Below are 110942 nucleotides of genomic sequence, written 5' to 3'. Positions count from 1 at the left end.
GTCACGCGGCGCCACGGTCGGCGCGGAGGTGTGGGTGCTCGGGCGGGCGTCCCGCGCGAGGTCGAGAAAGTTGGCGATCACCTGCAGTCCACGTTCCGTGCCGATCGACTCGGGATGGAACTGCACTCCCCACAGCGGCCGTGACCGATGACGCAGCGCCATCATCACCCCGTCGTCGGTCCACGCCGTCGCCTCGAGCTCGTCGGGCAGGGCCGTGACGGTGAGGGAGTGGTACCGCACCACGCGCAGGGGCGACGGCAGGCCGGCGAAGAGATCGGTGCCGTCGTGCCGCACGTCGGACATCCGGCCGTGCATGGGCTCGGGTGCCAGATCGACGACGCCACCACAGCTGTCCGCGATGCCCTGATGCCCCAGACACACCCCGAGAAGCGGCAGACCACCGTCCCGGATCACCCTGCTGCTGACGCCCATGTCGGCCGGGCGACTCGGGCGGCCCGGGCCTGGCGAGACGACGACGGCGTCCACCCGGTCCAGCGGGAGGGAGGACCACGGGACGTCGTTGTGCACGACGATGGGGGCGGTGCCGGACACCTGCTCCAGGTACTGGGCCAGGTTGTGGGTGAACGAGTCGTAGTTGTCGATCAGCAGCGTGCGCATGAGAGGAACATCCTCTCAGCGCAGCGCCGTCTCCACCCGCTCGGCCACCCGGTCACCGCACTCCACAGCCTGCTCGAAGAGGTCGTCGACGACCAGTCGTCCGAGCACCAGACCGTCGGCGACCACTTCGTCGAGGGTGAACTGCGAGATGCCGCCCGCCGCGAGATCCAGCACGGTGCGCACCGGCGTCGTCATGCGGAAGGCACCGGAGAGCTCGATGTCCGCGCCCGTCAGGCGTCCCCGATGGATCGCGAGGCGCTGGTCGTGCGCTCGCGCCGTCCCGCTGACCCGGACGTGGACGAACTGCGGGTGCAGGCTGCCCATGCCGTGCAACTCGGCCGCACTCTGGTGGGAGATCACCGCGGTGGCGCCCAGCCACACGCACCACTTCGAGTACTCCTCGAGATCGTGGTTCGGCCAGTCCGACAACCGGAGCAGATCGGTCTCGACCCGCGTCCAGGATCCGTCGGCGACGTGCGCCTCGATCTCGGACGGCAGATACCCGGCATCGAGCGCGTGAGCTGCGGTGAAGTACCCGTCCTGTTCGGCGACCACGCCGTCCAGACGTTCCGCCACATCGTCGCCCGCCATGCTCGAAGAGCCTACGTGGTTGTGTCACGCGTCACAGAGAAATGGCGCTGTCGCCGTGCACCCGATCGGCCGGTCCACAGAGGAACCTCAGAGATGTCGTCCACACTGTCTTTCATGACTCACGACACCGCACCCAGACGACGCTCCCGGGTGCCTCTCATCGCCGGAGTGCTGGTCATCGTCGTCATCGCGGCACTCGTCGGTGGCGAGTTCTATGCCCGCAACCGCGTCGAGAACTGCCTCACGACCCAGTTCGAGAGCGAACTCGGCTCACAGATCGACGTCGGCCTCGGCCTGCAGCCCGTCCTGTTCTCCCTCGCGACCGAGAAGTTCTCGTCCGTCGACATCTCGAGCGACGACACGAAGTTCGGGCCCGCACAGGACATGCAGGTCCAGGCGACCGTGAACGACGTCGACCTCACCTCCACGGACACCACGTCCGGTCAGATCGGCAGCAGTTCGGCCGACGTCACGTGGTCGACCGGCGGCATCCTCGCGACCCTGCAGGAGCAGGGCGTCGGCAGCGTCGTGTCCGGTGTGACCAGCGATCCCGCGGCCGGAACGCTGAAGTTCGCCATCGTCGGTGGACTCGCGGAACTCACCGTGAAGCCCGTGGTGCAGGGCGACACGATCGAGGTCCAGACCACGGACGCGTCGATCCTCGGCATCGGCATTCCCACCGACCTCGCGGACAGCGTCGTCTCGGTGCTCACGGACAGCCTGCAGGCGTACCCGCTCGGCATGACGCCGGACGCCCTCGAGGTGACCGACACCGGGATCCACATGACCCTCAGCGGCGGCCAGTACACGATCCCCGCCGCGCAGGGCGGTCAGCAGCAGGTCACCTGCTAGTCGGCGAAGCCGTCCAACACGCTGCGGGTCCCGGACAGGCCCAGTCGGGTGGCGCCGGCCTCGATCATCGCTCGGGCGGTGTCCGCATCGCGGATCCCGCCCGACGCCTTGACACCCAGGCGGCCACCGACGGTGCGGGCCATCAGACTCACGGCCTCCGTCGACGCTCCACCCGCGGGATGGAACCCCGTGGACGTCTTGACGAAGTTCGCGCCGGCCCGCTCCGCCGCCCGGCAGCACTCGATCACCGCGCGCTCCCCGTCCGCCGACGCGAGCAGCGCCGCCGACTCGATGATCACCTTCAGGACGGCGTTCTCGCCCATCGCCTCCCGGACGGTGATGATGTCCGCCAGGACGGCGTTGAAGTCACCCTCCACCGCGGCGCCGACGTCGATCACCATGTCGACCTCGCGCGCCCCGTGCTGCACCGCCAGACGCGCCTCCGAACCCTTGATCAACGAGTGGTGCTTTCCGGACGGGAACCCCGCCACCGCGGCGACCACCAGGTCACCCGTGTCACGAACCGGGAGCATCGACGGCGACACGCAGACCGCGAGGACGCCCAGATCCTTCGCCTCCGCGACGAGCGCCCGGACGTCGGCGACCGTCGCCTCGGGCTTGAGCAGAGTGTGATCGACCATGCGGGCGACGTCGGTGCGCGTGAGGGTTGTCATGCGCTCCACCTTTCCAGACGGAGGCCGGTCGGGATCGGTCAGGAAGGGACGGGTGTCAGTGAGACAATGGCGCCCATGCCGCCCGAATCTCCACGCTCCGACTCTCGCCGCTACGTCCTCACCCTGGGCTGCCCCGACCGCACGGGCATCGTCGCGCGCATCTCGACCTTCCTGGCCGATCTCGGGGGCTCGATCGTCGAGGCCGCCTATCACGCCGACGCGGACAGTGGCTGGTTCTTCACCCGTCAGGCCGTCGCGGCCTCGTCGATCGACATCGGAGTCGACGAGCTGCGCGCACGGTTCGCGGCGGTCGCCGCGGAGATCGGCCCGGAATCCGAGTGGTCGCTGCACGATTCCGGAGAGCGCAAGAAGGTCGTGCTCCTGGTGAGCAAGGAGGGACACTGCCTCCACGATCTGCTCGGGCGCGCCGCCGGCGGAGAACTGCCGGCGACCATCGAAGCGGTCATCGGCAACCACCCCGATCTCGAATCCGTCACGCGCGCACACGGTGTGCAGTTCCACCATGTTCCGTTCCCCAAGCACCCCAGCGAGCGCGGACCCTCCTTCGACGCGCTCCGCGACCTCGTCGACGGCTACTCCCCCGACGCGGTGGTGCTGGCGCGCTTCATGCAGGTGCTGCCGGAGTCGTTGTGCGAGCACTGGTCCGGGCGCGCGATCAACATCCACCACAGCTTCCTGCCGTCGTTCGTCGGCGCCCGGCCGTATCACCAGGCGTTCGCACGAGGGGTCAAGCTCATCGGCGCGACGTGCCACTTCGTCACCGCCGAGCTCGATGCCGGACCCATCATCGAGCAGGACGTCATCCGCATCGACCATGCGGACGCGGTCGCCGACATGGTCCGTCAGGGCCGGGACATCGAGAAGATGGTGCTCGCGCGCGGACTGCGCTGGCACCTCGAGGACCGTGTGCTGGTGCACGGCCGCAAGACCGTGGTGTTCGACTAGACGGCTGGTCGTATCAGCCGGCTGGGGTTCGACCCACCACGACGGTCTCGTTGTAGACGAACAGCTTTCCCACCGGACGCGGGAACGGGAACGAGGCGGACGTCGTGCGCTCGATGCCGGCGGCAGCGCAGAGGGCGAGCAGGTCGGCGGCGTCCAACCAGCTCGTGTGCGTCGGGTCGCTGGCGAACCCGACTTCCTGTGGGCACACGATCATGACGACGGAGTCCGGCTGCAGACACGGCAGGTACTCCGTCAGCACCTCACCCTCCGCGCCCGGCGGCAGGTGCTCGAGCAGGTGGGCCATGAGCATGCCGTCGAAGCCCGTGTCGCCGAGGGCGTGGAACTCCTCGGGTGTGTACGCGGTCATGCCCTGCGAGCGGCAGAACTCGACGGACGCGACGTTGTGATCGACACCGACGCTGCCCGCGGGAAGGTTGCGCAGATTCCGGCCGATGCCGCAGCCGACGTCGAGAACGCGCCGCCCAGCGAGATGGCGTCGAATGTTCCACTGATACGGAGCCTGCACGCGCAGAACGCGTTTCCACCGCGCACCCTGCAGCTCGCGCAGCCGCTCGGTGTAGGCGTCCCCTCTGGTGTCGTCGCTCATGCCGGCAGCTCCGCGAGCCGGACCAGCTCGGCGTCGAACTCCGCGATCGATTCCACCGAGCTCATGTGTCCGACACCGTCGAGTTCGAGGAACCGGCCCAGCACTCCGGCGCGGGAGAGTTGATCGGCAAGCTTGCGGGCGTGCACCGGCGGCGTCAGGCGGTCGCGCGTGCCGACGATCACCGACGTCGGGACGTCGATGTTCTCCAGCGCATCGTGGATGTCCAACGCGGACAGCGCCGATCCCCACATGCCCCGCGTTCGAGGGGAGCACTCGCGCACGATGCGTTCGCAGAACGCCACCTGCGCCGGAGTGGACTCGGCGCCCATCGTCACGTACTTCAGAGCACGAGCGGAGAACGGACTCGACGGGATGGGCAGTGCCGATCCGAGCACGCTCGACGCCACCCGCGCCGGCACCTGCGCGACACCGGGTGGCAACGGGATGACAGTGGTCTCGCGGACCAGACTGTCGGTGGCCGTGTTGGCCAGCAGTATCGCCTTCACGTAGCGGCGCACCTGCGCGGGATACTGTGCCGCCCAACTCATCACGGACATGCCGCCCATGCTGTGTCCGGCGACGACGGCCTTGGTGTCCGAGTCGACCGTCGCCTCGAGCACCGCGGCGAGATCGTCCCCCAGGACGTCGGCACCGAGCGGCCGGGTCCCCACCTCACTGGCCCCGTGCCCGCGCTGGTCGTACACGACGACGCGGTACCGTCCGGCGAGGTCGTTGATCTGCGGCGCCCAGAAGTCGGCGGAGCAGGTCCATCCGTGACTGAGGACGATCGGGGCGGCGTCCGGGTCGCCGTACTCGCGCACGTGCAGCGCGGCACCGTCCTCGGCGACGACCGTGCGCACCCGTGGGGTGAGCTCCGGACGCGCCAGCAGTACATCGGTGTCCGCCATCCGCGCCGAGGGCGGTGACGCCCGTCGAGTCGCCCGGATCGAGGCTGCACCGGCCACCGCGACCGCGGCCACGGCAGCGGTCACCACTGCACCACGAGTGTTCATCGGTCTCCTGTCCTGCTGCTCGAGCTGGTGCTCGCGCCGTTGCCGTCACTGTCGTCGGTGTCCGCCGTGGCGGCGTCGCCGCTGTGCTCCGTGGCGGCGTCGCCGCTGAGCGCCTTCTCCATCGCGTGCACGATCTCGGCGTCCATGGTCTCGGAGAAGAGCGCCTGCACGGCACGGCTGGCCAGCGGACGCAGGGTGGTGATGAGGTCCGCCATGGCCGAGAGCTCGCTGGGGTCGAGCGTGAACGGATCGGCGCCGCCCGGAACGAACCTGTCGACGACCAGACGCACGAACTGCTGGGACACGCTCGTCAGGTCCTGGTGGACGCGCTCGGTGCGGGACAGGATGTCCGGCAGCGCGAGACCCGCGTCGAACAGCACCTTGGCCGCGCGCACCAGGGCGGGGTTCTCGATGCGGTAGCCGTCCCCGTCGCGGGAGAAGACGTCGAGCGCTTCCGCACGCGTCAGATCGTCGTCGCTGATCCGTCCGTCGAACATGGTGTCGATCTCGTCGCGGGTCAGCCGCGCCGGGTGGTCGACGTTGGCGGCGCCGTCGGGATCCTCGGTGCCCAGGACGTCCTCGACGCGGAGTCCGTACTGCGCCGCGGTGAGGAGTTCGCTGATGGTGACGAAGGTGTAGCCACGGTCGAGCATGCGCGAGATCATCTGCAGCCGAGCGAGGTGCGACTCGTCGTACCAGCCCGTCCGACCCACCTTGCGCGGGGGCGGCAGCAGACCGCGGTCCTGATAGACGCGCACGTTGCGGACGCTCACGCCGGCTTCCCTGGCGAGGTCGTCGATCCGGTACTCGGTCAGGCCGACTCGGCGGAGATCCCGGGGATCACGCGAGCGAGCATCGTCGAGTGGGGAGTCCGGCACCCTCAGACCTTAACCCTGCCGCCCTCCCGCACCAGTACCTATTGATTTTCGATAGATCCTGACTGATACTCGATGTATGATCACGGAAAGACGCGTCGTCGCGACACTCAGGGTGTTCCTCGCCGGCCTGTTCGCCCTGCTCGTCCTGTTCCAGGTCATGTCGCTGCCGGGACAGTTCGCGCACATGGCCCGCGAGAACCCGGAATCCGCGTACCTCCGATGGCCCCTCACCGCGCTCACCATCTTCTGGGTGGTGTGCGTGCAGATCGTCGTCATCGCCACCTGGAAGCTGCTCACTCTCGTCCGCCGGGATCGCATCTTCTCCGGTGCCGCGTTCGTGTGGGTCGACGCGATCGTCCGCGCGATCGTGGCCGCCGGTGTGTCGCTCGGTGTCGTGTTCCTCGTCGTCGGGTTCCGCGCGGACGATCCGGGGCCCGTGCTCCTGCTGTTCCTGCTCTGCATGATCGTCGGCGTCGCCGCACTGCTGATGATGGTCATGCGTGCCCTGCTGCGGAAGGCGAGCGACCTGCGCGCCGACCTCGAGGGCGTCATCTGATGCCCATCGTCGTCCGCATCGACGTGGAGCTGGCCAAGCGCAAGATGAGCGTCGGCGAGTTCGCCGAGCGCGTCGGACTGACCCCCGCCAACGTCGCCGTACTCAAGAACGGGCGGGCCCGCGCGGTGCGGTTCAGCACCCTGGAGACCATGTGCCGGGTGCTGGAGTGCCAGCCGGGTGACCTGCTCGAATGGGTGGACGACGAGACATGATGCGGGTGCCCTAACTTATCGGTACGGCCCGGCGAACACGATCGCGCCGGGTGCCCTACACTTCCGTCATGGTCGACCGCATCGGAACTCGTCCACCCACATCCGGAGGCATCACTCCCGTCCGGCTGTTCACGCTGCTCGGCCCCGCGTTCGTCGCCGCCATCGCCTACGTCGACCCGGGCAACGTCGCCGCGAATCTCACCGCGGGCGCGCGCTACGGCTACCTCCTCGTGTGGGTACTCGTGGCCGCCAATGCGATGGCGGTACTGATCCAGTACCTCTCGGCCAAGCTGGGCCTGGTCTCCGGACGATCACTGCCGGAGATGCTCGGCGACCGCATGCGTCCCTGGCCCCGCCGGGCGTTCTGGGTGCAGGCCGAGGCCGTGGCGATCGCGACGGACCTCGCCGAGGTGATCGGCGGCGCCATCGCGCTCAACCTCCTGTTCGGCGTTCCGCTCTTCGTCGGCGGTCTCATCACCGGCGTCGTGTCGATGGTGATCCTGGCCGTCCAGTCACGGCGGGGTCAGCGCACCTTCGAGTTCGTCGTCATCGGCATGCTCGCCATCATCACGATCGGCTTCCTCACCGGCCTGCTGTTCACCGACATCGACGCGGGCGGTGTCGCCGGCGGTCTCGTACCGGGGTTCGACGGTTCCGGATCGGTCCTGCTCGCGGCCAGCATGCTGGGCGCGACGGTCATGCCGCACGCCATCTACCTGCACTCCGCGCTCGCCCGCGACCGCCACGGCGTCGAGAAGGACTCCGGCAAGCTCGACCGCCTGCTGCGCGCGACCAAGTGGGACGTCACGTTCGCGCTCATCATCGCCGGCAGCGTCAACATCGGCATGCTGCTGCTCGCCGCATCGGCGTTCCGCGGCGAGGAGGGCACCGACACCATCGACGGCGCGCACGCGGCCATCGAGAACAATCTCGGGCCCGCGGTCGCCGCGATCTTCGCCGTCGGCCTGCTCGCCTCGGGTCTCGCGTCGACCTCGGTGGGCTGCGCCGCCGGTGCCGAGATCATGAAGGGACTGTTGCAGAAGCGGATCCCGATCCAGGTGCGCCGCGTCGTCACGTTGATTCCCGCGCTGGTGGTCCTGGGTATCGGCGTCGATCCGACGCTGGCGCTGGTGCTGAGTCAGGTGGTGCTGAGCCTGTGCATTCCGTTCGCGCTGATCCCGCTGGTGCGCATGACCTCCAGCAGCGCGGTGATGGGCGCCCGCATCAACTCACGGACCACCGTGGCCCTCGCCGTCGTCACCACCGGCCTGATCGTGGCGCTCAACGCGGCACTGCTCTGGCTCACGGTCACCGGCCAGGGTTAGCTACCAGCGCGGTCCGCGCTGGATGTCGTCGACCTTGGGCCGCACGTCCACGAGGTACACACCGATGGCGACGACGGCGATGATGCCGACGAAGCCCACCACCGGGAAGACGAGCAGGATCAGCAGCGCGACCGCGAGAATGGCCACCCACCCCGGCTTGTTCAGCTTGTCCGCGGCGGTGAAGGCGTCGGGGCGCTGGCGGATGGCGTGGAAGAGCGCGAACGCCACACCCACCAGAGCGATGAGTTGCAGGATGTTCATGATCGCGCTGGTCGCGCTGTACGCCATGGGCATGCGGTCATCCTAAACGACACCGACCCCCGCGCTTCGTCAGCGCGGGGGTCGGAATTGTCGCGATCGACTAGCTGGTCGACTTCTTGGCCGGAGCCTTCTTGGCCGGGGTGGCCTTCTTGGCGGGGGCGGGAGTCGAGGCCTTGGCCGGGGTGGCCTTGGCGGGAGCCGACTTCGTGGCCGGGGTCTTCTTGATGGGCGAGCCCGCGTTGTTGCGCGTCTTGCCCTCGACCGTGCCGGCTGCACCCGAGGCGCGATCCGACGCCTTCTGGCCTGCGGTCTTCGCCTTCTGGCCGAGCTCGTCGATCTTCTCGCTCAGCTCGTCGGCAGCCTCGTCGACATTGTCGACGGCGTCCTCGGCGCCTTCCTTGATCGCGTCGGTGGCCTCGTCGGCACCTTCCTGCACACGATCGGACGCGCGGCCCGCGAGGGCTGCGGCGCGCTCACCGACGGCGCGGGTCTGCGAGGCGACGGTGCCGAGGGTCTGCTCGGTGAGGTCGACAGCGTCGTTGGCGACGGCGTTGGCGCGCTCGAGACCGTCCTCGACCGCCGGGTTCTTGCGGATGCGCTCGACCGTCTCCTCGCCGCGCTCGGCGAGTGCGGTGTAGAGGTCCGACGCCACCTTGAGGTAGGCCTCGGCGACCTTGCGGAGCTCCTCGGGGGTGAAACGCTCGCGGAGATCGGCGATCTCGTCCGGCAGCTCCTGCGGCAGCGCGTTCAGGCGTCCGCGGAGCGTCTCGACGCTCTCGGTGACGTCTTCCTGCAGGTCGGCGAGGCGGGCGCGGGCGGTGTCGACGCGGTCGTTGACGTCGGCCTGCGTGCTCTCGGCGCGGTGGCGGACCTGGGCGACGACGTCGGCCACGGCCTGGACCACGGCGTCACCGGCGCCGACGGCGGCGAACAGCGGGGTCTTGACGGTGTCGAACTTCGGGTCGGTCATGTGTGATCTCCTGATGTCGTTTCGTGGTTGATCTCTGATCGCAGCGTGGGGGTGCCGGTCTCGTTCTCGCGGCGGAACGAGTAGTAGATCTCGAGGAGCACCTGCTTCTGACGCTCCGTGATGGAGTCGTCACCGTGCACCGCGTCGATGATGGGACTGTGCGGCCGTTCCTCGAGCAGACCGGCTTGCACGTACAGGACCTCCGAGGACACACGAAGACCCTTGGCGATCTGACTCAGAACCTCTGCCGACGGCTTGCGCAGGCCCCGCTCGATCTGGCTGAGGTAGGGATTGCTGACGCCGGCGGAGAGTGCGAGTTGCCGCAGGGACACCTGGGCCGACTCTCGCTGTGCCCGAATGAAACTCCCGATGTCCTGTGTCGCCGTGCTGACGACGCGGGCGGCGAGATCTCCAGCTGCCGACACCACTGTGGTGTCGTCGCCTTCCTTCTCCTCGGATGCCATCTCGAACACTCCTGACTCATGTCGAATGCGCCTCGCCAACGACGATAACCAAGGGTGCTAGCAATTGCAAGCACTGTGCTAGCACCCACACCCGAGGGCACGCGGTGGTGGTGTCGACCAGCCACACACCCTGCTCGGCGCTGCGCAACCCGACCAGTCGGCGGAAAGGGGTGGGCACCTCACGCACCCCGTGTACGGGCCGCGGCGGCTACCCGAACAACAGGTGCGAGATCGAGTAGATCGCCAGACCCGCGAGCGAGCCGACCACCGTGCCGTTGATGCGGATGAACTGCAGGTCCCGTCCCACCTGCAGCTCGATCTTGCGGCTGGCCTCGTCGGCGTCCCATCGGGCGACGGTGTCGGTGATGACGGTGGTGATCTCGTCGGTGTAGTTCTCGACGATGTAGCGCACGCCGGCCATCAGCCAGCCGTCCGCCTTGCCGCGCATCGCGTCGTCGTCGCGCAGGCGGAGCCCGAACTTCTGCACGTTCTCGCTGATCTTGGCGCGCAGGGTGCTCTTCGGGTCGTCCACCGAGTCGACGATGAGCCGCTTGGCCACCTTCCACGATGCCGCCGCGAGGCCGGTGACCTCGTCGCGGCCCATGATCTCCGACTTGATCGACTCGGCCTTGGCGATGGTGTCGGGGTCGTTCTGCAGGTCGTCGGCGAAGTCGGTGAGGAACTTGTCGGCCGCGAGCCGCAACTCGTGCTGCGGGTTCGACCGGACCTTCCACGTGAACTCCACGAGTTCGCGGTGGATGCGTTCTCCGAGAAGCACATCGACGAACTTCGGCGACCAGGACGGAGAGTCCCTCGACACGATCCGGTCGATGGTCGGCAGGCTGTTCTGGGCCCATTCGTGTGCGCGCTCGGCGAGCAGGTCGATCAGTGGTTTCTGCCGGTTGTCCTCGAGCAGCGAGCCCAGGACGCGTCCGATCGGCGGCCCCCACTGCGGATCACCGAGGCGCTTGACGATGGTGTTGTCGATGACCTGCTGAATGTCCTCGTCGTCGAGCACGTCGAGGAAGCCGCGCAGCACGGTCGCCGTCTCCTCCGCGACACGGTCGGCGTGGGCCGGGTCGGCGAGCCAGGTGCCGAGGCGCAGCGGGATGCGCGCGGACTCGACCTTCTGCGACACGACGTCGACGGCGAGGAAGTTCTGCCCGACGAACGATCCGAGGCTGGTGCCGAGCTGGTCCTTCTTCCGCTTGATGATCGCGGTGTGCGGGATCTTCAGACCCATGGGGTGCTTGAAGAGAGCGGTGACGGCGAACCAGTCGGCGAGCGCGCCGACCATGCCCGCCTCCGACGCCGCCCGGACGAAACCGACCCAGCCGCCGGCGCCGCGGGACTCCTGCCACCGGCAGAAGAGATAGACGATGGAGGCGAACACCAGGAAGCCGGTGGCGACGATCTTCATCTTGCGGAGGTCGCGTCGTTTGACGTCCTCGTCGAATGTCATGAGCTGCACCGACTCCATTGTGCAGGGTCGGCGTGCGACTCGTGCCCCGACCGGCGACGACGTCTCGCCCGGACGCGGGTCCGACGGCGCCGGGCACTACTGTTGGAGTGGGCGACGTGACATGCGCCGCCGCACACGAGTGCGCCAGAAGCGCAGTCGGACATCGGGACGGAGTACACGCGCGTGGCGAGCAGATCGGCAGCGAGGAAGAGCGACGGGGACACCGCCGACCAGGACGCCGACGAGACCGGGGCCCGGAAGACCGGGCGAACCCGTTCCGCCAGGGCCGAGACGGTGAAGCCGGATTCCGACGACACCGCGACCGACGCCCGCACGGACAAGCCGGACGGCCGCAAGCGACGCTGGCGCGAGCACAAGATCGCCCGTCGCGAGGAACTGGTGGACGGCACTCTCGCCGCCATCCGGCTGCGCGGCCGCAACATCGGCATGGACGAGATCGCCACCGAGATCGGTATCTCGAAGACCGTCCTGTACCGCTACTTCCACGACAAGAACGATCTGACCAACGCGACGCTCGAGCGATATGTGGAGACGACTCTCGCACCGCGGATCTACGACGCGATCAGCGTCGAGCTCGACGAGTACAACCTCACCCGCCAGGTGGTCGCCGCGTACGTGGAGACCGTCGCGGACGACCCCGAGGTCTACCTGTACGCGATGTCCAACAGCTCGGGGCCGAACCGCGACGTGGTCGCCGAGTCGGAGCGCATGATCGCCGAACTGCTGGCGACGGTGCTCGGTGAGCGCCTGCGCCGGATGGAGATGGACTCGGGCGGCTCGCTGCCCTGGTCGTACGGGATCGTGGGCGGCGTCCAGTTGGCCACGCACTGGTGGATCTCGAACCGGTCGATGTCGGCAGCGGACCTCATCGACTACCTCACCATGATGGTGTGGGGCGGCATCCACGGTGTCGCGGAAGCGGGCGGTTCGCCCTCACGCTTCAACGCGGTCGACCACCCACTCGTCGACGAATAGAGGCGCCTAGCGGTCGTGCTCGTCGTCGAGCGGGACGTCGCGACTCTGCTCGAGCAGGTCCGCGTCGGAGGCGTCGTACGTCACGGCGACCGTGGGCGTGACCGCGTCGGTGTCGTCGTCCTGCACCGTGTCCTGCTCCTGCTCGAGAGCGTCCTCGACGGGAAGTTCCGGGCTCGTGAAATCGGGCATCTGTCGTTCCCTCCCTCGGTGAGTCTGCGTGGGCCGTTCCGAGGTTACCGGCGCTCGACCGGAACCAGCACCACGGCCATACCGGCCATACCGATCATGAGGACACCGACCAGGGCTCCCAGGGCGAAGGAGTTCACCGCGGCCGCCACGAAGGCCGCCATCCCGGCGCACAGGGCGACCATCAGGACGATTCCCGCCGTGGTGTGCTCGAAGAGGCAGGTCATCACGGGTGCCTCGGCGGCATCGCCGGCGGTGTCGGGCACGACCGCTCCGGCCGCGTCCACTGTCGGTGTGCTCACTGGTGTTCCCCTCTCCCGCGTCACCTCTCGGTGAACGCAGCGGTGCCTCGATCGGACGTGCTCACCATCCGGTCGAAGGGCAGATACCCGCGCCCGGGCCGATCCAACCCGCCGAGGGTGTGCCGTTTCCCACCACCGGGTGCCGGGTAGATCGGGACAGCCGCATCGCGTCCCGCGACACGGCGAGAACGAGAGAGGTTCACGATGACTGACACCCCGAACACCGACTCCGGGTCGGCCCGCCGCACCGTGGCGTTCCTCGCGACGGACGGTGTCGAGCAGATCGAGCTCACCGCTCCCCGCGAGGCACTCGATCAGGCCGGAGCGACCACGGTGCTGCTCTCGCTGACCCACGGTGAGATCCAGGCCTTCGAGAACGACACCGAACCTGCCGACACCTTCGCCGTCGACCAGTTGGTCGCCGAGGCCTCCGTCGACGACTTCGACGCGCTGGTCCTGCCGGGTGGAACGACCAACCCCGACACGCTGCGCCTCGACACCGACGCGGTGTCGTTCGTCCGCGACTTCGTGAACTCCGGCAAGCCGGTGGGGGTGATCTGCCACGGCCCGTGGACGCTCGTCGAGGCCGACGTCGTACGCGGTCGCACGCTGACCTCGTACCCGAGCGTGCGTACCGACATCAGGAACGCCGGCGGCACGGTGGTGGACGAGGAGGTCGTCGTGGACGGCAACCTGATCTCCAGCCGCAACCCGGACGACATCCCCGCGTTCTGCGAGGCCGTGGTCCAGGCCGTCACCGCTCTCGACGCGGCCGAGTGAGCCGGGGTCAGCCGTTCGACTCGTCGGCCGGCTGATCCTGCGCGGGCGGCGGGAATCCGCCGGTCGCGATCGGTCCCCACGTGTCGATGGCGATCCGGATGATCGACTTGCCCTGCGTCACCATCGCCTGCCGGTACTCGTCCCAGTCGGGGTGCTCGCCCGCGATCGCCCGGTAGTAGTCCACGAGCGGCTCGACGGAGTCGGGCAGGTCGATGACCTCCGCGGTGCCGTCGATCTGCACGTAGGGGCCGTTCCAGTCGTCGGAGTGGATGCAGAGCGTGACGGCCGAGGACCGACGGATGTTCACGGTCTTCGCGCGCTGCGGGTACGTCGAGACGACGATGCGCCCCTGCGCGTCGAGCCCGCAGGTCACGGGTGAGATCTGCAGTCCACCGGACTGCTTCGTGGTGACCAGGGTGGCGTGATGCCGCTCGGCGACGAAGCGATGCAGGGCATCGAGATCGACTCGGTCGGCTGTTGCGTACGTCGGTGCCATGATTCGAGGGTAGGTGCTCGCCCGCCGGGGGCTAGAATCGGTGCCGACAGACGACACTCGGTCCGGACTCACCGGCCACGCGGTTCCGGGGGTGCCGCGGTCGACCTTCCGCCCTCAGGACAGACCGTGACCGTTCCACCTCGTCCCCCCTCGATCGCACCGCCGCCCTCCGCGCTCTCCACCTTCGACGCCGCGGGCGCGGCCGTCGTCGCGTATCTCGACAGCATCGTTCCCGCGACGGCCTGGGCCGTCTCACGCGTCGTCGACGACAAGCAGATCTTCCTGCGCACCAACACCAACGGCCTGGGGATCGACACCGGCCTCGTCGTGGGGTGGAACGAGTCGCTGTGCCATTCGATGACCGAGGGCGAGATCCCGTCCGTCGTGGAGGACCTCGACGACGCGGGCATCCCGCGCATCGGCGTTCCCGGGCACGACCCGGTCCGGTCGTACATCGGTGTGCCCATCCGGCGGGCGGACGGCTCGCTGTTCGGCACGATGTGCGGTTTCGGCTCGCGGCCGATCAGCGGGCCGCTGCCCGCCGGCATGACCGCGCTGCTCGATCTTCTGTCCGGGCTGCTCACCACGGTGTTCGAGACCGACCACGCCCGCGCGGTCGCGGAGCGGTCCGCCGAACTGGCTCGGCGCGAGGCGGAGACCGACCCTCTCACCGGACTCTTCAACAGGCGGGGATGGAACCGGGTGCTCGAGCCCGAGGACGCGCGCTGGACTCGCTTCGCCGACCCCGGCGCCGTGGTGGTCGTCGACCTCGACGGGATGAAGCAGGTGAACGACCGGCACGGCCATGCCGCGGGAGATCGGGTGATCCGACGCGCCGCCGAACTGCTGCGGGCGTGGGCTCACGAGTCGGACGTCGTGGCCCGTCTCGGCGGCGACGAGTTCGGAGTCCTGGTGTTCGACCGCGACGCCACCGACGTCGACGGCATGCTCACGGCCCTGGAGTCCTCCGCCCACGCGGCGGACGTGCCGATGTCGGTCGGCTGGAGCACGGTCACCGAGGCCGGCAGCATCACCGCGTCGTGGTCGCTCGCGGACGAGAACATGTACGTGTCGAAGCGTCGGTCACCGAGCAGGTCCGGCATCGACATTCATCCGACCCCCGGACGCCACCAGGGCGGTCACGTCGCCCGGCGGTAGTGGTCGCGCCATCAGGTAGCCCTGGGCGTAGCCGCATCCGCACCGGACGAGGCTGTCGAGTTGGGCCGTGGTCTCCACACCCTCGCCCACCACGTCGAGACCGAACGCGTCGGCCACCGACACGACGGCGCGGATGACCGCCTCCGACTGCTCGGTCGGCAGGTCGGCGACGAACGATCGATCGATCTTGATGGCGTCGAGAATCGGGAAGCGCGTCAGGTAGTCCAGCGAGCTGTGGCCGACACCGAAGTCGTCCAGCAGGATCTTGATGCCCATCCGGTGCAGCTCGTCGAGGTTGTTCTTCACGGCGGACGTGTCCTCGAGCCACAGGGTCTCGGTGATCTCGATGCCCAGCAGATCCGGGGCGAGACCGGTCCGCTCGAGCGTGTCGGCGAGGGACGACGCGAACGTGCGCTGACGAAGCTGCAGCGGACTGACGTTGACGCGAAGTTCCACCGGATCACCGGTCTGCCAGCGCGCGGCCTCGGTGCACGCCCGGCGCAGCACCCAGCTGCCGAGCGGCCCGATCAGGCCCGCGCGTTCGGCGGCGGGAACGAACTCGTCGGGCCCGACGACGCCGAGACTCGACGTGGTCCACCGCGCGAGCGCCTCGACCCCGGTCATGCGTCCGGATCGGATGTCGAACACGGGTTGGTACGCCACGTCGAGGTCGTCGTTCTCGATCGCAGACCGGAGCTCCGAGGCGATGGTCAAGCGCCGCAACGCTTCTCCGCCCTGCACCTTGTCGTACAGCTCGTAGCTCCCCGGCCCCTCCTTCTTCGCGCCGCCCATGGCGACGTCCGCCTGGCGGACCATCTCCGCGGCGGTGTGCTCGCCGTACCCGACCGAGATGCCCATGCAGGCGGTGACGGTCGTCGTCCGGTTCCCGATGGTGAGCGGACGGCGGAACATGGCCAGCACACCCTGGGCGACGCCGATGGCGTCGAAGGTGCTGCGCAGGCCCGGGCACACGAGCAGGAACTCGTCGCCGCCGAAGCGGGCGACGGTGTCGGAGGGCCTGACGGTGCGGGTGAGCATCGGCGCCACCGCCGTGAGCACCGCGTCCCCCGCCCCGTGGCCGAAGCTGTCGTTGATGGTGCGGAAGTCGTGGAGGTCCACCAGGATCACCGCGGTGAGCGTGCCGTCCTCGCGCGAGACTCCGAGCGCAGAATCGATGCGTTGGTACGCGAGCGTGCGATTCGCCAACTGCGTCAGCGGGTCGTGCAGGCTGCGGTACCGCAGCTCGCGTTCGAGGTCGGACCGTCGCACGGCGGACGCCAGCACCGCGGCCACCGTGACGACGAAGGACAGCGTGTCGGCCGACGGCGTGTGCGGCTCGGTGCGATAGACGACGAGGACACCCCACGTGCCGTCGCCCCCGCGGACGGGAGCCGCGATACCGCTGCGGAGGTCGTGGTCCTCCAGCAGGGTGACGTCGAAGCGGGTCTCGTCGCGGGTGTCCGCGCACACGATCACCTCCTCGCGCTCGAGCGCGTAGCCGGCCAGCGTCGCGGTGCCCGAGGGCAGGGTCTCCTCGTCCGGCGGCTCGAAGGTGGCCGCGTGGACGGCCAGGCGGTCCGCACCGCGTCGGCGGAACACCACGGCGTGCGTGGCACCGACAAGGTCCACGATGGACTGCAGAGCGGTGGCCACGAGGTCGTCGAAGGATCCGGTGAGCGCCGCACGGTTGAGCCCGGCGACGATGCGCTGCTCGCGCGCTCGGCGGCGGACGGCGGTGAGGGCGTCGACGAGCTCCTCCTCGCGCTCCTGCCGCTCGGAGCCGTCCACGAGTGTCGCGACCACGACCTCGTGGCCGTCGGTGGGTCCGAGTACCCAGGCGGACACCAGGATCGGTCGGGCCGGAGTTCCCACCGCGATCCGACCGGTCCAGGCTCCCGTGGCGTTCAGCTCGGCGAGAATGAGGTCGAGTGTCGAGGCCGCCGTGTCCGCGACGAGGTCTCGCGCGGACGGGTTCTCGTGGGCCGGGAACTCGAGGATGGTGCGGGCGGCGGCGTTGGCGTACCGCACGGAGGTGTTGCGATCGAAGACCACGACACCGTCCTGGGACGACTCGGAGATCGCCGTCAGCGCTGCCAGAACGGTGCGCCTGTCGCCGGCGTCGCCCGAGTCCGAACCACCAGAGTTCAGGCCACCCGAGTTCAGGCTTCCCGTCACCACGTCTCCGCCCCCAGACCCGTTTCCGCCCCCAGCAACACCTCGCGATTGTTCCACCTTCGACGCACTCTGCCCGTTCTTTGCCCGCTTTTCCTCTCGGGGACCGGTACTTGTCCGCGTCACGCTCCGTCCGACGACGCCCAGTCCAGCAACCGGTCGACCGGCCAGGTGGTGACGATACGGTCCGGCGGAACGCCCACCGCGGTGGCACGTGCACAACCGTGGCCGAGCCAGTCCAGTTGGCCGGGGGCGTGCGCGTCGGTGTCGATGCTGAACAGGCAGCCGATCTCCAGAGCGAGCTCCATCAACCGCTCCGGCGGGTCCTGGCGCTCGGGACGCGCGTTGATCTCCACCGCGGTCCCGTGGTCACGGCACGCCTCGAACACGGCACGGGCGTCGAACGTCGACTCGGGGCGGGTGCCGCGTCCGCCCTCGACGAGACGGCCGGTGCAGTGGCCGAGAACGTCGACCTGCGGGTTCGTCACCGCGGCGATCATGCGCGCCGTCATCGTGGCGCTGTCCGCGCGCAGGTGGGAGTGGACGCTCGCGACGACGATGTCGAGGTCGTCGAGCAGCTCCGGCTCCTGGTCCAGCGACCCGTCGTCGAGGATGTCGACCTCGATGCCGGTCAGCACCCGCATCGGCCGCCCGCCGTCGGTCTCGAAGCGTCGCTGCACCTCGCCCATGACCTCGAGCTGGGCGCGCAGTCGGTCGGCGGAGAGCCCGTGGGCGACGGTCAGACGCGGTGAATGGTCGGTGAGCACCCAGTACTCGTGCCCGATCCTGCGCGCGGTCTCCGCCATCTCCTCGATCGGACTTCCCCCGTCCGACCAGTCGGAGTGCGTGTGCAGATCCCCGCGCAGAGCTGTTCGCAGTTCCTCGCCGCCGACACCGATGGGCTGTGCCTCGGCGCGCAGTTGCAGGAGGTACTCGGGAACCTCGCCGGCCGCGGCCGCCGCGGCGACCGCGGAGGTCTTCGGACCGATGCCGCGCAGGGTGGTCCAGCCGTCGGTGCGAGCGAGCTCGGCCATCCTGTCGGCGTCCAGTGCGGCCAGGACGTCGGCGGCGGTGCGGTAGGCCTTGACCCGGCGCGTCTCGGCCCGCGACCGCTCGAGCCAGAACGCCACCTCTCGCAGTGCGGCAACAGGTTCCATGCCGTCAGAGCCTACGGCCCCGGACATGACACTGCCCCTGCCACCGGGAACCGGCGACAGGGGCAGGGGGGAGCGACGACCCGGACGAACCGGATCACGCCGAGTTTCGGTGCAGGGTGGTCAGCGGACCACGCGTGCGGTGGGCTCCCACCGAGCGGCACCCATGACGCGGGTGACCGCGTCGCCGACCACGAGGGTCAGGTGGGAACCGTTCGCCGCGCTGCGGTCGTCGAGACCCGCCACGACGGAAAGTGCTGCGGTGCCGAAGAAGTCGACTCCGGACAAATCGAGCACGATGCTTCGTCCCGCCTCGACGTCGTTGCTCACGACGTCCGAGAAGGTGGACGAGTTGGACAGGTCCACACTGCCGGTGACGCGGTACGTGGTCTCCGAGTCGGTGCGCACGACGGAGATGAGTCCGCCGAGCATGACGACGTCGTCGCCGAGAGTGGTGGTGGTGGATGCGTGTGAAGTCGAAACAGTCATGATTCTCCAAATGCCGATCTAGCTGGAGAAGCAGAGCAATGGTGCTGCAGGAGAAAGAACCCGTCCGCGACTGCAGAATGAGTGGCGGTTGATGGAAAGGAGTCCGAGCGACCATCGACGGTGCTTCGTACGTCGGCTGCTGACTCAACCTGTCTCTGAACCTACGCTACCCGGAGCGGTCTGCCAACCACTTCGGTGAGGATCCTGGTGAACATCGGGCGACGCCGCGGGAGACGCCGCCGGTACGGTGCACGTTTTGCGACGACGGCCCCCGGGTAATCTCGACCGGTCGAACACGTACGAGGTTCGTCTGAACCGACACGCGACACGAAGAAGTGGGAGACCTCATGACACGGGCCATCACGACGGAGCCGAACACGGAGGGGGCCGACGCCACCATCGAGCTCGGTGTCCACGCCGACGCGAGCCAGCTGTCGGTCACTCGCGCCGTGGCCGCGACACTCGCCGCCCAGGACGACTTCGATCTGGACAGCATCGCCGACATCCGGCTCGCCATCGACGAGTCCTGCAGCCGCCTCATCGTGCGTGCCACCCCGGGTGCCCGCATGGTGTGCCGTTTCCTCACCGCGGACGACGCCCTCCACGTGTCGGTGACGACGACGACCGAGGCCGGCGCCGATCTGGACGCCAGTGGTTTCGGCTGGCACGTTCTCAACGCCCTGACCGACTCCGTGTCGACGTCGCAGTCCGAGGACGAGCACGGTGTCGTCTCGACCACCATCGAGTTCACCAAGAGCAAGCACGGCTGGGACGAGTGACGACAAGCGAACGCAAGCCGAAGTCACGGCGCTCGGCGGACGAGTACGCCGACGTCGCCGAGCGCTTCACCCGCATCCGCACGCTGCCCGAGGGCGATCCCCTGCGAGGCAAGCTGCGCGACGAGCTGGTGACGCGGTGCCTGCCACTCGCCGAACACATCGCCCGCCGATTCGACGGCCGCGGTGAGGCGCACGACGATCTGGTGCAGGTCGCCCGCGTCGGGCTGGTCAACGCGGTCGATCGCTTCGACGTCGAACGCGGATCCGATTTCGTGTCCTTCGCGGTACCCACGATCATGGGCGAGGTACGCCGACACTTCCGTGACGCGGGATGGGCCGTCCGCGTCCCTCGGCGCATGAAGGAACTGCACCTGCAGCTCTCCCGTGCCATCGCGGATCTGTCGCAGACGCAGGGGCGGTCACCGACCGTCTCCGAGTTGGCCGAGTATCTCGACCTGGACCGCGACGAGGTCGCGATGGGGCTCACCGCCGGCAACGCCTACCAGACACTCTCGGTCGACAGTGCCTCCAGCGGAAGCGATTCCGAGGGCCTGTCGTTGGCGGACACCCTCGGCGACTACGACAAGGAGATGGAGAACGTCGAGAACCACGAGGCTCTCCGTCCCCTGCTCGAGAAGCTCCCCGAGCGTGAGCGCAACGTGCTGCTGCTGCGCTTCTTCGGAAACATGACGCAGACGCAGATCGCCGAGAAGATGGGGATCTCGCAGATGCACGTCTCGCGTCTCCTCGCCCGGACACTCGCCCAACTCCGCGAGGAACTGCACTAGAGAAGCGGGGCGTACGCCTACGCTCGCGGGATGAGCAGCTCACCGTCGCCCGGCTTCACCACGAATCTGCCCGCGGCCCTGGCCGCGTCGGGCAGGTCGTGGTCGACGGTGGACGCCGCGTCGACGCCCGGTTTCGATCGCGACAAGGACGCCGGCAAGGAGTTGATGTCGGCGCGCGGCAAGATCCTGTCGGAACTTCAGGAGCGTCTGTACGCCTGCGGCAAGAGCGGCGACCACCGGTCGGTCCTGCTCGTGCTGCAGGGGATGGACACCTCGGGCAAGGGCGGCATGGTCCGGCACGTGCTCGGCATGGTCGAGCCCCAGGGTGTCGATCACGCGACCTTCGGCACCCCGACGGAGGAGGAGCGGGCGCACCCGTTCCTGTGGCGCGTGGAGAAGAAGCTGCCGCGACCGGGCCAGATCGGGGTCTTCGATCGGTCCCACTACGAGGACGTCCTCATCGTCCGTGTGAACGAACTCGCTCCTCCCAGCGTGTGGCGCACGCGCTACGACGAGATCAACGACTTCGAGCGCCGCGTGGTCGAGAGCGGCACCACCATCGTCAAGGTGGCCATGGCGCTGTCGTGGGAGCAGCAGGGCAAGCGTCTCGCTCGTCGACTGCGCCGGCCGGACAAGTACTGGAAGTACGACCCGAGCGACATCGAGGCGCGCGAGAAGTGGGTCGCCTACCAGGAGGCGTACCAGGCGGTCCTGGATCGCACCGACACGGAGTGGGCGCCCTGGTACGTGGTGCCGTCCGATCACAAGTGGTACAGCCGCCTCGCCGTCACGGAGCTGCTGACGGGAGCACTGACGTCGTTGGACCTGCAGTGGCCGCCCGCGGACTTCGACGTGGAGCACGAGAAGCAGCGTCTGGCGTCCCTGCCGCGGCCGTGAACGCCGACGGGCGCCGACCGCGAGGTCGGCGCCCGAAGGTGGTGTTCGCAGCTGTGGCGCTGCGCCTGTGGATCAGAGGGTGGCGGTGTCGATCACGAAGCGGTAGCGCACGTCCGACTTGACGACGCGGTCGTACGCCTCGTTGATCTGGTCGCCGGAGATGACCTCGATCTCGGCGCCGATGTGGTGCTCGGCGCAGAAGTCCAGCATCTCCTGGGTCTCGGCGATGCCGCCGACCATGGAGCCCGCGAACGAACGACGGTTCGCCAGCAGGTTGAAGGCCGGGACCTCGAGGGGCTTCTCGGGAACGCCCAACTCGACGAGCGTGCCGTTGCGGGCGAGCAGGCCGAGGTAGTCGCCCATCGGCAGGTTCGCGGAGACGGTGTTGAGGATGAGGTCGAACTTGCCGCGCAGGTCCTTCAGCGCGGTGGTGTCCTTCGTGGCGTAGTACTCGTCGGCTCCGAGTCGCTTGCCGTCCTCCTCCTTGCTCAGCGTCTGGCTGAGCACGGTGACGTGAGCGCCGAGCGCGTGGGCGATCTTGACGCCGACGTGGCCCAGTCCGCCCATGCCGATGATGGCGACCTTCTTGTCGGGGCCCGCGCCCCAGTGCTTCAGCGGCGAGTAGAGGGTGATGCCGGCGCACAGCAGCGGCGCGGCGACGTCGAGCTCGACGCCCTCGGGGATGCCCAGCACGAACTTCTCGGTGACGACGATCTGCGTCGAGTAGCCACCGTGGGTGAACTCACCCTCGTAGGTCTTCGAGTTGTACGTCTGGACGACGCCCTTGGTGCAGTACTGCTCGTCGCCGTCCTTGCAGGCCTCACAGGTGCCGCAGGAGTCGACGAAGCAGCCGACGCCGACGCGATCGCCGACCTTGCGGCTGGTGACGTCGGAACCGACCTCGGCGACGATGCCGGCGATCTCGTGGCCGGGGACGACGGGGTACGTGGTGCCGCCCCACTCGTTGCGGGCGGTGTGGATGTCCGAGTGGCAGATACCGGCGAACTTGACGTCGATCAGGATGTCGTTCGGACCGAGCTCTCGTCGCTCGATGGTGGTCTTCTCGAGCGGTGCGTCGGGTGCGGTGGCGGTGTATGCGGTTGCTGTGGACATGTACACATGTCTACCCGTGCATCGTTGACTCGTAAACCATGTCCGGTTCGTCCCCGGCGACGGATCAGCGAGCGGTGGCCATCCGGTACCCGAGGAAGCCGAGGTAACCCGCGAGCGCGACGAGACCGACCTTGCGCGTGGCCGGGACGGCGATGGCAGTGCCGATCACGAGCTCCGACGCACCGTTGCGGTAGGTCCACGTACGAGTGTCCTTCGGGAACGCCGGCTCGGTGATCGAGCGGAAGGCGTCGGGCGCCACGAAGTGCGCGGCACCTGTTGCAGCGAGACCGATTCCAGCGATGGTGGGCACCGTGATCGAAGCCATGACGTGACGTCCTCCCCTGTACGCGAACGGGTCCGACCGGACCCCGTCGGTCACAGTAGCAACGTCCGCACCGCCGTGGGTGTGGTCGCGCTAGCGTGGTCGGTATGGCCGAGACACCCGCGGTACGGCGGACCCGAGAACTACTCCGAACGGGTGTCGACGCGTCGTCGCCGATGCGCGGAGTGCTCGACGTCCGGGTGACGGACTCCACAGCGCGAGAGGCGTCCCCCGCCTCCGCATCGTCCGTCGCCGGGCGCCTGATGACCTTCTCCCCCCTCGCTGCCGTCTACGAACGCGCGTGGCGGCCTCTGTTCCGCCTGTGGATGGGCGCCGGCGGGCCCTCCGTGGAGGAACAGCGGGCCTACGCGGTGCGTGACCTCGGTCTCGTGTCCCCCGACGTGTCGGTCGTCCTGGACGTCGCGTGCGGACCCGGCAACTTCTCGCGATCGCTGGCCGAGGCCATGCTCACCGGAGCGCACGGTCGGCCTCTCGTCATCGGCCTGGACGCGTCGGAGCCGATGATCGCCCGCGCGTCGGCGGACACCGACGACGACCAGCACGTCGCCTACCTGCTCGGGGACGCGCGAGAGCTCCCGTTCGAGGACGACGCCGTGGACGCGGTGTGCTGCTACGCCGCGCTGTACCTGGTGCCGGAGCCGTACCGGGTCCTCGACGAGATGATCCGGGTGCTGCGACCGGGCGGCCGCATCGCGCTCATGACGACGGTGCGGCGCGGCCCACAGCCGGTCGGGGCGGTCACCGCCGCGGCAGCGAGCACCGTGGGACTGGAGATGTTCCGACGCGACGACATCACCGACGTCCTGCGGGAACGCGGGGTCGAGCATGTGGAGCAGCGCATCCACGGCGCAGCCCAGTTCGTCACCGGGCGGCTGAGCCGCAGCGATCAGGACGTGCCGGTGTCGGCTCCGTAGTCCGAGACCAACCACTCGTCGCCGGTGTGCTCGACGGTCACCGTCAGAAGCGTCGGCACGGCACCGGGTTCGGGCTGCTGCAGGTTCTGCGTGGTCTGGGTCGCGAAGACCGACACCGTGTAGGTGTCGCCCTCCTGCGCCGTGACCGTCGCTGCGTTCACCCGACCCGACGCCACCACCTGCGAGTCGGTCATGATCTGCGTGAGCACCTCGCGCACACCGTCGAAGCGCTCACGCAGAGCATCGGTGGTGCCCTCCTCGACGCCCCCGAAGAAGCCGTCGATGTCCGTGTGGTCGTAGGTCAACGACCGCTCCGTGTACGCCCGCGCCGTGTTCTCGGCGGTGGCGCGGTCGGCATCGGCTCCGCGTTCCGCGGCCAGGGCCGAGTGGGCGGACTGCCACTGCACTCCTGCCACCACGGCAGCGACGGTCGCGAGCACGGCGACAACGGTGGCGACGATCGCCACGAGGCGCGTCCGGGACGACACCGCGGGCACCGCCGTGTCCGGCGCCGCGTCGTCCTCGGTCGAGGTGGTGTCGAGTTCTGTTGTCATGATTGCCTTTTCGTCGTCCGTCTGATGCAGGAGGGGTACGTCAGTTGCCGGGCAGGGTCACGGCCACCCGAGCCGGTCCGCCGCGCGGGAAGACCTGCTCGAGCATCGTCACCAGGGCGCCGGCATCGACCCGGAGCGGGCGGATCGGCTGTGTGACCGGGCGCAGCACGGTGGCGATGAAGCCGAGGTCCGGCGACAACTGACTCAGGTACTCGTCGATCTTGGGCACCAACCGGGCCAGTTCGCCGTCCCACACGGTCTCGCCGACGTACGAGTAGTCCTGGTACGAACCGATCAGGTGGTCGAGACCTGCTCCGGAGGCGTTCAGTTCGGGAACCGCGTCCGCGAGCCGCGGGCCCAGCGCATCGGCGTACGCGTTCTCGCCGAGCACCTGCAGGTTGCGATACAGCCGCCGGATCTCGTCCTTCTTGTCGGCCAACGTGAGGGACAGCAGCCGCAGCACCTCGACGACGTTGTCGATGTCCGACTCCCGGCCCCGCGTGGCGGTGTCGACCGTGTCGACGATGCCGCCCAGCGCATCGGTGTCGATCTCGCGCGTGAGTGCCTCGGCGACCGCGAGGGTGTCGCTGACGCTGGGAGCGACCGAGACGTCCGCCGCGTCCACCACGTCCCCGTCCGCCAGGTACGGCCCGGAGTCCGAGTGCGGACGGAAGTCGAGGAACTGTTCGCCCGCCGCGGAGAGATTCGAGACCCGCACCTCGGTGTCGACCGGAATCTTCTGCGCGGCATCCACTCTGACGACGGCACGGAGTCCACCGCCCTCGACGTCGATCCGCTCGACCCTGCCGATGGCGAATCCTCGCAACGTCACCTGAGAGGTGTCGATCAGGCCGCCGGACGTCGTGAGCGGCACGGTGATCTCGGCGTGGTCGCGTCGCGGATCGATGTCCAGGACGTTCAACGACAGGTATCCGACACCCAGCACGGCGACCGCCGCGAGCGCCGTGGCGGACAGGATCGAACCCCTCATCGCACGAATCCGATCGATCGCAGAACCTGAATCATCTCGTCGGCTCGATCGAGGCCGTCGGCCGGCCTCCGGCCTTCCCGGTCGGGCGCTTCTCCCGCGGGCGTGTCGCCCGAGACGGAGGCGATGCGGACGTTCGGCGACGACGTGAAGAACGGCACCAGCTTCTCGCGCAGCAGGGCGTCCATGCGGGACGCCAGCATCGGCGCCGTCAGATCGGCCGTGGCGAGAGTGCGGATCATGGGCTGCAGAGTGGCGATCACGTCGTGCAGATCTCCCGCCACCGGGTTGATCACGGCACCGATGTTCCGCGACATGTACCCCAGATCGATCAGGGCGTCGACCACGACCAACAGGGCGTCCGCGAGTCCCGCGACACGTTCCGGACCACTCGTCAGGATGGTGTCGAGCGTGTCCGTCTTCTCGGCGAACGACCGGGTCACCGCCTCGGCGCCGCCCAGGATGCGGTCGAGCTCCGTCGTGTTGGTCGCCAGGTCCCGCAACGCCTCTCGGGCCTTGTCGTTGATGAGGTCGACCGTCGCCGGATCCGGCGGGATCGCCCGGTTGAACCGATCGATGGACCGCTGGAAGTCGACGATGTGCCCGCCGGCCACCACCTCGGAGAGCCCGCGCAGCACGTCTTCGACGTTGTCCGCCGGCGTCGTCCGCTCGAGCGGGATGACATCGCCGTCCTGCAGGGTGGCACCCGAAGTGTCGGATCCGTCCTCCGGACGCTGCAACGCGACGTAGATCTCGCCCAGGATCGTGCCCTGGCGCAGTTCCGCTCGCGTGAGCGCCGGCAGTGCGACGGTGCGATCGACGTTCACGGCGGCGACGGCGGTCGAGCCGGTGAGGGTGACCGACTCCAGGAGCCCGACGTCCACACCGTCGAGGACCACCTTGGCCCGCGCCGGCAGATTCAGCACACTCGAGAACTCGATGTCGACCCGGTAGGTCGGGCCCGGAACGTAACTGCCCGGCACGGGCAGGTCGGCGATCGAGGCACCGCAGCCCGACGCCGTCACGGCCGCGGCCGCCACGGTCAGCGCCGCCAGGAGCCGCTTCACCGGGACCCTGCCGATCCGAGCACGAGCGGGACCAGATCGACGTTCACGGTGGACCCACCCGCGACGGGCACTGCGAACTGCGGAGGTGCGAACGTCAGCCGGGCGGCCTGCGTGTCCGGATCCTGGAGGGAGGCGAGCTGTTCCGTCTGCTTCGGCACCCGCGACAGGATGCTCGCGATGTCGCCGACTCTGCTGACGATGATCGCCACGATCGGGACGACGACGTCGAGCACGCGGTAGAGCGTGGGTGCGAACTTCGGCAGCGTCTTCTCGAGGACGGGGAGAAACTCGACCGTCAGGTCGATCGCCTGGGCGAACCGCTCCGAGAAGTCGCCCGCGGCCCCGAGCCCCTGCTTCAGGTTCTCGATCAGCAGGGTGATGTCCGGCCACCGGTCCACCAGGGTCGCCGTCAGCGTGTCGACGTTGTCGACCATGCGGCGCACCTGGGTGTCCTTGTTCGCCGGATTGCCGACCAGATCGGAGACCTGGGACAGCGCGGTCCCGAGTTGCTCCCCGCTGCCGTCGAGTGCGGTGTCGAGCGAGCGCAGGGTGTCGCCGAGAATCTCCTCGTCCGGCGGCCGCGGGTTGTCCGGATCGGTCGTCGACGTCGTTCCGAGAAGCTCCGCGCCGAGCTTGTTCACCGCCTCGAGGGTGTCGCTGATCCCGATGGGGGTGCGGGTGCGCTCGAGCGGGATGCACTCGTCGCGATCGAGGGGCACGCCGTCGCGATACGGCGTGGTCAGTTCGAGCCGGCGATCGGTGACGATGGAGTCCGACATCGTCACCGCACCCACGTCGGCCGGCAACGTGAGCGAGTCCTCGACGGACATCGTGACCCGGACGTGGTCGCCGCGAGGCTCGATGCCGGTCACCTCGCCCACGGGGATGCCGAGGAGCGTGACGTCGTTCCCCTCGTAGAGACCGACCGAATCGGTCATCTCGGCGCACAGATCCGAGCGCGGGGTCCCGACGAGCTGGGCTGCGGACGACGCCGCGGTCCCGGCGCCGACCAGGACGACGGCGGCGACGGCCACTGCCACCACCTTGCTGCGAGCGGCCAAGTCAGCACACCTTTCCGGGAACCGGGACACACAGCGTCGATCCGGTGACGACGGCGGCACTGCGGTCGATGACGGGCCCGGCGCCGGTGTCGAGAAGGCCGGCCATGGACTCGGAGAACTCGCGGCCCGCGGAGATCGCGTCGTCGATGGACCCCGTGCGCTCCTTCAGCGACGCCACGAGATTCTCGACCTCGTCGATCGTGGGGCCGAGCCCCTCGTCGAGCGCCATGATCGGTCGGTGCAGGAGCGAGAACAGCCGGTAGAGCTTGTCGGCGGCCGCGGCGACGTCGGCGCGCTTCGCGCCCAGCTTGGAGGTGATGATGCCGATCTGCTTCAGCAGCCCCAGCAGGATCTCGCGATCGGTCGCCAGTTCGCCGATGTACTCGTCGGCCACGTCGAGGCTCCGGTCGAGATCGTCCTGGCGATCGGCGATCGCACCGGTCATGGACGTCAGGGTCGTGGTGATGTCACGGATCGACTCCGGCTGAGCCTGCACGGCCCGATCGATCTCGGCGATGTTCTGCCGCAACGACGTTCCGTCCAGATCGCGGAGGATCGGCGTCGCCGCCTCGACCGTGTCGGACAGCGAGAACGGCACGCGGGTGTGCTCGAGCGGGATCTCCCCGTCCTGCAGCTCTCCGGTACCGCCGGGAGTCAGCGAGAAGTAGTGGCCCCCCACCGGCGTCAGCAGGCGCACCCCGAGCGACGTCGCGTCGCCCAGTTCGACGTTCTCGTCCACTTCGAAGGCCACCTGGACGTGGTCGCCGTCCAGCTTCATCGACGTCACCGATCCCACCGAGATACCGGCGATGCGGACGTCGTCCCCGGCGTGCGCTCCGCCGGTCGTCTCGAATGCCGCTGTGTACGTGCGATGCCCGATGGGAAGCGAGTACACGACGACGGCGGCCACCACGGCGACGACGAGCGCGAGCACACCCACGATTCCCCAGACGGTCTGGCTTCCCTGACGCACGGAGCTCATCGGCAGACCACCAGGCGCTGGGTTCCGAGCACGACCGAGCCGATGCCGGGAATCTCGGTGTCGCCGGCCGAGCACGCGGAGACCTGCCCCTCGGGGGCGTTGCGCACCGTCTGGTCGACACCGCGCAGCAGACTGGGCACCATCGCGAGCAGGTCCACCAGTTGCTGAGCTCCCGGCACGAGCCGCTTGAACGCCGAATCCACCGGGCCGTACTCGGAGTCGTAGGTGTCGCGCAACTGCTCCCCGATCGAGATGAACGGTCCCTGACCGGAATTGATGTCGTCGACGGACGAGAGCAGGGTGTCGGCCCTGTCGGCGAACGTCGACACCACGCGGTCGAGTTCGGCGAACAGTCGACCCAGTTGCTCCGAGCGCTCGGCCACCACACCGGAGATGGCGCCCAGGTTGCGGATGAGGAGCACGATGAGGTCCTCGCGCTGCGAGGCATAGGTGGTCAGCCCGTCCAGGTCGCGCAGGACCGGCCCGAGGCCCGACCCGTCGCCCTGCACGAGATCGAGTACGTTCTGCGCGAACCGGTTCACCTGGTCGGTGTCGATGGTCTCGAAGATGGGCTGGAACCCGTCGAAGAGCGTCGTGATGTCGAACGACGGCACGGTCATGTCGTCCGCCAGCGAGGACCCCGGTGCCAACTCGGATCCCGAGTCGTCGGTGCTGATGAGCTCGAGATACCGCTGACCCAGCAGGTTCTGGTAGCGCACAGCAGCTTTCGTGGTCGTGAGCACCGGCCGGTCGGAGTCGACCTCGAAGGACACCCTGGCCCGGTTCCCGTCGAGTTCGATGTCGTTCACCGACCCCACGAGCACGCCCGAGAGGCGGACGTCGTCACCGGCGTAGAGACCGGAGACGTCGTCGAAACGCGCGTCGAACGTCGACCGGTCGTCGCCGCCGCCGTTGCGCAGCGCGCCGCCCACGAGGACGAGACACAACACGGCCACGAGCGCGAACGCACCGAGCTTCACCAGGGTCGCCACCGGCGTCCCCACCACCGACGAGCGCGTCACAGCACACCGCCCAGTCGCGCCGCGAAGGCTTCCGCCGGACCGGCCATGGCGGGCATGTTCTTCACGATCACCTGAAGTTGCAGCTGGGTCCGGCCGTCGACGTTCGGGAAAGCGTCCTCGACGCCGGAGATCACGTCGGGTACACGCTGGTATGCCGGCGCGAGCGTTCCCGCCGAGAGCGCCACCGGCAGCAACACGTCCAGCAGGGTGTCCAGCAGCGGGCGGAGGTACGGACCGTTGTCGCGCAATAGATCTCCCAGTGGGATCGAGAGGCCGGATCCGAGTCCGGACATGGCCTTGATCGCCCGCGCACTGTTCTCCGGATTCTCGAAGTACTCACTGCTGGTGACGACCTGGTCGATCACGTCGGTGACCGGTCCGATGGAGGCGCCCAGCCCGTCCGCCAACTCACCACCGCGGTGCAGCTTCCAGGCGAGCGGCGCACGCTGGGTCTCGGCCATCATCTGCGCGGTGTCGAAGAAGGGCTTCAGGCTGTCGCCGAACTCCGACGACACGCGGGACGCCAGGTCGAGCACCCGCTCGGTGTTGTCCGCGTCCAGCACGTCGGTCAGATCGGCGAGTCGGCGGAAGACGCCGGTGACCGTCGCCGTCTCGGTGTCGTCGCCCAGTGCCAGGACGGTGTCCTCGCGCAGCGGGGATCCCTGTCCCTCCGAGTACAATTCGATGACCGTCGCTCCGAAGACAGTCGCGGAGGAGAACCGCGCGGTGACGTCGTCGGTCAGGACCGAGGCGACGGCCGGCTCGATGTGGGCGTGCACTCGCTGCGATCCGAACCCGAGCGGCTCGATCTCGTCGACACGGCCTATGGGTAGTCCGCGGTACTTGATGTCCGACCCGACCGCGAGGCCGTCACCGACGGCGGTGCTGTCGATCGTGAGATCGAAACGGGACTCGAAGTCACCGGTGGCGTACTTGCCGAGCACCACACCGAGGACCACCAGCACGACGGCCACCACGAGGCCACGTACCCGGAGCGAGCGAGGGCCCGCGGATCTGCGGGACAGATCGTCGAAGACTGCCATGGTCCCCTACCCCGAGATCCTGATGCCGACGTCGACTCCCCAGATGACCACGGTGAGGATCATGTCGAGGACGACGATGACGATGAGCGACGCGCGGATCGCGCGGCCCGACGCACGGCCGACACCCTCGGGTCCGCCCGTCGCGTAGTAGCCCTGGTAGCCGTGGATCATGATGACGGCGCCGACGAAGATGGTGGCCTTGAGCAGCGAGTACAGCAGATCCGACGGCTGCAGGAACGCCGAGAAGTAGTGGTCGTACGTCCCCGACGACTGATCGCCGAACGCGGCGACGATGAACGCACACGAGACGTAGCTCAGGATCAGCGTGAGCAGGTACAGCGGGATGATCGTGACCACGCCGGCGATGACGCGCGTGGTGACGACGAACGGGATCGAGCGGATCCCCACCACCTCGAGCGCGTCGATCTCCTCGGAGATGCGCATCGCACCGATCTCCGCCGTCATGCGGCATCCCGCCTGGGAGGCGAACCCGATCGCGGCGATCATCGGGGCGAGTTCCCGCGTGCTGGCGTAGGCCGAGATGAAGCCCGTGAGAGGACCCATGCCGACGAGATTCAGGGCGTTGTAACCCTCGATCCCGATGGACGACCCCACGGCCACGCCGAGGATGACCAGCACCGAGACGGTACCGCCGCCGACCACGAGATTACCGCTGCCCCAGGTGATGTCGGTGAGCACGATCATGGTCTGGCGCCGGTAGGCACGCAGGGTGTGCGGGATCGCGACGAGCACCTGCCACACGAAGGTGAGCTGATGCCCGAGGTGCTCGACCAGCCCGAGCGGTACGCGAGCGATGCGCTTGCCGCCGCGGACGAGCGGCGCGGTGCCGGGCGGGGTGTAGCGGGCGACGGTCATGGCGTCACCCGAGCCGCTGCGGAAGGAACATCGACACCAACTGGGTGGCGAGGACGTTGACGATGAAGGCCGACAGCACACCGACGACGACCGAGGCGTTCACCGCGTTCGCGACACCGCGAGGGCCCGACGTGGCCTCGAATCCGCGCTGGCACGCGACGAGAACCACGATGATGCCGAAGATCTCGGCCTTCACCATCGCGACGACCAGATCGGTGGTCGAGGCGAAGGACGCGAAGGAGGACAGGTAGCTGCCCGGCGTACCGCCCTGGAACCCGACGTTGACGACGTACCCGGACACCAGACCCATGAAGATGACCAGCGAGCACAGCAGCGGTGCGACGACGAGCATGGCGGCGAGCCGGGGAGTCGCGAGCCGACGCACCGGGTCGATGCCCATGACGCGCATCGCGTCGATCTCCTCGCGCACCGTGCGGGCACCGAGATCGGCCGCGATCGCGGATCCTGCTGCGCCGCCCAGCAACAGCGCGGTCACGATGGGCGCTCCCTGGCGGATGACTCCGAGGCCGCCCGCGGCGCCCGCGATGGACGTGGCACCGATCTGATTGGTCAGGCTGCCCACCTGGACCGAGACGATGACGCCGAACGGCACCGAGACGAGAACGGCGGGAAGCACGGTGACCGTGACCATGAACCACGCCTGGTCGAGGAACTCGCGCCAGGCGAAGCGCAGGCCCACCAGGTCCCGCACCAGGTGGCCGAACGCAGCGACCACGAGGTCGGCGAAACGACCCAGCGTGCGGGTGCCGGTGGTGACGCGGGAGACGAGCGGCATGCTGCGCGCCATGTCGATCCCCCCGTACGTCTCGAGTCAGTCGGACGCAGGTGGTGCGCCGCGCTGAAAACTAGCGCGGCAGAACGGGGATCGAGTCGGTTTCTCGGGAGTTCAGTGACGCCTGACAAACATCGGGCCCCGGACTAGGTCGCGATGCGACCGTTGACGTACTCGTAGAACCCGGCACTGGTCTTCTTGCCCAGCAGGCCGGCCTCGACCATGCGGAGCAGGAGAGGCGGCGGCGCGTACAGCGGTTCCTTGTACTCGGCGTACATCGAGTCGGCGATCGACTTCACGGTGTCGAGCCCGATGAGGTCCGACAGTGCGAGCGGGCCCATGGGATGCGCGAGGCCCAGCACCGTGGCCTTGTCGATGTCGTCGCGCGTGGCGAAGCCCGACTCGACCATGCGGATCGCCGAGAGGAGGTACGGCACCAGCAGAGCGTTGACGACGAAGCCGGACCTGTCCGCCGCGCGGACGACCTGCTTGCCGAGGACGTCCGCCGCGAAACGTTCCGCGCGTGCCAGGACGGCATCGGACGTCTTCAGCGACGAGATGAGTTCCACGAGAGGCAGAACCGGCACCGGGTTGAAGAAGTGCATGCCGATGACCCGCTCGGGGCGGGTCGTGGCCACGCCGAGCTTCATGATCGGGATCGACGAGGTATTGGAGGCGAGCACCGCGTCGGGATCCGTGACCACCCTGTCGAGCTCGACGAAGAGGGCCGTCTTGATCCCCTCGTCCTCGAGCACGGCCTCGACGACGATCTCGCGATCGGCGAAGTCGGACAGCTCGGACGTGAAGGTCAACCGTGCGGCGGCCTGCTCACGTTCGCGCTCGGTGATCTTGCCGCTGCTGACGCCGCGGTCGAGCGACTTCAGGATGCGCGCCTTGCCCGCGGCAGCCAGTTCCCGTGTCTGCTCGAACACGATCACGTCGACGTGGGCGCGTGCGCACACCTCGGCGATTCCGGCCCCCATCTGTCCGGCGCCGACGATCCCGACACGTTCGATCTTCTCGCTGCTCACGTTTCTCCTTCACGATGCACGACTCCCCGCGCGGAGGCGAGGCGAGGGTGACTCTGCTGGGGCACGGGCGAAGCCGGGCCGATACGAGACAGGCGGCCCGCAACGAATGTCGCGAGCCGCCTGACTAGTGCGCTGAAACCTCGGAGTGGCGGATCAGTGGAACTGGCCCTCTTCGGTGGAGCCCTTCAGGGCTGCGGTCGACGTGTTGGGGTCGACGGTGGTGGCGATGCGGTCGAAGTAGCCGGCGCCGACCTCACGCTGGTGCTTGATGGCGGTGAAGCCACGCTCCTCGGCCGCCTTGAACTCGCGCTCCTGCAGGTCGACGAACGCCGTCATGCCCTCGCGGGCGTAGCCGTGCGCCAGATCGAACATGCCGTAGTTGAGCGAGTGGAAGCCGGCGAGGGTGATGAACTGGAACTTGAAGCCCATCGCGCCGAGCTCCTTCTGGAACTTCGCGATGGTCGCGTCGTCCAGGTGCGCCTTCCAGTTGAAGGAGGGCGAGCAGTTGTAGGCGAGCAGCTGGTCGGGGAACTCGCTGCGGACCGACTCGGAGAACTTCTTGGCGACCTCGAGATCCGGCACGCCGGTCTCCATCCAGATGAGGTCGGCGTACGGGGCATAGGCCTTCGCACGGGCGATGCAGGGCTCGATGCCGTTCTTCACGCCGAAGAAGCCCTCGGCGGTGCGGGTTCCGTCCAGGAACTCCTGGTCGCGCTCGTCGACGTCCGAGGTGATCAGCGTGGCTGCCTCGGCGTCGGTGCGGGCGATGATGACGGACGGCACGTCGGCCACGTCCGACGCGAGACGCGCGGAGGTCAGGGTGCGGATGTGCTGCTGGGTGGGGATGAGCACCTTGCCACCGAGGTGGCCGCACTTCTTCTCCGAGGCGAGCTGGTCCTCCCAGTGCACGCCTGCGGCGCCGGCCGCGATCATGGCCTTCTGCAGCTCGTAGGCGTTGAGCGCGCCACCGAAGCCGGCCTCGGCGTCCGCGACGACGGGCGCGAGCCAGTTCTTCACGGACGAGTCACCCTCGACCTTGGCGATCTCGTCGGCGCGCAGAAGAGCGTTGTTGATGCGACGCACGACGCTCGGAACCGAGTTGGCCGGGTAGAGGCTCTGGTCCGGGTAGGTGTGGCCGGAGAGGTTGGCATCACCGGCGACCTGCCAGCCGGAGAGGTAGATGGCCTGGAGGCCGGCGCGCACCTGCTGCACGGCCTGGTTGCCGGTGAGGGCGCCCAGCGAGTTGATGTAGTCCTCGTTGTTCACGAGATCCCAGAGGATCTCCGAGCCGCGACGCGCGAGCGTGGCTTCCTCCACGACGCTGCCCTGCAGGTCGGACACCTGCTGTGCGGTGAAGTTGCGGGTGACGCCCTTCCAGCGGGGATTGGTGTCCCAGTCCTTCTGGATCTCTTCCGTGGTCTTCGGTGTGCCGGTGGTCGACATCGAAAAGCTCCGTCTCTGTTGCGTCTGCGTCGGCAGCGTGCTCGTGCTTCGCAGGCTTGCCAGGCATATCGGATGTACGACCCCACGATGGCACAGAGAAAAAGTGGTGTCTACCTGCTGAGACTGTAAATCTACGCTAAGCAGTACGCGCGTTCTGCGAATCTTGCGAAGAACGTTGCGAGTGTCGTGGCGACTCCGTACCCGTCAGTAACCTGATAACCGCAGTTCGGGAACGAAATGCACGCAATACCGAACACCGACGAGATCGCCGTGCGACACGCTCACTCCCGGCGTCGCCCACGGCCGGCTGTGACCACCGTCACCGTACGTTCGTACTGTTTTCTGGTGCGTCAGGCCGGCGCAGCGACCCGACGACGCTCGGTCAGCACTCCCAGGACACCCATCGCCGCGATCACGACGCCGCCGACGAGCGCGTAGTAGTCCGCCGTGCTAGCACCGGCGGGGAATGCGAGGACGACGGGTGACGTCGCCAGCACGACACCGAGTACGACGTGGGCCCAATGGCTCGAGCGCGATGCACTGCCCATGGCCCACAGCGCCGAGAATGCCGCCAGCAGACCCAGCACGAGGATGGCGCCGGCCACCTCGCTGCGGTGGGGCACCGGGAGCCAGAGCGTCGACAACACCAGAACGGTGCCTGCCACCAGCACCACCGCGTCGCGGGCAATTTCCTGTCGTACCGAGTGGGCCATCTCGCTTCTCCTCACAGTCGTCTCTCACGTGCACTGCACCTCTGCCCCCTGCAACGCCTAGTGTGCGCCCGTCTTCCCCGGCGCGCCCGTGTGTGACAGACCAGACCTGAAACCCGTCTCACCTGCAAGGACCTGGCAAAGACGGGGTAATGCCGGGGGCGTCCTAGACTGTCCGCATGGCACGGACCTACGTCGGCGGCCGGCTTCGCCAACTGAGGGTCGAGCGAGGGTTGAGCCAAGCGGCGCTCGCCAAGCAGCTCGCGATCTCGGCCAGCTACCTCAACCAGATCGAGCACGACGTCCGACCGCTGTCGTCAGCGGTGTTGACGCGCATCACCGCAGTGTTCGGAGTCGACACCACGTTCTTCTCCACCCAGGACGACACGAGGCTCGTCGCCGAACTCCGCGAGGTGACCCTGGACCAGGACGTCGGAGTCGACGCGGACATCGACGAGCTGGCCGAACTCGTGGCCGACCACCCGGCGATGGCGCGAGCGATGGTCACCATGCATCGCCGGTACCGCAACACCACCGCCCAACTCGCGGCGGCGACCGAGGACCGCTTCGCCGACGGCAGCGGCAGCGGATCCATCTCGAAACCGCACGAGGAGGTCCGCGACTACTTCTACCAACGCCAGAACTACCTCGACGCACTCGATCGTGCGGCCGAGGACCTGGCGAACCGATTGCGTTTCCACCGGGCGGACGTCGCGGCCGAGATAGCCAAACGGCTCCGCAATCTGTACGACGTCCAGGTCATCGAGCGCATCGACCTGGGCGAGAACGTCCTGCACCGCTTCGACGCGCGGACCCGTGTTCTCGAGATCTCCCCGCGACTGTCGGCCGGCCAGAAGGTGTTCCGCTTCGCGGCCGAACTCGCGTACCTGGAGAACGGCGACCTGATCCGCAGCATGGTCGAGGACGGGGGCTTCACCGGCGCGGAGTCGCGGGCACTCGCACGACTCGGCTTCGCCAACTACTTCGCCGCGGCGACCGTGCTGCCGTACGCGCGCTTCCACGAGGTGGCGGAGGATTTCCGGTACGACATCGAACGACTCTCCGCCTACTACGCGGTGAGTTACGAGACCATCTGTCACCGGCTCTCGACGCTGCAGCGGCCGTCGCTTCGCGGGGTCCCGTTCTCGTTCGTCCGGGTCGACCGTGCCGGCAACATGTCCAAACGCCAGTCGGCCACCGGGTTCCACTTCTCGTCGAGCGGCGGCACGTGCCCGCTGTGGAACGTGTACGAGACGTTCGCCTACCCGGGCAAGATCATGACCCAGATCGCCGAGATGCCCGACGGTCGGCGCTACCTGTGGATCGCGCGCACGGTGGAGCGGCGAGCGGCGCGCTACGGCGAACCCGGCAAGACCTTCGCCATCGGTCTGGGATGCGAAGTGCGTCACGGAAATCGGTTGGTCTACGCCGACGGCCTGGAGTTGGACGGATCCTCCGTGGCGACGCCGATCGGCGCCGGATGCCGCGTGTGCGAGCGTGCCCACTGCCCGCAGCGTGCGTTCCCGCCGCTGGGCAAGGAACTCGACATCGACGAACATCGAAGCTCGGTGTCGCCGTACACCATTCGCTGACTCAGTCCTCTTCGGTCTCGAACTGCTGCTTGCGACGGCGGCTGCGCCGGATCATCAGCGCCACCGCTCCGCCGCCGACGATCCCCCCGACCACCAGGCCCGCCCACGTGTCGGCTCCCGCGCGGCTCGGCAGGTACCTGTCGGGAGCGAGCGTCACGCCGATGCCGACGAATGCGACGAGCATCAATGCGGCAGTCACGTTGGCGCGCGCCGTGAACCACCGCGACTCCGCGAACAGGTCGACGTTCTTCGACTTGGCGTACCCGATGGTCGCGTAGTTCACGACCGCACCGAAGACGATGATGCCCAACGAGATCCACGCACCTGTCGGCCCGGCAGCCCACGGGAGGACGGCGGCGGCGATCAGCCCGCCGAAGATGTGCAATTGCAGACCCACGGCGGCAGACTCGTTCCACACGTCCCTCTGACGCTCGTCGTCATAGAACTCGCTGTCCAGATCGCCGACGAAACGCATCGTCGCGGTGAAGGTACTCATCAGGATTCCTCCTCGTAGTCGAGCCGATCATCGGGGGTGAGCGGGAAGAGATCCTCGACCGTCGAGTCGAGCGCTCCCGCCAGCTTCAGGGCCAGGTACACGCTGGGCGAATAGTCGCCACCCTCGACCGAGACGATCGACTGCCGGCTCACTCCGCACGCCCGCCCCAGTTCCGCCTGGGTCAGGCGCGACGACTTACGGAACTCCCGCACCCGGTTCGTCACGACCATGATCCGAGTCAACTCCACTTGTCATTACGTGTCAAGAGTTCTTGACATCAGATCACCGAGCGGGGGACGACTCGGGTGTTAGCCTCAGCGACGTGACAGGACACCGCACCCCTCCGGCCACCCTCCGCTCGCTGCGTCCCGTCAACTGGGGCATCGCCCGACTGGCCGGCGCGGTCACCCGCACCGGCGACATGCACCTGTTCTCCACTCTGGGACAGACGGGCGGCCTGTTCCGCGCCTGGCTGTTCTACAGCGGCCGCCTGATGCCGTTCGGTGGGTTGCCCCGCAAGGACACCGAGACGGTGATCCTGCGGGTCGCCGCACTCCGCGACTGCCGGTACGAACAGGACCATCACCTCCGTCTGGGCGCGCGCGCCGGCATCGACGACGCCCTCGCCGACGCCATCGCCGCCGGTCCCGACGCTCCGGGTCTCGACAGTCGGACCGCCCTGATCCTGCGGGCGGTGGACGAGCTGGTGTCGACCCGCGATCTGTCCGACGCCACGTGGACCGAGCTGACGACCGTCTGGTCGTCCCGATCGCTCATCGAGTTCGTGCTGCTGGTGACCCAGTACGACGGACTCGCCACCACGATCACGACACTGCGCATCCCCCGCGACTACCAGTAGCTGCACAGACGAGAACACCCCGGTCGCTCGTGAGCGGCCGGGGTGTTCTCGTCGGAAGATCAGAAGTTGATCATGTGCCCTGCGAGGCCGTGGATGGCCTCCTGCAGTGCCTCGGACAGCGTCGGGTGCGTGTGCACGTTGCGCGCGAGTTCGGTGGCCGTCAGGTCCCACTTCTGCGCGAGCGTCAGCTCCGGGAGGAGCTCCGAGACGTCGGGTCCGATGAGGTGCCCGCCGAGCAGCTCGCCGTGCTTCGTGTCGGCGATGAGCTTGACGAAGCCGGTGGGATCGCCGAGTCCGTGTGCCTTGCCGTTCGCCGTCATGGGGAACGTCGCGACCTTGATGTCGTGGCCGGCGTCCTTGGCCTGCTGCTCGGTGAGACCGAAGCTGGCCACCTGGGGCTGGCAGAAGGTCGCGCGCGGCATGAAGCGGTAATCGTCGATGGGAAGCGTCTCGGCGCCGCCGATGGTCTCGGCCGCCACGACACCCTGTGCCTCGGCGACGTGGGCGAGCTGCAGCTTCGCCGTCACGTCACCGATCGCGTAGATGTGCGGCACGTTGGTGCGCATGACCGAGTCGATGGCGATGGCCCCGCGATCGGTGACCTCGACGCCCGTCTTGTCGAGCCCGAATCCCTCGACACGAGGAGCGAATCCGACGGACTGCATGACCTTGTCGACGGTGACCGTCTCGGTCTCGCCGCTCTTGTTGTTCTTGATCGCGACGGTGACCTTGCTGCCGTCGTCGTCGATGCTCTGCACCGCGGCGCCGGTCATGATCTTCACGCCGAGCTTCTTGTACTGCTTGGCGATCTCCTTGGAGACGTCCTCGTCCTCGTTCGGTAGCGCGCGATCGAGGAACTCGACGATGGTGACGTCGACGCCGTAGTTCTTCAGGACGTACCCGAACTCCATGCCGATGGCGCCCGCGCCGACGATGAGGATGGAGCCCGGGAGCTCCTTCGTCATGATCTGCTCTTCGTACGTCACGACGTTCTCGCTCAGCGACGTTCCCGGCAGCAGCTTCGTGGTGCTGCCGGTGGAGATGATCGCGTTGTCGAAGGTGACGGTCTCGCTGCCACCCTTCGTCAGCTCCACCTCGATGGTGTTGGCGTCGGTGAACGACCCCTTGCCGTCGAGCTGGTCGATCTTGTTCTTCTTCATCAGGAAGTGGATGCCCTTGACGCGACCGTCCGCGACCTTGCGGCTGCGATCGTAGGCAGCGCCGAAGTCGAACGACACGTCACCGGAGATGCCGAACTGCTTGGCTTCCTTGGTGAACAGGTGCGCCAGTTCAGCGTTGCGCAGCAGAGCCTTGGACGGGATGCAGCCCACGTTGAGGCAGACACCGCCCCAGTACTTCTGCTCGATGATGGCGGTTTTCAGGCCCAGTTGCGCCGCGCGGATGGCTGCGACGTACCCACCGGGTCCGGCTCCGAGAACGACGACGTCATAGTGTGAGGTCACGGTTGTCCACCTTAGTCCCGTCGATCCGGACACATATCGAAAGGTCCGGCTACTGGCTGGTAACCGGACCTTTCGTGTCTTTATTTCAGCGGCTCTACTCAGTCGGGGATCATGTCGAAGGTGTCGGGGTTCGGGCCGGTGCGGCCGTCCTCGCCCTTGTCCAGCGCCGAGATGTCGGCGATCTGACGGTCGTCGAGTTCGAAGTCGAAGATGTCGAAGTTCGCCTCGACGCGCTCCCGCGTGACCGACTTCGGGAAGATGATGTCGCCGCGCTGGATGTGCCAGCGGAGGGTGACCTGCGCGGTGGTCTTGCCGACGTCCTTCGCGATGCGCTCGAGCTCGGGGTCACCGAGAACCTTGCCCTGCGCGATGGGTGACCACGCCTCGGTGGCGATGCCGTGCTCCGCGCCGTACGCGCGCACCTGGTAGTTCGAGAAGTACGGGTGGACCTCGATCTGGTTGACCGACGGGACGGTCTCGGTCTCCTGCGCCAGCTTCTCGAGGTGCGGCACCTGGAAGTTCGAGACACCGATGCTGCGCGCCCGTCCGTCCTTCGTGAACTCCTCGAGCACCTTCCAGGTGGAGACGTAGTCACCGTCGTACTGCGTCGGCAGCGGCCAGTGGATGAGGAACAGGTCGATGTAGTCGGTGCCCAACTTCTCGAGTGTCTCGTCGAACGAGCGACGGGCGTCGTCGGGGCGGTGGAAGCCGTTGTTCAGCTTGCTGGTGATCCAGACGTCGTCACGGGAGACGCCCGAGTCCTTCACTCCCTGGCCGGTCTCCTTCTCATTGCCGTACATCTGCGCGGTGTCCAAGTGGCGGTAGCCCACCTCGATCGCGGTGCGGACGGCATCGGCGGTCTTCTCCGGCTCGATCTGGAAGACGCCGAAACCCAGCTGGGGGATGGACCGGCCGTCGTTGAGGGAGAGGGAAGGAACGTGGCTCATGTGCGTGAACTCCTGTTCGTTGTTCGTGATCCGAGTTCGTGCTCGTGTGCGCGGAGTACCCCGCGACGGGGGCGGTGAAGCCACCCGCGGTCGCCCCGCTCCTCTGGTGCAACGGGTGTGTCGAATCGTTATTCCGGATCGATGGTCGTCGCGACGACGAGGACACCAGAATGACCACCATGAGCGACTTCAACTCGATGGTCATCGCGGAGTTCCGCGACAACGGTGGACACGTGGCGACAGCCGGGTTCGGCGACAACCTCGTGGTGCTGCACTCGATCGGTGCACGCAGCGGCGAGGTGCGGCTCAACCCGCTCTTCGCGATCTCCGAGAACGGCACCTGGTTGGTGGTGGGCTCCGCGGCCGGGGCGGTGAAGGATCCCGCATGGGTGCACAACCTCCGGGCTCACCCACGCATCGACATGGAGGTCCCCGGCGACGACGCGACCGTACGCACCATCGCCGTCGACGTCACCGAGGTGCCCGACGACGAATGGGAGACTCACTGGGCGAAGTTCACCTCGGCGTCCCCCGGCTTCCTCGAGTACACGACGACGGCGGAGGGGCGACAGTTCCCGATCTTCCGCCTGACGCCCGCCTGACAGGGTCGGGTCCAGCCGGCGTCAGGTCCACACGGCGTCGGCCACGCGGCGGAAGTTGCCGCCGAACACAGCCGCCACCGCACTCTCGTCCCAGCCGCGCTCGGCGAGCACGGCCGGGAGCGTGTGGGTGTCCTCGGGCGGAACCCACTGCAGTGCCCCGTATCTCGTGTACTCCTCGGAGAACGCCTCGGGGTGGAGTGCCAACTCGGTATTGAAGTCCTCGTGGTCGAAGGAGTAGTCGCTGCCGACACCGATGTGATCGATCCCGACAAGGTCGACTCCGTACTCGACGTGGTCGGCCATGGCGCGCACCCGATCCGCGCGACGTTCGGGTTCGTTGACGCCGAGGAAGATGCCCACCCCGTTGATGCCGACCACGCCGCCGGTGTCGGCGCACGCACGCGCCTGCTCGTCGGTGATGTTCCGCGGATGTTCCCACAGCGCAGCAAAATTGGAATGACTGTAGATCATCGGCCGGGACGTCGTCGCGGCGATGTCGAGCCCCGTCCGCCGGGAACAGTGCGACCCGTCCGCTGCCATGCCCGCCTCGTTCATCGCCCGGATCAGGTCGCGTCCGTGGGCGGTGAGACCCGTGTCGACGGCGTCGAGGCATCCGCATCCCGCGGCGTTCGCATGGTTGTAGGTGGGCAGCATCGAGCGCACGCCCAGTTCGACGAAGTAGCGCACGTTGTCGAGGTCGCCGTCCAGAGGAGCGGAGTCCTCGAGGTCGAAGGCCACGGCACGCAGTCCCCGTCGTCGGGCCTCGTCGATGTCGGCCACGCTCCGCGCCGGAAGGAAGCGACCGTCCGCGAGTGCCCGCGCACTCCACGTCGTGGCCAACTCCGTCGCCGACGCCTTCGTGTGGGGCGAGTAGCCGACGTTGACGGAGAGGTAGCTCCCCGCCTCGTACCGCGCCAGTTCGGTGATGTCGGTGTCCGCGTACAGCGGCAGGCAGGTGTGCTGTTCCCACAGCGCTGTCACCGCGCACCTCCGGCCAGCGCGCGAGAGAGCAACGGGGCGAACAGCATCGCGAGCAGTGCGTAGAGGCCCACAGACGGGACGAGCAGCGCCACCGCGGAGACCACCAGGAACAGAACGACCGGAACCCAGGGCACCGCCGCGCCGCGCGCGCCGCGACGCAGATCTCCACGCAGGAAGCCCGCAGCACGCACTCGTGCTGCGAGGAGACGGGACACGATCATGGTCACGGCGATGACCCCGAGGTACAGCCCCACCGACAACGGGTCCCCGTGGGGAGCCGCGACCTCCAGCACGGTCGCCACGGGCATCAGCACGATGCCGGCGAGCCACAGGAGGTTGAGCCGCACGACGACCTCGTCGTACCCCGTGACACGAGTGAAGAGCGCGTGATGATCGCGCCAGAACCCCGCGATGACCGCGAAACTGATGCCCGCGGCCACGAGTGCGTAGCCGTTCTCCCGCAGGAACGCTCCCGCACCCTCCGGGGTGTCGCGGGCACTGTCCACGAGGGGGAGCACGACGAGCGTGATGGCGATCGCCACCACCGCGTCGGAGAAGAACACGATGCGGTCCAGCCCTTGCTGAGAGCGCACCTCGGTGTCGGGTTCGGTCACCTCGACACTGTAGGTGCGCCGTCCTGCTCGCGCGAGGGCGACCGCGGGCAGAATGGGCGATGTGACCGACAAGTACGAGTGGCTCGAAGACGTGACCGGCGACGCCGCCCTCGAGTGGGTGCGCGCCCGTAACGAGCGCACGGTCGACGAGTTCACCGCGAACGACGAGTTCCGGACGCTCGAGACCGACATCCGGAGCATTCTCGACACCGACGCGCGCATTCCGTACGCGCGCAAGCGCGGCGACCACCTCTACAACTTCTGGAAGGACGCGTCGCACCCCCGCGGGCTGTGGCGGCGCACCACCATGGAGGAGTACCGGAAGGACAGTCCCGCCTGGGACGTCATCATCGATCTCGATGCTCTCGCCGAGGCCGAGGGCGAGAACTGGGTGTGGAAGAGCGCGCAGGTGCTCCGTCCGTCGTTCGACCGCGCGCTGATCTCCCTGTCGCGCGGCGGCGCGGACGCATCGGTGATCCGCGAGTACTCGCTCACGTCCCGCTCCTTCGTCGCACCCGACGAGGGTGGCTTCGTCGTCCCCGAGGCCAAGACGGACATCGACTGGATCGACGCGGACACGGTCTTCGTCGGCACGGATCTCGGACCCGGGTCGCTCACCGATTCCGGGTACCCCCGGCGCGCACACCGGTGGCTCCGTGGAACTCCTCTCGCGGAGGCTCCAGTCGTGTACGAGGGTGAGCAGACCGACGTCGCGGTGTTCGCCTCGCACGATGCGACGCCCGGCTTCGAGCGCAGCCTGGTCCAGCGCGCCACCGACTTCTTCAATGCCGTCACCTCCATTCTTCACGACGACGGATCGACCACGGTCCTCGACGTGCCCACCGATGCCTCGGTGTCCCTGCACGAGAACTGGTTGACCGTTCGCCTGACGACCGCATGGACCGTCGACGGCACCGAGTACGCCGCAGGGTCGCTGGTGGCCGCGAAGATCGACGAGTTTCTCTCCGGTGCAAGGGATCTGATCGTCGTCTTTGCTCCCGACGCCCGCACGTCGCTGCACCAGTACGCGTGGACCGAGAACCATCTGCTGATGGTGCTGCTCGAGGACGTCCGTTCCAGCGTGCACGTGGTGACGCTGGGCGACACGGTCACCTCCGAACGCCTGCAGGGACTCCCGGACGCCGTCGACGTCACCGTCATCGGCACCGACCCCGAGTTCGGCGGTGACGAGTACTTCCTCGACGCGAGCGGCCACCTCACTCCGTCCACTCTTCTGGTGGGCACCGTCGGGACCGATCCCGAGGTCCTGAAGTCCGCTCCCGCGTTCTTCGACACCACGGGCCTCGCGGTCGAGCAGTACTTCGCCACCTCACTCGACGGCACACGCGTGCCCTACTTCGTCGTACGGAACCCCGGAACGCAGGACCGTCCGACGGCCGCAGGCCCCACCCTCCTCTACGGATACGGCGGTTTCGAGGTCTCACTCACCCCCTCGTACAGCGGCGTGGTCGGCGCGGCCTGGCTGGCTCGGGGCGGTACCTACGTGGTGGCGAACATCCGCGGCGGCGGCGAGTACGGGCCGTCGTGGCACACCGAGGTGCTGAAGTCCGGTCGACACAAGGTGCACGAGGACTTCGCGGCGGTCGCGAGCGATCTGGTGGAGCGCGGCATCACCACCCCGGACCAGTTGGGCGCGCAGGGCGGCAGCAACGGCGGCCTGCTCATGGGCATCATGCTCACCAAGTACCCGGAGTCGTTCGGCGCCATCGTGTGTCAGGTGCCGCTCCTGGACATGAAGCGGTATCACCGCCTGCTGGCCGGGGCGTCGTGGATGGCCGAGTACGGAGATCCCGACGATCCCGACGAGTGGGCCTTCATCTCCGAGTACAGCCCGTACCAGAACGTCGCACCGCCGGGGAACTCGATCGGTGTGTATCCGCCGATCCTCATCACGACGTCGACGAGGGACGACCGTGTGCACCCCGGGCACGCGCGCAAGATGGACGCCCTCCTCGAGGAGTACGGGTACGACGTCTCCTACTACGAGAACATCGAGGGCGGCCACGGCGGTGCGGCCGACAACGCGCAGGCCGCATTCAAGTCCGCGCTGGCGTACACGTTCCTGTGGCGGACGCTCGGGGGCGGTACCCGCTAGGTCAGTCGGTGTCCGGTTCCGCAAGTCCGACGATGGACGGATCCGGGCGCCCCACCACCTCGTGGTCCTTGTTCGAGTAGTCGAAGCTGTTCAGCACGAAGCGCATCGCCTCGAGGCGGGCGCGTTTCTTGTCGTTGCTCTTCACCGTCGTCCAGGGGGCGTGATCGGTGTGGGTGAACCGGATCATGTCCTCCTTGGCCCTCGTGTACGCGTCCCACTTGTCCAGGGAGGCGAGGTCCATGGGCGAGAGCTTCCACTGCCGTACCGGATCGACCTGGCGGATGGCGAAGCGCGTCCGCTGTTCGAGCTGGGACACCGAGAACCAGAACTTGGTCAGCTGCACTCCGTCGTCGACGAGCATCTGCTCGAACAACGGTGCCTGGTGGAGGAATCGGTGATACTGCTCGTCGCTGCAGAATCCCATCACACGTTCCACGCCGGCCCGGTTGTACCAGGAGCGGTCGAACAGGACCAGCTCTCCGGCAGCCGGTAGGTGGGTGACGTACCGCTGGAAGTACCACTCCGTCGACTCGCGTGGCGACGGCTTCTCGAGTGCCACCACCCGCGCGCCGCGAGGGTTGAGATGCTCCATGAAGCGCTTGATCGTGCCGCCCTTGCCGGCGGCGTCGCGACCTTCGAAGACGATGACGTGGCGGCCACCGGTCTCCTTGATCCACATCTGCAGCTTCAGCAACTCGATCTGCAGAAGACGTTTCGTACCTTCGTATTCCGCGCGCGGCATCCGCTCGTCGTACGGGTACGCCTGGCGCCAGGTGTCCACCGGGACTCCGTCACCGGTCAGCAACACGGGGTCGTCGTCGTCGTCGTCCCGCACGCTGAACGACGAGGTGTCCGAGAGGTCCACGATCCGGGACAGGGCGAAGTCATCGAGAGCGGTCACGCCAGGAACCTACGAGCCGCCGGAGACGGGACGGTGATCACGGGGTGAACAGCAGATGCCGTGACAGGCGGAGTGTCAGGGTACGTCTCGGGGTGGTCACCGATGGTGCAGCGCCCGGGCGGAACTCAGAATGGAGACATGACATTCCACGAGAGCAACTCCACCGTCCACCCGAACCCGAACCACACCACGCAGCTGACGCGAAGCCGAGACGACGCCTGGATCGCCGGGGTCTGCGGCGGTGTCGCCGCGTACACCGGATGGGATCCCAGCCTGGTGCGCGCCCTCACCGTGGTCGGCGCCCTCGTCTCGTTCGGCACCGTCGCCCTGCTCTACCTCGCGATGGTCATGCTCGTTCCCCGAGCATGACCATCGCGGGGCGTCGCGGAGATCAGCTGCCGCTACCGGTCCCGCCGGTTCCGAGAAGACCGTCGAGCAGTCCTCCCACACCGTCGAGCACAGAATCCAGTGCGCCACCGAGCAGTCCACCACTCAGCAGGCCACCGTCGGTCCCACCACCGAGAATCAGATCGAGAAACATCCGTCGTCCCTTCTCCTACACCGCGCCAGGAATGACGGCGACGGCCCCGATGGCCGTGGGCTGGACTGTAAATGCCCGCGACCGTGAAAGGAATGGTTTCCTGCCGTAAAAGTCCGGATTCTCGGGAGCGGTCGACCTTACCGTCGAGTCACTTGTCTCCGGTCACCAACCAACCACAGGGAGAGGCCAAGTCGTTCGCTGCCTCGGGTCCCATCGAGCCGGGCTCGTACGGGAGCACGGCCGGCGGAGAGGTCAACAACGGTGCGGCGACCTCCCACACGTGAGCCAGTCCGTCGGGACGGGTGAACAACGACCGGTCACCGTCGAGTACGTCGAGAATGAGTCGTGAATAGGGCGACAGCGGCTCGGCGTCCGACACCGTCGACAGGTCGAGCGACATCCGACCGATCCCGAGGTCCTCGCCGGGGCCGGGCTCCTTGACCGTCATGGCGATGTCCACTCGGCCGTCGCCCGACAGGTCGAACGTCAGCACGGCGCCGTCGGCCGGCAGGTGCTTCACCGGTCCCTCGGGGCGACGGAACACCAGCGACACCCGCTGCGTGCTGGTTCCCAGCATCTTGCCGGTGCGCAGGACGAAGGGAACGTCGCGCCACCGGTCGGTGTCGACCCACATGCGTGCGGCGACGAACGTGTCGGTCGACGAATCGTCCGCGATCCCCTCGACGTCCTGGTAGCCGCGGTACTGACCGAGGACCACCTCGGACGTGTCGAGCGGGCGGAACGCCGCGATGACCGACTCGCGGGCAGTCTGCAGGTCGTCCGCACCGAGGCTGAGTGGGGGCTCCATGGCCACCTCCGCCGCGACCTGGAACAGGTGCGTCACCAACATGTCGAGCACGGCACCCGTGGCGTCGTAGAACTCGGCACGGTCGTCGATGTCCAGCGTCTCCGGCACGTCGATCTGCACCTGCTCCACGTGTTCCCGGTTCCAGATCCCCTCGATCATCCCGTTCGCGAAGCGCAGGATGTGCAGGTTCTGGGTGTTCTCCTTGCCGAGGAAGTGGTCGATCCGATAGACCTGCTTCTCGTCGACGATGGCATGGACCGCCTCGTCGAGCTTCTCGAAGTTCTCCTGCGACGTGCCGAACGGCTTCTCGTAGACCACCCGCGCGCCCTCGGCGAGATCGTGTGCGCCGAGCGCCTCGGTGTAGTCGATGAAGGTCGAGGGCGGCAGCGCGATGTAGTGCACGAGCTGCACGTCGCCGCCCAGCTCGTCCTTCACGTCTCCGATGACCGACGGCAGGTCACCCGGATCGTCGGCGGTGAATCCGTTGCCCGCGAAGCGAACACGGTCCGCGAACGACGACCACACCTTCTCGTCGATGCTGTCGACACCCTCCCCGGGACCGAACTCCTCGAGCGCCGCGCGGATGTGCTCGCGGAACTCGTCGTCGGTCTTCTCACCTCGACCGTTGCCCACCAACGCCCACTGCTCGGGCAGCAGTCCTTCCTGCGCAAGTTCGTAGAACGCCGGCAGCACCATGCGCTTGGCAAGGTCTCCCGTCGCCCCGAAGAGCACGAAGATGGTCGGAGCCCCGCCGGATTCGGATGTCGCAGTGTCAGCCATGCCTCCATGATGCCCAGTCGGGGGCTCCCCCGAACCTCGATCGCCTCACAGTGCCGCGTCGACGCTACTGTCGAGCCGGTGACACGATCGATCTTCGACGGCGACATCGCCGGTCTCGGGACCTCCAGCGGAACCAGGATCGTCGTCGGCCACTGGACGTCGTCGCCGCTGGGCGACTTCACCGATGTCATGGTCGAGTTCGCGGACGGCGAGCGCCTTCTGCTGGCACCGTCCGACGCGGTCCGCGAGTTCGTCACCGCGACCTACCACTTCGACACGACGACCATCACCGACGTCTCGTATCACCGCCGAGGTGACCGAGTCGGCGTCTCCGCGGGTGATCTCGAGGTGTCCTTCCAGATCGGCGGCCCGACACTGCTGGGTCGACTGCTCACCCTCGCACCGACGTCGGTGGTCACCGCACCCTGGTTCTGTACGGTGAGCGACCCGATCGCGCGGGTCGTGATGCGCGGCGTGCGGACCAGGGGCACCGCCGGCGGTGGGCGGCGCGAATACTACGGAGCGCGAGGGCAGCGCAGCATCGTCGGCGCGACGGCATCGTGGAAGGGCGACGATCTGGGACACCTGTCGCCGGTGGAGCCGCCGGTGCGATTCGGATTCGGGTCCACACCCGCGGCCCCGTCGACGACGCGGATACGCACGACGATCGACCACCGCTGACCGAGGTCACCGCAGGGTTGTGTTCTCGTCACGGGAGAGGAAGAACGCGTTCGAGCCGACGCGGGCGCACGCGACTCCGTCCTCCCGAGAGACGCAGAAGCTCTGCCCCGTGTTGATCACCTCGCCGTACTGCAGTGTGCGGATGTTCTCAGAGCCGGTGAAATAGCCCTGATTCGTGCAGTAGTGGATCGGCCCGGCGCTCTCCACACGGACGGCGTACTTGCTGGTGGCACCGTTCGAGCAGACCTCGCCCTCGTCGGGAGCGACACTGAACACGGCCTGGCATCCCAGGAATCCGACCGAGGTTCCGTTCGGGAAGAGCCCACACGACACATTCCCCGACGGCGTCCGGAAGTAGTACCCCTCACCCGCCCCGCCACTGTCGCGGAAGAGCTCGGGATCCACCGACACCTCCTGTGACCCCGGACGCGGGAGTGCGTCCGCCGGGTCTGCCGACTCTGCCGACGGCGACTGCTCGACCGGCTGTTCCTCTGCGCCCGGCTGATCCGACGCTGCACCGGTGGGCGGCTCGATCGGCGCCACGACCGATGTCCCCGTCGGCGTCACGACCGAGGTGTCAGCGGGCGCCGGAACCGCCGTCGCCGACGTCACCTGGTCCGGAGCCGAACATGCCCCCAGCACCGCGGCGCCGGCGACCAGGGTGGCCGCGACGGCAGCCCGTGTGCTCATCGAGAACGACATGTCGACTCCTGTCCGGAGCCGGCCGATCGCCGCCCCCTCTGACATACCCATCGGTCTCTTTCGTGGCGTCGTTACCTGTACTCACGTCACGATCAGGACACGAGCCGGCTAACTGCCGTCGAGGGGTGCGATGCCGGCGATGAGTTGGTACGGAGTCAGCGAGAAACCACGCTGAGGTCCGAACCAGCGAATGCAGTCGACCAGGATCGTGCTGCCCTTGGCGCGCTCCGCAGCAGCGACGTCCGGACACGTGGGGAAGATCCCCGGCACCACCTCGTAGTACAGCGGCCCGACGTAGGTCGGCTCCGCGGAGGCGGTTCCCGCCCCTGCCAGCACCGATCCCGCCGTGACGGCTCCGGCGGCGAGCACTCCACCGACCACTCGCCGTAGTCCGATTCGCACCATGACACACACCTTCCGATGGGAGAGCCCCGGCCTTCGAAAACCGTACCGTGCGGACTGTTACGGGGGAAGAGGCATGCGGGAACGCAGGCACGGTTGCCGTAAAATACGAGGGTCCACCAGGCACTTGTTTCGATCAGGGGAGTCACGTGACCGCGCACGTCGAAGAAATGCAGTTCCAGGCCGAGACCCGGCAGCTGTTGGATCTGATGATCCACTCGGTCTACTCCAACAAGGACTCGTTCCTCCGCGAGTTGGTGTCCAACTCGTCGGACGCGCTGGACAAGCTGCGACTCGAGTCGTTCCAGAACAAGGATCTCGGCGCCGACACCTCCGATCTCCACATCGACCTGGAGATCGACAAGGAGAACCGCACCCTCACCGTGCGGGACAACGGCATCGGCATGTCGCGCGACGAGGTCGTCGATCTCATCGGCACGCTCGCGAAGTCGGGCACCGCCGAGGTCCGCGCGAAGCTGAAGGAAGCGAAGGACGCGGCCGCGTCCGAGGAGCTCATCGGCCAGTTCGGCATCGGCTTCTACTCCACGTTCATGGTGGCCGACAAGGTCACCCTCGTGACCCGGCGCGCGGGTGAGGACTCCGCGACGCGCTGGGAGTCCAGCGGTGAGGGCACGTACACCATCGAGGAGGTGTCCGACGCGCCTCAGGGCAGCGCCGTGACCCTGCACCTGAAGCCGGCCGACGACGAGGATCACCTCTACGACTACACGTCCGAGCACAAGATCCGCGAACTGGTGAAGCGGTACTCGGACTTCATCGCGTGGCCCATCCGCATGCAGGTCGAGAAGACCACCGGCGAGGGCGACGACGCCACGACGGTGCTCGAGGACGAGACGGTCAACTCGATGAAGGCGCTGTGGACGCGCTCGAAGGACGAGGTCTCGGACGAGGAGTACACCGAGTTCTACCGCCACGTCAGCCATGCATGGGACGAGCCGCTCGAGGTCATCCCCATGAAGGCCGAGGGCACCTTCGAATACCAAGCGCTGCTGTTCATTCCGTCGCGCGCACCGTTCGACCTCTTCATGCGGGAGTCGAAGATCGGCATCCAGCTGTACGTGAAGCGCGTGTTCATCATGGACGACTGCGAGGAGCTGGTGCCCGAGTACCTGCGCTTCGTCAAGGGTGTCGTCGACGCGGCGGACCTGTCCCTCAACGTCTCTCGCGAGATCCTGCAGCAGGATCGCCAGATCCGCGCCATCCGGCGCCGCCTGACGAAGAAGGCGCTGAGCACAGTCAAGGATCTCCAGGCGAACCAGCCGGAGAAGTACAGCACGTTCTGGACCGAGTTCGGCCGCGCCCTCAAGGAGGGCCTGCTCTCCGACCACGACAACCAGTCCACTCTCCTCGAGCTGTCGTCCTTCGCCAGCACCCACAGCGACGAGAAGCCGACCACGTTGGCCGAGTATGTCTCTCGGATGAAGGACGGCCAGGACGCGATCTACTACATGACCGGCGAGTCGCGCCAGCAGGTGGAGAACTCCCCGCACATGGAGGCGTTCACCGCCAAGGGACTCGAGGTGCTGATACTCACCGACGCCGTCGACGAGATGTGGACCGGGTCCGTACCCGAGTTCGACGGGAAGCCGTTCCGTTCCATCGCGAAGGGTGCCGTCGATCTGGGTGACGACGAGGCGGAGACCGAGGAGAAGGACGCACGAAAGGCGCAGTTCGCCGACCTCACCTCGTGGATGGCCGAGACGCTGTCCGACGACGTGAAGGAGGTCCGCCTGTCCTCACGCCTGACCACCTCACCCGCGTGCATCGTGGGCGACGACTTCTCCCTGAGCCCGCAGCTCGAGAAGATGTACCGCGCCTCCGGCCAGCCGGTCCCCAAGACCAAGCGCATCCTCGAGCTCAACCCGGACCACGCACTGGTCACCGCGCTGGAGAAGGCCCATGCGGAGAAGAAGGACGAGATGGCGCTGGCCGAGACCGCGAAGCTGCTCTACGGCACGGCCCTGCTCGCCGAGGGCGGCGAGCTGGACGATCCGGCGTCGTTCGCGAAGCTGTTGGCGGAGAGGCTGACACGCACGATGTGAGTCGGGCAGGCCGGAGGCCGGTCGGTGTGAGTGTGGCCGTGATGGGGCCCGCCCGTAGGGTGGGCCCCATGTCGGGGGACGTGGTCGTGATCGGGGCGGGGCTCAGCGGGTTGGTGGCAGCACGGGAGCTCGAGCGAGCGGGTCGGTCCGTCACGGTGCTCGAAGCTGCCGATCGCATCGGCGGGAAGGTGCTCACCCGAGATGTCGACGGGCACCACGTCGACTACGGCGCGCACTGGGTCGGCGGGGATCAGACGGCTGTCCTGGACCTGGCCGACGAACTCGGCGTCGCCACCGCACCCGAACCGCGTCGTCGACGTGGCGCGGACGAGCTCTTCGCTGCCGCAGGACGCGTCCACCGATATCACGGGCAGGTGCCGCCGATACCGGCCCGGGAGTGGCTGCCGGTGGGACTCGGGATCGCCGGACTGGACGTGGCAGTGCGACGCAGCCGCAGCACCCCGCTCCCCGTACTCGACGCCTGGCGTCCCGGCGAGCACGACATGTCGAACGCGATCGGCGATCGACTGTTCCGGTCCGCGTACGGACGCGACATCCTCACCTGCTTCTATCGCCTGATCTTCGGAGCCGACCCCGACGAGGTCCCGGCTCGCGCAGCGCTCGAGTACCTTCGGGCAGCCGGCAGTCTGCGGGCGATCGCGGAAGTACGCGACGGCGCGCAGGAACGCTACTTCGTGGACGGCGCCGGGGCTCTCGTCGCCGCTGTGGCGCAGCAACTCTCGGTGGATCCTCGTCTACGGACACCCGTCACCGCCGTCCGCGCCGATGGGTCGGGAGCCGACATCATCACCGACGACGGGACTCTACGAGCGTCCGCCGTGGTGATCGCGGTACCCCTGCCCCGCGCTGCGGACATCGACGGCGCACTCCCTGCCGGTGCCGGTGAACGGATGCGGAACTCACGCATGGGCGAGTACGCGAAGACCATCGTGGTGTACGACGAGCCGTGGTGGCGCGAGGACGGTCTCACCGGAACCGTCCTCGACGTCGACGGACCCGTGCAGATGGTCGTCGACGGTGATCCCGGCGCGGACTCCCCCGGTGTCCTCGTCGCCTTCAGCGGTGGGCGAGCGGCGTCGGACCTGTTCTCCCGCAGTGACCGTCGTGAGGTCGTCGTCGCGGAGCTGGTCCGCCTGTTCGGCGCGCATGCGGCATCCCCACGCCGGATCGACGACATCACCTGGTCGGAGCAACCGTGGCTGGGCGGCGCACCCACCGCCATTCCCCCGTACGGCGGAGTCTTCGAGCCCAGCGAGCTGACCACCGGCCGAGTGCACTGGGCGGGAACGGATCTGGCGGACCGCTGGCCGGGTTACCTCGACGGAGCCGTGCGGTCCGGTCGGCGAGCGGCCGCGGAGATCATTCGTCCGGTTCGGTGAGACCCTCCCGCTCGTCACGCTCGGCCCATTCGATCAGCGGCTCGATCGAGTACACGGCATCGTCGATGCCGGCGTGCAGATCACCCAGGTCGGCGAACCGCGCGGGCACAGTGTGCATCGTCAGGTCACCGGGCTGGACGTCCGCGATCTCGTCCCACGTGATGGGAGTCGACACGGTCGCATCCTGATTCCCGCGCACGGAATACGCGCTGGCGATGGTGTGATCCCGCGCGTTCTGGTTGTAGTCGACGAACAACGTGGTGGGATCGCGATCCTTGCGCCACCACGTCGTCGTCACGTCCTCGGGTGCGCGCCTCTCGACCTCGCGGGCGAACGCCAGTGCAGCCCTGCGCACATCCTTGAACCCGTGATCCGGGGCGATACGGACATAGACATGTAACCCGTTGCCGCCCGACGTCTTCGGCCATCCCACAGCGCCCAGTTCGTCCAGCACCTCGTGAACCACGCCCGCGACCCGTCGCACACGGTCGAACGAGCAGTCGGGCATCGGATCCAGATCGATCCGCCACTCGTCCGGACTCTCCACGTCGGCGCGGCGAGTGTTCCACGGGTGGAACTCCACCGTCGACATCTGCACGGCCCAGATCACGTGCGCCAGTTCCGTGACGCAGAGTTCGTCCGCGGTGCGGTTGTAGCGCGGGAACGTGACCTTCACGGTCTCCATCCAGTCCGGAGCACCCTTGGGCAGGCGCTTCTGGTGCACCTTCTCCCCCGCCAGCCCGTCCGGGAAGCGGTGCATCATGCACGGCCGCTCGCGAAGTGCGCGCACGATGCCGTCCCCCACGGACAGGTAGTACTCGACCAGATCGCGCTTGGTGGCACCGCTCGCAGGGAAGTACACGCGGTCGGGGTTGGACACCCGCACCGTGCGTCCGCGGACTTCGAGCTCGATCGCCGGTGACGTGGCTGCCATGTTCGCGATACTAGTGCGGGCCGAGGGGGTACACAGGGAGTCGACCGGTCCGCACGTTCGAAGGAGCCCCGTTGATTTTCATCACCGCCAAGTTCAGAGTGAAGCCCGAGCATGCCGACGACTGGCCGCAGATCTCGCGGGACTTCACCGAGGCATGCCAGGCGGAAGAGGGCTGCCTCTGGTACTTCTGGTCGCGCACGCTCGACGACCCCACCGAGTACGTCCTGGTCGAGGCATTCCGCGATCCCGACGCCGGCGCGGCGCACGTTCAGTCGGACCACTTCAAGCAGGCGCAGAAGGACCTCCCGCCCTACCTGCAGGAGACCCCGAAGATCATCAGTCAGGAAGTGGACGGGACCGACTGGAACGAGCTGGGAGAGCTCGCGGTCGACTAGTTCTCCGCCAGCGTCCGTACGGCGTCGGCGAACTGTCCCGGGAGTTCCTGGGGCGGATTGTGCCCGGCGTCGACGGCGCGGACGTCGATCAGATCGGTGAAGTGCGCCGAGTGGTCGGATGTTCCGTACAGCGCCGCCACGGTGTCCTCCGTCGGATCGACAACGATGGTGGGCACCGTGATTCGCGGCTGTTCCGCCAACAGCTGTTCGGTCTCGGCGTAGGCGTCGTCGCCAAGTACCAGGCCGTACCGGTGGCGGTACGAATGGACTGCCACGTCCACGAAATCTGGATTGTCGAACGACGGTGCCGTGGCGGCGAACTCGGAGTCACCGAACCTCCACGTCGGCGACCAGTCGGTCCACAGCGTCTGCGCGATCTCTGCGCGGTACGCGGCCAGACCGGCGCGACCTCGCTCGGAATGGAGGTAGTACTGGTACCAGTAGCGCTTCTCCAGATGCGGTGGGGCCGGCGTCGTGGCGGCCGCCGCACGGTCCTGCACCAGGTATCCGGACACGCTGACAAGACCCGACACCGACTCCGACCAGACAGCGGCGACGACGCACGCAGCCCGGCCGCCCCAGTCGTACCCGGCGACGAGTGGCCGATCGAGGCCCAGCGCCGCGATCAGTTCACGCAGGTCGTGACCGAGCGCCGCCTGCTCACCCGACCGCATCGTTCCGGCGTCGGCAAAGCGTGTCGGGCCGAAGCCGCGCAGATACGGAACGACCACATCGAATCCCTGCTTCGCCAGTATGCGCGCGACGTCGTCGTAGCAGCGGGGGTCGTACGGGAAGCCGTGCAGCAGCACCACAGCCCGACCCGCCGGATCGCCGTAGCGCTCGTAGGCGATGTCGAGAACCCCGGCCCTGACGGTGCTGATCACTGGTGCCATGGATCCATCATGCCCGTCGACCACTGCGGCCGGCCGAGGTGACGACACCGATGCAGTGGTCGACGAACCGCTGTCGATCGACCTCGATTCCGCCGTCGAGGTACATCGAGAACAGAGCCGTGAGCGCCCCCACGACGCCGGTCGCCGTCAACTGCCTGTCCACCTCGTCGGACTCGAGCTGCTCGCCCACCACCGACACGAAGACGGGCATCGTCGTCATGCCCAGCGTGCTCAACGCAGGGTCCACGAACGGCGCTGTCAGAAGCACTCGGCCACGAGCCGGTTCGTCGATCATCAACTCCACGAATGCCGTGACGGCGCGGCGGGCGCGCTCGTCCGGGCGGCGGGCCTGACCCACCGCCGTGACCAGCGCCTCGCGCGCACCTCCGGCGACATCGCTATAGACGCTGCGCACGAACGTGTCCCGATCGGTGAAGTTCTCGTAGAAGTAGCGTTCGGTGAGCGACGCGCGCGAACACACCGAGCGCACGGTGACCGCCGGCCGACCGACCGAGCCGAGTAGTTCCACCCCGACCGCCAGCAGGGTTGCGCGTCGCTGCTCTCGCCGCGCCTCGAGCGTGGTCACGTTGCGACACCTCACTGTTGACGACCGTCCACCCTGCACCCTACGGTGACAACATGCGTAGTCAGCCGTTGGGGCCGGAGTCACTCACCTGGCGATACTTCGGGGACTGGCGCGGCATGCTGCAGGGGCCCTGGGCCGGCTCCATGCAGAACATGCACCCGGCACTCGGCGCTGCCGTGACCGAGCACTCGACCTTCGAGTCCGAGCGATGGCAGCGCGTGATGCGGTCGCTGTACCCCATCGGCGGCGTGGTCTTCGACGGCGACCGTGCGGCGGACACCGGCGCCCGAATCCGCAACTATCACAAGGACATCAGCGGTCTCGACGCCCAGGGGAAGCCGTACCACGCCCTCGATCCCGATGTCTTCTACTGGGCGCACGCCACGTTCTTCGTCGGCACGATGCTCACCGCCGATTACTTCATGGGCGGCATCACCGAGGCCGAGCGTGAGCAACTGTTCGTCGAACACCGGCAGTGGTACTCCCTGTACGGCATGAGCATGCGCCCGGTTCCCGAGACCTGGGCCGACTTCCAGCGCTATTGGGACCACATGTGCCGTGCCGTGCTCGAGGATACTGCCGCCGCACGCTCGGTCCTCGACATGTCGGCCCTCCCCCGCCCGCCCTTCCTCCCCTGGTTGCCCCAGCGAGTGTGGGCCCTTCTGCTCCCCGGCATCGAGAAGTCCGCGGTGCGGATGACCGTCGGTCTCTACGACCCGGCGGTCCGAGATCTCCTGGGCTACACCTGGACCGACAGGGACGAGCGGTGGCTTCGCCGTGTCGGCACGCTGGTGAACCTCGCCTTCCGCATGGTCCCGGCGCGCCGGCGTATGCATCCCCGGGCCCGAGCCGGCGTCGACATTGCTGCCGGTCGGCAGCCCGCGAACTCGCCGCTCGCGGAGACCCCCGACCGCAACCTGCCGCCTCTCGGGCGTCGGGACAACCCCCGGCATTACGTACCCGGCCGCTGATTGCACGTAAGTGCACCCGATCGCGGACGAATCGGCGGAATGGCAGATTCCGGCACCATAATGTGGCTCCAGATGCAACAGCCGCTGGAGGGCTCTAGATGAGCGATCGGTAGTCCACAGGGGCACCTCCTAGTTGGACTACCGCCACTACGGGCGTCGCGACACTGTTGCGATGGACGTATTCACCTGGCACCAGCTCATCGCCGGCGGAATCGACGGCTCGACGGTGAGCCGGCGGGCGGCACGCGGCGCTCTTCACCGTGTGCTTCCCGGTGTCTACTCGTCGGAAGTGCCTACGTACACCACACGATGCGAGGCAGTGAGGCTCTGGAAGCCCGACGCAGTGTTCAGCCACGACACCGCGGCGTGGATGTGGGACCTTCTCCCCGAGGAGCCGGCCCTGGTGCACGCCACTGTTCCGAGGACCGGCACCACGAGGGGTCCCGACTGGGTGAGGTTGCATCGTCGAACCCTGACGAACGTCAGATGGTTGGGGGACATACCTGTCGTGTCCCTCGAACACGCGATCCTCGACGTCGCCGGCACGTTGACCCGGCCGCAGTTCGAGAAGGTGATCGACAGGGCGCTGTCACGGGCGGTGAGCTGGCGTTCCCTGGCGCAGCTGTGCGACGAGGCGAAGGGGATGACCGGCATGCGTCTGCTGCGTGACCAGTTGCGGCGAGCATGCCCCCACACACTGTCCGAACCCGAGCGCATGGTGGCGCGAGCTCTCACCGCCCGCAACATGCACCTGGAAATCAATGGCAAGGTCGGCCCGTACTACGGAGATCTGGTGGACCGGCGCGGGCGCGTGGTGGTGGAGATCGATGGGCGTGAGTTCCACACGGCTGTAGACGTCTTCACCAGCGATCGTCGCCGACAGAACGCACTGGTACTGGACGAATGGATGGTGCTGCGATATTCCGCAGCGACCGTGTCCGCACACGTCGACGCTGTCGCGGACGAGATAGTCGCCACCGTGCGCCGTCGACGATCCTTGGCTCGACGACGCACGTGACTGCACCCGATCGCACCCGAATCTGCCGTTTCGCAGAATTACCGACGATCGGGTGCCTACACGTGCAGCGAGGCCGCCACCTCCCCGAGCGCCCCCTCGAACTGGTGCCCACCCCGCTGGTGCTCGAGCGCCCGAGCGCCCGGGAGCCGCGCGGAGGCCAGTGCCAGGTGCGAGAAGGGGACCACGTCGTCGTCGCGGCAGTGGTGCAGCGTCAGGGAGACCTCCGGCAGGACGGTCGGCCACTCGTACTGGTGGACGTCCCAGCCCGCGGCACTCCAGTCGGGCATCGCGAGCAACGTGGCGGCGGGAACCGGGAGCGAGGCGAGCACGTGCAGCAGGACGGTGGCGCCGAAGGAGTGCGCGATCACGACGTCGGGACTCGCCTCGAGGCCGCGGCGTATCGGTCCTGCCCACGCCTCGACGCTCATGTCGTCGCTCGGGATGCGGGGCATGTCGACCGTCGCGCCGAGCAGCGCGCCGAACTCCTCCGCCATCGGCTCGTCGTCGTCCTCGCCGCCGGCGCCGTGGACGAACAGCAGTCTCGTCATACCGATACCGACTTGACGGGGCGCCGGAACTCACCGCGGAACGCCGAGAGCCGGCCACCCGTGAGGGTGACCGGCTCTCGTGCGATCAGGGAGCGGGACTCAGAAGTCCATGCCGCCCATGCCGCCGGTCGGATCGCCCGCGGGCGCTCCGGCCTTCTCCGGCTTGTCGGCGACGACGGCCTCGGTGGTGAGGAACAGAGCCGCGATCGACGCTGCGTTCTGCAGTGCCGAGCGGGTGACCTTGACCGGGTCGTTGATGCCGGCGGCGAGCAGGTCCTCGTACTCGTTGGTCGCGGCGTTGAGGCCGTGGCCGAGGGGGAGGTTGCGCACCTTCTCCGCGACGACGCCGGGCTCGAGGCCGGCGTTGAACGCGATCTGCTTCAGCGGTGCCTCGAGGGCGACGCGAACGATGTTCGCGCCGGTGGCCTCGTCGCCCGTGAGGTTCAGGTTCTCGAGTGCGGGAGCCGACTGCAGCAGCGCGACGCCACCACCGGCGACGATGCCCTCCTCGACAGCTGCCTTGGCGTTGCGCACGGCATCTTCGATGCGGTGCTTGCGCTCCTTGAGCTCGACCTCGGTGGCGGCACCGGCCTTGATGACTGCAACGCCACCGGCCAGCTTGGCCAGGCGCTCCTGCAGCTTCTCACGGTCGTAGTCCGAGTCGGAGTTCTCGATCTCGGAACGGATCTGCGAGACACGACCCGCGATGGCGTCGGCGTCGCCGGAGCCCTCGATGATGGTGGTCTCGTCCTTGGTCACGACGACCTTGCGAGCCTGGCCGAGCAGCTCGAGTCCGGCACCCTCGAGGGAGAGGCCGACCTCTTCGCTGATGACCTCGCCACCGGTGAGGATGGCGATGTCGGCGAGCTGCGCCTTGCGACGGTCACCGAAGCCCGGTGCCTTGACGGCGACGGACTTGAAGGTGCCACGGATCTTGTTCACGACGAGAGTGGAGAGCGCTTCGCCCTCGACGTCCTCGGCGATGATCAGGAGCGGCTTGCCGGACTGGATGACCTTCTCCAGCAGGGGCAGCAGGTCCTTGACGGTGGAGACCTTCGAGCTGACGAGCAGGATGTACGCGTCCTCGAGGACGGCTTCCTGACGCTCGGCGTCGGTGACGAAGTATCCCGAGATGTAGCCCTTGTCGAAGCGCATGCCCTCGGTGAGCTCGAGCTGCAGGCCGAAGGTGTTGGACTCCTCGACCGTGATGACGCCTTCCTTGCCGACCTTGTCCATGGCCTCGGCGATGAGCTCGCCGATGGACGCGTCGCCTGCGGAGATACCAGCGGTCGCAGCGATCTGCTCCTTGGTGTCGATCTCCTTGGCGGACTTCAGCAGGGACTCGGTGACAGCGGCGACGGCTGCCTCGATGCCGCGCTTGAGGCCGAGCGGGTTCGCGCCGGCTGCGACGTTGCGCAGGCCTTCGCGGACGAGTGCCTGAGCGAGAACGGTCGCGGTGGTGGTGCCGTCACCTGCGACGTCGTCGGTCTTCTTGGCGACCTCTTTGACCAGCTCTGCGCCGATCTTCTCGTACGGGTCCTCCAGCTCGATCTCCTTGGCGATGGACACACCATCGTTGGTGATCGTGGGGGCGCCCCACTTCTTCTCGAGTACGACGTTGCGACCCTTGGGGCCCAACGTCACCTTGACTGCGTCGGCGAGGCTGTTCAAGCCCCGTTCGAGGCCACGGCGTGCCTCTTCGTCGAACGCGATGATCTTGGCCATTGCGAAGTGATCCTCCGGATTGGGGGTGACACACGAAGCGACCGCGGGTGGGTCGCTCCCTTTCCACATCCGGCCGAGTCGGTGCCCGCGACGGACGACCAGGGGTGTCGATGATTCCCGATCTCACCTCTTCGACCTGGCACTCACAGTACGCGAGTGCCAACCAGATTTCTAGCAGTCGAGGTGGTCGAGTGCAAGGTCGTCGTCGAGTGGTCGCGATTCACACGGTGTTCACGTGCCGGAACGACGACCGACTCACGCGTGAGAAGAATGTGGGACGCGACCAGTTGTCGCGCGCCACAACAGAATCCACGCGAATCGGACATATACACCCGCCCACCCCTGCGGACGAAAGGACCACATCGTGTCCGATGCAGTCGACACCGGTTACGACAACTCGGCGATGGCACACGAGGAGGAGGGCTACGACAAGGGCCTGAAGCCTCGGCAACTGCAGATGATCGCCATCGGCGGCGCGATCGGCACCGGTCTGTTCCTCGGCGCGGGCGGCCGCCTCGAGTCCGCGGGCCCGGGCCTGTTCATCATCTACGCCGTCTGCGGCGTCTTCGTCTTCTTCATCCTCCGAGCGCTCGGCGAGCTGGTGCTCCACCGCCCGTCCTCCGGATCGTTCGTCTCCTACGCCCGCGAGTTCTACGGCGAGAAGGCCGCCTACGCGGCCGGGTGGATGTACTTCCTCAACTGGGCGATGACGGCGATCGTCGACGTCACGGCCGTCGCGACCTACATGCACTACTGGGGTGCCTTCAAGGGCATCCCGCAATGGACCATCGCCCTGATCGCACTGGCCATCGTGCTCGCCGTGAACCTGGTGTCGGTGAAGTGGTTCGGCGAGATGGAGTTCTGGGCGGCCATGATCAAGGTCGCGGCGCTGGTGACCTTCCTGGTCGTGGGCACCGTCTTCCTCGCCGGTCGGTTCGACGTCGACGGCCAGTCGACCGGCTTCGGCGTCATCTCGGGCAACGGCGGCCTCTTCCCCACCGGGGCGTGGCCGCTGGTCATCGTCACGTCGGGTGTCGTCTTCGCCTACGCGGCCGTCGAACTGGTCGGGACCGCGGCCGGAGAGACCGAGAACCCGGCGAAGGTGATGCCGCGGGCCATCAACTCCGTCATCTTCCGCATCGCGGTGTTCTACGTGGGATCGCTGATCCTGCTGGCGCTGCTGTTGCCGTACACCACCTACCGGGCCGGGGAGAGCCCCTTCGTCACGTTCTTCTCCCGCATCGGCGTCGACGGCGCCGGCACGATCATGAACATCGTCGTGGTCACCGCGGCGCTGTCCAGCCTCAACGCCGGGCTGTACTCCACGGGCCGCATCCTGCGGTCGATGGCGATGAACGGCAGCGCGCCGTCGTTCACGGCGCGGATGAGCCGGAACGGTGTCCCCTACGGCGGCATCCTGCTCACCGGCGCCCTGACACTGCTCGGCGTGGCGCTCAACGCGTTCAAACCCGGCGAGGCGTTCGAGATCGTGCTCAACATGTCGGCCCTCGGCATCATCGCCTCGTGGGCGACCATCGTGCTCTGCCAGCTGCAGCTCTACCGGTGGAGCCGCAAGGGCATCCTCGAACGGCCGTCGTTCCGGCTCTTCGGGGCGCCGTACACGAGCTACGCGACGCTCGCGTTCCTCGCTGCGGTGCTGGTGCTCATGGCGCTCGACGCGCCGATCGGGACGTGGACCGTCGCCACACTCGTCGTCATCGTGCCGATGCTCATCGGCGGCTGGTTCCTCGTCCGGGCCCGCGTCCTCAGCGTCGCCGAGGAGCGGATGGGCTACACGGGCAAGTACCCCGTCGTCGCGAACCGGCCGACGGATCCCGAGACGCCGAGCGACTAGCGACGTCGGTACCAGGGCCGGTCGGGCTCAGGTGGCGGGGAGGCCGGAGGCCGGCCGGGATCAGGTGGCGTGTGGTCCCTCAGGGCCCGCGCCACCGCCACGCTCAGGTCGTGGCACGACGCGAACCGGTCCGCCGGCTCCTTGGCCAGCGCGCGCTGCACGACGGCGTCGAGGCGGGTCGGCAGGTCGGCCCGACGCGAGCTGACGGACGGCGGGGTCCGCCTCAGCTGGGCGTCCATGACGGCGAACGGAGTGGCCAGCGGGAACGGCGGCCGTCCCGTGAGCAGTTCGACGAGGGTGGCACCGAGCGCGTAGATGTCGGTGCGGGCGGTGAGCGTGCCGCCCCGCAGCAGTTCGGGTGCCGCGTAGCCGATCGACGTCAGCACCGTCCCGTCGTCCGACACCAGCGGTGTCGGCGAGGACGTCGACCGGGCGATTCCCCAGTCGGACAGCAGAACCTGCTCCCGGGTGTCCGCATCGGCGACACTCGCGAGCAGGATGTTGCCCGGCTTGACGTCCCGGTGGACGATCCCGAGCCCGTGCGCGTGATCGAGAGCTCTCGCCACGCCGTCGACGATGCGGGCGGCTCGGTGGGCGTCGAGTGGGATCTGTCCGCGCGCGACGAGGCGGGCGGCGCTGTACCCGTCGACGTGCGGCATCGACATCCACGGCCGCCCGCGGAACTCGCCGTGATCGTGCGCCGCGACGATGTTCGGGTGCTGCAGCAGGGCGCCGATCCGCACCTCGGCCGCGAACGCGTCCCGCGGGGCGTCCGCACGCAGGATCTTCAGGGTCTCCGGCGGTGCCGATCCACGTCGGGCGAGATACACCTCGGCGGTGCCGCCGTGACCGAGCAGTCTCTCGACGCGGAACCCCGCGAACTCGGATCCCGGCCGCAGGACCACTACCGACCGATCTCCAGCACCGCCGGCAGGTCCGCGACGGAGTCGACGACGAACGCCGGTTGCATCGCGTACTGGTCGCGTGCGTGCCGGTCGAGGCGTTCCTGACGGAACTTGCCCGTGCGGACCAACATGCCGCGCATGCCGACGACCTGGGCGGCGAGCACGTCGTTGTCGAGATCGTCCCCGACCATCACCACCAGGTCCGGATCGACGCCCATGCGTTCCGCCGACGTCTGGAAACCGAGCGGCGCCGGCTTGCCGACGGCCGTCGCCGTGCGGCCGGACGCCGATTCCATGCCCGTCAGATACATGCCCGTGTCGATGCGCAGCCCCTCGGCCGTGGTCCACATGAGGCTGCGGTGCATCGCGACGACGGGCACGCCCTGACACATCCAGTCGTAGACCCGGCTGAGCGCCTCGTGGGTGAACTGCTCGCCGGCGCCGCCGAGCACCACCACGTCCGGATCGCTGTCGACCCACTCCACGCCGGGCAGATCGTCGGCGATCCGGCCGCTGTTGAGGAGGACGCACCGTGCACCGGGGTACCGCGTCCGCAGGTGGTCGGCGGTGAGAGTGGCCGCGGTGACGATCTCGTCGGCGTGCACCTCGATGCCCGCATCGGTGAGCGCGTCGGAGATCTGCTCCCGCGTCTTCGACGTGGTGTTGGTCAGGAACGCGCACGCCACGTCGTTGCTGCGCAGCGTGCTCACCGTCTCCGCGGCCCCGGGCACGGGACGCCAACTGGTCATGAGCACACCGTCGATGTCGAACAGCACCCCACCGATCGGACTCATGCGACGAGCCTAGTGCCGCTACGGGTTCGGGGCAGGATGGGCGGGTTCGACGTTCTCGGCCGCGCCCGCGGACCGGGCCAGGGCCACCGCCGAGACCACCACGAGAATCAGGGCGACGACCAGCACCACCGTGACCTCACGATCGGCGTCGAGGTACTCGCCCAGCACGACGAATCCCAGCAGCGACGCGACCATCGGTTCCATCACGGTCGTCGCGGGCAGCGAGGCCTGCAACGCACCCACCTGGAAGGCCGACTGCTGCAGCGAGATCGCGACCACGGCCACGGCCACGAGCGCGTACGGCTCGAACGAGGTCAGCAGCGGCTGCGGTCCGCGTCCGGCGAGGTGGACGACACTCTTCGTCAGCACGGCCGCGACGCCGAACAGCGCACCGCCGGCCAGTCCCAGCAGCAGGGCGCGCCGGGACCGGGAGCCGCTGCGCGCGCCGAGAACACAGGCGAGAACGAACGGGATTCCGACGCAGAGAACGACGACCCAGTGCCGCGTCTCGGCGCGTTCCACGCCGGGCCGCGGATCGCCCACGACGACGAGGACCGCGATGGCCGCCGTCAGCGCGGCAGCCCACAGCCAGTCCTTCGCCGACACGGTGCGGCCGGAGAACCGAGCACCCAGCGGCAGCGCGAACAGCAGGGACAACACGAGGAGCGGCTGCACCAGGAGAAGGGATCCGAGCCCCAACGCCGCCGCCTGCAGGCCGTAGCCGCCGATGCCGACGACCGTGCCGATCCACCACAGCGGCTCGCGGATCAGCGTGGTGATGGGTCCCAGCCGACCGACGGACTCGTCGGGAATCGACGCCGCCGACCGCTGGCGGACGACGGTACCGACAGCGATGCACACCGCCGCCCCGACGGCGCAGAGCACCGCCAGGACGGTGGCGTTCACGACGGTTACAGACCGGCGATGCAGGACCGTCCGGTGGAGAGGTCGAGAGCGAAGGAGTTGAGACCGGCGCAGTTCACGCCCGTGACCGTGCTGGCCGTCGCGCCGCCGCCGTACCCGGCGATGGCGACGGAGGTGGCTCCGTTCGTGGCGAAGGACTGCGAGATGCCGCCACCGAGGGAGTACGAGTACGAGGTACCCGCTCCCAGAACGGCACTCAGCGCGGTGCCGAAGCCGGTGGCGTTCGACGTCGAGCGCCCGCCGTCGGCGACGCTGACCGCGGTACCGCTCTCGGACGCCGACGACGTGGCGACGCCGGCGCCGGTGGCCTTGGCTCCGCAGCTGGCCGTGTCGCTCACCTGGATGTCGTTGGCCGCGGGCGGGGACACGCAGGTGACCGGAGCCGCGGACGCCACCCCGGTACCGAGGATCGCCCCTGCGGCGATGGTGGCGCCGACCGCGACGGCTGCGCCGAATCGCGTTGCACGAGAGGAACTTCGATCCGAGCGCGTGGCGTTGGAGAAGAAGGACGAGGTGGGGATGAACGACACGGACGGCTCCTGAGGCTGTGCGAGAGAATGCATCGTGCAATGCACCGCAGACCTTACCGCCCGCTCGTCCCTACCGGCGGGTAACTCCATAACGATTCGATGTTGGGTTCAGCGGACGTGGCGCTGCCAGTCCCAGGGGACCCGAGACGACGGTCCGGGCACCGTCTGGTCCATCGGATGATGCTGCGGCGCAGCGAGTTCGGGACCGTCGAAGCCCTCCTCGGTGACGTAGTTCCAGAACCACGTCTCCCCGGGTTCGAACGACTGCACGACGGGATGACCGCTGGTCGCGGCATGGGCACTCGCATGCTGCGACGGTGAGGAGTCACAGCATCCGACGTGGCCGCACTGAGCGCACCGACGCAGGTGCACCCACCACCCGTCGGTGGCGTCGCACTCCACGCAGCCCGTGCCGCTGGGCGGTACCGCGGTGTCGATTCCGTTCGTGCTCATCCGACTTCCTCCTCTGCGGTCGGCATCGGCGCCCCGGCCGGGCCGTCGATCGGTATTCGTACCTGGAACCGGGTGTCTCCCGGCTCCGACAGCAACCGTAGGTCGCCGCCGTGCTTCTTCACCACGATCCGCCACGAGATGTCGAGGCCCAGACCGGTGCCCTCGCCCACAGGCTTGGTGGTGAAGAACGGTTCGAAGATGCGGGACCGGATCGCCTCCGGAACCCCCGGGCCGGTGTCCCCGATCTCGATGAGGGCCGTGTCGTTCTCCCGCGCCGTGCGCAGAGTGAGCGTTCCGTGGCCGTCCATGGCCTGTACGGCGTTGTCGATGAGGTTGGTCCACACCTGGTTGAGCTCCGCGGCGTACGCCGCGACGGGAGGCAGCGCCGGGTCGAAGTCCTTGACCACCGTGATGTCGTCGCCGATCTTGCGACCGAGCATCACCAGGGTGCTCTTGAGGAGGACCCGCAGATCCACCTTCTGGAACGGCGCACGGTCCATCTGCGAGTACTGCTTCGCGGCGTTGACCAGCGTCGACACCCGTGTGGTGGAATCGGAGATCTCGTTCATGAGCAGTTCGGTCTCGATGGTGTAGTTCAGCCAGCGGATCGTGCTCTCGAGAAGCTCCGCCCCCGTGTCCGCGGCGACGCGCTCGAGCCAGTCGGCCTCGATGCCGGCCTGCACGAAGGTCGGGGCGAGGTCCCACCCGTCGGAGATGTCGTGGTCCTCGAACCACTCCCCCAGCGCGTCCTCCCGGTCGGAGGCCTCCATGGGAGTGAGCTCCGGCGCTTTGCCCACCAGTTCGGCGGCCTCGTCCTGCAGGCGGATCAGACCCGTCAGGGAGTCGGTGTCGTAGACGCCCGACGCGATGACGCCGAGTTTGCGGCGCATGTGCGACACCCGGTCCCGCAGCGCCGCCGTCGCACGGACCGCCGCGGCGGCCGGGTTGTTCAGCTCATGTGTCAGACCGGCCGACAGCGACCCCAGCGCCAGCAACCGCTCCCGCTGGTCGATGACCTGCTTGCTGCTCTGCTGACCGAAGAACAGTCCCTCGAGCATGTGGACCGCCATGGGGAACCACTCTCGAACCAGGTCTCCGAACCGCTCGGCGTCGAGCACGAAGAACCGGGACGGACGCGTCACGTCCATGCCCGACATGTACTTCTGCGGGGCGCGGTCCCCGAGGTACGCCTGCCACGCACCCGCGTAGACGCCCCGCGACGACGTGCGGTTCACCTCGATCTTCTCGCCGCCGGACATCTTGGTCAGCACCAGTTCCCCGTCGAGGAGCACGTAGAAGCACGTGGCGTCGTCGCCCTCCGCGAACACGGGACCGGCCTCGATCATCTCCACGTGCCCGTTGGCACACAGTTGCTCGAGCTGCTCGTCGTCGAGCGACTCGAAGAGGAACAGCGTCTTCAGTTCCTCGGTGCTGCAGTCGAGTTCGGTCATGATGATCCAGCTTCCGGGACGCGTGCGGTGGTCAGGGTTGGGCGAGATAGCGGTGGACGAGCATGACGGCCATCGCACCCTCACCGACGGCCGACGCGACGCGCTTGGCGGAGTCCGCGCGCACGTCGCCCGCCGCGAAGATGCCGGGCACGCTGGTCTCGAGATGGTGCGGTGCGCGGTCGACCGACCAGCCCGGAGGGCGGGCCCCGTCGACCGTGAGGTCCTGACCCGAGACGACGAAGCCGTGGCGGTCGCGCACCACCACGCCGTCCAGCCACTCGGTCCGCGGCGCCGCCCCGATGAAGAGGAACAGGTAGCCCGTGTCGACGGTCTCCTCGTCGCCGGAGACCCTGTCGCGCAGGGTGATCTGTTCGAGGTGGCCGTCGCCGTGCGCGGCGGTCACCTCGGTGCAGGGGCGGACGGAGATGACGGGGTTCTTCTCGATCTGCTGCACGAGGTAGTACGACATGGAGGCTTCCAGCGACTCGGCGCGCACCACGATGGTCACCGACCGCGCCCACTTCGACAGGTACATCGCTGCCTGACCGGCGGAGTTCGCGCCGCCCACGATGTACACGTCCTGATCGGTACAGCCGACCGCCTCGGTGACCGCGGAGCCGTAGAAGACGCCGCGACCGGCGAACTCGTCGACCCCCGGCGCCGGATGCCGTCGGTAGGAGACACCCGTGGCGAGGATGATCGAGTGCGCGGCGATCGCACTGCCGTCGGTCAGACGCACCACGCGCGCCGGCCCGTCGACCTCGACACCCGCGACCTCGCGGGTGGTGACGAGTTCGGCGCCGAACTTCTCGGCCTGCCGACGTGCACGCTCGGCCAGCTGTGCGCCGGACACCCCGTCCGGGAAACCGAGGTAGTTCTCGATGCGCGAGCTCTGGCCCGCCTGCCCACCCGTCGCGGTGCGCTCGACGAGGACCGTCCGGAGACCCTCGGACGCGCCGTAGACGGCCGCGCCCAGGCCGGCGGGCCCGCCGCCCACGACGACGAGGTCGTAGAAGTCCTCCGTCGGCGTGGTGCCCAGACCGAAGTACTCGGCCAACTCGGTGTCGGTGGGGTCGAGCAGACACGACCCGTCCGCGCACACCACCACCGGCAGCGTGCGATCGTCGTGACCCGCCGCCGCCAACAGACGCGCTCCCTCGGGCTCGTCCGCGAGGAACCACCGGTACGGCAGCCTGTTGCGGGCGAGGAACTCGCGCATCTCCGACGATCGAGACGCCCACCGACCCGCGATGATCTTGGTCTCCAGGATGGGCCGGATGTCGGCGGCGTGCCACGCGTCGAGCAGCGTGTCCACCACCGGGTACAGCTTCTCCTCCGGCGGATCCCACGGCTTGAGCAGGTAGTAGTCGAGGTCGACGACATTGATCGCCTCGATGGCGGCGTCGGTGTCCGCGTACGCCGTGAGGAGCACGCGGCGCGCGAACGGGAAGATGTCCATGGCCTGCTCGAGGAACTCGAGACCGCTCATCGACGGCATGCGGTAGTCCGCGAGCAATACCGCGACCTGGTCACCGCGCAACGCGATCTCTCGCAACGCCTCCAGGGCGGACTCGCCGGACTCCGCCCGGATGATGCGGTACTTCTCGCCGTACTTGCGCCGCAGATCGCGGGCGACGGCGCGGGACACCCCGGGATCGTCGTCCACGGTGAGGATGGCCGGCTTGCTCGCGCCGGCCGAACTTCGGGGAGCTGGGTCGCTCACGAACCCGCCTTTCCACTCGTCACGACGGCGACAGTATGTCAGCGTCGTCGGCGGGGCACCTGACTTCGCTTGGCGGCCGGCCCCGGAGCAGCTGCCTTCTTCTTCTTCCTCGGCGGTGTCCCGCGTTCGGACTCGGTACGCGAGCTGTGCGCGGCCCGTCCGCGCACCACCCCCAGGAACTCCTGCGGCAGGTCGAGTGTTCCCTCCTCGGGTGCGGCGACCGATGTGGGCCAGGCCAGGAAGATCCGGGTGGGGTCCGCGTCGGTGACGGGCCGGTAGAGCAGGTCCTTGCGACTGTGCAGTCGGGCCAACGAGTGCGGCACGAGCACCGGGCCGACACCTGCGGCCACCATCTCGAGCGTCGTCGGCAGCGTCGCCTCGGATCGGTCGGAGCCGTCCTGCAGCGACTCGCCCTCGAGATCACCGAGCGTGACGGCGTCGTAGGCCGCGGCCGGATGGTCCTTGGGCACCACCACGACGGCGACCTCGGAGTACAGCGGGACGCAGTGCAGCCCCTCCCGCTCGGCGGGCTCCCGCACGAAGCACATGTCGACCACACCCGTCCGCAGCGCGTCGAGCTGGTCCGACTCCTCGACGACGACCGTCTGCAGGTCGGTGCCGGGGTGGCGATCCGCCCAGATCCGGGTCCATTTCGTGACCGTCACTCCCGGAACGAAACCGACCCGCAGCGTCGGCCGCGCCGGCGCTGCCGCAGCCTCCTCGGCGCGGCGGCGATCGTCCTCCGCCACGATGTCGCGGGCCCGGTCGAGCAGAGCCCGTCCGGCCTCGGTGAGTTCGGTGGGCCCGTCGCCCGGAACGAACAGGGGTTCGCCGACCTCGTCCTGGAGTTCCTTGACCGCGGCACTCAGTCGGAGCCGGGAGATGTTCAGTGCTTTCGCCGCGCGCCCGAACGCGAGCGTCTCGGCGACCTCGATGTACCAGCGCAGGACGGTCGCATCGTTCACCGGGCCAGCGTAGTCCCCGCTGCGCTCGGCCGACTTCCCGCTGCGCTCGGCCGACTTCCCGCTGCGCTCGGCCGACTTCCCGCTGCGCTCGGCCGTGGTCGGCCGTGCGGGCGCTACGCTGGCGCGGTGAGCCAGGACCTGAACGCCCAGACGATGAAGCCTCTGACGGCTGCTGCCAAGCTCGGGATCTTCCTGCCGGCGGCGCCGGAGGAGTTCCGCTCCCAGCCCATCACGCGAGGCGACCTCGAGGCTCTGCGCCAGAATCCGCCGCAGTGGTTGAGCGATCTGTGGACGGCGGGGCCGTTCCCCCGCGACGTCGTGGCGCGCAAACTCGGCGTCACCAACACCGCACTGGCGCGCAACGACGTGTCCGACTCGATGACGCAGGCCGAGATCGACGCGCTGTCCGCCGAGGAACCGGACTGGCTGAAGGCCGAACGCGAGAACTACGCGGAGGTGCAGCGCGAGGCCGTCCGCGTGAAGGAGAAGGAAGAGGCGCGCCGGGCGCAGACCAACAGGCCCCCGAAGAACCGCTGACGGACGCGGCCCGGCGAGCCGGGTCAGCCGACGAAGCGCTGGGCGACCACGTCGACCTGCGGAGCCTGATGTGCCGAGCGGCGCCGCCCGACCTCGTCGATGCCGCCCATGAGCGCGGCGACCAGACCTGCGGGGTCGGTGTTCCACTGGCGCTCGATGGCCTCGATCTCACCCGGCAGGAACAGGCCGGTGAACCGCAGATCGGACACCCACTGCCCGATGTCGCCGCACGAGATGGTGGTCAGGACGTCCTGGTCCACGCCGATCTCGAACTCGTCGCAGAAGACCGCGCGGATCATCTCGGTGTGGCCGGTGTTGACCGCGTGTGAGCGGTGCGCCAGAAGGTCGTGCATGTGGTTCTCCCCGACACGAGGGGCGTCGACACGACGCCGAATCTGTGTGTAACGAAGCGGGATCGTGGAGCGATACACCATCTCGTCCGTGGGCCGAAGCGTACGCGCCGGACGAGGGTCCCGGGGCTCCTGTGACAACTTCGTGAGAAAACACAACTGGTGCTGGTCCCGTGCCGTGTGGCAGGTGCGGCGCATACTGACCGGCATGACCGCCGTCGCTGCTGTTCTGGCCGCTCTCGCCGCCGCGCTCCACGTGTACATCTTCGTTCTGGAGTCCTTGGTCTTCCGCACCAAGGGCCGTCACGTCTTCGGCGTGCGGGAGGACTCCCACGTCGACGTCATCGAGCGGTGGGCCTTCAACCAGGGCTTCTACAACCTGTTCCTCGCGGTGGGTGCCGCGGTCGGCGCGGTGAACCTGGCGGCGGGGAATCACACCGTCGGCGCCGTCCTGGTGTTCGTGTCCGCGGGATCGATGGTCGGCGCCGGCAGTGTTCTGCTCGGCACCGACCGTCGGATGATGAAGGGCGCGCTCGTGCAGATCGTCCCGGCAGGACTGGCCGTCGTGGCCACCGCACTCGCGCTCTGAGCCGCGAGGGTCAGGCCGAGAGCAGTACCCGAACGCCGACGGCACCGTCGCCGACGACCGACGCGACCGCGCTGCGCACGTCCGTCAACTTCTCCGCCACGGTGCGCAGCGATGCGGACTCCTCGGCCCGCACCACCACGGTGATCACCGGGACACGGCGACCGTCGGACCGCTCGTGACGCAGACGCGCACGCGCGGACTTCACCCCGTCGACCTCGCGGGCGGTGTCGGCCGCCCTGTGAGCGACCGATCGCAGATCGACGGTCACGCGGCCGTCGGGATCGCCGGTGACCGGCAGCGACAGGGTGCGCCCCGCTGAGGACGGCAGCCTTCGTACCAGTGAGAACACCACGAGCAGCGCGATCAGCACTCCGGCGCCGAGGAGAGCCCACGGCCACCACTGCTGGTCCTGCGCGTCGGTCACCACCGACGCGTCGACCTCGGTGAGTTCGAACGGGAGTCGATCGCGCTGCCACAGTGCGGCGCCACCGCCGACGGCCACGAGCGCGAGTCCGATGATCAGGACACCGAGGCGGTCGAAGAACACCGTGGTCCGCTTCATTTCTCGCCTCCTGCGACAGTCGGGGTGGCCGTGGTCTCGGGTGCGGCCGCCACCGTGGGTTCCGGCTCGGTCACCTTCGCCAGGTCGGCCTTGTGCACCCACACGTCGTCCGCGATCCCGCTGGACCGGTACCGACGGGCGCGCCACTTGAGCGAGGCCAGGACGACCAGAACTCCGACGACCGCCACGGCGATGCCCGCGGGGAACATCCAGGACAGGGGTGTGAGTCCGTCGATCCAGTCGAGTGCGCTCGCCGTCCACTCTCGACCGCTGATGACGGAGAATCCGACCAGCGCGTCGCGGATCAGCACACCGGCCCCGGCGAGGAGCAGCAGCGACACCACGATCGCGATCGGGGTCGCGGCCGGAGCCGCGAGCGGCCGGGTGGTCGGCGCCGGAGTCGCGCCCGACGCCGGCGCGGCGGACGAGGACACGGAACCGAAGTCGCCGACGTGTACGTCGACGGAATCCGTGCGCAGGCCCGAGTCGGTCATGCCGCGCGCGATGTCGCGGCGGAGATCGTCGGCGACGGACGCCGCCGAGCGCGGCCACGCCACGGTCACGTCGACGGCGGCGCGTACGCGGTCGTCCTGCTTCGTCACCTTCACACGGGACGGTTTGCGGCCGAAGCTCCCGCCGGAGGTGACGACACCGTCGGTGCGACCGAGGGAGGCGTCGGCGATGGACTCGACCGCGCGATCGAGGACTGTGAGCGACCCACGCTGCGCGGGGTCGATCGTCCCGGGGTCGGGCCTGTCGGACAGGTCTTTCGAGACGGTGTCCGCTCCGTCCGCCGTGTCGCTCGGGGCGGTGTCAGCCACGGCCGCGACCTCGCAGGAGTGCCTCGGGGTCGAAGTTTCCGTCGCGGTACGCGCCGACGGCGAACCCGATCGCACCCAGGACGAGAGCGACGAGGAATCCGGTGAATCCGCCGGCTGCGGCAGCGACTGCCAGAAGGAGGCCGGCGAGAAGGCCGATGGTCGAGGAAGTCATGGTGCTCCGATCGTGGAGAGCGGTCAGTTCTCCCGGGAGGGAGAACGTGGGTCCGTGGGTCTGGGTGGCCGGTCGGCCGAGCTCGTGGGCAGGTCGACGTAGGTGCGCCGCGTGGGCAGCAGTCGACGGACCCGGGACAGGCGTCGAACGGCGAGCCGTCGTCGGGAGACGCCGACGACCACCTGCGTCGCGACGGTCCCGCAGGAGAACTTCGCGTCGATGTCGCGCAACGCACGGATGAGCGACTCGGCGTCGCCCCCGGCGTCGGGATGGTGCGCTCTCGCCGCCGCACGCCGAGCCTCGCGATAGGCGGGGTCGGCGTGCGGCGGACGAGGCTGGGTCACGGGCGGAGAGTACCCCCGGGAGCCGAGGTCGACCCCGGCTCGGAGGACTCGGTCGGTTCCGGTCCGGAGGACCCTGTGTCGGCGCCGCCGTCCGACGGCGACGCCACGTCCTCGACCACGACGTGCACCGGGGCATCGACCACCGCACGGACGGCGCGGCGAACCGCGTCGGCCGTCTCGCGTACGACGGCGTTCGGGGTCACGGCGATGTGGATCTCGGTCCCGTCGTCCCGGATCGCGACCCCGGCGACGCGCCTACCGGGAAGGTAGGTGCCGATCTCGCCGAACATCCCGCCGTGCAACGAGGCGACTCCGTCCACCGCGACGACCGCGTCCGCGACGAGATCGGCGCGATCGCTGCCCGACGGTGCCGCGGGGCTCATCGAACGCGTGCGGGTGCTGCGTCGTCGCGCTCGTCTTCTTCCTCGAACAGGAAGACGTCGTGCACGGTGATGTTGACCTCGGTGACCTGCAGGCCGGTCATCCGCTCGACCGCGTCGATCACGTTGCGACGGATGCCCGCCGCGAGATCCGCGATGGACACGCCGTAGTCGGCCACGATGTCGATGTCGACGGCTGCCTGACTCTCGCCGACCTCCACGGACACGCCCTGCGAGTGGTTGACCCGGGCGCCGGGGATGCGCTCGCGCAGTGCACCGATGGCGCGGGTCGCGCCGCCGCCCACGTCGTGCACGCCCTGGACCTCACGGGTGGCGATGCCGGCGATCTTGGACACGACGACGTCCGCGATGGTGGTGCGGCCGTCGGACGCGACCAGTGCACCGGTGGAGTCGGTCTTCTTGTCCAGCGCACCGTTCGAGCCGGTGGCGGTGGTGGACGTGGTGGATCCCTGTGCTGTCGTCATCTACGTCATCCTTTCGGGTTCGTTGTGTCGGGAGTAGGTCGAGGCGGACCGAGGAAAACGTATGCGGATGTGATGTATGCCACACCACTGTCGTTTCACACCCGCTGGTTCGAATCTGCTCCGTGGACAGCGACGCGGCTCTCGTCGACGCTGCGGTCATCGGTGACCGCAACGCGTTCGAGGAGATCGTCCGCACGCACGGTCCCGCGATGTTCCGGTACGCCCGCAACATGTTGCGTGACGACGGCGTCGCGGAGGAGGTGGTCCAGGACGCGTTCGTCGCGGCCTGGAAGAGCCTCGGCAACTACCGGTCCGACTCGGCGCTGCGCACATGGCTGTTCGGTATCACCGCACACAAGGCCATCGACGCCACGCGGCGCCGCATCCCCCGTCCGCACGAGGAGTGGCTGTTCGACGACGCCGTCAGCGACGTGTCGGACGATCCGGAGGTGCGGGCGACGGAATCGGGGTTCCTCGCCGAGCTGCGCGTGGCCCTCGGGGCACTGCCACAGATGCAGCGCTCGTGCTGGTTGCTCCGCGAGGTCGAGGGAATGACTCATGTCGAGATCGGGGAGATCCTGTCCATGTCGCCGTCCGCGGTGCGCGGTCAGGTCACCCGCGCACGAACCACTCTGAGCGAGAGGATGGCGTCATGGCGTTAGACACGGCGGACGAGCCGGACGATCCCGTGCTCAGCCGCGCCGCACAGGAACTTCGCGACGAGGAGGTGCCGTCCTGGGTCGAGGCCAGCACGGCGATCCTCGCCGCACTCCGCGCGACGGCTCGGCGGACACGCGCGCTGGACGCCTCGCACCCGGGTTTCGTCGACGGCGACTCGCTGCGGGTGGGCGACCACCTGGTGCTCCTGTCCATCGCCCACGCCCTGTCGGAACTGCCCTGCGGGGTCAAGGGCATCGAGCTCGACGTCGACGGACGCCGGTGCACCGGGGTGTCCCTGGACATCGCCGTGACGTACGGCCAGGACATGGCCGCGCTGGCGGTGACACTGACCGGGAGGACGGCCGACGCGGTGAACACCACGCTCGGCACCGCTCTCACGGCGGAGGACGTCGCGGTGCACGTCGTGGACGTCCTACTACCCTGACGGCGTCACCACCCAGCCTGCCTGAACACACCGGGAGAACTCCATGGCCACACCCCTGTCCGTCAGCGTCGACATCGATGCACCGCCGAGCGCGGTCTGGTCCGTGGTGTCCGACCTGAAGCGCATGGGTGAGTGGAGCCCCCAGTGCGCGGTGATGAAGGTGTTCGGCCCGCTGCGCGTGGGCACCCGCACGCTCAACGTCAATCGGCGCGGACCCCTCGTGTGGCCCACGACGTCGCGGGTCGTGCGCCTCGAGCCCGAGCGACTGCTCGCGTTCCGCATCACCGAGAACCACACGGTGTGGTCCTACTTCCTGGAACCGACCGAGACGGGCACACGCGTGACCGAGCGTCGCGAGGCACCCGGCGGCACCACCAAGGTCTCCGACACCGCGGTGCGACTGGTGCTGGGCGGCACACGCAACTTCGAGGCCGAACTCGAGCGGGGCATGGCGTCCACCCTGGCGAAGATCAAGGACGCGGCCGAGAGTTCTGCTCGTACCGTGAAGTGATGACCCCTCGCGCCCGCACGACCCGCGCCCTCGCCGGCCTCGCCCTGTCCGCTGCTCTGGCGACGACGGCGTGCTCGACCACGACCGAGTCCGACGCCTCCCCCGCGGCCGGCACCCCCGAATCGCCGACATCGCAGGCAACGACACCGGGACCGACGTCCGCGGACGCCGCGAGCGCCGTCCCGAACGTCGTCGTCTCCTCACTGGCCACCGGGCTCGATCACCCGTGGGACGTGGTCCGGGCGCCGGACGGCACCGTGATCTTCGACGAGCGCCCCGGCCGCTTCACCGCGATCCGGCCCGGTGGTGAGCCGACACCGATCAGCGCCGATCTCGGCGATCTGTTCGTCGGATCGGAGACCGGTCTGATGGGCCTCGCACTGTCACCGACCTTCGAGACCGATCGGACCCTGTACTCCTGCCAGGGCATTCGAGGCGACGACCCCACCATCGGCGTGGTCGCATGGACGGTGGCCGACGACTACGCGAGCCTCACGCGTGAGCGCACCGTCATCTCCGGGTTCCCGGTCACCTCCGGTCGCCACGGCGGATGCCGGGTGCTGGCGAACGCCGACGGCACCCTGTTCATCGGCACCGGCGACTCGGCTCAGGGCACCGTTCCGCAGGACCCGACGTCGCTCGGCGGCAAGGTCCTCCGGGTCGACGCCGCCACGGGCGCACCGGCCGCAGGCAATCCCGACCCCGCGAGCCCGGTCTTCACACTCGGCCACCGCAACGTCCAGGGACTGGCCGCCCGGCCCGGCACCGATCAGATCTTCTCCGTCGAACAGGGCACGTCGCGGGACGACGAGGTGAACCTCCTCGCGGCGGGCGGCAACTACGGGTACCGCCCGGACCGCGGCGGCGGCTACGACGAGTCCGTCGCGATGACCGATCCGGACCGTGTACCCGGCGCCCGGAACGCGGTGTGGAGCTCGGGCCCGAGCACCATCGCCACCGCGTCGGCCACGTTCCTCGACGGTGACGCCTGGGGCGCGTGGAACGGCATGCTCGCCGTCGGCGTGCAGAAGGGCCAGGAGGTCCTGCTCCTCGATCTCTCCGACGACGGCACCACGGTGGACGCGCAGTCGACGATTCCCGCTCTCAGCGAGTACGGCCGCATCCGCACGGTGTCGGCACAACCGGACGGGACGCTGCTCGTGACGACCGACAACGGCGACACCGACCAGATCCTGCTGGTCACGCCGCAGTAGGCCCGCCGTCACGCAGTCGAGGCCGGATCGTGATGTGCCGTCGTCCGACTTAACGTTTGCTGAGTATCGGGGCCGGGTACAGAAGGTCAGTAGTCATGCCCGGTCCACGGGCAGCAAAGCTGATCTGAAAGAGGTTCCATCATGTTGGGTCTGGGCATCATCGGTTGGATCATCATCGGCGGACTCGCCGGATGGATCGGCAGCAAGATCATGAAGACGGATGCGCAGCAGGGCATCATCCTCAACATCGTCGTCGGCATCATCGGCGGCCTGCTGGGTGGATTCCTGCTCCGAGCGTTCGGCGTTGACGTCCAGGGCGGCGGCATCATCTTCAGCTTCGTCACGTGCCTCATCGGCGCGTGCATCCTGCTGTTCATCGTCAAGGCAGTCACGGGACGCGGTTCGCGCGTCTGACGCAGACCCCACCTCTCGGGGCCCCTCACGTAATCTGTGAGGGGCCCCGAGTCGTGTCCGCACTCCCCTCGGGCCGTGAGAGTCCGCCCGAATCGACGTAAGAGGAGCCCGTGGCCCGCAGACCTGTCCCCCCTGGTACGCCTGAACCGACCGGAGCAGGACACATCGTGGACCTGGTGCGGCGCAGCATTCCGCCGCTGCATCCCGCCGGTGCCCCGTTCGTCGCGGTGCCGTTGGCGCTCGCCGGACTCGGCCGCCGCCACCGGGTCGTCCGCACCGCCTCGCTGCTCACCGCCGGAGCCATGGCGGGCTTCTTCCGCCACCCTCCGCGCGTCCCGCCGAATCGGGCCGGGGTTGTCGTGGCCCCCGCCGACGGTGAGGTCGCACTCGTCGACCACGCGGTGCCGCCCGCCGAGTTGAACCTCGGCACCGCTCCGCTGCCGCGGGTCAGCATCTTCCTGTCCGTGCTCGACGTCCACGTCCAGCGCGTCCCGGTGTCCGGCACGGTCGAGGCCGTGGTGCACAAGGCCGGACAGTTCCTGTCGGCCGACCTCGCGGACGCCAGCGAGGTCAACGAACGCACCAGCATGCATCTGCGCACACCGTCGGGTCACGACCTGGCGGTCGTACAGATCGCCGGACTGCTCGCGCGACGCATCGTCAACACCACGTCCGTGGGCGACTCGCTCACCATCGGCGACACCTACGGACTGATCCGCTTCGGTTCGCGCGTCGACACCTACTTCCCGGAGGGGTCGCGGACGGCGGTGATCGTCGGGCAGCGCGCCATCGGAGCCGAGACGGTTCTGGCCGAGCTTCCGTGAGCGCGGCACGCGAGCAGGCCGACGAGTCCACCGGCCGCCAGGGCGCGGTCCGCCTGTTGCCCAGCGCCGTCACGGTGCTGGCGATGTGCGCAGGACTGTCCGCCGTGAAGTTCGCGCTCGACGGTCGACTCGGGTTGTCGCTGGCCATGATCGGCGCAGCCGCCGTCTTCGACGCCCTCGACGGTCGCATCGCACGCATGCTCGACGCGACCAGCCGGATGGGAGCCGAACTCGACTCGCTCGCCGACGCCATCTCCTTCGGCGTCGCGCCGGCCTTGGTGCTGTACGTGACGCTGCTCGAGGGCAGCAGCGGCGGGTGGGTCATCGCCCTCATCTACGCGGTGAGCATCGTGCTGCGCCTCGCCCGGTTCAACACACTTCTCGACGACGACTCCCGGCCCGCGTTCGCCGGCGAGTACTTCGTGGGTGTCCCCGCTCCGGCGGGGGCCCTGGTCACACTCCTCCCGCTCGCTGCGGAGGAGCAGTGGGGCAACGGCTGGTGGTCCTCGTACTACGTCGTCGCCACCTGGGTGGTGCTGTCGGCCCTACTCATCGTCAGCCGTATCCCGACGATGGCGTTCAAGACCGTCTCGGTTCCGCCGAGAATGGCGACGTTGCTGCTGATCCTCGTCGGCCTGGCGGGCGCGGCACTGATCACGTTCCCGTTCGTGCTGCTCATGGTACTGATCGTGTTGTATCTGCTCCACATCCCGTTCGCGGTGCGGTCGCAGCGATGGGTGGCCGCGCGGCCCGAGACGTGGGAGGCCAAGCCCGCCGAGCGACGGGCCGTACGACGAGCGATGCGCAAGGACCGCCCGGCACGCACCGGTATCGCGCGGCGGCGGCGTCCCGCCCGCGCCACGGCGAGTTCGGCTCGGCTCCGACTTCGGTCACCGAGCGCCCGAGCAGCCGACGTCCCGCCCCGCGACGAGATCTAGCTGGACACTCCCGCACGAGCGAGGACCGCGTCGATCAACCGGGAGCAGGCCTCGATGGAGGCCTGCTCCCGGCGCGCGACCTCCGCGCGGATCGCGGGGACGTCCACACTCGCCTCCACCTCCGCCCGCACTCCCCGTGCGTCCCACCCCTCGATCCACGACTCGAACACGTCGACCGTGATCTCCGGGTGGAACTGCAGACCGATGTGCGGTCCCGAGACGAAGGCCTGCAGTGCGGCCGCCGTGGTCGCGAGCGGCTCGGCGCCCGGCGGGAGCGTGAACGTGTCGTCGTGGAACTGCATCCAGGGACCCTGCGGGATCAGCTCGTCGGACTCCGTCCGTACGGTCACGAATCCGTGCTCCGACTCGGCCGCACGTGTGACGGTCCCGCCGAGCACCCGCGCGAGCAGCTGACCACCGAAGCACACACCGAGAACCGGAACGCGCTGCGCGACAGCGTCACCGAGCCAGGTGATCTCCTCCGCCAGCCACGGGAGCGCATCGTCGTAGGCGGCGTCGGGTGAGCCCATCAGCACGATCAGGTCGAACGACGAGGCCGTGGGCCGGTCCGCGTCGCGGCTGTCACCCTCGAACGAGAAGGTCGTCGTCTCGAATCCGCGATCGCGGAGAGCCGGGCCGATCGAGCCGACGTTCCGGACGCCGAGGGCGTGGTCACGTTCGTGGAAGACGAGGGCGGCACGGGTCATGCGCGCAGCATAAACGGGCCAGGCTGCACACGCTGGAGCGAGAGCCCGGGCCGGTCGGCTCGATAGGCTCGGGGAGTGAGCACCCCCGATCTCGCCCTGACCGTTCGCCTCACCACCTCCGCCGCCGATGCCCGCCGCGGGGTGGTCCGTGTGCACGCGGAGGTGCTCACCGCGCTCGGACTGCGCGAGTGGGACGCCGTCGAGTTGATCGGCGCGAGGCGTACCGCCACCGTGGTGGCACAGGCACCGGCCGGAACGCCCACGGGGACCGTGCTGCTCGACGACGTGACGATGTCGAACGCGGGACTGACGGAGAACGCGTCGGTCGTCGTCGCTCCCGTCTCGGTGCAGGCGGCACGCACCGTCCTGGTGCACGGATCCGCGACGACCACCGCGCTCGACGACGCGACGCTGCGCCGAGCACTGCTGGGAAAGGTGGTCGTCGCGGGCGACGCCGTGTCGCTCCTGCCCCGCGACCTGGGGCCGGGAACCTCCACCGCGTCGGTCTCGCAGACGCTCTCGCGCACGGTCGGTGTCGCGTGGACCACCGAACTGCTCACCGTCACGTCGACCGACCCGGCCGGCATCGTCAGCATCCAGCCCACGACGGCCGTGACGCGCGGCGCCGCTGCCCGCGGACAGTCGCACGACCGCGCGACACCCCAACCTGTCGAGGCTCCGCCCCAGCCCGTGATTCCGGTGGACGACCTGGTCGGTGTGCGCGACCAGGCGGCGAAACTGACGGAGTGGCTCGAACTCTCGCTCGATCGCCCCGAGCTGCTCCGCACTCTCGGCGCGTCGGCCCAGCTCGGCGTCCTGGTCACCGGACCGGGCGGCGTGGGCAAGTCCACCTTCGTCCGCGCCGTCGCCGCCGGTCGCAGGCTGGTGGAGATCGACGGTCCGTCGGTCGGGTCGCTCGGCCCCGAGGACCGGTTGGCCGCGGTGGTCGCCGCGGCCGATCGACTGACCGACAGTCCCACCGGTGCAGTGCTTCTCGTCGGTAACGTGGATGCGCTGCTCCCCCTGTCCGCCGACGGACGGGGCTCTGCGGCGGATCCGGTGTCGACTCTCGTCCTCGATCGCCTGCGACAGGTGGTGCAGACACCGGGAACCGTCCTGATCTGCACGACGTCACGGCCGGACGCCGCTGATCCGCGTCTGCGCGGACCTGATCTGTGCGATCGCGAGCTCGCGCTCCCGCTTCCGGGGTCGGTCGAGCGCGCCGCGTTGCTCGAAGCGCTGCTACGTGATGTTCCGACCCGGAAGATCACCCCTGCCGAGATCGCCCTGCGCACACCCGGATTCGTCGTCGCGGACCTCGCAGCCCTGTGCCGGGAGGCAGCCGTCCGGGCCGCGGTGCGTGCCCACCGGGACTCGGCCGAGCCCGTTCTCACACAGGACGATCTGGTCGGGGCCTTGTCGGTCATCCGGCCACTCTCCCGGTCGGGCACCGAGGAACTCGCGGTCGGCAGCCTGACCCTCGACGACGTCGGCGACATGGTGGAGACGAAGCGGGCGCTGACCGAAGCGGTGTTGTGGCCGCTGCGCCATCCCGACTCCTTCGCGCGGCTCGGTGTCGAGCCGCCGCGGGGCGTGTTGCTCTACGGCCCGCCGGGGTGCGGCAAGACGTTCGTCGTCCGGGCACTCGCCAGCTCGGGGCAACTCAGCGTGCACGCCGTCAAAGGCGCGGAGTTGATGGACAAGTGGGTCGGCTCGTCGGAGAAGGCCGTCCGCGAACTGTTCCGGCGAGCACGAGACTCGGCACCGTCGCTCATCTTTCTCGACGAGGTCGACGCCCTGGCACCGCGCCGCGGGCAGAGCAGCGATTCCGGCGTCGGAGATCGCGTGGTGGCCGCGTTGCTCACGGAGATGGACGGCGTCGAGCCGCTGCAGGACGTCGTGATCCTCGGCGCGACCAACAGGCCCGAGCTCATCGACCCGGCACTGCTGAGGCCCGGACGACTGGAGAAATTGGTGTTCGTACCGCCGCCCGACGCCGAGGCGCGTCGCGCGATCCTCGCGACGGCCGGAGCCTCGGTGCCGCTGGCGGACGACGTCGATCTCGACTCCCTGGCCGAGGATCTCGACGGGTACTCCGCAGCGGACTGCGCGGCACTGCTGCGCGAGGCGGCTCTCGCCGCGATGCGCCGCGACGTCGACACCGCAGTCGTGACAGCGGACGACGTCGCGACTGCGCGCGACGCCGTCCGGCCGTCACTCGATCCGGTGCAGGTGGCCGCTCTCGAGGCCTACAGCACGAGGGACTAGGTCACGCCCAGTCGGCGAGCACCTCGTTCGCGCGCTCGGCGAGCACCATCTGGAAGATCGGGCCGAAGCTGACACGGCCGACACCCAGCTGCGCGAGGGCGGACTTCGAGTTCTTCACCGGGTGGCCGATGGCGTTGACCGGCAACGGGAGCTCCGCGGTGAGTCGCTTCTGATCGTCGTCGCTGTGGAAGCCGACCGGGTAGAGCACGTCGGCACCGGCAGCGGCCGCCAGCTTCAGGCGGGCGATCGCGCGGTCGACGCGGTCGTTCTCGTCACCGATCTGCTTGACGAAGAGGTCGGTACGGGCATTGATCACCACGTGGACGTCGGTGGCATCCGAGGCTGCGCGCAGTGCACCGACGAAGTCGGCGTGCTCCTGCGCCTCACGCAGACGGCCGCCCTCGCTGTGCACGGTGTCCTCGATGTTCAGGCCCACCGCACCCGCGTCGATCAGCCCCTCGATGAGACGCTTCGGGTCCTCGCCGTAGCCCGACTCGATGTCGACGGAGATCGGCACGTCGACGGCGGCAGTGATCTGGCGGATGCGAGTGAGCAACTCGTCGAAGGTGATGCCCTCGTTGTCCGGCTTGCCGATCGAGTCGGACACCGGGTGCGAGCCGACGGTCAGGGCAGTGAAACCCGCGCTCACCGCGAGGTTCGCCGACCAGGCGTCCCAGACGGTCGGAAGGATCACCGGGTTTCCGGGGACGTGCAGTTCGAGGAGGGTCGTGGCCTTCGTTGCGAGTGTCATGCTCGGGGCAACCGAGGGGGGCCGCTGTCGATTCCCGAAACCGGATGAAGACCGATAGGTTCGCCGCGTGAGCGCATCCGGTGGACGTCTCGACGCCGTGTCGACGCCGATCGCCCTCGTCGTCGGTGCGGGCACCGCCGTGCATGCCGTGACGTCGCCCGATCTCGTCGCCGACACCGGCAACGGCCCCGCAGCGGTGGTGGCAGCCGTGGCCGTGGCCGCGCTGCTCACGGGCCGATCGAGCAGAGCCGCACCCGCGGTCCTCGCTGCCGTCGGCGGCGCAGCGCTGGTTCTGGGCACTCTCGGATCCTCGGCCGCCCTGTCCATGCTGGGGGCGCTCGGCAGTGGCGTCGTCCTCGGCGTGCTCGCCGTCCTCGCCTCGGTCCGACGCCTGTGGGTCGCCGCGTTCGGAGTCGCGTCGACCGTCTCTCTGGTCCTGAGCATCACCGTCGTCGCGATACCGCGGCGCTACGCTTCCTACGTCGACACCGACACGACGACGTCCCGCACGGTCGCACTCGTCGCCGCGATGGTGGTGACAGTGCTCGCGATCGGTCTGCAGTCGAGGACGCAGCGCTCGTCCCGGAGTTCCTCGACTCGCACCGCCCTGACGGCAGTGATCGTCGCCCTCGTCGGACTCGTCCCGGTGCTGGTCACGAACCTGACGGCTGCCGCCGGAGCAGCCGGGCTGGGCGCGGTGACCACGACGGCCGCGTGGTCGGTGTCGACGATCGTCGTCACGCTGGTGCTCGTCGGTGTCGCTCTGGCACTGCCGAGCGGCGGCGTCCTCGTCGTCGCGGGCACCGTGCTGTGGTTGTCGACGCGGCCGGCCTCCGTCGTCGTCCTCACGACGGCGGGCACCACGGCCCTCCCCCTTCTCCTCGTCGTCGGTGTCGCACTCGCCTGCGCCGTGGGCGCCGCGGCAGGCGCCCGTGCACGACCCGCGGTGGGCACACCGCTGGCCATCCTGTGCTGCGCGGCCGTGGTGGCGGCGATCCACCTCGGGACGTCCTTCACCGGGGTGGCCGTCATCGCGGCGGCGCTCGCGACCGGCGCCGTCGTCGGGGCCGGCGCCGCGTCCGTCGTCGACGTGCCGTCACCCGCCGCTATCGTCGGCGCCGGCCTGCTCGTCCCCCTCGCTCTGACGACCATGCCCTCGTCCCCGATCTCGGCGGACTTCGGCTGGACGGCGTACACGCCCCTCACCCTGCAGTCGGGGTCCGTCACCCTCACCGAGCCCACGGCAGGGACACTGGTGACGGTGACCTGCCTCGCTCTGTGCGCCGTCGGCGCCGAACTGATCCGACGGCGCCGCGGGTGAGACACCACATCGCCCTCGCCGCCTCACTCCTCGCAGCCGCGCTCGTCGGAGCTCTCGGCGCTCTCGCGTGGTCCGGCCCGCGCAGCGACACGTGGCCGTTCGCGGCCACCGTCGACGATCTCATCGGGTGGTCGTCCACCCAGTCCACCGCCACCGTGGTCGGGCAGGTGCTGGTGGTGGTCACCGTCGCGCTGGCCGTCGGACTGCGGATGCCGACACGCATCGCCCCCTGGGTGTGTGCGGCCCTGCTGGTCGTGGTGCTCGCCTTCACCAAGGTGGCGATTCCCGAAGCGGCGAGCCTGGCCGTCTTCACCGCACTGCACATTGTCAAGTCGTGCGCGGCCGGCGTCCTGGTCGGGCTCGTCCTGCACGCCACCCGGCGATCCGCCGCCGGATGGGTGGCCCTCGCGACCGGCGTGCTCGGTGGAACGCTGCTCGCCTCCGTCGGAACGACCGCCGCGTCCGCCGCCTTCGTGGCGACGCGTCTCGACAGCACCAGCGTGTTCGGCGAACCGGCCTGGTGGTTGATCGGCTCCGCCTTCGCGGCGTGCATCGCCGCCGCCGTTCTGCATCGACCGGCCGCTGATCCCGACGAGGACCCGACCGCCCGCGAACTGGTGCGGCTCACCGTCTACGCGGTGATCGTCGCCGTCGTCTGCCGCGTGGGTGTCGAGATCGTCGGCACCGGCGAGTACGCACTGTGGAAGGCGATCGTCGTGCTGATCGTGGCACTCGTCGTCGTGGACCGCGTCGCCGCACGGTGGGAGTCGGCCGATGCACGAACGGTGCTGGTCGCGATCCTCGTCACCGCCTCTGCCGTCGCGATGTGGAACGTGGGCGCCCGCACCCTGCTCGACTCCCGGCTGCTCACCGTGGTGGGCGTGGGCGGACTGGTCCTCGGCGCCGTCCTGGCCTGGCGGCTCCCGGTCGGACGCATCACGTCGTGGCTCACCGCCCTGGCACTCACCGCGCTGCCGATGGGCGCTGCCCTCGTGAGCGTCGACGAGGTATCGGCGGCAGCACTCGGGGTGGTGGCCGCGCTCGTTCCGATCGCCCTGACCGCCGTCACCGCGGATCCGCACGCGACGGTGCGGCCATTGGCGGCGGCGCTGCCCGGGCTCGCGATCCTCGTCGCTGCGGCGGCGCCGGTACCGGCGGCGTACGCGGGGCTGGAGTCGCTCGACCAGGCTGTCATCGATCAGCTGCTCGACAACGCTCGCCCGGATGCCGGGGTGGGCATCTCGCTTCCGCCGCTTCCTGCCGACCACACCTCCGCCTACCTCCTGCTCGGGGTGGCCGCGCTCTGCACGCTCCGCATCGTGTGGCTGTCCCGGCGCACAGATGCCCCCGAGCCGGACGCCGAGCCCCCTGCACCCCATGCGTGAGCACGGGTTCCTCAGATCACCAGGCCCCGCGCCTGGAGGTGCCGGAAGACCCGCAGCGATCCCGGCGCGACGTCCGGCATGGCGGCGTACTCGGCGACGGTGAACCACCGCAGATCAGCGATCTCGCTGGTGGCCCGAGGTTCGCCGGTGAGGTCGGCGGAGAAGCACGTCATGTGCAGATCACGGCCGAGGGGGTCGCCGAACGCCGGGCACTCGACGACGCACAGCAGGTGCACCGACGACTCGACGACGTCGACACCCAGTTCTTCCCGCACCTCGCGGTGCAGCGCCTGGAGTGGTGTCTCACCGGGATCGATCTTGCCGCCGACCATGTAGAACGCACGCTTGCCGACCGACCGGGCCTGCAGCATCCGGCCGTCACGGACGAGGGCGAGGGCGGCGGTGCGCAGTGGTTCGGTCATCGCCCGGAGACCATACCCGTACCGGGGGTGGGTATCGCTGACTGAGAGGGCGTGGACCCGCACCGGTAGTATGGAGTGGACGACGTCTCGTGCGTCCGACACCCCGCCGCCCCGACGTCCACGACGGAGTGCCTCTTGCTTTCCATTCTCGTTGCCCACACGGTGGCCGCGCTGATCGCGCCGCTTCTCGTGCGTCTGTGGGGACGACAGGCTTTTCTTCCGCTCGCCGCGGTGCCGGCCGCCTCGCTCGTGTGGGTGGCCGCGAACTGGAACACCGAGCAGCGACTGTCCATCGAGTGGGTCCCCGGACTCTCCATGAACATCGATCTGCGCTTCGATTCCCTGGCCGCGGTCATGTCCACGCTGGTGCTCGGCATCGGCGCACTGATCCTGCTCTACTGCGCTCGCTACTTCGAGGACGACGAGCCCCGTCTGGGCATCTTCGCCGCGGAGCTCGTCGCGTTCGCCGGAGTCATGTTCGCGCTGGTCACCAGCGACAACATGCTGATGCTCTACATCTTCTGGGAACTGACGACGGTGCTGTCGTTCCTGTTGGTCGGGCACTACGCCGAGCGCGCCTCGAGTCGACGTGCCGCGACGCAGGCTCTGCTGGTCACCACGGCCGGCGGTCTCGCCATGCTGGTCGGCATCATCGTGCTGGGCCAGATGGTGGGCAGCTACAACCTCTCCGACGTCATCGAGGCGGCTCCGCGCGGCTGGTTGGCGGGCACCGCCCTGGTCCTGGTCCTGGTCGGTGCGCTGAGCAAGTCGGCCATCGTTCCTCTGCACTTCTGGTTGCCCGGCGCCATGGCCGCGCCGACACCCGTCAGCGGGTACCTGCACGCCGCGGCGATGGTCAAGGCCGGCATCTACCTGGTGGCGCGTCTCGCACCGGGCTTCGCCGACGCCGGGCCCTGGCGCTTCACCATCCTCACGCTCGGTCTGGCGTCGATGCTCGTCGGCGGCTACCGCGCACTGCGTGCATACGACCTCAAGCTCGTGCTCGCCTTCGGCACGGTGAGCCAGCTCGGCTTCCTCGTCGCCATCGTCGGCATCGGTTCGCGGACGGCGATGCTCGCGGGCCTCGCGATGGTCCTCGCCCACGGCTTCTTCAAGGCCGCGCTGTTCATGGTGGTGGGCATCATCGACCACTCGACCGGCACCCGAGACGTGCGCAAGCTCGCGCATCTCGGGGACCGGTCACCCGTTCTCGCCGCGACGGCCGTGATCGCAGCGGCGAGCATGGCGGGCCTTCCGCCGTTCCTCGGTTTCATCGGCAAGGAGACCGCGTTCGAGTCGACGCTCGACTCGGACGCGATGGGTCCGCTCTCGTCTGCGCTGGTGCTGGCCGCGATGGTCGTCGGCTCGATCCTGACCGTTGCCTACAGCCTGCGCTTCGTGTGGGGCGCCTTCGGTCGCAAGAAGCTGCGGCAGCCCAGCGCCGCCGTCGCCTCGATGCACGCACCGGGATGGTTCTTCCTCTTCCCGCCCGTGCTGCTCGCCGTCCTCGGACTGGTGGCCGGCCTCGCCGCGCCGGTCGTCGACACCCTGATCGCGCCGTACAGCAAGACCCTGCCGTCCTACGGCGCGGAGGACTACCACCTCGCGCTGTGGCACGGCGTCAACCTCCCGCTGGGTCTGACCGTCGTCGTCATCCTCGTCGGCGTCCTGCTCTACCGAGTGCACAAGGCGATCGCGCGAACGGTCCCGGCCGTGCCGCTGAACGCCGACCGGGTGTACGACCGCGTCCTCTACCTGATGGACCTGCTGTCGCTGCGCCTCACCGGAACCACCCAGCGCGGTTCCCTCCCCGGCACTCTGGCGACGGTTCTCGCGACACTGGCTCTCTTCCCTCTCGTGTCCCTGATCGTCTACACCCGCGACGGCGTCGACATCCGTCTCGCGGACTCGCCGTACCAGATCATCGTGGGCGGCATCATGGTCGCGGCGGCCATCGGCGCCACGATCATGCGCAACCGACTCGCGGCGGTGCTGCTCGTCGGTGTCACCGGCTACGGCTGCGGTCTGATCTTCGCGGTGCACGGTGCACCCGACCTGGCGTTGACACAGTTCCTCGTCGAGACCTTGACGCTCGTCGTGTTCGTCCTGGTGCTCCGCAAACTGCCTGCCGAGATCGACGAGGGTCGTTCGTTCGGTCGCAAGCCGGCCCGCGCCGCCCTGGCCGCGCTCGTCGGCATCACGGTCACGCTCGTCGGTGCCTACGCGATGAATGCCCGCTCGACCAGACCCATCGCCGAACTGCTCCCGGACCTGGCGTACGACTTCGGAGACGGCAGCAACGTCGTCAACGTGATCCTCGTCGATATTCGTGCCTGGGACACCTTCGGAGAGATCTCGGTCCTGCTCGTCGCCGCGACCGGGGTCGCCAGTCTGGTCTTCCGCAACCGGCGCTTCGGTAGTGCCCCGCGTGTGTCCGATGCACCGTCCGCGATGGACAGCGCCCAGGCAGCATCCGAGATCACCTGGCTCAGCGGCAGCGATCTGATCGACCCCAGGCACCGTGTCCTGGTCCTGGAGATCACCACCCGACTGGTGTTCCCGACGGTGATGATGCTGTCCATCTACTTCTTCTTCGCCGGCCACAACGCCCCCGGTGGCGGGTTCGCAGGCGGACTGACCGCCGGTCTCGCACTCGTGCTGCGGTACCTCGCCGGTGGTCGCTACGAACTGGGCGAGACCCTCCCGTTCGATGCCGGGAAGATTCTCGGCATCGGTCTCCTGTTCGCAGGCGGAACCGCCGTGGCATCCCTCTTCCTGGGGGCGCCCATTCTCTCGTCGGCCACCTTCGAAGTGACGTTGCCCATTCTCGGGGACATCAAGATGGTCACCGCTCTGTTCTTCGACCTCGGTGTCTACCTGATCGTCGTCGGCCTCGTCCTCGACGTCCTCCGCAGCCTCGGCGCGCGTCTCGACGCCCAGATCGAATTGAGTCGCCAGTGACCGCCAACATCGGAATGCTCGTCGTCATCGCAGGACTCATCGCCGCCGGCGTCTACCTGTTGATCGAGCGCAGCATCATCCGCATGCTCCTGGGCCTGCTGCTGGTCGGCAACGGAGTGAATCTCCTGATCCTCACAGCCGGCGGCGGCCCGGGAAATCCGCCGGTGGTGGGACGCGTGTCCGAGGTCGCCGAGGGCGACGCCGATCCGCTGGCCCAGGCGTTGATCCTGACGGCCATCGTCATCACGATGGGCATTGCCGCCTTCGTGCTGGCCCTGGCCTACCGGTCGTACACGATCAACGTCGCGGACGTCGTCGAGAACGACCCCGAGGACACCAAGGTCCTCACGCGTCGCAGCCTCGCGGACGCTCCCGACCGCGACAAGTCCGACGATCCGATCACCGGCGAGCCCGGCGAGGCCGGAGACGCCTTCGACAAGGACGGAAACCCGATTCCTCTCGACAAGATCGCCAACCGTGAGGACCTCGAGTGCTACGAGGATCTCCACGAGGGCAAGTTCCGCGACCGTGACGACGTCTCCTCGCCGGCGGGTGACTCCCGATGACGCTGTCGCCGACGATCATCGGGACCCTCACGCCCCTCCCCGTCGTGATACCACTTCTCGCTGCGGCGCTGTGCCTCGTCCTGGGTCGCAAGCCGCGCGCTCAGCGAGTGGTCACCATCGCGGCGCTCGTCGCGGTCACGGCCGTCTCGTGCGTGCTCCTCTATCTTGCCGACCGAGACGGCACCACGGCTCTGCAGGTCGGCGGGTGGGAGGCCCCGATGGGCATCACGCTGGTGGTCGATCGGCTGTCCGCGCTGATGCTCGTCGTGTCGTCCATCGTCCTGCTGGCGGTCATCGTCTACGCAGTGGGCCAGGGCATCAGGGACGGCGACGCGAATCAGCCCGTCTCGATCTTCCTGCCCACCTACCTCGCCCTCACGGCGGGCGTCAGCAATGCGTTCCTGGCCGGCGATCTGTTCAACCTGTATGTCGGTTTCGAGGTACTGCTCGTCGCATCGTTCGTGTTGCTGACGCTCGGCGCCAGCGCCGAACGCGTGCGAGCGGGCGTCTCGTACGTCATGGTCTCCGTCGTCTCGTCGATGATCTTCCTGGCGGGCATCGCCGCCACGTACGCGGCCACGGGCACTTTGAACTTCGCCCAGCTCGCGCTGCGTTTCGACGACATCCCGCAGGGCACGCGGCTCGCGATCTTCTCGATCCTCCTCGTCGCGTTCGGCATCAAGGCCGCGGTCTTCCCGCTGTCGGCCTGGCTGCCCGACTCGTACCCGACGGCGCCCGCGCCGGTCACCGCCGTGTTCGCGGGCCTGCTCACCAAGGTGGGTGTGTACGCCATCATGCGCACCCACACGCTGCTGTTCCCGGACGGTGCGATGGACAACGTGCTCCTCGTCGCCGGGTTGCTCACCATGGTGATCGGCATCTTCGGTGCCATCGCCCAGAGCGAGATCAAGCGTCTGCTCTCGTTCACGCTGGTCTCGCACATCGGCTACATGATCTTCGGTGTCGCGCTGTCCACCAAGGCAGGGTTGTCCGGCTCCGTGTACTACGTGGCGCACCACATCCTCGTGCAGACCACGCTGTTCCTCGTCGTCGGCCTCATCGAGCGTCAGGCCGGATCGTCGTCCCTGCGTCGCCTGGGCGGTCTGGCTGCCGCGAGCCCGTTGTTGGCCATCCTGTTCCTCGTTCCCGCTCTCAATCTCGGTGGCATTCCGCCGTTCTCCGGTTTCATCGGCAAGGTCGCACTACTGCAGGCCGGCGCGGACAAGGCGAGTTCCCTCGCCTGGATACTCGTCGCCGGTGGCACGGTCACCAGCCTCCTCACCCTCTACGTCGTGGCCCGTGTGTGGACCAAGGCGTTCTGGCGGGCGCGCGCCGACGCGCCGGAAGGTGGCGTGTCCGACGACTCTCCGACCGCACTACTGGACAACGCCAGCGACGTGGATTTCGACTCGCGCGTCGACCCGGGCCGCATGCCGGTGGGAATGCTCGTCCCGACGATCGGCCTGGTCGCTGTCGGCCTGTCGCTGACCGTCTTCGCCGGCCCGTTCATCGGCATCAGTGACCGGGCCGCGGAGGACCTCCGCGATCGGAACGTCTACATCACCGCTGTTCTGGGCACCGTCGAGGATCCCGTCACCTACGCGGACGGACGCGACACGTCGGAGGGGGGACGATGACCATCATGGGTCGTGACATAGCCCTCAAGGCTGCGCTTCTGGCGTGGCTCACCGGGGTGTGGGTGTTGTTGTGGGGCAACCTCTCCGCTGCGAACGTTCTCGGCGGGATCGTGGTCGGACTCTTCGTGATGACAGTCCTGGCGCTGCCGAGGGTTCCGGTCGAGGGCCGGGTGCACCCGCTGTCGGTGGTCCGACTAATGGTCGTCCTCGTCTACTACGCCGCTCAGTCCAGTGTTCAGGTCGCGTGGGCGGCGATCCGTCCCGGTCCACCGCCGGTGAACGCGGTGTTGCGATATCCCGTGGAGATCAAGTCGGATCTCGTGCTCACGTTCATGGTCGACGCGTTGAACATGGTTCCGGGCACGATGGTGCTGGACATCGACCGCGAGGATCGAGTTCTCTACATTCACGTCCTCGATGTCGGCAAACCCGATGCCGTGGACCAGTTCCGCACCATTGTCCGCACCTACGAGTCGGCCTTCATCGCCGCATTCGAGCGTGACCTCGAGTGGCATCCAGCAAGCATCGTCGCGCCGACGGACGACAGTGACGTCGACTCCGTGGCCGACACGATCGACGACATCTCCGCGGATTACTCCGAGACGACCGGTGACTCCCGGAAGAAGGACCGCCCGTGACCGTCGTTCTCACCATCTCGGGGGTCATGCTCCTCGCGGCCGCCGTGATCACCGCGTACCGCTTGCTGGCCGGGCCCGACTCCTTGGACCGGCTCGTGGCAGTGGACACCATCATCGCGCTGACGGTGTGCGGTGTCATGGTCTGGTCCGTCTACAGCCGGGACACCACATTGGTGCCGTCCATCGTCGCGCTGTCCGTCGTCGGCTTCGTCGGCTCCGTCAGCGTCGCACGATTCCGCGTCTCCGACACTCCGGAGAAGCGGAAGGCCGCCGCCGCTGCCGCAGCACGCACGCCTCATCCCCCACGCGACACCGAATCCCGCGACAGACGGCAGGAGAAGTGATGAAGCTCGTCGCCGACATCATCAGCGGAACGATGATCATCCTGGGATCGATCCTCGCGCTCACCGCGGCGATCGGAGTCGTCCGCTTCCCGGACACGTTGTCCCGCATGCACGCCGCCACCAAGCCTCAGGTGGTGGGGTTGATTCTGATTCTCATCGGCGCGTTCATCAGCCTGCGCGGCAACGTCGACATCTGGATGATCTTCCTCGTGGGCGTCTTCACGGTGCTCACGGCGCCGATCATCGCGCACACCGTGGGCCAGGTCGCCTACCGCGAGCACAGCAGCAGGGACGACCTCTTCATGGTCGACGATCTCCGCGACGACGAGCGCAACGACCGAGCCTGATCAGCGACGTTCTGGTCAGCGGAGTTCTGGTCAGCGGAGTTCTGGTCAGCGGAGTTCGGAGATCAGCGAGTCGACGACGGCGATGAGGTCGCCCCCCGACCTCTCCGCCACGGCACGCTGACGCTGATACGACGCACCCTGGCGCGGGATGTCCGCGACGCGGCCCAACTCGTCCGCGCACCCCAGCCGTACGGCGATCGGGGTGAGCTTCTCCAGCAGGTCGAACAGGTCGTCGGTCATGAGCCGCTCGTTGCTGTCGGCGTCGAGCACGATCTCGGCGTCCAGCCCGTACCGCGCGGCGCGCCACTTGTTCTCCTGCACGTGCCACGGCGGGATCGTGAGCAACGGCTCGCCGGCATCGAGCCGTTCGTCGAGATACACCACGAGGCAGTGGATCAGGGCGACCAGGGCACCGAGCTCACGCTTGGTGGACACCCCGTCGCACACCCTGATCTCGATGGTGCCGAGCCGCGGCACGGGACGGATGTCCCAGTGCATGCCGCCGAGCTGCGAGATGACGCCGGTCTTCATCTGGTCGTGCACGAAACCCTCGAACTGCGACCAGGTCTCGAACTGGAACGGCAGTCCCGCGGTGGGGAGCTGCTGGAACATGAGCGCGCGGTTGCTGGCGTAGCCGGTGTCCGACCCGGCCCACATCGGGGACGACGCGGACAGCGCGAGCAGGTGCGGGTACTGCAGCAGGATCGAGTTGAGAATCGGGAAGACCCGGTCGGCCGAGCGGAGTCCGACGTGGACGTGGACGCCCCAGATCAGCATCTGCCGACCCCACCACTGTGTGCGCTCGATCAGCTCGTCGTAATGCGGGGCCGCGGTGAGCTGTTGCGACGACCACTCGGCGAACGGGTGTGTCCCGGCGCAGAACAGGTCGACTCCCAACGGATCCGCGGCGCGGCGCACCAGATCCAGCGACTCGCTCAGATCGTCGATCGCTTCACCGACGGTGTCGCAGACGTCGGTCACCAACTCGACCGTGTTGCGCAGGAGTTCCTTCGTCACGCGCGGCGTGTGCGCTCCCGCGAGTTCCACGACGCCGTCCATCACCTCGGACGCGGTGTTCGACAGATCCCTCGACACGCGGTCGACGAGCGCGATCTCCCACTCGACGCCGATGGTCGGACGCTCCGACCCGGCGAACGGCACCGTGGTCGATCTCGACTCGTTCTTCAGGGGGACGTGCCCGTCTACTCGGACTCGACGACCGCGCAGGCGACGCGGCTGCCGGCGTCGCCCGTGCTGAGGGTCGTCGCGTCGGGAACGGGCTGGCCGTCGGGCAGCGTGTAGCGCGTCGGGATGTTGGCGAAGTTGTCGGCGCCCGAATGGACGATGACGGCCACGCCGCCGCGCAGGTCGTCGAGCGTGACCGAGTCGGTCGTCGTCGTGAGGTCGGCGGTGCCGTCCTCACGCACCTGCAGCGAGGTCAGGTCGCCGCTGGCCGGATGGCCGGTGTTGCCGTTCACCTGCAGGTGACCGCCGGCGGACAGGAATGCGCCGGGCTCGCCGCCTGTGGGAGCGACCGAATCGGGCTCGCACACGGGGTTCTGATGCATGTGCAGGCCGTGGAAGCCGGGGGTCAGACCCTCTGCCTCGACGGTGACCTCGAGGTGCCCGTCGACCTCGGCGAAGGAGACCGTGCCCATGGTCTCGCCCTCGGGGCTGCGCAGGTCGCCGGTCATCGCGGCCTCGGTCGCCGAGCCCCCGCCCTCGGAACCCTCGCCGCCCGCGCTGTGGGACTCCTCGCCGTGCTCGGAACCCGCGGGTGCGGCGGAGCTGGTGAAGACGGGCGGAGTCGTGCCGGCGACGTCGCTGGCTTCCTCGCCGTTGCTGCAGGCCACCATGCCGAACAGGGCTACTGCGGCGAGAGGCGCCACGACGAGGGTGCGAGGTGCGACTCGGCTGCGCTTCCAGCTGGCCATGGTGAAGGTCTCCTAGATGTGTGGGGACGTGCTGACCTGAACTCTAGTCACCCGGTGACGATGACGATGATGCCGGGCGTGGAGGACTCGATGCCCTCGAAACGTGGTTCGACACCGAAGCCCAGTGTGGTCGCGATGCGTTCGGCCTCGGCCTGCTGACCGGACACCGACGGGTCGTAGTAGACCGTGGAGGCCGCGATGGTGCCGCTGCTGTAGTTGCCGGTCTCGCCGACCGTGAAACCGGCCGACTCGAGCGTCTGCGCCACCTCGGCGGCCAGTCCGCTGACATTGCTGTTGTTGAGGACGCGCAACGACTGTGCCGCGGCCGTGGTGGAGGACGGCGCACTGGTCGTCGTCGTGGCGGCCGACCCGGCGCTCGCGTCGGACTGCGGCGCGGCGGGTGCTGCGGCAGCGGCGGTGGTGGTCACGGCCGCTGCGGTGGAGGTGGGCGTGTCCTCGTCCGAGCCCGTGAGGGAGAAGAAGCCGAGACCTGCGAAGACGACGGCCAGCGACAGCAGAACCATGGCCAGCGCTCGCAACGGTGGGCCGGACGAGTCCGGGGTCGGAGTGCTCGCGGGGGTCTGATCAGTCACGCTGCGAGCCTAGCGACTCGGCCGAACCGGGTGACCCGGGGCGGCGCGGGACGACACCCGTCAGATCTCGAAGCCGAGTCGACGCGCAGCGCGTGCCTTCTGCCGGCTCGCGCGCAGACGTCGCAGGCGCTTCACGAGCATCGGGTCCGCGGCCAGCGCCTCCGGCTTGTCCACCAGGGCGTTGAGCACCTGGTAGTAGCGGGTCGCCGACATGTCGAACAGTTCCTTGATCGCTTCTTCCTTCGCGCCGGCGTACTTCCACCATTGGCGCTCGAACGAGAGAATGTCGTGTTCCCGGCGGGAGAGTCCGTCACTCGGCTCGTCGGCCCCGTCGGCTCGCCCGTGACTTCGCGCTGCAGCGCTGTCCATCTCACTCCTGTCGTCTGTGCCGCCCTCGGCATCGCGTCTCGCGAGCTCTGCCGTCGACCTCGGGCTGTGCCGTGTGAACCCGGCCGTGACCGTGTTCTCGCGCGTCCCCCGGACCCGAAGAGGTCCGCGCACGGCGGTGAATCACATCCGTGTCGTTCGCCGCCAATCTAACCACGGACCGGGCTCCGGGATGCGGCGACACCGCGGCGCGTCTCGGCCCGGCCGACCGGACCAGAAATCGTCCACCGGGCGGGCAGTATCCTTCTGGACCATGGCAATTCTCCCCATCCGTATCGTCGGTGACCCGGTGCTGCACACCCCCACCCAGCAGGTCACGGCGTCGCCCGCGGAACTCGAGACGTTGATCGCGGACATGTACGACACGCTCGAGGCCGCCAAGGGTGTCGGACTGGCCGCCAACCAGGTGGGTGAACCGCTCCGACTGTTCATCTACGACTGCCCCGACCACAGCGAGGACGGCACGGTGACGCGCCGCCGCGGCGAGGTGATCAACCCGGTTCTCGAGACGTCGGAGATTCCCGAGACGATGCCCGATCCGGACGACGACGACGAGGGGTGCCTCTCGGTTCCCGGCGAGCAGCACCCGACGGGTCGGGCCGAGTGGGCGCGTGTCACCGGAACCGATGCGAAGGGTGAGCCCGTCGACATCGAGGGGCACGGTTTCTTCGCGCGCATGCTGCAGCACGAGGTGGGCCACCTCGACGGTTTCCTCTACGTCGACGTGCTGGTCGGACGCAACGCGCGGGCGGCGAAGAAGGCCATCAAGAAGAACGGGTGGGGCGTACCCGGGCTGAGCTGGATCCCCGGCACCGTCGCGGATCCGTTCGGCCACGACGACGACGAGTGACTCGGGACGCCCCGGTTCCGGGCTCGCGGGTGGTGCTGCGGTACCGCCTGCCGGACGGGTCGACCCCGCCGTTCACCGACGTGATCGGCGTCCTCGCGGCGTCCGGCACCGCGGTGACCGTGCAGCCGGAGTCCGGCGACCCGGTGACCGTGCCGGCCGAGCGCATCGTCGCACTCAAGGCGTTGGCACCTCGGCCCGTCCGCAATTCGGAGATCCGCGGTCTCGAGAGTGCGGCGGCCGATGCGTGGCCGGGCCTCGAGCAGGAGTGGATCGGTGGATGGCTGCTCCGCGCCGGCGCCGGCGTGACCCGACGAGGCAATTCGGCGAGCCCCCTGCGTCCCGACGCGTCCGCCGTCGACCTGCCGGCCGTCGCCGCCTGGTACCGCGACCGGGACCTGCAACCCTCGCTGTCGTTGCCGGACCGACTTCTCGGGGCGCCGGCGGGATGGAGCCTGTCGGCCGAGGCACTGGTGCTGACGCTGCCGATCCCGTCGTCGACCGGGCCGGACACGGACACGGACACCGAGCGCATCGCCGCGCCCGACGACCGATGGCTGGCGCACCATCCCCGCTACCGGCATCGTCCGGACCTCCTCACCGCGGTCCACGACGGTGTCGTGACCTTTCTCCGACGAGGCGACACCGCGGTCGCCCGCGCTGCCGTCACCGCATCGCCGACCGGACGACGCTGGGTCGGCATCACCGCGGTGGCCACTCGACCCGACGAGCGTCGGCGCGGTCACGGGTCCGCGGTGTGTGCCGAAGCGATGCGGTGGGGTGCCGACCACGGCGCGACGCACGCCTACGTCCAGGTCGAGGTGGACAACGACGAGGCGCGATCGCTGTACGAGCGCCTCGGCTTCACGGAGCATCATCGCTACCGCTACGCGAGCCCGGAGGGTGTCACCGCCCCGGGCTAGGGTCGCTCACCGTGCGCCTGGCTACCTGGAACGTGAACTCCGTCCGCTCGCGAGTCGACCGCATCGTCGACTGGCTCGAGCGCTCCGACGTCGACGTTCTCGCGATTCAAGAGACGAAGTGCAAGGACGATCAGTTCCCGTACCAGCGTTTCACCGACATCGGGTACCAGGTCGCGCACGTGGGCACGAGTCAGTGGAACGGTGTCGCCATCGCGTCACGCGTCGGGCTCGACGACGTGCAGATCGGGTTCGAGAACCAGCCGGGGTTCAGCAAGGACCCGGAGGTCCCGCCCGCCGACGAGGCCCGGGCCATCGGCGCGACCTGCGGGGGCGTACGCGTCTGGAGCCTGTACGTCCCCAACGGACGGTCCCTCGAGGACCCGCACTACCGCTACAAGCTCGACTGGCTCGCGACCCTGCGCGACGACGCCCGGTCGTGGCTCGCCGCCGATCCGCAGGCACGCATCGCGTTGGTCGGTGACTGGAACGTGGCCCCCACCGACGACGACGTCTGGGACCCGGCGCTGTTCGAGGGCCGCACGCACACCTCGGGACCGGAGCGCGACGCGTTCCGAGCCATCGTCGACGAAGGATTCGCGGACGTGGTGCGACCGTTCACCCCCGGCCCCGGTGTCTACACCTACTGGGACTACACGCAGCTGCGTTTCCCGCGCCGCGAAGGGCTCCGCATCGACTTCGTACTGGCCTCACCCGCACTCGCGGCGCAGGTCACCGACGCCTCGATCGATCGTCAGGAGCGTAAGGGGAAGGGCGCCAGCGACCACGCGCCGGTCGTCGTCGAGCTGGGCGGGGACGCCGCGGTGACCGAGCCGGCCGGGGCCTGATCGGCCACCATGTCGAGGTACTCGATGTTCGCGCCGATGAATCGACGCACGTAGGAACACTGGGGCCAGATCGACAGGTCACCGATACGCAGGATGTCGAGGGCGCCGCGCACGAGGACCGCTGCCCACCCGTGGTCGCCGAATTCCTCCTTGACGACGGTGTGCTGGAGCACGACCGTGTCGCTGTCGGGGGCGACCTCGTACGCGAGGATGCCGACGAGCGCATCGCCGACGGTCAGGACGAAGCGCGAGTTGCTCGGATCGTCCGACACGAGACTGGTGTCCATGACAACAGTTCATCACCGATGTTGTGACGGATGGTGTTCCTGTGACTGTTGATGCGCAATCGCGACGAAGTCGTCACGGTGTCGAGATCAGTCGGCGGTCACCATGTCGCGGTACTCGGGGTTCTCGGCGACGAAGCGCTGCACGTAGGTGCAGACCGGCTTCACCTTCCAGCCGTAGCCGCGAGCAGCGTCGAGGGAGTTGCGGACCATGATGGCGGCGAGGCCGCGATGCCCGAAGTCCTCGGTGATGACGGCGTGCATGAAGCTGACGACGGGCTGACGACGCGCACCGCGTCCGACGGAGTCGACGGGGAAGTACCCGACGATCCCGACGAGGTCACCGTTGAGCCGGAGCTCGAACCGGTTCTGGTGCGGGTTGTCTGTCACATCGGTGACGGGCGCATCCGACAGCATCATTCTTCTCCTGGCGGCCGTGGGGCTCACCCGGTTCCTGTGCGAACCCGGGCGCGGGGCGGGACACGAGCAGCCTCGTCGCCGCGGTCGTGTGCATCACATGGGTGCATGTGACGTAGACCACTATTGCACAGGATTCGCGTCTTCGCCGGGGGAGCGGGTGAATATGTGGCGAACTCACGGGAAAAGCGCTCGAGTACAGTTCGGCGTGTGACAACGCTGCCCCTGGCACCTTCCGGGACGACGCCACTGCGCGTCCTCACCATCGCCGGCACCGACTCCGGCGGCGGCGCCGGAATCCAGGCCGACTCGCGCACCATCGCTCTGTGCGGACTGCATGCCTGCGTCGCGGTCGCCGCCGTGACGGTGCAGAACACGGTGGGAGTCAGCGGTTTTCACGAGATCCCACCCGCCGTGGTGGCCGACCAGGTGCGAACGGTGGTGTCGGACATCGGCATCGGCGCGGCCAAGACCGGCATGCTGGCGTCCACCGCCATCATCGAGGCCGTCACCGACGTGTGCACCGAGGTCGGGATCGGCCGCGGTGGCTCGGTACCGCTCGTCGTGGACCCGGTCTCGGCGTCGATGCACGGCGATTCCCTCCTGCACGCCGATGCTCTGGATGCGCTGCGCACCAGACTCATTCCCCTCGCCACGATCGTCACGCCCAACCTCGACGAGGTCCGACTGCTCACCGGCATCGACGTCGAGGACGAGGTGACGGCGCGACGGGCCGCCGAGGCACTGCACGCGCTCGGCGCCCAGTGGGCCGTCGTCAAGGGTGGGCACCTGCGGACCTCGTCGTCGAGCACCGATCTGCTTTTCGACGGTGAACGGATGCTCGAGTTCACGAACCCTCGTATCGACACGGGCAACGATCACGGCGGCGGCGACACCCTCGCCGCAGCGCTGGCGTGCGCCCTCGCCCACGGCTACGCGGTGCCGGACGCGTTCGAGTTCGCGAAGGAGTGGGTCACGAAGTCGCTCGAGGCCGCGTACGACCTCGGCCACGGTCACGGCCCGGTCTCACCGCTCTGGCGACTGCACCAGTCGGCTGATGCGTAGATCCTCGGGCACACCGGTCAGCTTCGGCGAGAACAACCCGCGCCGGTAGGGCTTGGTGGCCAGCCCGACGGTGTCCAGCACCTCGGGTGACACCAGATCCAGCGCGGCGTTCGAGATCATGACGTTGCCGTCGGCACCGGTCTGCATGACGCGAGCGGCCACGGTGACGTCGACGCCGAGCCAGTCCGATCCCACGGCGCGCGGACAGCCGGTGTGGATGCCGACGCGCATCCGTGGGGTGTAGCCGTTCACGTCGACACGGGCCAGAGCAGTCTGCGCCTCGAAGACGGCCCGCACCGCGTTGTCCGCGCTCGGGAAGACGGCCATCAGCCCGTCTCCCAGGCGTTTGACGATGTGACCGCCGCGATCGAGCATCGGCCGCTCGACCGCACGGGCCACCTGCTTGAGCAGCACCAGAGTGGTGGCGTCACCGGCGGACAGCGACCACGTGGAGAAGCCGACGAGATCGGTGAAGACGATGGTGACCTCGCGCTCGCCCCGCCCGCGACCCGCGCGTTCGAGCACCGCCTGCCACACCTGCAGCGCACCCAGCGAGAGTTCCTTCGAGGCGCCGGGAGCGTCGCCCTGCAGCCGGTCGGTGACCCGCGCGACCATGCGCGCGGCTCCGGGTCCGGCCGTCGAGAGCGGATCGCCGAACGACGGATCACCGGGCAGCACTCCGCGTACGCGGCGGACCAGTTCGACGACCCGCGGCGTCCGGTTGACGGTGCGGGCAGCGTCGGCGGCCCGACGGGCGGCGTCACCTGCGCTGATCTTCACCGCTCGACCTTATCTTGTCGTTACTCCGAGTGACAGTAAACGTCACTCGGCCTGACGGGCAGCGTCTCGATCGGCACCCACGGGGACGCCGTTCGGGCCCGTCACCGACTCGGCGTACGTGCCGATGCCGTAGGCGACGGCCTTCGAGTTGATGCCGAGAGCCTCCCGGTCGACGTTCTCGAGCGTGTCCTCGGCGGTGTGGTAGTTCGGGTCGAAGGGCTCGTTCGCCGTCCCGCCCCAGCGCGCGGCCTGCTCCTCGGTCTTCACGTCGTCGGCGCCGCTGAAGACACCGCCCGAGGGGATGCCGACCTCGATGAAGGGGCCGTAGTCCGAGCGCCCGTCGAAGTCGGTGCCGTCGGCGTCCTGCGTCGTGAGCTGCTCCTCGAAGACTCGCTCGATCGCGTCCGAGCCGGTGGGGCCGGCGGGCTCGCCGACCTGATCCGAGTCGTCTCCGTCGTAGACGAGGTAGCCGGCGTTGTTCGACCCGACCATGTCGAAGTTCAGGTAGAGCGCGATCGCGGCCTTGTCCTCGTCGGACAGTCCCTCGACGTACTTCGTGGATCCGACCAGACCGAGTTCCTCCGCGCCCCAGAACCCGAACCGCACGGCGTTGGTCACATCCGGCGAGCCACCCATCTGCAGAGCGGACTCGAGCACGGCGGCGGTACCGGTTCCGTTGTCGTTGATGCCCGGGCCCTCGGGGACCGAGTCGAGATGCGCTCCCGCCATGACGACGTTCTCGGTGGATCCCGTCGTGGTCTGCGCGAGAATGTTGCGGCTGGTCGTGGTCTCGGTCTCCGCGGCGAGCGTGATCTGCGCGGTGGTCGGGGCCGCGGCCAGAGCGGCACCGTCCTCACGGCTGACACCCACCGACGGGATGCGGGCATCCTCCTTCGCGCCGAGCGTGCCGGCGTCGAGCGGACCGTCCTCGTTGTTGGACACGATGATCGCGGCGGCGCCGCGATCGGCGGCGATCTGCCCCTTCTGCGCGAAAGAGCACACCCCGCGCGGGACCAGAGCGACAGCGCCGGTCAGCGTGAGGCCGTCGTAGTCGGTGGCCTCGCAGCCGGGTGAGTCGTCGGCAGGTGCTGCCACGATCGGACCGGAGACCCCACCGGCGGGCGTGGCCGGTGAGTACGTGAACGCGCTCACCGGCACGTCGCGGTCGGCAGCGCGCAGCGCCACCGAGTCGAGGGTGTAGCTGTCGAACGAGAACTCGGGCGTCTCGACGTCGAAGCCCGCGTCCCGCAGTGTGTCGGCCACGTAGTCGACGCTGGCGTCGTATCCGGCGGTGCCGGCGGCGCGATTCCCGTCGTGCGCGTCGGCGATGTCGGAGAGCTCCTGCAGGTGGCTCACCACCGCGTCGAGGGTGACGGCCTCGGACAGCGAGGAACCCGTGACCGGTGCGGCCACGGGTTCCTCGGACGGGGTGGCTCCTTCACCGGACGAGCCGGAGGAGCAGGACGACAGCGCGAGCACTCCCGCCGCACAGATCGCGATGGACAGGGTCGATCGTGTCGTCCGCATGAACGTCACCCTAACGAAAGAGCGGTCACGCGTCTCGCTTGTTCACCACCACCACTGCGGCGCCGAAGACGACGGCGACGAAGGCCGCGAAGTAGGCCAGGCTGCCCCACGGTCCCCAGTGGTACTCCACTCCACCGGGCGAACCGAGGAAGTTGTTCGCGTTCATGAACGGGAGGAAGGGCATGATGTCGCGCCCGATGCTGCCGAACAGGTTGAACAGCGACTCGATCAACAGCGGCCACAGGAGCAGCAGTGCGATCGCGGCGGCCGACTGTCGCAGCAGCGCACCGACTCCCACGGCGAGGACGACGCACAGGAAGGCGTAGATCGGGACACCGTAGATGGCACGCCACGCGTCCGAACCCTCGAGCACGAGTGCGGCGCCCGCATCGGGACCGGCCGTGGCCTTCGCGATGTAGAACGCGCCCAGCGTGAGCACCAGGGACAACACCGCACCGAAGACGCCGATGAGCAGCGCCTTCACGCCGAGTACCGAGGCACGGCTGGGGATGGCCTGGAACGTGGTCCGGATGATGCCGAAGCGATACTCGCTGGTGATCGACAGCGCCGCGAGAATCATGAGCACGAGAACGCCGAACCCGCTGACGCCGGCGACGGCGTCCGCGAGGGTCGGCAGGTACGGCTCGAAGCCGGGGTCGTTTCCGGCGGCGATGTCGTTCTGCACGGTGGTGACCGTCGACTTGGCCGTGATGCCGATGACGGCACCGATGCCCAGCCCGAGCGCCACGATGATGACGGTGCACCACCACGGCGACTTCGTCGAGGTGAGTTTGATTCGTTCCGCTGCAAGCACACTCATCGCAGTGCCCCTCCCATCGCGTTGTTGTCGGTACCGGCGCCGTGGTACTGCACGTCGTCACCGGTGAGTTTCATGAACGCGTCCTCGAGCGAACCGTGCTGGGACGCCAGCTCGTGCAGGACGATGTTGTGGCGCGCGGCGATCTCGCCGATCGCCTCCGTGGTGGACTCGGCCACCACGAGAGTCGGATGCACCTGATCGAGGCTGCTGGGCTCCTTGACCGTCAGACCTGCCGACGTGAGCGCGCTGCGCAGGGCGTCGAGCTGGGGGCTGCGGACGCGGACCGACGCCTCCGAGGCGCGGTCGACGAACTCCTGCACGGACGAGTCCGAGATGAGCCGACCGCGGCCGATGACGATCAGTTGTTCTGCGGTGAGCGCCATCTCGGAGAGCAGGTGCGAGGACACCAGCACGGTCCGCCCCTCGGCGGCGAGGCGCTGCATGAACTTGCGGATCCAGACGATGCCCTCGGGATCGAGTCCGTTGACCGGCTCGTCGAACATCAGGACCTTCGGGTCACCGAGCAACGCACCGGCCAGACCGAGTCGCTGCGACATGCCGAGGGAGAACCCGCCGGCCTTCTGCTTGGCCACCTCGGACAGACCGACGAGGCGGAGCACCTCGTCGACGCGGGACGAGGCGATGCCGTTGGAGGCCGCCATCCACTGCAGGTGAGCGCGCGCGGATCTGTTGGGGTGCACCCACTTCGCGTCGAGCAGAGCGCCGACGGTGCGAATGGGATTCTTCAGCTCACGGTAGGGCCGACCCTCGATGAGTGCCGTTCCGGACGTGGGCTGATCGAGCCCGAGGATCATCCGCATCGTGGTGGACTTGCCGGCACCGTTGGGGCCGAGGAAGCCCGTCACGATACCCGGGCGCACCGTGAAGGAGAGATCGTCCACGGCTTTCTTCGCGCCGAACTGTTTGGTCAAACCTGTCACTTCGATCATGTGCATCAGGATGCCCGAGCAGGACCACCGACCACATCGCTCCCGGGTCTCGACCCGGGTCATCCGAAGGGATGACGCGACCCTGAGCCGCCCCCGGGGTGGTCAGTCGACGTCGGGCGAGGACGCCTGCGCCCAGAACCGTTTCGGGATCCGGCCCGCCAGCGCCGCCGATCGTCCGCCGCGCACCGCATCGGCCATGGCGGAGGCCATCATTCGCGGATCACGAGCGCGTGTGACCGCGGTGGCGAGCAGCACCGCCGAGCACCCCAGCTCCATGGCGAGTGCCGCGTCGCTCGCCGTGCCGATGCCGGCGTCGAGCACCACGGGAACCCCTGCGGCCGAGGTGATCATCTCGATGTTGTGCGGATTCGCGATGCCCAGCCCCGTCCCGATGGGCGATCCGAGCGGCATGACCGCGGCGCACCCCACGTCCTCGAGGCGACGCGCGAGCACCGGATCGTCGGTGGTGTAGGGCAACACGACGAAATCGTCGTCGACGAGTTGCTCCGCGGCGCGCACCAGCTCGATGGCGTCGGGCAGGAGGGTCCGCTCGTCCGCGATCACCTCGAGTTTGATCCAGTCGGTCTCCAGCGCCTCTCGTGCCAACTGCGCGGTGAGCACGGCCTCGGCGGCGCCGCGACATCCCGCCGTGTTGGGCAGCAGGGCGATGCCGAGGCGCGTGAGGAGATCGAGCACCCCGGTGCCGCCCGAGGCGTCGACGCGGCGCAGAGCGACGGTGGTGAGTTCCGTCCCCGATGCGACGAGGGCCTCCTCCAGCACCGCGAGGTTGGCCGCGCCCCCGGTCCCCATGATCAGGCGAGAGGTGAAGGTACGGTCGGCGATGGTCAGCTGATCAGCCACCCTGCACCGCCGTCAGCACCTCGATGGTCCAGCCGCGGCCCACGTCCTCGCCCCACCGCGAGCGCGGCAGCACGATTCCGTCCACCGCCACGGCGATGCCCTTCTCGGGAAGACCCAGCTGGGTCAGCATGTCCTGCACCGTCGTGCCGGGCTCGAGGTCGTGATCCGCACCGTTGACGGTGACACCCACTGCGGTCATGTTCGTCTCCTACCGTGCCCGAGTCCGCGTGAGACTCGAAAACCGTTCGGGGAGAGCGCATGCCGCTTCCGTCAACGGCTCGCCCTCCAGTTCTGCCACCACGGCGTCCGCCGTGACGGGCGCGAGCAGCACCCCGTTGCGACCGTGGCCGGCGGCGACGATCACGCGGTCGTCCCACCGCCCGACCACGGGGATGTTGTCGGGGCTCCCCGGCCGCAGGCCCGCCGCCGTCTCCGCCAACTCGTAGTCACCGACGGCCGGGAACACGGCCTCGGCGTCCGCGAGGAGGTCGCGGACGCCGGCGACGGTCACGGCGGTGTCGTCACCGTGCTCGTACTGCGTCGCACCGACCACCAGACCGTCGCCACGGGGGACGAGGTACACCGCGCGACCGTTGACGCTCGCGCGGACGGTACGCGACGGCGCACTCGCCGAGCCGGGTCGCGCACGCAGGCGCAGGATCTCGCCCTTCACCGGCCGCACCGGGACGTCCGGCAGCAGACGGGACGTCGACCACCCCGCGGCGACCACCACACGATCGGTGGTGAGCGCGTCGAGGTCGGTGACGGGAGCACGCTCGATCCGCACTCCCCGGTCGCGGACCGCGGACTCCAACGCGAGCACCAACGCGCGGTTGTCCACCGACAACTCCCCCGGCGCCGACAGGCCCAGACGAACGCGCGGCGAGAGTGACGGCTCCAGGGTGCGCACCTCGCTGCGCGAGAGGATCTCGAGATCGTGGCCCTGCGCACCCACCCAGTCGGCGACAGTGCGCAGGTCCGCAGCGTCGGCCGAGTCGAACGCGACGGTCAACGATCCACTCGACACGACGACGCCCCGACCCTCCAGGTCCGCGCGCAGCACCGGATCGTGCCACCGCCGCAGCGACGCGGAACCGAGTGCCAGGAGTGCGTGTTCGCCGGGCCAGCCCTCGGACAGCGGCGCGAGCATGCCGCCCGCCACCCAGCTGGCGGCGCCGTCGCCGACAGCGCGTGCACCGAACGTCGGGTCGTGCAGGGTGACGGACCATCCCGCCGCCGCGGCGGCGCGGGCGCAGAACAGGCCGATCACCCCGCCGCCCACGACGGAGACGGATCGCTGCATGAAACTCACTTCCTCCGCCGGCATGACCCGGGTCAGGTGGTTACGGTCTGGGCGGCCTCGCCCACTCTCAGCCCCGTCCGGGACTCCCGTGTTCGTTCCCCTTCACCCTAACCGGCTGATGACCCGACCGGCCTCCGGCCTTCCCGCCACCACCCGACCGGCCTCCGGCCTTCCCGCCACCACCCGACCGGCCTCCGGCCTTCCCGCCACCACCCGACCGGCCTCCGGCCTTCCCGTAGTACTGGGTGGTACTACATTCACACTCGTGACGACTTCGAGGACCACCGCCCGCGAGCGGCTCGCCACCGCTCGTCTGTACCTCTGCACCGACGCCCGCCGAGACACCGGCGACCTGGCCAAGTTCGTGGACGCGGCGCTGTCCGGGGGCGTCGACATCGTGCAGCTCCGCGACAAGGGGTCGGCGGGCGAGAAGAAGTACGGCGCCATCGAGGCGAAGGACGAGCTCGCCGCTCTCGCGGTCATCTCCGCCGCGTGCCGCCGTCACGGCGCGCTGATGGCCGTCAACGATCGTGCCGATCTGGCGCTCGCCTCGGGCGCCGACGTGCTGCACCTCGGCCAGAACGATCTGCCGGTGCACTACGCGCGCCGCATCGTGGGCCCGGACGTCGTCATCGGGCGCTCCACGCAGAACCGGGCACAGGCCACGCTCGCCGACATCGAGGACGGCGTCGACTACTTCGCCACGGGACCGGTGTGGGCGACTCCCACCAAGCCGAACCGTTCGGCCGCGGGCCTGGACGTCGTGCGTGAGGTCGCCGAATCGCATCCCACCCGGCCGTGGTTCGTCATCGGCGGGGTCGAGGAGAACAACGTCGCGCAGGCGCTCGAGGCGGGCGCGTCCCGCATCGCGGTGGTGCGGGCGATCACGCAGGCTCGCGACCCCGAGGCGGCGGCCCGTCGACTGCTCGATCTGCTGCCGTCGGTCTGACCGTCAGAGTCCGTCCGGCGACAGGACGGTGACGTCGGCGGGAACCGCCGAGCGCACCGCGTCGTCGGCCGTCACGACGACGACGCGCAGGTCGGTGTCGTTCCGGACCGCCGCGAGCGCCGCGTCCACGTTCTCGGCCCGCACGGTGTCGACGATCCACCCGAAGCTGCCGACGGCGAGTCGTACGGTGCGCGCCGGGAGGTCGTCGGGGGCGTCGGCGGCCAGGACGGCTCGGACGGGCACGGTGCGCAGCGACGGCCAACTCTCGGCGAAGGCGGGGTGCAGCGGCAGCGAGTCCACCTCGTGCTCCGCGACCCAGCGCAGTTCGGTGCTCTCACCGTTGGGAACCGTGTCGAGTTCGCGCTCCGCGTCGGCGATCACAGTGGTGTAGGACCACCCCGAGTCCTCGATCTTGGTGACGTGCTCGTCCCGCACGGTCAGCAGGTCGTCGGTGATGCCCGCCTCCTCGCCGGCCTCGCGTACGGCCGCGTGGACGGCGCTCTCGTGACTGTCCCTGGCACCACCGGGCAGCGCCCACGTCCCGCCCTGATGACTCCAAGCCGCACGGTGCTGCAGCAACACCACGGAGCCCGCCGACCCGGTCGGAGCCCGCAACAGCAGACCGGCCGCGCCGTGTCGTCCCCAGTGCCGGCTCCCGTCGCTGCTGAAGACCCAGCCGTCCCCGTCACCGCGCATGGTTCACCGTCCGCATTCCCCCACCTTATTGCTCCTCGCGTTGCCTGTGCTCGGACCACGGTGGGCCTATGCTCGAATCCGGACATGAGGGCGACCGATCGCGCGGGAAGGGGTCGAGGTGTCACAGCAGACGAGTGCGCTGACTCTGCGCGCGCCCGTCGACACCCGCTCCGAACGGTCGGAGTTCCTCCGTTCCACTCCCGTCCGGCTGTTGGCGGTGGGTCTACTGGTGGTCGCGACGCTCGTGACCACCGCTCTCGTGACGACGCTGTCGGTGTCGGACCGCCAGCGCACCCTCGAACTGCTGCTCGCGCGCACCGAGCCGCTGTCCGATGCGGCGCAGAACCTGTACGTGCAGCTGTCGGTCGCGGACGCGACGGCGGCGACGGCCTTCCTCTCGGGCGGTCTGGAACCCGGCGACGTCCGTGGTCGGTACACGGACTCGCTCGGAGCGGCGGCGGGCGAGGTGGTCCGCGCGTCCACCGGACTCGCGAGCGACGACGCGACGTCGCGGCAACTGCTGGCGACGATCTCCACGAACCTGCCGCTGTACGCCGGCATCATCGAGACCGCGCGGACGAACAACCGCGTCGGCAATCCGGTGGGTTCCGCGTATCTGGCCGAGGCGTCGACCCTCATGCAGAACACGATCCTGCCGTGGGCCGAGGAACTGCACGCGGAGAAGTCCGGTGACGTGTCGGATGCGCAGCGCCAGTTCGCGACACCACCCTGGTCGGCGTTCGTCGTGCTGGGCATCACCGTGCTCGTGCTCGTCGGCGCGCAGATGTTCCTGAGCCGGAAGACCAAGCGCACCGTCAACGTCGGTTTCGCGGGTGCCACGGTGGGCGTCGTACTGCTGCTCGGCTGGATGCTCGTCGCGGGGCTCATCTCCTCGACCGCCACCGACCGCGCTCTGGTGCGCGGCGCGGAGCCCCTGGACCTGCTCACCACCAGCCGGATCCTCGCCCAGCAGGCACGCGCCGATGAGACCATCGGCATGACGCGGCGCGGCGGCTTCGCCGACTACGAGAAGTCGTACTCCGACGCGGTGTCCGGCCTCGCCGACACCCTCGGCACACTCGCGCACGACGACGACACGCACAGTCCCCGGATGGACGACGCCCGTGCGCTGGTGTCGCTCTGGACCAGCTCGCACGACCGGATGAACGCGTCGCTGGACGTCGGCGACTTCGACACTGCCGTCACCATCGCCACCGGAACGGCTGCCGGCGACTCCAGCGACGTGTTCGGTCGGCTCGACTCGGCTCTCGTCGAGGAGATCGAGGCGTCCCGCGCGTCCCTGCGAGACGACGTCCAGCGTGCGTCGGGCGTGCTGGCCGGCCTCACCGTGGGCACCGGCATCGTGTGCGGCCTGGCCGTGCTCGCCGTCGTGGGCGGTATGTGGTCGCGTATCCGGGAGTACCTGTGATGCGCCGCGCGGCCGTGATCGCCGCCGCGCTCATCCTCGTCCTGACCGGCTGCGCGGACACCACGCCGGTGCCGGAGGCGCCGGACCGCGCCACTGTCGCCGAACCGCTGCCCGACGGGGCCACCGGCGTCACCCCGGGCGCACCGATGCCACCGGCGGAGGACTGCGGCGACCCCCGTGCGAGCCTGCGGCCCAACTACGCCGCGCCCGACGGCGCACCCGTACCCGCTCCGAACGTCGACGCGATCCGCGCCCGCGGGCGCCTCGTCGTCGGGCTGGACACCGGCAGCAACCTGTTCAGCTTCCGCGATCCCGTGAGCGGTGAGATCGTCGGCTTCGACGTCGACATCGCCCGCGAGGTCGCCCGCGATCTGTTCGGGGACCCGGACCGGCTGGAGTACCGCATCCTCGCGTCCGCCGAGCGGATCGACGCCCTGGCCGAGGGCGAGGTCGACATCGTCGTCAAGACCATGACCATCACGTGTGCCCGGCGCGAACGGGTGACCTTCTCCACCGTGTACTACCAGGCGGATCAACGGGTTCTGGCCGTCAAGGGCTCGGGCATCACGGGTGTCGGTGACCTCGGCGGTCGGCGCGTGTGCGCCGCGGCGGGCACCACGTCGTTGCTGCGCATCCAGCGTCTGCAGCCCAGTGCCCAGATCGTCAGCGTGCCCAGCTGGGCGGACTGTCTCGTGGTGCTGCAGCAGGGCGGTGTCGACGCCGTCAGCACCGACGACGCGATCCTCGCCGGACTCGCCGCCCAGGATCCGTACCTGGAGATCGTCGGGTTCTCCATCGCCGCGGAGCCGTACGGGATCGGCGTGACGCTGGGTCACGACGACCTCGTGCGCGTCGTCAACAGGACGCTCGAACGCATTCGCGGCGACGGCACCTGGAACCGCATCTACACCCAGTGGTTGTCCGTCCTCGGCCCGTCTCCCGGCGCGCCCTTTCCCGTCTACAACGGCTGATCATGAGTACCGAACCCGATCTCGAGGCGACCCGGGCCTCGTTGCGCGACGAGGATCCCGACGCCACCCGCGCCGCCCTGCGCGAGCAGGACTCCGACGCGACGAGGGCCTCGGTGCGCCCCGAGGAGAACGATGCGACGCGGGCCGCGCTGCGCGAGGACACCACGGGGCGCACCTCCCGGCCGAGCCGCCGCGTACGAACCGGAAAGCGTCGTCGCCTCGGTGGTGGGCTGGTGGAACTGCCGCGCATTCCCGAGGTCGATCCCGCGACCGCTGTCATGTCGGACCCCCGCGTCCCGGAGAGCAAGCGGTTCTGCTGGAAGTGCAACGCCCCCGTCGGGCGGAGCGTCGACGGCCGGCCCGCCCATCCGTCGGGTGACTGCGACAGGTGCGGAACGCATTTCGACTTCTCCCCGCTGCTCGAACCCGGTGAGATGGTGGCCGGGCAGTACGAGGTGCAGGGGTGTATCGCGCACGGCGGACTCGGGTGGATCTACCTCGCCATCGATCGCAACGTCAGCGATCGCTGGGTCGTGCTCAAGGGCCTGCTGCACTTCGGCAACG

At 68.6% G+C, this 110942-nt stretch carries 127 protein-coding genes, 1 pseudogene and 1 riboswitch (2 of these 129 running past the window's edge); of the genes and pseudogenes, 50 read left to right on the top strand and 78 right to left on the bottom strand.

Translation table 11 applies throughout. The features are described from left to right. Positions 1–618, bottom strand: partial view of an aminodeoxychorismate synthase component I gene (gene pabB, locus J4E04_RS02785; RefSeq protein ID WP_490149850.1) — the start only. The gene continues 1455 nt to the left of window position 1, outside the view; only the first 618 of its 2073 coding nucleotides appear in the window; the start codon lies at positions 616–618; its stop codon lies off the left edge, out of view. Positions 619–633: 15 nt separating this feature from the next. Beyond that, positions 634–1209 carry a type IV toxin-antitoxin system AbiEi family antitoxin domain-containing protein gene (locus J4E04_RS02780; RefSeq protein WP_051613467.1) on the bottom strand — a complete coding sequence of 192 codons (576 nt, stop codon included), beginning with the start codon at positions 1207–1209 and terminating at the stop codon, positions 634–636. 114 nt (positions 1210–1323) lie between these two features. Between J4E04_RS02780 and J4E04_RS02775 the strand changes: the two genes are divergently transcribed. Next, positions 1324–2061: an LmeA family phospholipid-binding protein gene (locus tag J4E04_RS02775; protein WP_027506333.1), complete on the top strand. Its 738-nt coding sequence runs from the start codon at positions 1324–1326 to the stop codon at positions 2059–2061. Here J4E04_RS02775 and deoC read toward each other — a convergent pair. Then, complete coding sequence (gene deoC, locus J4E04_RS02770) at positions 2058–2735, bottom strand: deoxyribose-phosphate aldolase (protein WP_037186135.1); 678 nt, start codon at positions 2733–2735, stop codon at positions 2058–2060. The genes J4E04_RS02775 and deoC overlap by 4 nt on opposite strands. A 75-nt stretch (positions 2736–2810) precedes the next feature. Between deoC and purU the strand changes: the two genes are divergently transcribed. Then, positions 2811–3701, top strand: coding sequence for a formyltetrahydrofolate deformylase (gene purU, locus J4E04_RS02765; RefSeq protein WP_490149849.1), 891 nt, complete (start codon positions 2811–2813; stop codon positions 3699–3701). 13 nt (positions 3702–3714) lie between these two features. Here purU and J4E04_RS02760 read toward each other — a convergent pair whose 3' ends face one another. Genes J4E04_RS02760 through J4E04_RS02750 form a run of 3 tightly spaced genes read right to left on the bottom strand, consistent with a single transcriptional unit; the run spans position 3715 to position 6136 of the window. Next, positions 3715–4308, bottom strand: a complete 594-nt coding sequence (locus J4E04_RS02760) for a class I SAM-dependent methyltransferase (protein WP_222631965.1) — start codon at positions 4306–4308, stop codon at positions 3715–3717. After that, positions 4305–5321 carry an alpha/beta fold hydrolase gene (locus J4E04_RS02755; protein ID WP_490149848.1) on the bottom strand — a complete coding sequence of 339 codons (1017 nt, stop codon included), beginning with the start codon at positions 5319–5321 and terminating at the stop codon, positions 4305–4307. The genes J4E04_RS02760 and J4E04_RS02755 overlap by 4 nt, the downstream gene beginning before the upstream one ends. Then, positions 5318–6136 carry a MerR family transcriptional regulator gene (locus tag J4E04_RS02750; protein WP_490150490.1) on the bottom strand — a complete coding sequence of 273 codons (819 nt, stop codon included), beginning with the start codon at positions 6134–6136 and terminating at the stop codon, positions 5318–5320. Before J4E04_RS02750 ends, J4E04_RS02755 begins: the two co-directional genes overlap by 4 nt. Before the next feature lie 139 nt (positions 6137–6275). Between J4E04_RS02750 and J4E04_RS02745 the strand changes: the two genes are divergently transcribed. From J4E04_RS02745 to J4E04_RS02735, 3 genes are all read left to right on the top strand, one after another. Continuing rightward, on the top strand, positions 6276–6755 hold the full coding sequence (locus tag J4E04_RS02745) for a DUF2975 domain-containing protein (RefSeq protein WP_027506328.1): 480 nt from the start codon (positions 6276–6278) through the stop codon (positions 6753–6755). Then, on the top strand, positions 6755–6967 hold the full coding sequence (locus J4E04_RS02740) for a helix-turn-helix domain-containing protein (protein ID WP_027506327.1): 213 nt from the start codon (positions 6755–6757) through the stop codon (positions 6965–6967). The genes J4E04_RS02745 and J4E04_RS02740 overlap by 1 nt, the downstream gene beginning before the upstream one ends. A gap of 68 nt (positions 6968–7035) precedes the next feature. Further along, positions 7036–8292, top strand: a complete 1257-nt coding sequence (locus J4E04_RS02735; protein ID WP_490149847.1) for an Nramp family divalent metal transporter — start codon at positions 7036–7038, stop codon at positions 8290–8292. On the opposite strand, the gene J4E04_RS02730 is transcribed toward J4E04_RS02735, so the two are convergent. The 4 genes from J4E04_RS02730 to J4E04_RS02715 form a co-directional block, all read right to left on the bottom strand. Next, on the bottom strand, positions 8293–8586 hold the full coding sequence (locus tag J4E04_RS02730; protein ID WP_027506325.1) for a DUF2516 family protein: 294 nt from the start codon (positions 8584–8586) through the stop codon (positions 8293–8295). Between the two features lie 67 nt (positions 8587–8653). Beyond that, entirely contained in the window at positions 8654–9523 is an 870-nt protein-coding gene (locus tag J4E04_RS02725) for a heparin-binding hemagglutinin (RefSeq protein WP_056441562.1), read from the bottom strand. Further along, complete coding sequence (locus J4E04_RS02720; RefSeq protein ID WP_037186255.1) at positions 9520–9987, bottom strand: helix-turn-helix domain-containing protein; 468 nt, start codon at positions 9985–9987, stop codon at positions 9520–9522. The genes J4E04_RS02725 and J4E04_RS02720 overlap by 4 nt, the downstream gene beginning before the upstream one ends. Before the next feature lie 208 nt (positions 9988–10195). Next, positions 10196–11467, bottom strand: a complete 1272-nt coding sequence (locus J4E04_RS02715) for a DUF445 domain-containing protein (protein ID WP_027506323.1) — start codon at positions 11465–11467, stop codon at positions 10196–10198. A 276-nt stretch (positions 11468–11743) separates the two neighbouring features. Between J4E04_RS02715 and J4E04_RS02710 the strand changes: the two genes are divergently transcribed. Then, positions 11744–12445, top strand: coding sequence for a TetR/AcrR family transcriptional regulator (locus J4E04_RS02710; protein ID WP_027506322.1), 702 nt, complete (start codon positions 11744–11746; stop codon positions 12443–12445). Between the two features lie 6 nt (positions 12446–12451). Here J4E04_RS02710 and J4E04_RS02705 read toward each other — a convergent pair whose 3' ends face one another. Both J4E04_RS02705 and J4E04_RS02700 read right to left on the bottom strand, forming a co-directional pair. Continuing rightward, entirely contained in the window at positions 12452–12634 is a 183-nt protein-coding gene (locus J4E04_RS02705) for an Rv3202a family protein (RefSeq protein WP_056441560.1), read from the bottom strand. Positions 12635–12678: 44 nt separating this feature from the next. Continuing rightward, on the bottom strand, positions 12679–12933 hold the full coding sequence (locus J4E04_RS02700; protein WP_155957058.1) for a hypothetical protein: 255 nt from the start codon (positions 12931–12933) through the stop codon (positions 12679–12681). A gap of 204 nt (positions 12934–13137) precedes the next feature. Between J4E04_RS02700 and J4E04_RS02695 the strand changes: the two genes are divergently transcribed. Continuing rightward, entirely contained in the window at positions 13138–13713 is a 576-nt protein-coding gene (locus J4E04_RS02695; RefSeq protein ID WP_155957057.1) for a type 1 glutamine amidotransferase domain-containing protein, read from the top strand. Positions 13714–13720: 7 nt separating this feature from the next. Here J4E04_RS02695 and J4E04_RS02690 read toward each other — a convergent pair whose 3' ends face one another. Continuing rightward, complete coding sequence (locus J4E04_RS02690; RefSeq protein WP_037186134.1) at positions 13721–14209, bottom strand: PPOX class F420-dependent oxidoreductase; 489 nt, start codon at positions 14207–14209, stop codon at positions 13721–13723. Between the two features lie 126 nt (positions 14210–14335). On the opposite strand from J4E04_RS02690, the gene J4E04_RS02685 reads away from it, so the two are divergent. After that, positions 14336–15367, top strand: a complete 1032-nt coding sequence (locus J4E04_RS02685; protein WP_222646266.1) for a sensor domain-containing diguanylate cyclase — start codon at positions 14336–14338, stop codon at positions 15365–15367. On the opposite strand, the gene J4E04_RS02680 is transcribed toward J4E04_RS02685, so the two are convergent. The 3 genes from J4E04_RS02680 to J4E04_RS02670 form a co-directional block, all read right to left on the bottom strand. Next, the gene (locus tag J4E04_RS02680) at positions 15293–17542 is read right to left on the bottom strand and encodes an EAL domain-containing protein (protein WP_328811171.1); all 2250 of its coding nucleotides are present in this window, start codon (positions 17540–17542) and stop codon (positions 15293–15295) included. The two genes, J4E04_RS02685 and J4E04_RS02680, sit on opposite strands and share 75 nt — an antisense overlap. Positions 17543–17661: 119 nt before the next feature. Further along, positions 17662–18696 (bottom strand): PHP domain-containing protein, encoded by a 1035-nt coding sequence (locus tag J4E04_RS02675; protein ID WP_490149846.1) that lies wholly within the window; start codon positions 18694–18696, stop codon positions 17662–17664. 120 nt (positions 18697–18816) lie between these two features. Continuing rightward, the gene (locus J4E04_RS02670) at positions 18817–19182 is read right to left on the bottom strand and encodes an STAS domain-containing protein (RefSeq protein WP_037186133.1); all 366 of its coding nucleotides are present in this window, start codon (positions 19180–19182) and stop codon (positions 18817–18819) included. A gap of 347 nt (positions 19183–19529) precedes the next feature. Here J4E04_RS02670 and J4E04_RS02665 point away from each other — a divergent pair, with 347 nt between their 5' ends. The 3 genes from J4E04_RS02665 to J4E04_RS02655 are packed head-to-tail and all read left to right on the top strand — an operon-like array spanning position 19530 to position 21646. Continuing rightward, positions 19530–19961: an ATP-binding protein gene (locus J4E04_RS02665; protein WP_056442299.1), complete on the top strand. Its 432-nt coding sequence runs from the start codon at positions 19530–19532 to the stop codon at positions 19959–19961. Then, positions 19958–20749, top strand: coding sequence for a SigB/SigF/SigG family RNA polymerase sigma factor (locus J4E04_RS02660; RefSeq protein WP_027506315.1), 792 nt, complete (start codon positions 19958–19960; stop codon positions 20747–20749). Before J4E04_RS02665 ends, J4E04_RS02660 begins: the two co-directional genes overlap by 4 nt. Positions 20750–20779: 30 nt before the next feature. Beyond that, positions 20780–21646, top strand: coding sequence for a PPK2 family polyphosphate kinase (locus J4E04_RS02655; protein WP_490149845.1), 867 nt, complete (start codon positions 20780–20782; stop codon positions 21644–21646). Between the two features lie 72 nt (positions 21647–21718). Here J4E04_RS02655 and J4E04_RS02650 read toward each other — a convergent pair whose 3' ends face one another. Both J4E04_RS02650 and J4E04_RS02645 read right to left on the bottom strand, forming a co-directional pair. Further along, positions 21719–22759 carry an NAD(P)-dependent alcohol dehydrogenase gene (locus J4E04_RS02650; protein WP_490149844.1) on the bottom strand — a complete coding sequence of 347 codons (1041 nt, stop codon included), beginning with the start codon at positions 22757–22759 and terminating at the stop codon, positions 21719–21721. Between the two features lie 64 nt (positions 22760–22823). Continuing rightward, the gene (locus J4E04_RS02645; protein WP_027506312.1) at positions 22824–23084 is read right to left on the bottom strand and encodes a DoxX-related protein; all 261 of its coding nucleotides are present in this window, start codon (positions 23082–23084) and stop codon (positions 22824–22826) included. 104 nt (positions 23085–23188) lie between these two features. Here J4E04_RS02645 and J4E04_RS02640 point away from each other — a divergent pair, with 104 nt between their 5' ends. Next, on the top strand, positions 23189–24016 hold the full coding sequence (locus tag J4E04_RS02640) for a class I SAM-dependent methyltransferase (protein WP_490149843.1): 828 nt from the start codon (positions 23189–23191) through the stop codon (positions 24014–24016). Here J4E04_RS02640 and J4E04_RS02635 read toward each other — a convergent pair. The 12 genes from J4E04_RS02635 to J4E04_RS02580 form a co-directional block, all read right to left on the bottom strand. Then, positions 23989–24570, bottom strand: coding sequence for an Rv1363c family protein (locus J4E04_RS02635; RefSeq protein WP_051613463.1), 582 nt, complete (start codon positions 24568–24570; stop codon positions 23989–23991). The two genes, J4E04_RS02640 and J4E04_RS02635, sit on opposite strands and share 28 nt — an antisense overlap. A gap of 40 nt (positions 24571–24610) precedes the next feature. After that, positions 24611–25561 (bottom strand): MlaD family protein, encoded by a 951-nt coding sequence (locus J4E04_RS02630; RefSeq protein ID WP_037186130.1) that lies wholly within the window; start codon positions 25559–25561, stop codon positions 24611–24613. Next, on the bottom strand, positions 25558–26625 hold the full coding sequence (locus J4E04_RS02625) for an MlaD family protein (RefSeq protein ID WP_222631988.1): 1068 nt from the start codon (positions 26623–26625) through the stop codon (positions 25558–25560). Before J4E04_RS02625 ends, J4E04_RS02630 begins: the two co-directional genes overlap by 4 nt. Continuing rightward, positions 26622–27686, bottom strand: coding sequence for an MCE family protein (locus J4E04_RS02620; protein WP_056441526.1), 1065 nt, complete (start codon positions 27684–27686; stop codon positions 26622–26624). The genes J4E04_RS02625 and J4E04_RS02620 overlap by 4 nt, the downstream gene beginning before the upstream one ends. A gap of 1 nt (position 27687) precedes the next feature. After that, the gene (locus J4E04_RS02615; RefSeq protein ID WP_156380447.1) at positions 27688–28668 is read right to left on the bottom strand and encodes an MlaD family protein; all 981 of its coding nucleotides are present in this window, start codon (positions 28666–28668) and stop codon (positions 27688–27690) included. After that, positions 28665–29690: an MCE family protein gene (locus J4E04_RS02610; protein ID WP_308123810.1), complete on the bottom strand. Its 1026-nt coding sequence runs from the start codon at positions 29688–29690 to the stop codon at positions 28665–28667. The genes J4E04_RS02615 and J4E04_RS02610 overlap by 4 nt, the downstream gene beginning before the upstream one ends. After that, positions 29687–30733 (bottom strand): MlaD family protein, encoded by a 1047-nt coding sequence (locus J4E04_RS02605; protein WP_027506308.1) that lies wholly within the window; start codon positions 30731–30733, stop codon positions 29687–29689. Before J4E04_RS02605 ends, J4E04_RS02610 begins: the two co-directional genes overlap by 4 nt. Before the next feature lie 6 nt (positions 30734–30739). Then, positions 30740–31609, bottom strand: coding sequence for an MlaE family ABC transporter permease (locus tag J4E04_RS02600; RefSeq protein WP_056441517.1), 870 nt, complete (start codon positions 31607–31609; stop codon positions 30740–30742). A 4-nt stretch (positions 31610–31613) separates the two neighbouring features. Beyond that, the gene (locus tag J4E04_RS02595; RefSeq protein WP_051613460.1) at positions 31614–32417 is read right to left on the bottom strand and encodes an MlaE family ABC transporter permease; all 804 of its coding nucleotides are present in this window, start codon (positions 32415–32417) and stop codon (positions 31614–31616) included. Positions 32418–32548: 131 nt separating this feature from the next. Then, positions 32549–33433 carry a 3-hydroxybutyryl-CoA dehydrogenase gene (locus J4E04_RS02590; RefSeq protein ID WP_222631992.1) on the bottom strand — a complete coding sequence of 295 codons (885 nt, stop codon included), beginning with the start codon at positions 33431–33433 and terminating at the stop codon, positions 32549–32551. 153 nt (positions 33434–33586) lie between these two features. Beyond that, on the bottom strand, positions 33587–34876 hold the full coding sequence (aceA, locus tag J4E04_RS02585; protein WP_027506305.1) for an isocitrate lyase: 1290 nt from the start codon (positions 34874–34876) through the stop codon (positions 33587–33589). A 350-nt stretch (positions 34877–35226) separates the two neighbouring features. Further along, the gene (locus tag J4E04_RS02580; protein ID WP_490149842.1) at positions 35227–35589 is read right to left on the bottom strand and encodes an SPW repeat domain-containing protein; all 363 of its coding nucleotides are present in this window, start codon (positions 35587–35589) and stop codon (positions 35227–35229) included. Between the two features lie 176 nt (positions 35590–35765). Between J4E04_RS02580 and ramB the strand changes: the two genes are divergently transcribed. Beyond that, complete coding sequence (gene ramB, locus J4E04_RS02575) at positions 35766–37178, top strand: acetate metabolism transcriptional regulator RamB (RefSeq protein WP_027506304.1); 1413 nt, start codon at positions 35766–35768, stop codon at positions 37176–37178. A 1-nt stretch (position 37179) separates the two neighbouring features. On the opposite strand, the gene J4E04_RS02570 is transcribed toward ramB, so the two are convergent. Together J4E04_RS02570 and J4E04_RS02565 are read right to left on the bottom strand one after the other, a co-directional pair. Beyond that, positions 37180–37674: a DUF2029 domain-containing protein gene (locus J4E04_RS02570; protein WP_490149841.1), complete on the bottom strand. Its 495-nt coding sequence runs from the start codon at positions 37672–37674 to the stop codon at positions 37180–37182. After that, positions 37674–37904: a helix-turn-helix transcriptional regulator gene (locus J4E04_RS02565; protein WP_222638049.1), complete on the bottom strand. Its 231-nt coding sequence runs from the start codon at positions 37902–37904 to the stop codon at positions 37674–37676. The genes J4E04_RS02570 and J4E04_RS02565 overlap by 1 nt, the downstream gene beginning before the upstream one ends. 92 nt (positions 37905–37996) lie before the next feature. Between J4E04_RS02565 and J4E04_RS02560 the strand changes: the two genes are divergently transcribed. Further along, on the top strand, positions 37997–38533 hold the full coding sequence (locus J4E04_RS02560) for a carboxymuconolactone decarboxylase family protein (protein WP_027506301.1): 537 nt from the start codon (positions 37997–37999) through the stop codon (positions 38531–38533). A gap of 59 nt (positions 38534–38592) precedes the next feature. On the opposite strand, the gene lpdA is transcribed toward J4E04_RS02560, so the two are convergent. Together lpdA and J4E04_RS02550 are read right to left on the bottom strand one after the other, a co-directional pair. Continuing rightward, entirely contained in the window at positions 38593–39996 is a 1404-nt protein-coding gene (lpdA, locus tag J4E04_RS02555; RefSeq protein ID WP_027506300.1) for a dihydrolipoyl dehydrogenase, read from the bottom strand. A 98-nt stretch (positions 39997–40094) separates the two neighbouring features. Beyond that, the gene (locus J4E04_RS02550) at positions 40095–40943 is read right to left on the bottom strand and encodes an aldo/keto reductase (protein ID WP_027506299.1); all 849 of its coding nucleotides are present in this window, start codon (positions 40941–40943) and stop codon (positions 40095–40097) included. Between the two features lie 179 nt (positions 40944–41122). Between J4E04_RS02550 and J4E04_RS02545 the strand changes: the two genes are divergently transcribed. After that, positions 41123–41545 carry a nitroreductase/quinone reductase family protein gene (locus J4E04_RS02545; protein WP_027506298.1) on the top strand — a complete coding sequence of 141 codons (423 nt, stop codon included), beginning with the start codon at positions 41123–41125 and terminating at the stop codon, positions 41543–41545. Between the two features lie 21 nt (positions 41546–41566). On the opposite strand, the gene J4E04_RS02540 is transcribed toward J4E04_RS02545, so the two are convergent. Beyond that, entirely contained in the window at positions 41567–42526 is a 960-nt protein-coding gene (locus tag J4E04_RS02540; RefSeq protein WP_490149840.1) for a dipeptidase, read from the bottom strand. Next, the gene (locus J4E04_RS02535) at positions 42523–43140 is read right to left on the bottom strand and encodes a TMEM175 family protein (RefSeq protein ID WP_490149839.1); all 618 of its coding nucleotides are present in this window, start codon (positions 43138–43140) and stop codon (positions 42523–42525) included. The genes J4E04_RS02540 and J4E04_RS02535 overlap by 4 nt, the downstream gene beginning before the upstream one ends. A gap of 52 nt (positions 43141–43192) precedes the next feature. Between J4E04_RS02535 and J4E04_RS02530 the strand changes: the two genes are divergently transcribed. Then, positions 43193–45256 (top strand): prolyl oligopeptidase family serine peptidase, encoded by a 2064-nt coding sequence (locus J4E04_RS02530; RefSeq protein ID WP_490149838.1) that lies wholly within the window; start codon positions 43193–43195, stop codon positions 45254–45256. Between the two features lies 1 nt (position 45257). Here the strand turns inward: J4E04_RS02530 and ppk2 are convergent, their stop codons facing one another. Next, positions 45258–46124 (bottom strand): polyphosphate kinase 2, encoded by an 867-nt coding sequence (ppk2, locus tag J4E04_RS02525; RefSeq protein WP_027506294.1) that lies wholly within the window; start codon positions 46122–46124, stop codon positions 45258–45260. A 171-nt stretch (positions 46125–46295) separates the two neighbouring features. Here ppk2 and J4E04_RS02520 point away from each other — a divergent pair, with 171 nt between their 5' ends. Then, the gene (locus J4E04_RS02520; RefSeq protein ID WP_037186123.1) at positions 46296–46526 is read left to right on the top strand and encodes a PspC domain-containing protein; all 231 of its coding nucleotides are present in this window, start codon (positions 46296–46298) and stop codon (positions 46524–46526) included. Positions 46527–46548: 22 nt separating this feature from the next. On the opposite strand, the gene J4E04_RS02515 is transcribed toward J4E04_RS02520, so the two are convergent. Next, positions 46549–46698, bottom strand: a complete 150-nt coding sequence (locus J4E04_RS02515) for a hypothetical protein (protein ID WP_222632006.1) — start codon at positions 46696–46698, stop codon at positions 46549–46551. Positions 46699–46846: 148 nt separating this feature from the next. Beyond that, positions 46847–48286, bottom strand: coding sequence for a glucose-6-phosphate dehydrogenase (locus J4E04_RS02510; protein ID WP_222632008.1), 1440 nt, complete (start codon positions 48284–48286; stop codon positions 46847–46849). Positions 48287–48364: 78 nt separating this feature from the next. On the opposite strand from J4E04_RS02510, the gene J4E04_RS02505 reads away from it, so the two are divergent. Next, the gene (locus tag J4E04_RS02505) at positions 48365–48967 is read left to right on the top strand and encodes a hypothetical protein (RefSeq protein ID WP_027506292.1); all 603 of its coding nucleotides are present in this window, start codon (positions 48365–48367) and stop codon (positions 48965–48967) included. Positions 48968–48973: 6 nt separating this feature from the next. On the opposite strand, the gene J4E04_RS02500 is transcribed toward J4E04_RS02505, so the two are convergent. Both J4E04_RS02500 and J4E04_RS02495 read right to left on the bottom strand, forming a co-directional pair. Further along, positions 48974–49657 carry a hypothetical protein gene (locus J4E04_RS02500; RefSeq protein ID WP_490149837.1) on the bottom strand — a complete coding sequence of 228 codons (684 nt, stop codon included), beginning with the start codon at positions 49655–49657 and terminating at the stop codon, positions 48974–48976. Between the two features lie 120 nt (positions 49658–49777). Then, entirely contained in the window at positions 49778–50074 is a 297-nt protein-coding gene (locus J4E04_RS02495; protein WP_490149836.1) for a hypothetical protein, read from the bottom strand. A 146-nt stretch (positions 50075–50220) separates the two neighbouring features. Here J4E04_RS02495 and htpG point away from each other — a divergent pair, with 146 nt between their 5' ends. Together htpG and J4E04_RS02485 are read left to right on the top strand one after the other, a co-directional pair. Next, positions 50221–52134: a molecular chaperone HtpG gene (gene htpG, locus J4E04_RS02490; RefSeq protein WP_490149835.1), complete on the top strand. Its 1914-nt coding sequence runs from the start codon at positions 50221–50223 to the stop codon at positions 52132–52134. Positions 52135–52202: 68 nt separating this feature from the next. Next, on the top strand, positions 52203–53534 hold the full coding sequence (locus J4E04_RS02485) for a flavin monoamine oxidase family protein (RefSeq protein ID WP_490149834.1): 1332 nt from the start codon (positions 52203–52205) through the stop codon (positions 53532–53534). Here the strand turns inward: J4E04_RS02485 and ligD are convergent. After that, a complete protein-coding gene (gene ligD / locus J4E04_RS02480) occupies positions 53515–54468 on the bottom strand; it encodes a non-homologous end-joining DNA ligase (protein WP_490149833.1) in 954 nt (317 codons plus the stop codon). The genes J4E04_RS02485 and ligD overlap by 20 nt on opposite strands. Before the next feature lie 71 nt (positions 54469–54539). Between ligD and J4E04_RS02475 the strand changes: the two genes are divergently transcribed. Next, a complete protein-coding gene (locus tag J4E04_RS02475) occupies positions 54540–54863 on the top strand; it encodes a putative quinol monooxygenase (RefSeq protein ID WP_490149832.1) in 324 nt (107 codons plus the stop codon). Here J4E04_RS02475 and J4E04_RS02470 read toward each other — a convergent pair. Further along, complete coding sequence (locus J4E04_RS02470; protein ID WP_490149831.1) at positions 54860–55756, bottom strand: alpha/beta fold hydrolase; 897 nt, start codon at positions 55754–55756, stop codon at positions 54860–54862. The genes J4E04_RS02475 and J4E04_RS02470 overlap by 4 nt on opposite strands. A gap of 7 nt (positions 55757–55763) precedes the next feature. Then, a complete protein-coding gene (locus J4E04_RS02465) occupies positions 55764–56342 on the bottom strand; it encodes a TetR/AcrR family transcriptional regulator (RefSeq protein ID WP_490149830.1) in 579 nt (192 codons plus the stop codon). A gap of 53 nt (positions 56343–56395) precedes the next feature. Between J4E04_RS02465 and J4E04_RS02460 the strand changes: the two genes are divergently transcribed. Continuing rightward, complete coding sequence (locus J4E04_RS02460; protein WP_490149829.1) at positions 56396–57313, top strand: oxygenase MpaB family protein; 918 nt, start codon at positions 56396–56398, stop codon at positions 57311–57313. Between the two features lie 508 nt (positions 57314–57821). After that, positions 57822–58331 carry an endonuclease domain-containing protein gene (locus J4E04_RS02455; RefSeq protein ID WP_490149828.1) on the top strand — a complete coding sequence of 170 codons (510 nt, stop codon included), beginning with the start codon at positions 57822–57824 and terminating at the stop codon, positions 58329–58331. Between the two features lie 56 nt (positions 58332–58387). On the opposite strand, the gene J4E04_RS02450 is transcribed toward J4E04_RS02455, so the two are convergent. Continuing rightward, positions 58388–58879: an alpha/beta fold hydrolase gene (locus tag J4E04_RS02450; RefSeq protein WP_490149827.1), complete on the bottom strand. Its 492-nt coding sequence runs from the start codon at positions 58877–58879 to the stop codon at positions 58388–58390. Between the two features lie 99 nt (positions 58880–58978). Next, positions 58979–60604: a chaperonin GroEL gene (gene groL / locus J4E04_RS02445; RefSeq protein WP_027506274.1), complete on the bottom strand. Its 1626-nt coding sequence runs from the start codon at positions 60602–60604 to the stop codon at positions 58979–58981. 403 nt (positions 60605–61007) lie between these two features. Between groL and J4E04_RS02440 the strand changes: the two genes are divergently transcribed. Then, positions 61008–62459, top strand: coding sequence for an amino acid permease (locus tag J4E04_RS02440; protein WP_197027817.1), 1452 nt, complete (start codon positions 61008–61010; stop codon positions 62457–62459). On the opposite strand, the gene J4E04_RS02435 is transcribed toward J4E04_RS02440, so the two are convergent. The 8 genes from J4E04_RS02435 to J4E04_RS02400 all read right to left on the bottom strand — a co-directional run bounded on the left by J4E04_RS02435 (position 62456) and on the right by J4E04_RS02400 (position 70204). Beyond that, complete coding sequence (locus tag J4E04_RS02435) at positions 62456–63364, bottom strand: serine/threonine-protein kinase (RefSeq protein WP_490149826.1); 909 nt, start codon at positions 63362–63364, stop codon at positions 62456–62458. The genes J4E04_RS02440 and J4E04_RS02435 overlap by 4 nt on opposite strands. After that, on the bottom strand, positions 63364–64158 hold the full coding sequence (locus tag J4E04_RS02430) for an HAD-IIA family hydrolase (protein ID WP_027506272.1): 795 nt from the start codon (positions 64156–64158) through the stop codon (positions 63364–63366). The genes J4E04_RS02435 and J4E04_RS02430 overlap by 1 nt, the downstream gene beginning before the upstream one ends. Before the next feature lie 18 nt (positions 64159–64176). Continuing rightward, positions 64177–65064: a DMT family transporter gene (locus tag J4E04_RS02425; protein WP_328811147.1), complete on the bottom strand. Its 888-nt coding sequence runs from the start codon at positions 65062–65064 to the stop codon at positions 64177–64179. A 5-nt stretch (positions 65065–65069) separates the two neighbouring features. Continuing rightward, the gene (locus J4E04_RS02420) at positions 65070–65645 is read right to left on the bottom strand and encodes a DUF6764 family protein (RefSeq protein WP_037186116.1); all 576 of its coding nucleotides are present in this window, start codon (positions 65643–65645) and stop codon (positions 65070–65072) included. A gap of 75 nt (positions 65646–65720) precedes the next feature. Continuing rightward, the gene (locus tag J4E04_RS02415) at positions 65721–66065 is read right to left on the bottom strand and encodes a UBP-type zinc finger domain-containing protein (protein WP_056441460.1); all 345 of its coding nucleotides are present in this window, start codon (positions 66063–66065) and stop codon (positions 65721–65723) included. Next, a complete protein-coding gene (locus J4E04_RS02410; RefSeq protein ID WP_490149825.1) occupies positions 66062–67516 on the bottom strand; it encodes an ATP-binding protein in 1455 nt (484 codons plus the stop codon). Before J4E04_RS02410 ends, J4E04_RS02415 begins: the two co-directional genes overlap by 4 nt. A 31-nt stretch (positions 67517–67547) precedes the next feature. Continuing rightward, positions 67548–69239, bottom strand: a complete 1692-nt coding sequence (locus J4E04_RS02405) for an NAD(P)/FAD-dependent oxidoreductase (protein ID WP_222638027.1) — start codon at positions 69237–69239, stop codon at positions 67548–67550. 38 nt (positions 69240–69277) lie between these two features. Further along, entirely contained in the window at positions 69278–70204 is a 927-nt protein-coding gene (locus J4E04_RS02400; RefSeq protein WP_222632050.1) for a LysR family transcriptional regulator, read from the bottom strand. Between the two features lie 126 nt (positions 70205–70330). Here J4E04_RS02400 and J4E04_RS02395 point away from each other — a divergent pair, with 126 nt between their 5' ends. Continuing rightward, positions 70331–70741, top strand: a complete 411-nt coding sequence (locus tag J4E04_RS02395; protein ID WP_056441446.1) for a DUF5997 family protein — start codon at positions 70331–70333, stop codon at positions 70739–70741. 23 nt (positions 70742–70764) lie between these two features. Here J4E04_RS02395 and J4E04_RS02390 read toward each other — a convergent pair whose 3' ends face one another. After that, positions 70765–71094, bottom strand: coding sequence for a hypothetical protein (locus J4E04_RS02390; protein ID WP_155957051.1), 330 nt, complete (start codon positions 71092–71094; stop codon positions 70765–70767). Positions 71095–71299: 205 nt separating this feature from the next. Between J4E04_RS02390 and J4E04_RS02385 the strand changes: the two genes are divergently transcribed. Continuing rightward, a complete protein-coding gene (locus J4E04_RS02385) occupies positions 71300–71680 on the top strand; it encodes a DUF1304 domain-containing protein (protein ID WP_490149824.1) in 381 nt (126 codons plus the stop codon). Positions 71681–71690: 10 nt separating this feature from the next. Here the strand turns inward: J4E04_RS02385 and J4E04_RS02380 are convergent, their stop codons facing one another. The 6 genes from J4E04_RS02380 to J4E04_RS02355 are packed head-to-tail and all read right to left on the bottom strand — an operon-like array spanning position 71691 to position 74444. Next, positions 71691–72242, bottom strand: a complete 552-nt coding sequence (locus tag J4E04_RS02380; RefSeq protein WP_027506263.1) for an Asp23/Gls24 family envelope stress response protein — start codon at positions 72240–72242, stop codon at positions 71691–71693. Further along, the gene (locus tag J4E04_RS02375; protein ID WP_222632056.1) at positions 72239–73063 is read right to left on the bottom strand and encodes an Asp23/Gls24 family envelope stress response protein; all 825 of its coding nucleotides are present in this window, start codon (positions 73061–73063) and stop codon (positions 72239–72241) included. Before J4E04_RS02375 ends, J4E04_RS02380 begins: the two co-directional genes overlap by 4 nt. Then, a complete protein-coding gene (locus J4E04_RS02370; protein ID WP_027506261.1) occupies positions 73056–73235 on the bottom strand; it encodes a DUF2273 domain-containing protein in 180 nt (59 codons plus the stop codon). Before J4E04_RS02370 ends, J4E04_RS02375 begins: the two co-directional genes overlap by 8 nt. A 23-nt stretch (positions 73236–73258) precedes the next feature. Then, positions 73259–73579, bottom strand: coding sequence for a hypothetical protein (locus tag J4E04_RS02365; protein WP_490149823.1), 321 nt, complete (start codon positions 73577–73579; stop codon positions 73259–73261). Further along, the gene (locus J4E04_RS02360) at positions 73576–73962 is read right to left on the bottom strand and encodes a hypothetical protein (protein ID WP_490149822.1); all 387 of its coding nucleotides are present in this window, start codon (positions 73960–73962) and stop codon (positions 73576–73578) included. Before J4E04_RS02360 ends, J4E04_RS02365 begins: the two co-directional genes overlap by 4 nt. Beyond that, positions 73959–74444, bottom strand: a complete 486-nt coding sequence (locus J4E04_RS02355) for an Asp23/Gls24 family envelope stress response protein (RefSeq protein ID WP_056441439.1) — start codon at positions 74442–74444, stop codon at positions 73959–73961. Before J4E04_RS02355 ends, J4E04_RS02360 begins: the two co-directional genes overlap by 4 nt. Before the next feature lie 122 nt (positions 74445–74566). Here J4E04_RS02355 and J4E04_RS02350 point away from each other — a divergent pair, with 122 nt between their 5' ends. The 7 genes from J4E04_RS02350 (at position 74567) to J4E04_RS02320 (ending at position 79450) form a co-directional block, all read left to right on the top strand. Further along, the gene (locus J4E04_RS02350) at positions 74567–75106 is read left to right on the top strand and encodes an RNA polymerase sigma factor (protein ID WP_308115734.1); all 540 of its coding nucleotides are present in this window, start codon (positions 74567–74569) and stop codon (positions 75104–75106) included. After that, on the top strand, positions 75097–75549 hold the full coding sequence (locus J4E04_RS02345) for an Asp23/Gls24 family envelope stress response protein (protein ID WP_222646293.1): 453 nt from the start codon (positions 75097–75099) through the stop codon (positions 75547–75549). Before J4E04_RS02350 ends, J4E04_RS02345 begins: the two co-directional genes overlap by 10 nt. Before the next feature lie 43 nt (positions 75550–75592). Continuing rightward, positions 75593–76060: an SRPBCC family protein gene (locus J4E04_RS02340; RefSeq protein ID WP_027506258.1), complete on the top strand. Its 468-nt coding sequence runs from the start codon at positions 75593–75595 to the stop codon at positions 76058–76060. Then, entirely contained in the window at positions 76060–77274 is a 1215-nt protein-coding gene (locus tag J4E04_RS02335; RefSeq protein ID WP_490149821.1) for a PQQ-dependent sugar dehydrogenase, read from the top strand. The genes J4E04_RS02340 and J4E04_RS02335 overlap by 1 nt, the downstream gene beginning before the upstream one ends. Positions 77275–77415: 141 nt before the next feature. After that, positions 77416–77688 carry a GlsB/YeaQ/YmgE family stress response membrane protein gene (locus J4E04_RS02330; protein ID WP_027506256.1) on the top strand — a complete coding sequence of 91 codons (273 nt, stop codon included), beginning with the start codon at positions 77416–77418 and terminating at the stop codon, positions 77686–77688. Between the two features lie 110 nt (positions 77689–77798). Continuing rightward, positions 77799–78512: a phosphatidylserine decarboxylase gene (locus J4E04_RS02325; RefSeq protein WP_056441430.1), complete on the top strand. Its 714-nt coding sequence runs from the start codon at positions 77799–77801 to the stop codon at positions 78510–78512. Between the two features lie 83 nt (positions 78513–78595). Continuing rightward, on the top strand, positions 78596–79450 hold the full coding sequence (locus tag J4E04_RS02320; protein WP_231476405.1) for a CDP-alcohol phosphatidyltransferase family protein: 855 nt from the start codon (positions 78596–78598) through the stop codon (positions 79448–79450). Here J4E04_RS02320 and J4E04_RS02315 read toward each other — a convergent pair. After that, positions 79447–80157 carry a type 1 glutamine amidotransferase gene (locus J4E04_RS02315; protein ID WP_222632068.1) on the bottom strand — a complete coding sequence of 237 codons (711 nt, stop codon included), beginning with the start codon at positions 80155–80157 and terminating at the stop codon, positions 79447–79449. The genes J4E04_RS02320 and J4E04_RS02315 overlap by 4 nt on opposite strands. A gap of 75 nt (positions 80158–80232) precedes the next feature. Here J4E04_RS02315 and J4E04_RS02310 point away from each other — a divergent pair, with 75 nt between their 5' ends. Further along, on the top strand, positions 80233–82425 hold the full coding sequence (locus tag J4E04_RS02310) for an AAA family ATPase (protein WP_490149820.1): 2193 nt from the start codon (positions 80233–80235) through the stop codon (positions 82423–82425). Position 82426: 1 nt separating this feature from the next. On the opposite strand, the gene J4E04_RS02305 is transcribed toward J4E04_RS02310, so the two are convergent. Beyond that, positions 82427–83176 carry an isocitrate lyase/PEP mutase family protein gene (locus J4E04_RS02305; protein WP_027506251.1) on the bottom strand — a complete coding sequence of 250 codons (750 nt, stop codon included), beginning with the start codon at positions 83174–83176 and terminating at the stop codon, positions 82427–82429. 67 nt (positions 83177–83243) lie between these two features. Between J4E04_RS02305 and J4E04_RS02300 the strand changes: the two genes are divergently transcribed. Both J4E04_RS02300 and J4E04_RS02295 read left to right on the top strand, forming a co-directional pair. Further along, positions 83244–84497: a hypothetical protein gene (locus J4E04_RS02300; RefSeq protein ID WP_490149819.1), complete on the top strand. Its 1254-nt coding sequence runs from the start codon at positions 83244–83246 to the stop codon at positions 84495–84497. Beyond that, positions 84494–85882 (top strand): hypothetical protein, encoded by a 1389-nt coding sequence (locus tag J4E04_RS02295; protein ID WP_490149818.1) that lies wholly within the window; start codon positions 84494–84496, stop codon positions 85880–85882. The genes J4E04_RS02300 and J4E04_RS02295 overlap by 4 nt, the downstream gene beginning before the upstream one ends. 11 nt (positions 85883–85893) lie before the next feature. On the opposite strand, the gene J4E04_RS02290 is transcribed toward J4E04_RS02295, so the two are convergent. Continuing rightward, a complete protein-coding gene (locus J4E04_RS02290) occupies positions 85894–86304 on the bottom strand; it encodes an NUDIX hydrolase (RefSeq protein ID WP_222646297.1) in 411 nt (136 codons plus the stop codon). 135 nt (positions 86305–86439) lie between these two features. Between J4E04_RS02290 and J4E04_RS02285 the strand changes: the two genes are divergently transcribed. From J4E04_RS02285 to mnhG, 6 genes and pseudogenes are all read left to right on the top strand, one after another. Further along, positions 86440–89265 carry a Na+/H+ antiporter subunit A gene (locus J4E04_RS02285; protein WP_490149817.1) on the top strand — a complete coding sequence of 942 codons (2826 nt, stop codon included), beginning with the start codon at positions 86440–86442 and terminating at the stop codon, positions 89263–89265. Then, the gene (locus J4E04_RS02280) at positions 89262–89831 is read left to right on the top strand and encodes a Na(+)/H(+) antiporter subunit C (RefSeq protein WP_490149816.1); all 570 of its coding nucleotides are present in this window, start codon (positions 89262–89264) and stop codon (positions 89829–89831) included. The genes J4E04_RS02285 and J4E04_RS02280 overlap by 4 nt, the downstream gene beginning before the upstream one ends. Then, positions 89828–91468, top strand: a complete 1641-nt coding sequence (locus J4E04_RS02275; RefSeq protein WP_328811130.1) for a Na+/H+ antiporter subunit D — start codon at positions 89828–89830, stop codon at positions 91466–91468. The genes J4E04_RS02280 and J4E04_RS02275 overlap by 4 nt, the downstream gene beginning before the upstream one ends. Positions 91469–91473: 5 nt before the next feature. Further along, the gene (locus tag J4E04_RS02270) at positions 91474–92106 is read left to right on the top strand and encodes a Na+/H+ antiporter subunit E (RefSeq protein ID WP_490150489.1); all 633 of its coding nucleotides are present in this window, start codon (positions 91474–91476) and stop codon (positions 92104–92106) included. Next, positions 92103–92354, top strand: a pseudogene (locus tag J4E04_RS02265) (monovalent cation/H+ antiporter complex subunit F); the annotation flags it as partial. The gene J4E04_RS02270 and the pseudogene J4E04_RS02265, both read left to right, overlap by 4 nt. A gap of 95 nt (positions 92355–92449) precedes the next feature. Next, positions 92450–92797, top strand: a complete 348-nt coding sequence (mnhG, locus tag J4E04_RS02260) for a monovalent cation/H(+) antiporter subunit G (RefSeq protein ID WP_204869188.1) — start codon at positions 92450–92452, stop codon at positions 92795–92797. A gap of 45 nt (positions 92798–92842) precedes the next feature. Here the strand turns inward: mnhG and J4E04_RS02255 are convergent, their stop codons facing one another. The 4 genes from J4E04_RS02255 to napA all read right to left on the bottom strand — a co-directional run bounded on the left by J4E04_RS02255 (position 92843) and on the right by napA (position 95693). After that, the gene (locus J4E04_RS02255) at positions 92843–93958 is read right to left on the bottom strand and encodes a glutamate--cysteine ligase (RefSeq protein ID WP_490149815.1); all 1116 of its coding nucleotides are present in this window, start codon (positions 93956–93958) and stop codon (positions 92843–92845) included. 41 nt (positions 93959–93999) lie between these two features. Continuing rightward, on the bottom strand, positions 94000–94731 hold the full coding sequence (gene sodC, locus J4E04_RS02250) for a superoxide dismutase[Cu-Zn] (protein WP_027506243.1): 732 nt from the start codon (positions 94729–94731) through the stop codon (positions 94000–94002). Positions 94732–94778: 47 nt separating this feature from the next. Continuing rightward, positions 94779–95255, bottom strand: a complete 477-nt coding sequence (locus tag J4E04_RS02245) for a LytR C-terminal domain-containing protein (RefSeq protein ID WP_222632640.1) — start codon at positions 95253–95255, stop codon at positions 94779–94781. Between the two features lie 129 nt (positions 95256–95384). Continuing rightward, positions 95385–95693 (bottom strand): nucleoid-associated protein NapA, encoded by a 309-nt coding sequence (napA, locus tag J4E04_RS02240; protein ID WP_027506241.1) that lies wholly within the window; start codon positions 95691–95693, stop codon positions 95385–95387. A 271-nt stretch (positions 95694–95964) separates the two neighbouring features. Between napA and J4E04_RS02235 the strand changes: the two genes are divergently transcribed. The 3 genes from J4E04_RS02235 to J4E04_RS02225 are packed head-to-tail and all read left to right on the top strand — an operon-like array spanning position 95965 to position 98326. Next, entirely contained in the window at positions 95965–96561 is a 597-nt protein-coding gene (locus J4E04_RS02235; protein ID WP_027506240.1) for a peptide deformylase, read from the top strand. Then, the gene (locus tag J4E04_RS02230) at positions 96558–97481 is read left to right on the top strand and encodes an N-acetylglutamate synthase, CG3035 family (protein WP_490149814.1); all 924 of its coding nucleotides are present in this window, start codon (positions 96558–96560) and stop codon (positions 97479–97481) included. The genes J4E04_RS02235 and J4E04_RS02230 overlap by 4 nt, the downstream gene beginning before the upstream one ends. An 11-nt stretch (positions 97482–97492) precedes the next feature. Then, complete coding sequence (locus J4E04_RS02225) at positions 97493–98326, top strand: exodeoxyribonuclease III (protein ID WP_222638011.1); 834 nt, start codon at positions 97493–97495, stop codon at positions 98324–98326. On the opposite strand, the gene J4E04_RS02220 is transcribed toward J4E04_RS02225, so the two are convergent. Both J4E04_RS02220 and J4E04_RS02215 read right to left on the bottom strand, forming a co-directional pair. Next, positions 98233–98613, bottom strand: coding sequence for a GNAT family N-acetyltransferase (locus J4E04_RS02220; RefSeq protein ID WP_051613451.1), 381 nt, complete (start codon positions 98611–98613; stop codon positions 98233–98235). The genes J4E04_RS02225 and J4E04_RS02220 overlap by 94 nt on opposite strands. A gap of 87 nt (positions 98614–98700) precedes the next feature. Further along, positions 98701–99027: a GNAT family N-acetyltransferase gene (locus J4E04_RS02215; RefSeq protein ID WP_056442260.1), complete on the bottom strand. Its 327-nt coding sequence runs from the start codon at positions 99025–99027 to the stop codon at positions 98701–98703. A gap of 210 nt (positions 99028–99237) precedes the next feature. On the opposite strand from J4E04_RS02215, the gene thiD reads away from it, so the two are divergent. Next, complete coding sequence (gene thiD, locus J4E04_RS02210) at positions 99238–100092, top strand: bifunctional hydroxymethylpyrimidine kinase/phosphomethylpyrimidine kinase (RefSeq protein WP_027506237.1); 855 nt, start codon at positions 99238–99240, stop codon at positions 100090–100092. Here the strand turns inward: thiD and J4E04_RS02205 are convergent. The 7 genes from J4E04_RS02205 to thiO form a co-directional block, all read right to left on the bottom strand. Beyond that, positions 100054–100872, bottom strand: a complete 819-nt coding sequence (locus J4E04_RS02205; protein ID WP_197027813.1) for an adenylate/guanylate cyclase domain-containing protein — start codon at positions 100870–100872, stop codon at positions 100054–100056. The genes thiD and J4E04_RS02205 overlap by 39 nt on opposite strands. Positions 100873–100914: 42 nt before the next feature. Beyond that, on the bottom strand, positions 100915–102399 hold the full coding sequence (locus tag J4E04_RS02200) for a M28 family peptidase (protein WP_490149813.1): 1485 nt from the start codon (positions 102397–102399) through the stop codon (positions 100915–100917). Between the two features lie 25 nt (positions 102400–102424). Then, a complete protein-coding gene (locus tag J4E04_RS02195; protein ID WP_027506235.1) occupies positions 102425–103219 on the bottom strand; it encodes an ABC transporter permease in 795 nt (264 codons plus the stop codon). Further along, positions 103216–104169: an ABC transporter ATP-binding protein gene (locus tag J4E04_RS02190; RefSeq protein WP_222638009.1), complete on the bottom strand. Its 954-nt coding sequence runs from the start codon at positions 104167–104169 to the stop codon at positions 103216–103218. The genes J4E04_RS02195 and J4E04_RS02190 overlap by 4 nt, the downstream gene beginning before the upstream one ends. Before the next feature lie 102 nt (positions 104170–104271). Then, complete coding sequence (locus J4E04_RS02185) at positions 104272–105030, bottom strand: thiazole synthase (RefSeq protein ID WP_027506233.1); 759 nt, start codon at positions 105028–105030, stop codon at positions 104272–104274. Then, the gene (gene thiS / locus J4E04_RS02180) at positions 105023–105229 is read right to left on the bottom strand and encodes a sulfur carrier protein ThiS (protein WP_027506232.1); all 207 of its coding nucleotides are present in this window, start codon (positions 105227–105229) and stop codon (positions 105023–105025) included. The genes J4E04_RS02185 and thiS overlap by 8 nt, the downstream gene beginning before the upstream one ends. A 9-nt stretch (positions 105230–105238) precedes the next feature. After that, the gene (thiO, locus tag J4E04_RS02175; RefSeq protein WP_490149812.1) at positions 105239–106333 is read right to left on the bottom strand and encodes a glycine oxidase ThiO; all 1095 of its coding nucleotides are present in this window, start codon (positions 106331–106333) and stop codon (positions 105239–105241) included. Next, a riboswitch (TPP riboswitch) is annotated at positions 106326–106433 on the bottom strand. (Overlaps the previous gene by 8 nt.) A gap of 165 nt (positions 106434–106598) precedes the next feature. On the opposite strand from thiO, the gene thiE reads away from it, so the two are divergent. Continuing rightward, positions 106599–107282, top strand: coding sequence for a thiamine phosphate synthase (thiE, locus tag J4E04_RS02170; RefSeq protein WP_056442251.1), 684 nt, complete (start codon positions 106599–106601; stop codon positions 107280–107282). A 3-nt stretch (positions 107283–107285) separates the two neighbouring features. On the opposite strand, the gene J4E04_RS02165 is transcribed toward thiE, so the two are convergent. Continuing rightward, positions 107286–107978, bottom strand: a complete 693-nt coding sequence (locus J4E04_RS02165; protein WP_222646304.1) for an NUDIX hydrolase — start codon at positions 107976–107978, stop codon at positions 107286–107288. A 118-nt stretch (positions 107979–108096) separates the two neighbouring features. Between J4E04_RS02165 and J4E04_RS02160 the strand changes: the two genes are divergently transcribed. The 3 genes in view from J4E04_RS02160 to J4E04_RS02150 are tightly spaced (at most 2 nt apart) and all read left to right on the top strand, a layout consistent with a single transcriptional unit that may run on beyond the window. Beyond that, positions 108097–109407, top strand: coding sequence for a GlnX family signal transduction membrane protein (locus J4E04_RS02160; RefSeq protein ID WP_051613449.1), 1311 nt, complete (start codon positions 108097–108099; stop codon positions 109405–109407). Continuing rightward, a complete protein-coding gene (locus J4E04_RS02155; RefSeq protein ID WP_027506227.1) occupies positions 109407–110378 on the top strand; it encodes a glutamate ABC transporter substrate-binding protein in 972 nt (323 codons plus the stop codon). Before J4E04_RS02160 ends, J4E04_RS02155 begins: the two co-directional genes overlap by 1 nt. Before the next feature lie 2 nt (positions 110379–110380). Beyond that, positions 110381–110942, top strand: partial view of a serine/threonine-protein kinase gene (locus J4E04_RS02150; protein WP_490149811.1) — the start only. Its footprint extends 1760 nt past the window's final position; only the first 562 of its 2322 coding nucleotides appear in the window; it begins with the start codon at positions 110381–110383; its stop codon lies off the right edge, out of view.

It is taken from the genome of Rhodococcus sp. NFXS4 (assembly GCF_058139645.1).
Note: the sequence above shows the minus strand (reverse complement) of the source record. Positions and strands in the feature narration are given on the sequence as shown.

Coding starts and splice junctions, on each gene's coding strand:
- J4E04_RS02780 (WP_051613467.1), bottom strand. CDS start 1,209: ATGGCGGGCGACGATGTGGCGGAACGTCTGGACGGCGTGGTCGCCGAA.
- J4E04_RS02775 (WP_027506333.1), top strand. CDS start 1,324: ATGACTCACGACACCGCACCCAGACGACGCTCCCGGGTGCCTCTCATC.
- deoC (WP_037186135.1), bottom strand. CDS start 2,735: ATGACAACCCTCACGCGCACCGACGTCGCCCGCATGGTCGATCACACT.
- purU (WP_490149849.1), top strand. CDS start 2,811: ATGCCGCCCGAATCTCCACGCTCCGACTCTCGCCGCTACGTCCTCACC.
- J4E04_RS02760 (WP_222631965.1), bottom strand. CDS start 4,308: ATGAGCGACGACACCAGAGGGGACGCCTACACCGAGCGGCTGCGCGAG.
- J4E04_RS02755 (WP_490149848.1), bottom strand. CDS start 5,321: ATGAACACTCGTGGTGCAGTGGTGACCGCTGCCGTGGCCGCGGTCGCG.
- J4E04_RS02745 (WP_027506328.1), top strand. CDS start 6,276: ATGATCACGGAAAGACGCGTCGTCGCGACACTCAGGGTGTTCCTCGCC.
- J4E04_RS02740 (WP_027506327.1), top strand. CDS start 6,755: ATGCCCATCGTCGTCCGCATCGACGTGGAGCTGGCCAAGCGCAAGATG.
- J4E04_RS02735 (WP_490149847.1), top strand. CDS start 7,036: ATGGTCGACCGCATCGGAACTCGTCCACCCACATCCGGAGGCATCACT.
- J4E04_RS02730 (WP_027506325.1), bottom strand. CDS start 8,586: ATGCCCATGGCGTACAGCGCGACCAGCGCGATCATGAACATCCTGCAA.
- J4E04_RS02725 (WP_056441562.1), bottom strand. CDS start 9,523: ATGACCGACCCGAAGTTCGACACCGTCAAGACCCCGCTGTTCGCCGCC.
- J4E04_RS02720 (WP_037186255.1), bottom strand. CDS start 9,987: ATGGCATCCGAGGAGAAGGAAGGCGACGACACCACAGTGGTGTCGGCA.
- J4E04_RS02715 (WP_027506323.1), bottom strand. CDS start 11,467: ATGGAGTCGGTGCAGCTCATGACATTCGACGAGGACGTCAAACGACGC.
- J4E04_RS02705 (WP_056441560.1), bottom strand. CDS start 12,634: ATGCCCGATTTCACGAGCCCGGAACTTCCCGTCGAGGACGCTCTCGAG.
- J4E04_RS02695 (WP_155957057.1), top strand. CDS start 13,138: ATGACTGACACCCCGAACACCGACTCCGGGTCGGCCCGCCGCACCGTG.
- J4E04_RS02690 (WP_037186134.1), bottom strand. CDS start 14,209: ATGGCACCGACGTACGCAACAGCCGACCGAGTCGATCTCGATGCCCTG.
- J4E04_RS02675 (WP_490149846.1), bottom strand. CDS start 18,696: ATGGAACCTGTTGCCGCACTGCGAGAGGTGGCGTTCTGGCTCGAGCGG.
- J4E04_RS02670 (WP_037186133.1), bottom strand. CDS start 19,182: ATGACTGTTTCGACTTCACACGCATCCACCACCACCACTCTCGGCGAC.
- J4E04_RS02665 (WP_056442299.1), top strand. CDS start 19,530: ATGACACGGGCCATCACGACGGAGCCGAACACGGAGGGGGCCGACGCC.
- J4E04_RS02655 (WP_490149845.1), top strand. CDS start 20,780: ATGAGCAGCTCACCGTCGCCCGGCTTCACCACGAATCTGCCCGCGGCC.
- J4E04_RS02650 (WP_490149844.1), bottom strand. CDS start 22,759: ATGTCCACAGCAACCGCATACACCGCCACCGCACCCGACGCACCGCTC.
- J4E04_RS02645 (WP_027506312.1), bottom strand. CDS start 23,084: ATGGCTTCGATCACGGTGCCCACCATCGCTGGAATCGGTCTCGCTGCA.
- J4E04_RS02640 (WP_490149843.1), top strand. CDS start 23,189: ATGGCCGAGACACCCGCGGTACGGCGGACCCGAGAACTACTCCGAACG.
- J4E04_RS02635 (WP_051613463.1), bottom strand. CDS start 24,570: ATGACAACAGAACTCGACACCACCTCGACCGAGGACGACGCGGCGCCG.
- J4E04_RS02630 (WP_037186130.1), bottom strand. CDS start 25,561: ATGAGGGGTTCGATCCTGTCCGCCACGGCGCTCGCGGCGGTCGCCGTG.
- J4E04_RS02615 (WP_156380447.1), bottom strand. CDS start 28,668: ATGAGCTCCGTGCGTCAGGGAAGCCAGACCGTCTGGGGAATCGTGGGT.
- J4E04_RS02605 (WP_027506308.1), bottom strand. CDS start 30,733: ATGGCAGTCTTCGACGATCTGTCCCGCAGATCCGCGGGCCCTCGCTCG.
- J4E04_RS02600 (WP_056441517.1), bottom strand. CDS start 31,609: ATGACCGTCGCCCGCTACACCCCGCCCGGCACCGCGCCGCTCGTCCGC.
- J4E04_RS02595 (WP_051613460.1), bottom strand. CDS start 32,417: ATGGCGCGCAGCATGCCGCTCGTCTCCCGCGTCACCACCGGCACCCGC.
- aceA (WP_027506305.1), bottom strand. CDS start 34,876: ATGTCGACCACCGGCACACCGAAGACCACGGAAGAGATCCAGAAGGAC.
- J4E04_RS02580 (WP_490149842.1), bottom strand. CDS start 35,589: ATGGCCCACTCGGTACGACAGGAAATTGCCCGCGACGCGGTGGTGCTG.
- ramB (WP_027506304.1), top strand. CDS start 35,766: ATGGCACGGACCTACGTCGGCGGCCGGCTTCGCCAACTGAGGGTCGAG.
- J4E04_RS02570 (WP_490149841.1), bottom strand. CDS start 37,674: ATGAGTACCTTCACCGCGACGATGCGTTTCGTCGGCGATCTGGACAGC.
- J4E04_RS02565 (WP_222638049.1), bottom strand. CDS start 37,904: ATGGTCGTGACGAACCGGGTGCGGGAGTTCCGTAAGTCGTCGCGCCTG.
- J4E04_RS02550 (WP_027506299.1), bottom strand. CDS start 40,943: ATGAGCCACGTTCCTTCCCTCTCCCTCAACGACGGCCGGTCCATCCCC.
- J4E04_RS02545 (WP_027506298.1), top strand. CDS start 41,123: ATGAGCGACTTCAACTCGATGGTCATCGCGGAGTTCCGCGACAACGGT.
- J4E04_RS02530 (WP_490149838.1), top strand. CDS start 43,193: ATGGGCGATGTGACCGACAAGTACGAGTGGCTCGAAGACGTGACCGGC.
- J4E04_RS02520 (WP_037186123.1), top strand. CDS start 46,296: ATGACATTCCACGAGAGCAACTCCACCGTCCACCCGAACCCGAACCAC.
- J4E04_RS02515 (WP_222632006.1), bottom strand. CDS start 46,698: ATGTTTCTCGATCTGATTCTCGGTGGTGGGACCGACGGTGGCCTGCTG.
- J4E04_RS02510 (WP_222632008.1), bottom strand. CDS start 48,286: ATGGCTGACACTGCGACATCCGAATCCGGCGGGGCTCCGACCATCTTC.
- J4E04_RS02500 (WP_490149837.1), bottom strand. CDS start 49,657: ATGAGCACACGGGCTGCCGTCGCGGCCACCCTGGTCGCCGGCGCCGCG.
- J4E04_RS02495 (WP_490149836.1), bottom strand. CDS start 50,074: ATGGTGCGAATCGGACTACGGCGAGTGGTCGGTGGAGTGCTCGCCGCC.
- J4E04_RS02485 (WP_490149834.1), top strand. CDS start 52,203: ATGTCGGGGGACGTGGTCGTGATCGGGGCGGGGCTCAGCGGGTTGGTG.
- ligD (WP_490149833.1), bottom strand. CDS start 54,468: ATGGCAGCCACGTCACCGGCGATCGAGCTCGAAGTCCGCGGACGCACG.
- J4E04_RS02470 (WP_490149831.1), bottom strand. CDS start 55,756: ATGGCACCAGTGATCAGCACCGTCAGGGCCGGGGTTCTCGACATCGCC.
- J4E04_RS02460 (WP_490149829.1), top strand. CDS start 56,396: ATGCGTAGTCAGCCGTTGGGGCCGGAGTCACTCACCTGGCGATACTTC.
- J4E04_RS02450 (WP_490149827.1), bottom strand. CDS start 58,879: ATGACGAGACTGCTGTTCGTCCACGGCGCCGGCGGCGAGGACGACGAC.
- groL (WP_027506274.1), bottom strand. CDS start 60,604: ATGGCCAAGATCATCGCGTTCGACGAAGAGGCACGCCGTGGCCTCGAA.
- J4E04_RS02440 (WP_197027817.1), top strand. CDS start 61,008: ATGGCACACGAGGAGGAGGGCTACGACAAGGGCCTGAAGCCTCGGCAA.
- J4E04_RS02430 (WP_027506272.1), bottom strand. CDS start 64,158: ATGAGTCCGATCGGTGGGGTGCTGTTCGACATCGACGGTGTGCTCATG.
- J4E04_RS02420 (WP_037186116.1), bottom strand. CDS start 65,645: ATGCATTCTCTCGCACAGCCTCAGGAGCCGTCCGTGTCGTTCATCCCC.
- J4E04_RS02415 (WP_056441460.1), bottom strand. CDS start 66,065: ATGAGCACGAACGGAATCGACACCGCGGTACCGCCCAGCGGCACGGGC.
- J4E04_RS02410 (WP_490149825.1), bottom strand. CDS start 67,516: ATGACCGAACTCGACTGCAGCACCGAGGAACTGAAGACGCTGTTCCTC.
- J4E04_RS02390 (WP_155957051.1), bottom strand. CDS start 71,094: ATGCACGACCTTCTGGCGCACCGCTCACACGCGGTCAACACCGGCCAC.
- J4E04_RS02385 (WP_490149824.1), top strand. CDS start 71,300: ATGACCGCCGTCGCTGCTGTTCTGGCCGCTCTCGCCGCCGCGCTCCAC.
- J4E04_RS02380 (WP_027506263.1), bottom strand. CDS start 72,242: ATGAAGCGGACCACGGTGTTCTTCGACCGCCTCGGTGTCCTGATCATC.
- J4E04_RS02370 (WP_027506261.1), bottom strand. CDS start 73,235: ATGACTTCCTCGACCATCGGCCTTCTCGCCGGCCTCCTTCTGGCAGTC.
- J4E04_RS02360 (WP_490149822.1), bottom strand. CDS start 73,962: ATGAGCCCCGCGGCACCGTCGGGCAGCGATCGCGCCGATCTCGTCGCG.
- J4E04_RS02355 (WP_056441439.1), bottom strand. CDS start 74,444: ATGACGACAGCACAGGGATCCACCACGTCCACCACCGCCACCGGCTCG.
- J4E04_RS02345 (WP_222646293.1), top strand. CDS start 75,097: ATGGCGTTAGACACGGCGGACGAGCCGGACGATCCCGTGCTCAGCCGC.
- J4E04_RS02340 (WP_027506258.1), top strand. CDS start 75,593: ATGGCCACACCCCTGTCCGTCAGCGTCGACATCGATGCACCGCCGAGC.
- J4E04_RS02335 (WP_490149821.1), top strand. CDS start 76,060: ATGACCCCTCGCGCCCGCACGACCCGCGCCCTCGCCGGCCTCGCCCTG.
- J4E04_RS02330 (WP_027506256.1), top strand. CDS start 77,416: ATGTTGGGTCTGGGCATCATCGGTTGGATCATCATCGGCGGACTCGCC.
- J4E04_RS02320 (WP_231476405.1), top strand. CDS start 78,596: ATGTGCGCAGGACTGTCCGCCGTGAAGTTCGCGCTCGACGGTCGACTC.
- J4E04_RS02315 (WP_222632068.1), bottom strand. CDS start 80,157: ATGACCCGTGCCGCCCTCGTCTTCCACGAACGTGACCACGCCCTCGGC.
- J4E04_RS02305 (WP_027506251.1), bottom strand. CDS start 83,176: ATGACACTCGCAACGAAGGCCACGACCCTCCTCGAACTGCACGTCCCC.
- J4E04_RS02290 (WP_222646297.1), bottom strand. CDS start 86,304: ATGACCGAACCACTGCGCACCGCCGCCCTCGCCCTCGTCCGTGACGGC.
- J4E04_RS02275 (WP_328811130.1), top strand. CDS start 89,828: ATGACGCTGTCGCCGACGATCATCGGGACCCTCACGCCCCTCCCCGTC.
- J4E04_RS02270 (WP_490150489.1), top strand. CDS start 91,474: ATGGGTCGTGACATAGCCCTCAAGGCTGCGCTTCTGGCGTGGCTCACC.
- mnhG (WP_204869188.1), top strand. CDS start 92,450: ATGAAGCTCGTCGCCGACATCATCAGCGGAACGATGATCATCCTGGGA.
- sodC (WP_027506243.1), bottom strand. CDS start 94,731: ATGGCCAGCTGGAAGCGCAGCCGAGTCGCACCTCGCACCCTCGTCGTG.
- J4E04_RS02245 (WP_222632640.1), bottom strand. CDS start 95,255: ATGGTTCTGCTGTCGCTGGCCGTCGTCTTCGCAGGTCTCGGCTTCTTC.
- napA (WP_027506241.1), bottom strand. CDS start 95,693: ATGGACAGCGCTGCAGCGCGAAGTCACGGGCGAGCCGACGGGGCCGAC.
- J4E04_RS02235 (WP_027506240.1), top strand. CDS start 95,965: ATGGCAATTCTCCCCATCCGTATCGTCGGTGACCCGGTGCTGCACACC.
- J4E04_RS02220 (WP_051613451.1), bottom strand. CDS start 98,613: ATGGACACCAGTCTCGTGTCGGACGATCCGAGCAACTCGCGCTTCGTC.
- J4E04_RS02215 (WP_056442260.1), bottom strand. CDS start 99,027: ATGCTGTCGGATGCGCCCGTCACCGATGTGACAGACAACCCGCACCAG.
- J4E04_RS02200 (WP_490149813.1), bottom strand. CDS start 102,399: ATGCGGACGACACGATCGACCCTGTCCATCGCGATCTGTGCGGCGGGA.
- J4E04_RS02195 (WP_027506235.1), bottom strand. CDS start 103,219: ATGAGTGTGCTTGCAGCGGAACGAATCAAACTCACCTCGACGAAGTCG.
- J4E04_RS02190 (WP_222638009.1), bottom strand. CDS start 104,169: ATGATCGAAGTGACAGGTTTGACCAAACAGTTCGGCGCGAAGAAAGCC.
- thiS (WP_027506232.1), bottom strand. CDS start 105,229: ATGACCGCAGTGGGTGTCACCGTCAACGGTGCGGATCACGACCTCGAG.
- thiO (WP_490149812.1), bottom strand. CDS start 106,333: ATGCAGCGATCCGTCTCCGTCGTGGGCGGCGGGGTGATCGGCCTGTTC.
- J4E04_RS02165 (WP_222646304.1), bottom strand. CDS start 107,978: ATGCGCGGTGACGGGGACGGCTGGGTCTTCAGCAGCGACGGGAGCCGG.
- J4E04_RS02155 (WP_027506227.1), top strand. CDS start 109,407: ATGCGCCGCGCGGCCGTGATCGCCGCCGCGCTCATCCTCGTCCTGACC.